The sequence below is a fragment of the Mycobacteriales bacterium genome, assembly GCA_030697205.1.
In the GTDB taxonomy this organism is placed as follows: domain Bacteria; phylum Actinomycetota; class Actinomycetes; order Mycobacteriales; family SCTD01; genus JAUYQP01.
This window is the reverse complement of record JAUYQP010000052.1, coordinates 1-115,343: the sequence shown is the minus strand read 5'-3', so window position 1 is coordinate 115,343 and position 115,343 is coordinate 1. Positions and strand designations below refer to the sequence as shown.

Here is a 115,343-nt window from a genome sequence, read left to right as displayed (position 1 = left end):
CGACCTGCGCGCCGGGGCCTGAGCCGCGGCCCGGACTGCCACCCGCACCGCACCGCGCACCGCCAGCCGCACCGCCAGCCGCACCGCCAGCGCATGCGGCCACCTGGGGATTGGGTGGGGTTCCTCGGCGTGTCCTGACGCGACACACCGAGAGAAGCCGCCCAATCCCGGGGGGCACGGGCGCGGAGCCGGGGGGTGCCGGCGCCTGAGCCCGCGGCCCGTCAGGCGGAGGGGCGGGGTGACGGGGTCGAGGAGACCTGGTCGGCCGCCGACGGGGTGACGGGCGGAGTGACCGGTGGGGTGGGCGGCGGCTGGACCGGGCGCCCGAGCCGCTGCGACACCGCGCGGCGCAGCAGCGCGTCGACCTGCGCCTCGGGCGGGACGCCCTCGGACACGGTCGTGCGGTTGCGGCCGTCGGCCTTCGAGCGGTAGAGCGCGTCGTCCGCCGCGCGGACGAGGGTGTCGGCGTCACCGGCGTGCGACGGGTAAGTCGCGACGCCGGCGGACGACGTGATCGGGACGATCGAGGGCGCCGCCGAGACCGCGAGCCGCAGCCGCTCGGCGATGATCACGGCCTCTTCGGGGCCGCAGCCCGGCAGCACGACCGCGAACTCCTCGCCGCCGTAGCGGGCCGGGGTGTCGAAGTCGCGGCACTCGCACGACAGCGCCGCGGCGACGTTGCGCAGCACCTCGTCACCGGCCTGGTGGCCGTGGGTGTCGTTGAGGACCTTGAAGAAGTCGATGTCGAGCATGACGAGGCTGACGTGCTCGGCGCTGCGGGTTGCGCGGGCGACCTCGCGCTCCAGCGTCGACTCGAACGTGCGGCGGTTGGCGATCTTGGTGAGGCCGTCGGTGGCCGCGAGCCGCTGCACCTGCTCGAGCAGCCAGGCGTTGCGCAGGGCGAGAGCGGCGTACGACGCCGAGCGCTCCAGACCGGACACGACCCGTCGGGCGATGCGGCCGTTGCCGATGCTGTCGCCGGCGTGCTCGAGGACGAGCGCGCCCATCGGGCGGCCCTCCGCCGACAGCGGGACGACGACGAGGTTCTGCGCGTCGGGCATGAGGCGCGCGATCCACGGGTCGTGCTCGACGTCGAGGCCGGCGACGAGCTGCACCTCGTGGGTCTCGTGGGCGAGCGCGACGACAGCGCTGGCGCCGGGCCGCCCGGGCCGGCGGGCGACCTCGTCGTCGAGGCCGAAGGACGCGAGCAGCGGCAGCTGCCCCTCGGGCCCGGCGAGCACGACGCCGCGCGGGAAGCCGAAGGTGTCGATCGCCGAGTCGAGCAGGGTGCGGGCGACGCTCGCGGAGTCGGCCGTGCGCTCCAGCGACTCGGCCAGCTCGGTGAGGGCCTCGAGGTCGTGGCGGCGGCGGCGCAGCTCGCGCTCGTTGACCGCCGACAGCGACGCGGTGCTGATGGCGACGAGCCAGAGCACGACGACGAAGACGCTGAGGCGCTCACCGGGCGAACCGTTGCCGGGCGCCGCCGCGAAGTCGGTCGTCTGCGCGAAGTTGTAGGCCGCGTAGAGCAGCAGCGAGTGCCACATCGCGAGCTTCAGCCCGGTGCGGTAGGACGCGAGCAGGGCCACCGCTCCGAGGTGCAGCAGGATGAGGAACTGCACCGGGCTGCCCTGCTGCCCGGTGAGATACCACGTCGCGGCGAGCCAGATGCCGTCGAGCATGAGCATGCCGGAGAACAGCGTGACGGCCCGGTGTCGAAGGACCCGACTCGCCAGCTCGGCCAGGCCCACGACGGCGGCATAGCCCGCGGCGACCTGCACGGCGTACCAGCGCGTCACCGCATCGGGCTGCACGACCTCGGGGGCGACGTAGGCCGCGACGAGCGTGATGAGCACGGCAGCGCCACGCAGCCACTGCATGACGCGCAGGCGCTCGGCGACCGGGACGGACTCGCCCACCCCGCTGCCTGCACCACCGCCGAAGAGGGCCCTCATGCGGGTGCACCTCCTGGTCGGAACGCGGGTCCGAAGGTCAGGTCGTCGTCCGCGCCGAGAGGCGCGCCGGCGAGCTTGGGGTCACGGCGGTCGATGCGGTTCTGCACCAAGAGGAAGAGAACCACGATGACGAGCAGTGCGAGGGGCAGTTGCGGCTTCTTGAAGGTGCCAGTGACGGCATCGGCAATCGCCTGCGGGACCTGAAGGTTGTCACCGAAGGGGCGTCCGAGCACGCGCGGTGCGGCTTGGGGGTCGGGCGCCCCGGGGTTGCCGACCGAGCCACCGACCGGCGGAACCCGACGCGGGATCTCGGCGTCACCGTCGGGGGTGAGCGGACCCCTAGGGCCACCCAACGGAGCGCCCGTCGGGGCCGGAGGGGTGGGCGTGCCACCGCCGGATCCGCTGCCGGGACCGCCACTACCCGAGCCGCTCACCGGCGGGACGGGACGAGGGTTGACCACGACCGGGGTGTCGAGCCGAGACTGGGCCGCGACGAGCTCGTAGCTGCCCAGGACGTAGCGGAAGGGGTTGCCCGCCCGGTCGGAGCCCTCGACCACGGCGGTGAAGGCGCCGGGCTGCTGCTTGCTGAGGTCCATGGTCCAGCTCGTCGTGCAAGGCTGGCTGGCAATCGGCACCGCGCTGCGCAGCGTCGTGCACGTCGCCGTAACGGCCTCGTCGAAGCGGAACTGCCACGACAAGGAGGTGAGGACGCCCTCGGTGGCCGCCGGTCGGGCGGTGACGGTGAGGCGGGGCTTCACTCGGTCGAGGACGTAGGAGCCCGTCGTCCAGTCGCTCGCGTTGCCGGCGACGTCGACGTGGCGGACCCGGAAGGTGTAGCTGCCGTCGCCCGTCCCGGACAGGTCGACCTGCTCCGAGAGCGCACACGGCCGCGGGTAGCCGGGCTGCATCACACCGGACCGCAGTAGCTCGCAGACACTGGTGCCACCGGACTCTGGCGGCTGCCATGACCAGGTCACCGAGACGGCCTTGCTAGGCGAGAGCGGCGGGTTGACGAAGACCGGGGCCGCCGGGGGTGTGAGGTCGAGGACGTAGGCGGACCGCACGGCCGCGCCCGTCCGGCCGTCGGGCTGCCGGAGCGCCACCGACACGACGTAGTCGCCCTGGGAGGTGAGCGTCGGCTGGAAGGTCGTCGAGCAGTCGGCGTAGTCCGTCGGCACTGCAGCGGCTCCCGTGGTCAGGGCGCAGCGCAGGACCGTGCCCGCAGGAGCGGCGGCCGGGACGGCGAGCAGCCACACCGGGCGGAGGTCGTTGCTCGGGCTGGCCGGCACGTCGACGATGATCGGCAGCGCCACGGCCGAGCGGTCGAAGACGTAGGAGCTGCTGCGCGCCGGCCCGTCGCCGGCGATGTTGGAGACCCGCACCAGCAGCGTGTAGGTGCCATCGGGCTCGCCACCGAGATTGAGGGTCTTCACGCCGTCGGCGCACGGGGTGAAGTCCTCGATGACCCGGTTGCCGGACTCCAGGCGGCACTCCGCCATGGCCCCGCCGCCGGTCGGGTAGGTGAAGCGCCAGGTCGGGTCGGGCGTCGAACTCGGCGAGCCGGGCTCGAGGGTGAAGATCGGCGCGACCGCGACCAGCGTCACCAGCTCGTAGGGCATCGCCGGGGTCGGCAGCGAGGGGACGCCCGTCGCGCTGACGGCGACGACCGACAGCGTGTAGACGCCGTCTGACGCACCTCCGAGCGGGAGCGCGTAGGGGCTGTCGCAGCCGACGACGGTGGTCGCACCAGTGGCCAGCGACGTCGTCGTGCAGACGGCGGTCGTGCCGGGAGGCAGCGAGAAGGTGAACTCGGGCGCGCGGTCCTTGCCACTCGGCGGGCCGGTGAGCCCGTCCGGAGCGGGCGGCACGACGGTGTCGAGGACGTAGTTCGAGGAGTTGTCCGGGCCGACCACCCCGGCGGCGGTGACGGCGTGGACGGTGAAGCCGTAGCTGCCGTCCGCGGGCAGCTGCACGGTGAAGGGCGAGGCGCAGGGGCCGAGCGGGAAGACGTCGACACCGTCCTGGTCGGTGAGGCGGCACTCCAGGGTGGTCCCTGCGGGGGTGCTCATCTGCCACACCGGGTTGGTCTCTGCCGACGGGCTGCTGGGCACGACGACGCTGACCGCCGGAGCCGCCTGGGTCGACAGCACGAACGTCACCGCACCCGCGGGTCCGGTGTTGCCTGCCGCGTCGGTGACGCGAGCTCGGAACTCGTAGGACCCGTCGCCCGGCAGGGTCACGCGCGTCTGCGCACCGGCCTGGCTGACAGGGCAGGCTGCCCAGTCGCGCTCCACCAGGCCGTTGAGCCGCAGCTGGCACTCGGCCGTTGCCCCCGACTCGGGCGACGCCACCACGAAGACGGGTGCGACGACGGTCGACGGCGACGGCGGGCCGGTGACGGTCGGGGCGGCCGGCGGGTCCACGTCGTAGAGGTAGGTGGCCGAGGCGACAGCGGAGAGCCCGGCGGACGTGCGGGCCCGGACCGAGAGCCGGTAGGCACCGCTGGGCTCGCCGAACAGGGTGAGGCCGTAGGTGCTCGACGGACAGGGGGCGAAGACGTCGGTGACCAACGTGCCCGGGCGCTCGAGGCGGCACTCCGTCGTCGAGCCCGACGGGGCCACGATGAGGTAGGTCGGCTTGGCGTCAGCCGACGGCGAGGCCGGTGCGGTGACCACCGGGGGGGCGATCGCGGTCGAGTCGAGCACGTGGGCGTCGACCGCCGCGGCGCTGGTGTTGCCGACCGCGTCGACCGCGCGGACCTGCAGGGTGTACGTGCCGTCCGGGAGACCGGTGAGGTCGACCGGCAGCGGGCTCGCGCAGCCGGTGATGTCGCGCACCGCACCGGTCGGAAAGACCAGGCGGCAGACCGGCGTCGAGCCGCCTTCGACGCTGAAGGCCCAGGTCGGGTCGCGGTCCGGCGACGGCGAGCCCGGCCGGCTCAGGAACACCGGCGCAGCAGGGGCGGTCGTGTCGAGGACGTAGGTCGCGAGGCCGCCGAAGCCGGTGTTGCCGGCAGCGTCGGTGAGCCGCACGTTGAGGCTGTAGGGACCGTCCGGCAGGCCGGAGAGCCCGACCGGCACCGGGGACGTGCAGCCCTGCACGACCTCGAGGGGCGTGGTGGAGGCGGGGCTGAAGAGGCGGCAGGTCGCGACCGTCCCGGCCTCTCCGGTGAAGGCGAACGACGGCGTCGTGCTGCGTCCCGTCGCCGGCCCGGTGACGACCGGGGCCGCGGGAGCGACGGTGTCGAGCAGGTAAGTCCCCGACCCGACCGCGCCGGTGAGGCCGGCGGCGTCGGTGGCGCGCACCGCCAGGGAGTAGCTGCCCTCGGGCTGACCGGTCAGGTCCACGTCGACCGGAGCGGCGCACGCAGCCCAGTCGCGCAGCAGGCTCGGGCCGGTGACGCGGCACTCGAGGTCAGCACCCGGCTCGGCCGTGACGCCCCACGTCGGGAGCCGGTCGCGACCGGTCGGTGCGGGCGGGGTGACGACGGGCGCGAGCGGGGCCGTGGTGTCGAGCACGTAGGCGCCACTGCTCCCGACCAGCGAGGTGTTGCCGGCGGCGTCGGTCAGCTGCACCTGCAGCGCCCACGCGCCATCGGCCGACAGCGCCGCGGTCGTCGGGCTCGTGCAGATGACGGGGGCGAGCACTGACGGCTGGCCCGACAGCGCGTAGGAGCACGTCGCCGTCGTACCTGTCTCGCCTGTCCACGCGAAGACCGGCGCGGCATCCGGGCTCGGCCCCGTCGGACCCGTGACCACGGGCGCGACCGGGGCGGTGGTGTCCAGGACGTACGCCGCAGAGGACCCGGTGGCGCTGGTGTTGCCGGCGAGGTCGGTGGTCACGACCTCCAGGACGTAGGAGCCGTCGGGCTCGGCGGTGAGGTCACCCGTGAGGCTGCCGAGGCAGGGCGCGTCGGAGACGACGACCGCGCCGCGCAGCACCCGGCAGGTCGCCGTGACGGCCTCGCCGGTGATGACCCAGACCGGGGCGCGGCTCTGCGACGGCCCGGTCGGACCGGTCACGACGGGAGTGCCAGGCGCGGCGGTGTCGAGGGCGTAGACCGGCGACGTCCCCTCGGGGCCGGTGTTGCCGGCGGCGTCGGTGAGGCGGACCGCGAGGACGTAGCTGCCGTCGGCGCCGAGGGTGCGCGGCAGCGGGCTGGCGCAGGAGCCGAGGGTGACGACGTCGACGCCGTCCCGGCGCAGCACGCACGAGGCGGTGTGGTCGGCGGGGACGGTGAAGCCGTAGGAGACCGCGAGGGTCGGTGCGGTCCCGGTCGGACCGGTCACCGTCGGCGCGTCCGGGGCGACGGTGTCGAGGGAGTAGACCGGCGACAGCCCGGCGGTGGAGGGGTTGCGCGCCCCGTCGTACGACACCACCTCGAGCTGCCAGTCGCCGTCGCTCGCCAGCGTCCGCGTGACCGACAGGCCGCAGGGGGCGAAGGCCTCCTGTGCGACGCCACCGAGCAGCAGGCGGCACTCCTGCGTCGTGCCGGCGTCGGCGGCGATGTCCCACGTCGTCGTCGCCGTCGGCTGGGGGCCGGCGAGGCCGGTCACGACGGGCACGGTCGGGGCGAGCGTGTCGTGGACGAGCACCGGGCTGGTGCCGACCAGGCCGACGTTGCCGGCCGCGTCGACGACCCGGGCGTCGAGCTCGTAGCCGCCGTCGCCCGCCAGCGTCCGCACGACGGGGGTCGCGCACGGACCGGACCAGTCCTCGACGACCACGCCGTCGCGGCGCAGCCGGCACTCGAGCCGACCGGCCTCGGCCGTGACGACCCAGGTCGCGGTCGTCACCGAGGTCGGGCCGGTCGCGCCGGTGACGGTCGGGGCGACGGGCAGCGCGGTGTCGAGCCGGTAGTCGGGACTGCTCGCCGACGGGCCGACGTTGCCGGCCGCGTCGGCGGCGACGACGTCGAGCCGCCAGGTGCCGTCCACGGCGAGCACGCGGTCGATCGGCGACGCGCACGGCGCGAGGGTCTCGACGACCGCGCCGTCGCGGCGGAGCACACAGGTGACGGAAGCCCCGGTCTCGGCGGTCCAGGTCCACTGGACCGAGGTGGTGCTCGCATCACCCGACGGGCCGGCGACGACGGGAGCCGCCGGCGCGATGCGGTCGAGGAGGTACGACGGGCTGCGGACCTCGGCGCTGAGGTTGCCGGCGGCGTCGACGCTGCGCAGCACCAGGACGTGGCTGCCGTCGGTGGTGAGGGTGCGGGCCAGCGGCGACGTGCAGGCGGCCCAGTCCTCGACGACGCCGCCGTCGCGCTCGAGGCGACACTGCGGGGTCGCGTCGGCGGGCACCGTGAACGACCAGGAGACCGCGGTCTGCGGGGCGGACCCGGACGGCGCAGCGGTCAGGGTCGGGACGCCAGGGGCGACGGTGTCGAGGACGAGCGCGGCGCTGGTGCCGGTCGCACTGGCGTTGAGAGCCTGGTCGGTGTCGATGGCCTCGACGCGGTAGCTGCCGTCGCCGCCGAGGGCGACCGGGCCGAGGGTCGTCCCGCAGGACGGGTAGGTCGCGAAGGTCGCGCCGTCGAGGGTGACGACGCAGCTGCGGCTGTCACCGCTCGCCAGGGCCGGCAGCGTCCACGAGGCGCTGCGCACCCGGATCGGGCTGGTCTCGACCGCGACCGCGACCGGAGCCGCCGGGGCGACGCGGTCGAGCACGTAGCCGGGCGCGGTCGTCGCGGCGCTGGTGTTGCCGGCCGCGTCGCGCAGGGCGACGTCGAGCACCCAGGTGCCGTCGGTCGTCAGCGTCGGCGTGAAGGGCGAGGCGCAGTCGACGACGGCACCGCCGTTGAGCGAGCACCGTCCCGTGGCGCCGGCCTCACCGGTCCAGCTCCACGTCGGCGTGTTGTCCTGTGAGGGACCGGTCGGGCTCTGCACCAGCACCGGGGCCGCCGGGGCCGCCGTGTCCAGGACGTACGAGGCGCTCGCGGTAGCGGGACCGGTGTTGCCGTGGTTGTCAGTGAGGCGGACCGACAGCACGTAGGTCGCGTCGCCTCCCCCAGCCAGCGGGTCGGCGAGATCACGCGAGTAGGGCGTCCCGCAGGGGATCCAACCGCCCAGCACGCCGTCACGGTCCAGACGGCACTCCGCCGTCGTGGCAGCCTCGGTGCTGAAGGTCCACACCGGGGTGGTGTCGTTGGAGGGGCTGGCCGGGCTGGTCACTGTCGGCGCCCCGGGAAGGGTCGTCTTGAGCGAGTACAGCCCCGATGCCGTCACAGGACCGACGTTGCCGAGGGCGTCGGTGAGCCGCACCTCCAGGAAGTACGTGCCAACGCCGCTGGGAAGGGTGTACACGTAGGGCGAGGTGCAGCTGACGAACGCGCTCACGACGACCGCCGTGGCGTCGGTGCCCTGACGCAGCTGGCACTCGGCCGTCGCCGTGGGCTCGGGACTGGTCCAGCTCCAGACGGCTCGCTTGGTGTTGCCGTTGCCGCTCGGGCCGGCGACCGCGGCGAGCACCGGCCCGGTCGTGTCGACGACTCGGGCCGGGCTGGTGCCGACCCCACCGGCGTTGCCCGCGGCGTCGGTCGCGAACGCCTCGAGGACGTAGCTGCCGTCGGTCAGGCCAGACGCGGCGTAGGGCGAGGTGCAGGTGCTGAAGGCCCCGCTGCGGTCGTCGTTGCGGACCAGGCGGCACGACAGGACGGCACCGCTCTCGGCGCTGATGGTCCAGCTGATGGCTGTGCTCGTCGACGCACCCGTCGGGGCGCCCGGGAAGGTCGGGACCGCGGGCGCTCCGGTGTCGATGACGTAGCCGACGGCGTTGCGGCCGGTGGCGCCGACGTTGCCCGCGGCGTCGACGACGCGGACCTCGAGGACGTAGCTGCCGTCGGTGAGGCCGCTGTCGGTGCGCGGGAGGGCGCACGGCGCGGTGAAGTCCGGACCCAGCAGCACGCCGTCGCGCAGCAGCCGGCACTCGGCGCGGGCCGGCGCGAGCAGGCTCTCGGCCGTCGACCAGGTCCACTGGATCGTCGGCGTGCTCGACGGTGCCGGACCGGTCAGCGCACTGACGCTCGGGGCGACCGGGGCGGCGGTGTCGAGCAGGTAGCCCGAGCTCGCGGCCGTGGTGCCGGCGTTGCCGGCCGCGTCGTAGAGGACGACGTCGACGCGGTGCAGGCCGTCGTCGGTGAGGGTGCGGGCCAGCGGGGAGGAGCACGGGTCGACGGTCTCGACGGGTGCGCCCTCGTAGTAGCGGGTGCAGACCGCGCGGGTCACGTCGTCGGTCGTCGAGTCGGCAGCCGCCGGTGAGAACGACCACTGCACCGCGGTGGTGCTCCCCGTGCCGGACGGGCCGACGACGACCGGCGTCGGCGGGGCCACCCGGTCGAGGACGTAGGTGGCGCTCGTCGTCACCGGCAGCGCCGAGGCGTTGCCGGCGTCGTCGCGGGCCCGCAGCTCGAGGACGTAGGAGCCGTCGGTCGGCAGGACCTGCGGGAACGGCGTGGCGCACGCCGTCCAGTCGAAGCCGTCAGCCGGCGCCGGCCCGGTGAGGCGGCACTCGAAGCTCGTGCCCGCGTCGGCCGGCGTGCCCGTCGGGAAGCCGAAGCCCCAGCTGACGCTCGGCTCCGACGACGCGCTGGACGGCTGCGACGTGAAGACCGGCTGGGCCGGCGCGACGAGGTCGAGCTCGACGGTCGGGGCGGCGGTCACGCGCTCGTTGCCGGCCTCGTCGACGTCACGGACCTCGAGCACCCACAGACCGCTGGTCGCGCCCCCGGGGAAGGACACCGACGTCGAGCAGGGCGCGTACGCCGTCGGCGTACCTGCGTCCTGGGTGAAGCGGCAGGTGCGGGTGTCACCGGTCGCCGGCGCCGACAGGCCCCAGGTGAGCGCGGCGTCGTTGGTGGGGGTCGACCAGGCGCGCGTGATGGTCGGCGCGCCGGGGGCGACCCGGTCGAGGACCAGGGTGCGCGAGGCGGTGCCGGTCTGGCCGTCGTCGGTGGCGCGGGCGGAGAACAGGTAGCTGCCGTCGTCGGTCAGTGTCGTGGCCGCGGTCGGGCAGGTCGTCCAGTCGTAGACGAGCGCGGTGGTCGGGGCGGTCCGCTCGAGGCGGCACTCGAGCGTCGCGGCCGGGTCGTCGACGGAGGCGCCGAACGTGACGTCGGCGAGGTTGGTCGGGGAGGTGCGGTCCACGGTCGTCGTGACGACGGGGACGACCGTGTCGCGCAGGTAGGTCGCCGGGCTGGTCGTCTCGGCGCTGTCGTTGCCGGCGGCGTCGGAGGCGGTGACCCGCAGCGAGTAGGTGCCCTGGCCGGTGACGGTCTCGGTGTGGGGGCTGGTGCACGCGGTCGTCGAGACGAGGACGCCGTCGAGGTGGAGCGCGCAGCTGCCGGCCGCGACCGGGTGGTCGTCGACGACGGTCCACGACCAGTCGAGCGACCCGGCCTGGCCGGAGCCGCTCGGGCCGGCGGTGAAGGTCACGGTGGGAGCGGCGTTGTCGCGGGCGTAGGTGGCGGAGCTGTCGGTCGACGAGCCGCTGCCGTCGGTGGCGGTCACCGTCAGGACGTAGTCGCCGTCGGTGGTGAGGCCGCCCACCGAGACCGGCGAGGTGGTGCAGTCGGGGGTCGCGACCGTCGTCGCGCCGAGCCGCAGCGCGCAGGTGAGGGTGGCCGGGCCGTCCGCGCCGGCCGCCGGCGGGGAGACGGTGAAGACCGCGGTGTCGCTGGTGCCGACCGTCGGCGTGGCCGTGACCGTCGCGGCGCCGGGGACGCGGTCGAGCTGGTAGGTCGCGCTCGCTGCGACGCCGGTGTTGCCGACGGTGTCCTGCCCGACGACGGACAGCTCGTAGCTGCCCTCGACCTTGCCGGCCAGTGACGTGGTGACGGTGCCGGGGCTGCAGGTGACCGGCTCGGCCGGGCCGGGCGTCGGGGCGGTGCGGGTGAGGGTGCAGGTGATGCTGCCGGCCTCGTCGAGGGTGACCGTCCAGTCGACCGACTCCTCGGCGCTTGGGCTCGTCGGTGCGGTGACGGTCACGACCGGCGCCGTCGCGTCCACCGTGTAGGAGGCGGTGGCGACCGGCCCGAAGGCGCTGCCGTCGTTCTCGACGGCGTGGAGCGTCCACGTCCCATCGGTGAGGCCCGACGTGGTGACGACGGCAGGGTCGGCCGGGCTGGCCTGGCCGGGGTCGCAGACGGCCCAGGTCGCGGGGTCGGGGGCGGTGCCCTGACCGAACCAGCAGGAGGTCGCGTCCAGGCCGTCGGTGTCGACGACCCGCCACAGCACGTCGGTGTCGTTGCCCGGCGACGTCAGCGCGCTGCCGGCCCCCGCGTCGGCGAAGGGACCGGTGATGACCGGAGCCTCGGCGACCGCGTAGGCGGCGGGCATCGGGAGGCCGAGCAGGAGGACGCCGCAGACGGTGAGCAGCCGCAGGAGCAGCACGACGGCGCGCGGTCCACCACGACGCCCTCGCACCAGTTGCAGCATCTGTCGTGCTTCCTCGCCCCCGAGTGACTGCGCGCAGGCGTCCCTCCGCACAGGGCGACCGCCGGCTTGCGCAGGTCACCGTGTGACTGCTTCGGCAGGAGTCGTCCGGAGTATGAGCCTCCGAGCGACACGACTTCAGCCGAACCCCTTCACCCGTTCGGCGCAAGCGTGCGCGGGGACCCGAGGTGAGGGCACTCTGTCCGGGAGGTCCGGTGTGGGTGGAGCCACGGGGACTCGAACCCCGAACCCCCGCGTTGCAAACGCGGTGCTCTGCCAGTTGAGCTATGGCCCCGGCTGTCGGCGCTGGTGCGTCAGCGCAGGTCGGGGGTGGTGGTCGCCTCGGTCCAGAGATCCTTCTCGGCGCGGGCGGCCTTGCGCTTGCGGAGCACCGCTGCCGCGGCACCGAGCAGGGCGAGGATCAGGGCGGGCTTGCGCACGAGTCGCTCCTCGGGTCGCGCGCTGTGGTCAGCACGGTTGTGGGCCTGGGAGGACTTGAACCTCCGGCCTCATCCTTATCAGGGATGCGCTCTAACCATCTGAGCTACAGGCCCGCTGCGCCCTCGCGGGCACGAGCGAGGAGGTTACACGACCAGCGGGCCTGCCTCAGTCGCGCTCGCCCAGGGTGACCTCGACGCCGCCGGTGAACGAGGCGCACAGGTTGTAGAGGAACGCCCCGAGGGTCGCGAGGACGGTGAGCAGCACGACGTCGATCGCGGCCAGCAGCGCCGCCCCACCGACGATGCGACCGGTCGTGAGCAGCGGCGCCGCGGCCGGCCCGCCCTCCGCCCCGGCGTCGGAGGTCAGCTCGGCGTAGAGGTCGTTGACGCTGTCGACGATGCCCAAGGTGGACAGCGCCCCCTGCAGCACCACGGCCGCGACGACGATGACCACGCCCAGGAACAGCGAGATCACGAGCGACGTCACGAAGACCGACCACGGGTCGATGCGCTTGAGGGTGAGCCGCGCCTTGCGCGACCGGGCGATGGGCCGGGCCGCACCGACCTGTCGGGCAGCCGGGCCACCCGGGACCACGGTCGCGCCGCTCGGCAGGCTGCTCGGCGACGGACGACCGGCAGGGGCGGTGCCGGAGCGCAGGGGCGGCGCGGGAGGCAGCGGCGGCGCGGGAGGCAGCGGCGAAGGACGAGGGGGTACGCCGGAGGCGGCCGCCCGCTCGGGTGGCAGTGACGCACCGGTGGGCGGTCCGGCGGGGGCTCCCTGGGCGGTGGGGGCCGGGGGCGCTGCGGAGGGCACAGCACCCGGCACAGCACCCGGCACGGCACCCGGCAGCGGGCGGCCCGCGGTCAACGACCCCGGCAAGGCGGACGGGCTGAGCGGCGGGCGCGACGGCGGGCCGTAGGACGGCAACGGTGATGCCGGACCCCGGCTGCCGCCCCACCCCGCTGCACCCTGGCTCGGGGGGTCGGCCGGCGCGGGCGGGGCGGGGCTCGGCTCCGGACCGGTCTGCTCGTCCCGGTCGGGGCCGGACTCGCCGGGCCCCTCCCCCGGGCGCTCGGTCACGCGTCCTCGTCGGTCTCGTCGGTCTCGGCCGTCTCGTCCGTCTCATCAGTGGCCTCCACCGGATCCGGGTCGGCCGGGTCGGCCGCGCCCGCCTCCACCGGGACGGCGTCGTCCGGCGACGCCTCCGTCGTACCGTCGTCGGTCTCGTCGGTGCCGTCCTCGAGCGCCGGGTCGGCGTTCTCGCTGTTGCGGGCGACCCCGACGACGGTGCTGCCGGCATCGAGGGCGACGAGCTTGACGCCACCCGTCGCGCGCGACAGGAAGCGCAGGTCGTCGATGCGCATCCGGATGACGACGCCGGCGCTGGTGATGGCGAACAGCTCGTCGCGCTCGTCGACGATGAGCGCGGCGACGAGCTGGCCGCGCTTCTCCTCGATCTTGGCGGTGAGGACCCCGGAGCCGCCGCGGCCCTGGCGCTTGTACTGGTCGAGGCGGGTGCGCTTGCCGAAGCCGCCGTCGGTGACGACCATCAGCGCGGCGTCGTCCTGCTCCTCGCCGGCCGGGGCGACCTGCATGGAGAGCAGCTCGTCCTCGTCGCGCAGGCCCATACCGCGCACGCCGCTCGTCGCACGGCCCATCGGGCGCAGCGCGTCGTCGTCGGCGCGGAAGCGGATCGACTGCGCCTTGCGGGAGACGAGCAGCAGGTCGTCCTCGCTGCTGACCAGCGCGGCGCCGATGAGCTCGTCCTCGCGCCCGTGCTCGTCGACCCGCAGGTTGATGGCGATGAGGCCCGAGGAGCGGCCGTTGTCGTACTCGCGCAGCGCGGTCTTCTTCACCAGCCCGCGCTTGGTGGCGAGCACGAGGTAGGGCGCGACGTCGTAGTCCTTGATGTCGAGGACTTGCGCGATCTGCTCGTCGGGCTGGAACGCCAGGATGTTGGCGACGTGCGAGCCGCGGGCGTTGCGGTTGGCCTCGGGCAGCTCGTGGGCGCGGCAGCGGTAGACCCGGCCCTTGTTGGTGAGGAACAGGATCCAGTGGTGGGTCGTCGTCACGAAGAAGTGCTCGACGAGGTCGTCGGTCTTGAGGGCCGCACCCTGTACGCCGCGCCCGCCGCGGCGCTGCTGGCGGTAGAGGTCGGTCTTGGTGCGCTTGGCGTAGCCACCGGCGGAGACCGTGACGACGACGTCCTCCTGCGCGATGAGGTCCTCGGCGGACATGTCGCCCTCGAACCCGACGATCTTCGTCCGGCGGTCGTCGCCGTACTTCGCCGTGATCTCCGCGAGCTCCTCGCCGATGATGCGGCGCTGGCGGGCGGGGTCGGCGAGGATCGCGGTGAGGTCGGCGATCTCGGCCTCGCGCTCGGCGAGCTCGTCCATGATGCGCTGGCGCTCCAGCGCGGCGAGCCGGCGCAGCTGCATGTCGAGGATCGCGACGGCCTGCAGCTCGTCGATGTCGAGCAGCGCCATCAGCTGGCTGCGGGCGGCCTCGGCGCTGTCGGCCGCGCGGATGAGCGCGATGACGGCGTCGAGCTGGTCGAGCGCCTTGGCGAGGGCGCGCAGGATGTGCGCGCGCTCCTCGGCCTTGCGCAGCTGGTAGCGGGTGCGGCGCACGATGACGTCGACCTGGTGGAGCACGTAGTAGTGCACGAACTCGTCGAGCCGCAGCGTGCGCGGCACCCCGTCGACGATCGCCAGCATGTTGGCGCCGAAGGTGGTCTGCAGCTGGGTGTGCTTGTAGAGGTTGTTGAGGACGACCTTCGCGACCGCGTCGCGCTTGAGCACGATGACCAGGCGCTGGCCGGTGCGCAGCGACCCCTCGTCGCGCACGTCGGCGATGCCGCCGATCCGGCCCTCCTTGACGAGCTCGGCGATCGACAGCGCGAGGTTGTCGGGGTTGACCTGGTAGGGCAGGTCGCTGACGACCAGGATCGTGCGACCCTTGGCGTCCTCGTCGACCTCAACCACGGAGCGCATCCGGATCGAGCCGCGGCCGGTGCGGTAGGCCTCCTCGATCCCGCTGCGGCCGACGATGAGACCGCCGGTCGGGAAGTCCGGGCCGTGCACGCGCTCGAGCAGCGCGTCGAGCAGCTCGGTCGGCGTGGCCTCGGGGTGCTCGAGCGCCCACTGGATGCCGGCGGCCACCTCCCGCAGGTTGTGCGGCGGGATGTTGGTGGCCATGCCGACCGCGATGCCGCTGCTGCCGTTGACGAGCAGGTTGGGGATGCGGCTCGGCAGGACGAGCGGCTCCTGGCTGCGGCCGTCGTAGTTGTCCTGGAAGTCGACCGTCTCCTGGTCGATCTCGCGCAGCAGCTCCATCGCGAGCGGGGCCAACCGACACTCGGTGTAGCGCATCGCGGCAGCTGGGTCGTTGCCCGGTGACCCAAAGTTACCGTTGCCGTCGATCATCGGGTAGCGCAGCGACCACGGCTGGGCGAGGCGCACGAGGGCGTCGTAGATGGAGCTGTCGCCGTGCGGGTGGTAGTTGGCCATGACGTCACCGACGACGCGAGCGCACTTGAAGTAGCCGCGGTCGGGGCGGTAGCCCCCGTCGTACATGGCGTAGAGGACCCGGCGGTGGACCGGCTTCAGCCCGTCGCGGACGTCCGGCAGCGCGCGACCGACGATGACCGACATCGCGTAGTCGAGGTAGCTGCGCTGCATCTCGACCTCGATGCCGACCGGCTCGACCCGGTCGTGCGGGGGCGGCGGGGGCGGAACGGTGTCGACCACGGGGGTCCTCTCGCGCTGGCGGGCGGTGTTCCACGTGGAACGCGCGCCCGGCGTTCAGGATCGGTGTTCCACGTGGAACACCGGCGGGACTAGATGTCGAGGAAGCGGACGTCCTTGGCGTTGCGCTGGATGAAGGAGCGTCGGGCGTCGACGTCCTCCCCCATCAGCACGCTGAACAGCTCGTCGGCAGTGGCCGCGTCGTCGAGGGTGACCTGCAGCAGCACGCGCGTGGCCGGGTCCATGGTGGTGTTCCAGAGCTCCTCGGCGTTCATCTCACCGAGGCCCTTGAAGCGCTGGATCGCCTCGCCCGTCTTGGGCAGCTTCTTGCCGGCCTCGAGGCCGGCCGTCACGAGCCCGTCGCGCTCGCGGTCGGAGTAGGCGTACTGGACGTCGCCGCCGTTCCACTTGATCTTGTAGAGCGGGGGCTGTCCCAGGTAGACGTAGCCGCCCTCGATGAGCGGGCGCATGAAGCGGAACAGCAGCGTGAGCAGCAGCGTCCGGATGTGCTGGCCGTCGACGTCGGCGTCGGCCATGAGCACCACCTTGTGGTAGCGCAGCTTCTCGATGTCGAACTCCTCGTGGATCCCCGTCCCGAGGGCGGTGATCATCGCCTGCACCTCGTTGTTCTTGAGGACGCGGTCGATCCGGGCCTTCTCGACGTTGAGGATCTTTCCTCGGATCGGCAGGATCGCCTGGAACTTCGAGTCCCGGCCGCCCTTGGCACTGCCTCCTGCGCTGTCGCCCTCGACGATGTAGACCTCCGCCTCGCGGGGGTCCGTGGACTGGCAGTCGGCGAGCTTGCCGGGCAGCGAGTTGGACTCGAGGAGCCCCTTGCGGCGGGTGAGGTCACGGGCCTGACGGGCGGCGATGCGGGCGCGGGCGGCCTGGGTCGCCTTGAGGATGACGTCTTTGCCGTCGGTCGGGTGGCGGTCCAGCCAGTCCTTCATCATCTCGGTGACGACGCGCTGCACGAAGCCCTTGGCCTCGGAGTTGCCCAGCTTGGTCTTGGTCTGGCCCTCGAACTGGGGGTCGCCGATCTTCAGGCTGATGATCGCGGTGAGGCCCTCGCGGATGTCGGAGCCCTCGAGGTTGGCGTCCTTCTCCTTGAGGTGACCCTTCGCGCGGGCCCACTCGTTGACGACGCGGGTCAGCGCAGCCCGGAAGCCCTCCTCGTGGGTGCCGCCCTCGTGGGTGTTGATCGTGTTGGCGAAGGTGTAGACAGACTCCGAGTAGGAGTCGTTCCACTGCATCGCGACCTCGACCGACATCTGCTGGGTCGACTCGGTGCCGGGTGTCTCGTCCTCGAAGCCGATGATGTTGGCGTGCACCGGCGTGCGGGTCGCGCCGAGGTGGCGGACGAAGTCCTCGAGGCCCCCCGGGTAGCAGAAGACCTCCTCGACGACCTCGCCGCCGGTGAGGTCGAGCCGCTCGTCGCGCAGGGTGATGGACAGCCCCTTGTTGAGGAAGGCCATCTCCTGGATCCGCCGGTGCAGCGTCTCGCGGTTGTAGGTGGTGGTCTCGGTGAAGATGCCGCCGTCGGCCCAGAAGCTGAGCGTCGTGCCGGTCTCGTCGGTCGGGGCGCCCTTCACGAGCTCGCCCGCGATGCTGCGGTCGTAGCGCTGGTTCCACGTGAAACCGTCGCGCTTGATCTCCACCTCGAGGCGGGTCGACAGCGCGTTGACGACCGCGGCACCCACGCCGTGCAGGCCACCGGAGACGGCGTAGCTCTGCGAGTCGAACTTGCCACCGGCGTGCAGGGTCGTCAGGACGACCTCCACGGCCGGGCGACCCTCGCTGTGCATCTCCACCGGGATGCCGCGACCGTTGTCGGTGACACGGACGCCGCCGTCCGCCAGCAGCGTGACGAGGATGGTGTCGCAGTAGCCGGCCAGCGCCTCGTCGACCGCGTTGTCCACGACCTCGTAGACCAGGTGGTGCAGACCGCGCTCACCGGTCGAGCCGATGTACATGCCCGGGCGCTTGCGGACCGCCTCGAGCCCCTCGAGGACGGTGATCGACGACGCGCCGTACTCGGCAGGCACGGCAGGCACGGCAGGCACGGCAGGCGGCACGGCCGGCTCGTCGGTCGGGCCCGGGGGCAGGTTGGTCTCGGTCATGGTCGCGGGGCTCCGCTCCCCTGGCCGCCCGAGGGCAGGCAGGACGTCGTACGGCGGCCAGCGGGCCGGTCTGGTGCTGGCGCCGGTGCTCGTGCGCTGGTCGACCACCGCGGGCGGGAGCCCGTGATCGCCGACGTGCTGCGCGGAGTGTAGCCCCTCCTACCGGGTCCGAACGTCAAGGAGCGGCCCTGTGGACGCGCGTGCCGCGCCGAGGCCCCGCGGCGGTGTCCCCCCACCGGAGCGAGGTCACGCAGCGCCACGGGGCTGCCACGCCTGGCAGAGCCGGAGGCGGGCGGTCAGCCGTAGGTGTCGCGTGGCCCGCGCGCGCCGGGTCCGGTCACGCGCCGCGGCCCCTTGCGCCAGTCCGGCTGAGCCGGGCCGCGGACCTCCACCGAGGTCACCACTCCCTCGCCGACCTGCTCGGTGAGCCTCTTCTGCAGGGTGCGGGTGAGCAGCCGCAGCTGGGTCGCCCACGCCGAGGACTCCGCCACCAGGACGAGCGCGCCGTCGACCAGCGAGGTGGGGCGGCAGTGGTCAGCGATCTCGGGACCGACGAGGCGGTCCCATTCCCCGATCACCCGGGCGCTCGCGGTCGTCGCCTCCCAGCCGCGGTCGGCGACCAGCCGCTTGATGGCGTCGCCGAACAGCACCGGGTCGCGGTCGTCGGCGCCGCTGCCGGACCGGCGCTCGACGGTGCGCAACCGGCGTACGGCGGGTCGACCGGGCTGCAGCCCCTTCTCCCGCGCGGCGGCCTTGGCCCGCGCGAGCGCCGAGCGCGCCAGGTCGATGCCGCTCGGCTCCGGAGCGCTGACGGGCTCGTCGGGCGGCCCACCCGGGCCGGGCGGGTCAGCGGACACGGGTCACCGTGCCGTCGTGCACGTCGTAGCGCCCACCTGCGAGCTGCTCGGGCACGTCGCCCGCGACCGCGGCGGTGACGAGCACCTGCTCGGCCCCCGCGACCAGGCTCGCCAGCCGCTCGCGTCGACCGGTGTCGAGCTCGGCGAAGACGTCGTCGAGGACGAGCACCGGCTCCCCGTCGCCCTGACCGAGCCCCGAGCCGGCATCGCCCTTGAGCAGCTCGTAGGACGCGAGCCGCAGCGCGAGCGCCACCGACCACGACTCGCCGTGCGACGCGTAGCCCTTGACCGGCAGCGGCGTGCCCCCGGAGTCGAGCGTCAGCAGCAGCTCGTCGCGGTGCGGTCCGACGAGCGACACCCCGCGCTCGACCTCCTGCGGCCGCACCCGCGCGAGCTCCGACAGCAGTGCGGCCGACAGCACCTCGCGGTCCTGCGCGCCGCCCTCGGACACCTCCGGCAGCGCCTCACCCAGCGAGCTGCGGTAGTCGAGCGCCGTCGCGCCCTGCCCGCCACTGACCTCCTGGTAGGCCTTCGCGACGTGCGGCCGCAGCCCGTCGACGAGCTCGAGCCGCGCGGCGAGCAGGTCCGCGCCGGCCCGCGCGAGGTGGGCGTCCCACACGTCGAGCGTGCGCATGTCACCGCCGCCGGAGCGGCGCGCGAGGAACGCCGTCTTCAGCAGGGCGTTGCGCTGCTTGAGCACCCGCTCGTAGTCCGACCGCACGGCCGCGAGCCGCGGCGCGCGCAGCACGAGCAGGTCGTCGAGGAAGCGCCGCCGCTCCGACGGGTCGCCGCGCACCAGCGCCAGGTCCTCGGGCGCGAACAACACGGTCCGCAGCAACCCCAGCACCTCACGGGCCCGCGGCACCGGCGCCCGGTTGATGCGCGCCCGGTTGGCCTTGCCGGGGTTGAGCTCGAGCTCGATGAGCGTCGACCGACCATCGCGCTCGACCCGCGCGCGCACCACGGCCCGCTCGGCGCCCGCCCGCACGAGAGGCGCGTCGGTCGAGACCCGGTGCGAGCCGAGCGTCGCGACGTAGAGCAGCGCCTCGGCGACGTTGGTCTTGCCCTGCCCGTTGCTCCCGACCAGCGCGGTGCCGCCCGGACCCAGCTCCAGCTCCAGCGACCCCCAGGACCGGAAGTCGGTGAGCGACAGCGCGGAGACCCTCACGCCCGCCCCACCCGGAGGGGGTACGACGAGAGCCCTTCCGTCGTACGCCTGACTGTCCCTGGGATCATGCGCTCTCGGGCGTCGTCACGTCGGGGTGCGTGCCGGAGGTGCCGCGGCCCATGCTGTCCGCCGGGTCGTTGTCGCCACCGGCCGGCGCGCCCGCGTCGGCACCCGGCGAGTCGGCACCGACCTCGGTGGAGCCCGCGGCGGAGGTGACCGCGTGGCCGCCGAACTGGTTGCGCAGCGCGGCGACGACCTTCATCGCCGGGCTGTCGTCCTGCCGTGAGGCGAAGCGGGCGAACAGCGCCGCGGTGATGACCGGAGCCGGCACCGCGTGGTCGACGGCGGCCTGCACGGTCCATCGGCCCTCGCCGGAGTCGGCGGCGTAGCCCCGCAGCCCCTCGAGGTGCGGGTCCTCGCCGAGCGCGTTGACCATGAGGTCGAGCAGCCAGGAGCGGATGACCGTCCCCTTCTGCCAGCTCCGCACGACGGCCGGGACGTCGGTGATGACGTCGGTCGCCTCCATCAGCTCCCAGCCCTCGGCATAGGCCTGCATCAGGCCGTACTCGATGCCGTTGTGGACCATCTTCGCGAAGTGGCCGGCGCCGACCTTCCCCGCGTGGACGAAGCCGCTGTCGCCCTCGGGCTTGAGGACGTCGAAGAACGGCTGGACCAGCGCGACGTGCTCGGGCTCGCCGCCGCACATCAGCGCATAGCCCTCGGTGAGGCCCCAGACACCGCCGCTCACGCCGCAGTCGACGAAGCCGATCCGCTTCTCTGCCAGGGAGATCGCGTGCCGCTGGTCGTCGGTGTAGCGCGAGTTGCCGCCGTCGATGACGACGTCACCGGGTGCCAGCAGGGCACCGAGCGCGTCGACGGTCTGGTAGGTCGGCTCGCCGGCCGGGACCATCACCCACACCAGCCGCGGGCTTGGCAGCGCCGCGACCAGGGCCTCGAGGCTGTCGACGTCGCGCGCCCCCGCCTCCCGGTCGTAGCCGACGACGGTGTGCCCGCCGAGCCGCAACCGCTCGGCCATGTTGCCGCCCATGCGGCCCAGACCGACCATCCCGATGGTGCCCATGCTGACTCCTCGTCTCGGCTGGCTGCCCCCTACCCGCGGATCAGCCCGACAGGCGCACCGGCATGAGCAGGTAGCGGTAGTCCGCGGGGCGGTCCCCGTCGCGCTTGCCGGTGAGCACCGCCGGACGGGTCGGCCCGGTGAACGACATCGTCGTCGCGTCGGAGCCGACCGCCGACAGCCCGTCGAGGAGGTACTGCGGGTTGAACGCGATCGAGAAGGGCTCGCTCGTGTCGCCCTCCCAGCCGCACTCGATGCGCTCCGAGGCCTGCGCGTCGTCGGCGCCACCGGCCTCGAGCACCACGCCGTCGGCGCCGAACGACAGCCGGACCGGCGCGTTGCGCTGCGCGACGAGGGCGACGCGCTTGACGGCCTCGACGAAGGGCAGCGTGGTGATCTCGGCGCGCACCGAGCTCTCCGACGGCAGCAGCGAGCGGTACTTCGGGAACTCGCCCTCGAGCAGCCGCGACGTCGTGCGCTTGCGGTTGGCTCCGGCCCCGCCCTCGAACCCGATCATCCCCTCACCCGCACCGGTGCCCGCGCTCGACAGCGCGATCGTCACCTCGGAACCGCTGGTGAGCGCCTTCGCGGTCTCCGACAGGGTGCGGGCCGGGACCAGCGCGGTCGCGGACATGCCCGGCTGCTCCGGCTTCCACGGCAGGGTGCGGACCGCGAGGCGGTAGCGGTCGGTCGCGGCGAGGGTGAGCTCCTCGCCCTCGATCTCCAGGCGTACGCCGGTGAGGACCGGCAGCGTGTCGTCGCGGCCGGCGGCGAGCGCTACCTGGGCGACCGCGTCGGCGAACAGGTCGCTGTCGAGCGTGCCCGCCGTCGTCGGCATCGCCGGCAGCGAGGGGTAGTCCTCGACCGGCAGCGTCGGCAGCGTGAAGCGCGCGGCGCCGCAGGTGAGCACCACCCGGTTGCCCTCCAGGCGCAGGTCGACCGGCTGGGCCGGCAGCGCCCGGACGATGTCGGACAGCAGCCGCCCGGGCACGAGCACCCGGCCCGGCTCGGAGACGGTGACGTCGACGGTGACGCGGGAGCTCACCTCGTAGTCGAAGCCGCTCACCGACAGCCCGGACTCACCGGTCTCCAGCAGCAGGCCCAGCAGCACCTGCATCGGCGGGCGGGCCGGCAGGGAGCGGGCCGTCCAGACCACCGCGTCGGCGAGAGCATCGCGCTCGACCCTCAGATCCATGTCTGTGTGTGCCTCTCGGGAGTGCGTGCGCTGGAGCGGTCAGGTGCGGGCGGGTCAGTGTGCCCGATGGGCGGGAGTCCACAGGTCGGGGCCCCGCAACCCCCAGCAGGTTTTCCGGGAGAGAGATCTGGAGTCGTCGTGGTCGGGGTGTGCGCCGCTGTGGACATCGGGCGTCGTCGCAGGTCACGCGGCGTGGCGGCGTGTGAGGTCACTGTGGACCGCACCCCCGACAGCCGGTGGACGGCTGTGGACGGCCGGGCCGTTCCCCACCGCCGTCCCCGGGTCTCGGGATCTGTCCACACGGTTGTCCCCAAGCTGTGCAGAGATCGCGTGGCGCCCGTCACAGAGGGAGAGGGGGTCACTGGCGCGAGCGGGTCTTGATGCGGTTGGTCAGCTCGGCGACCTGGTTGTAGGTCGCGCGCCGCTCCGGCATCTGCCCGCGGATCTTGCGGTCGGCGTGGATGACCGTGGTGTGGTCGCGGCCGCCGAACATCTGCCCGATCTTGGGCAGCGACAGGTCGGTGAGCTCGCGGCAGAGGTACATCGCGATCTGGCGGGCCGTGACGAGCACCCGGGAGCGCGAGGAGCCGCAGAGGTCCTCCATCGTCAGCCCGAAGTACTCCGCCGTCGCCGCCATGATGGTCGCGCCGGTGATCTCCGGCCCGCCCTCGGCAGGGATGAGGTCCTTGAGCACGATCTCGGCCAGGCTCAGGTCGACCGGCTGGCGGTTGAGCGACGCGAAGGCCGTGACCCGGATCAGCGCGCCCTCGAGCTCGCGGATGTTGGTCGAGATCTTGCTGGCGATGAACTCCAGCACGTCCGGCGGCGCCGCGAGCCGGTCGGAGGCCGCCTTCTTGCGCAGGATGGCGATGCGGGTCTCGAGGTCGGGCGGCTGCACGTCGGTGATGAGGCCCCACTCGAAGCGGGTCCGCAGCCGGTCCTCCAGCGTGGAGAGCTGCTTGGGCGGCCGGTCGCTCGAGATGACGATCTGCTTGTTGGCGTTGTGGAGCGTGTTGAACGTGTGGAAGAACTCCTCCTGCGTCCGCTCCTTGTTCTCGAGGAACTGGATGTCGTCGACGAGCAGGACGTCGACGTCGCGGTAGCGCCGCTGGAAGGCCTGCGCCTTGTCGTCACGCAGGCTGTTGATGAAGTCGTTGGTGAACTCCTCCGAGCTCACGTAGCGCACCCGCGCCCCGCTGAAGAGGTTCTGCGCGTAGTGGCCGACCGCGTGCAGCAGGTGCGTCTTGCCCAGCCCCGACTCGCCGTAGACGAACAGCGGGTTGTAGGCCTTGGCCGGTGCCTCGGCGACTGCCACCGACGCGGCGTGCGCGAAGCGGTTGCTGGCCCCGATGACGAAGGTCTCGAAGGTGTACTTGGGGTTGAGGCGCGCCGGCTCGACCGCCTGCTTGCCCTGCCGGGCGCTGTCGCGGCCGGTGCCGGGCAGCGCGAGGCCGTCCTGCCGCGCGAACGCCGGGTCGCGATCGAGCTCGTACGACGCTTCCGTGGCCGCGAAGCTCGGCCGGGCTCCCTGCTCGCGGGCCGTCTCGTCGAGCACCCGCTCGGTCTCGGCGCGCTGCGCCTCACGAGCGTGGGCCCGGTCGCCCTCCGCGTCACCGCGCTCGCCGGCGCCCTCGTGCACATGGGTGGTGCCGGTCTCGTCGAGCGGCTGGACGAGCACGTCGAGGCGCACGTCGCGTCCGAGCGCGGCCGACAGGGCCCCGACGAGCAGGGGGCGCAGCCGGGTCTCGAGGACGTCCTTGACGAAGTCGTTGGGTGTGGCGACGAGCACGGTGTCACCCACCAGACCCACCGGGCGGCTCTGGTCGAGCCAGGCGCGGTGCGACGGTGACAGCGCTCCGTCGGCGAGCCCGGCCAGCGCCCGGTTCCACACCGATTCGAGCGACTCGGGTGACTCGCCGGTCCCGGACTGGCTCCCCGCGGGGTCCGGCAGGTCGTCCACGCGCAGCGCGTCGTCCAGGCCGGTGTCGAGCTCGGTCACGCGGGGTCCTCGCAGGTCAGGGGTGCAGCAGGGGCAGATCACGGGCGGGTCAGGAGTGAGGTCAGCGGTGGGTCCGGCGGCTGCGACGTCCCTCGTCCACACCGCTGTCCACAGGCTGTGGAACGCCCAGGAAGCACCGACCCGGACGCGCGCCATCGAGCGTCCCCGAAGGTGATCACGAGCGGGCTCGCGGGGCGGGCGGGACGTGCGGTGGGCCGGCGCCCGGGACGTGGAGCAGATCCCGGTCGGGTGGAGCGGCCCGTGAGCCGGAGGCTCACGGGGAGGTCGTGCTCGCCGAGCGGTGGCGCGGGGAAGGCCGGCGCGGGCAAACTAACAGCCGGTCCACGGCCCCGCAAGGGTTGTCCACAGGCTGAACCCCGGTTGTGCGGCGTGTCGCAGCCCGAGTGTTTGACCGGCTGCGACGCGGTCCGTACCTTAGGAAGGTCTGTGCCCGCGCAGGCAGCCGTCCGCACCTCGTGGCCAGCACAGACCGCACGATCCACAGACCCCCGGAGAGCCCCGCCGTGAGCAAGCGCACCTTCCAGCCGAACAACCGCCGTCGCGCCAAGACCCACGGCTTCCGGCTGCGCATGCAGACCCGCGCCGGACGCGCGATCCTCGCTGCGCGCCGCCGCAAGGGTCGCAGCGAGCTCTCCGCCTGAGGCTCCTGCCCAGCCTGCACGACCGACGTCCCGCACGACCCGACCGTCCGGAGGTGCGGGTGCTGCCTCCCGCCCACCGGGTGCGCTCCTCGCAGGAGTTCAGCGCTGTGCTGCGCCACGGCGTTCGGGGCAGCGTCCGCAGCAGTGTCTCGGCAGGCGCGCAGCCGCTGCTCACCGTGCACCTGTTGCCGGCCGACGATGGTGCTGCCCGCCCTGCCGCCGCCCCCGCGCGGGCAGGGCTCGTGGTGAGCAAGGCCGTCGGCGGGTCCGTCGTGCGGCACCGCACCTCCCGCCGGCTCCGGCACCTGCTCGCGCCGCACCTCATCGGCCCCGACGCCGACGTCCCGCCCGGCACCACCCTGGTCGTGCGGGCCGCGCCCGCTGCGGGCAGCGCCGACAGCGCGGCGCTTCGGGAGGCGCTCGACGGCGCCCTGCGCGTCGCACTCGAGCGGGCCGGCCGTGCGGGAGCAGACCGATGAGCCCGCTGGCCCGGGTCCTGCGCGCGCTGGTCTCGGCGTACCGCCTGGTCTCCCGGCTGCTGCCCGGCCGCTGCCGCTTCGCTCCGACCTGCAGCGCCTACGCGCTCGAGGCCCTCGCCGTCCACGGCGCCGGTCGCGGCTCGTGGCTCGCGCTGCGGCGGATCGGCCGCTGCCACCCCTTCCACCCCGGCGGGCACGACCCGGTCCCTCCCGCTCGTCAGACCTCGGGGACGATCGTCTCGCCCCTCGACACCGCACCTGGAGCCCGTCCCGTGAGCACCTCATGAGCATCGACTTCCTCGCCACCCCGGTCGCCTTCATCCTCAAGGCGATCCACTCGGGGTTGTCGACGTTCCTCATCGAGGGCAGCGGCCCGGCGTGGGGTCTGTCGATCGTGCTGCTGACGGTGTGCGTGCGGCTCGCGCTGTTCCCGCTGTTCGTCAAGCAGATCAAGAGCCAGCGCCGGATGCAGCAGATCGCTCCGCTGGTCAAGGAGCTGCAGAAGAAGCACAAGGGCGACCGCGAGACGCTCAACGTCGAGATGATGAAGCTCTACAAGGAGCACAACGCCAACCCGATCTCGGGCTGCCTGCCCTTGCTCGTACAGCTGCCGATCTTCTTCGCGCTGTTCAGCGTCATCAACAACTTCGGGCCCGGCAAGAGCCCCAAGTTCGGCCTCACCTCCGAGGACCTCGAGAAGGGCGGCCTCGCGCAGGTCTTCGGCGCGCCGATCGCCGCCAACTTCCGCTCGAGCGTCGAGCAGATCACCACCCTGCAGGGCAACGTCACGACGGTGCGCATCGTCGCGATCGTCATGATCGTGGCGATGGGCGCGTCGACGTTCTGGACGCAGCGGCAGATGATGGCGCGGGCCGGCGCGGTCACCGACCCGCAGCAGGTCATGGTCCAGAAGGTCCTGCTCTACGTCCTGCCGCTGTCCTTCGCGGTCTCCGGCGTGATCTTCCCGATCGGTGTCCTCCTCTACTGGCTCACGACCAACCTCTGGTCGATGGGCCAGCAGCACTTCGTCATCAAGCGGATGCCGCCGATCGTGCCGGGCAAGCCGGGCGCCGCAGGCGGCGCCACTGGCGGCAAGGACAAGGGACCCAAGAGCGGCGGCGCCGCGAAGGACCCGAAGAAGAAGGGTCCCGAGACGGGCTCGACCGACGAGGGCGACGACGGCACCGGGACCGCGCCGACCGCCCACGCGACCGGCACGGCTGTGCTCGCGCAGCGCCAGGTCGCACCGCGCCGGCAGGCCGGCAGCAAGAAGAACAAGAAGAACGCCCGCCGCGGCGGACGTCGCTAGCACCGCTAGCCCACCAGCCCCCGGGAGCACCGCTCCCACCCGTACGGCGCCACCCCACGGCGCGAGACCTTGGAGAACCCCGTGACCGAGACCGACACCGCAACCCCGGCAGCCGAGGACGTTGCTCCCGGCGACCTGCTCGTCCAGGAGGGCGACATCGCCGGCGACTACCTCGAGCGACTGCTCGACATCGCCGACGTCGACGGTGACATCGACATGGACGTCGAGGGCGAGCGCGCCGTCGTCGCGATCGTCGGCGACGGCCTCGACGCCCTCGTCGGCACGCACGGCCAGGTCCTCGACGCGCTGCAGGAGCTCACCCGCCTCGCGGTCGTCCAGCAGACCGGTGTCCGCTCGCGGCTCATGCTCGACATCGGCGGCTGGCGGGCGGGCCGCAAGGCCGAGCTCACCGAGGTCGGCACCCGGGCCGCCCAGCGCGTCCTCGACGGCGGTGAGGCCGTCCGCCTCGCCCCGATGACGCCGTTCGAGCGCAAGATCGTCCATGACGCGGTCGCGGCGGTGGCGGGCGTCCACAGCGAGAGCGACGGCGTCGAGCCCGAGCGTCGCGTCGTCGTCCTGCCCGGCGACTAGCCCGTGACGGCACCCGCCCCCGAGCTCGCTCCCCCTCCGGCCCCGCCGGAGTCGGCGCGCGAGGTCTTCGGCGACCGGCTGCCGCTGCTCGAGTCCTACTGCGCGCTGCTCGCCGGCCCCGGTGTCGAGCGCGGGCTGCTCGGCCCGCGCGAGGCACCGCGGCTGTGGGAGCGCCACCTGCTCAACTGCGTCGGCGTCGCAGCCCTCGTCGAGGAGGGCTCCACCCTGCTCGACCTCGGCTCGGGCGCGGGCCTGCCCGGTCTGGTCGTCGCCTGCGCGCGCCCCGACCTCACGGTGGTCCTCGCCGAGCCGCTGCTGCGGCGCGCGACCTTCCTCACCGAGGCCGTCGAGCAGCTCGGCCTGCGCACGGTCGTCGTCCGGCGGGCCCGCGCGGAGGAGCTGGCCGGCCTCGTCGAGGTCGACGCGGTCACCGCCCGCGCGGTCGCGCCGCTGGACAAGCTCGGCCGCTGGTCGATGCCGCTGCTGCGCCGGGGCGGCCGGCTGCTCGCCCTCAAGGGCACCAGTGCCCAGGAGGAGCTCGACGTCGCGATGACGGCGCTGCGCTCCGCCGGTGCGATCGCCGCCGAGGTCGTCGAGGTCGGTGAGGAGCGGCTCGACACCGCAGCCCGCGTCGTCGTCGTCACCCGCGGCGACCGCCCCGGTCCCAAGCCGCCCAAGGCCGCCCGCCCCGCCCGCTCCTCACGCACTCCCCGGAGGACGCCGCGATGACGCACCCGACCGACCCGCACGACCCCCGCACCCAGCTCGACCCGTGGACGGACCCGTCCCCCGCGACTGCGTCGCCCCCTGCGCCCGGACCGGAGACGTCCACCTCGACCGTGTGGAGCGCGCCGGACGCCATCGATGCGGGACGTCCGGGGCAGGCCACGAAGGTGGAAGCCCTCGGTCCGGATACCGGTCAGGGTGCCAGCCCGCCTGCCCCGCCGCTGCCGGTCGAGGACGAGGCGGTCAGCCGGATCCGGGCCGCGCTCGAGGACGGCGACACTCCGATCGCCGCCGCCGCGGCCGCGGCCGTGCAGGTGCTCAACCCCAGCGGCAGCGACGACTTCCCGCGCCCCACGACCCGGCGGGTCATCACGATCGCCAACCAGAAGGGCGGCGTCGGCAAGACGACGAGCACCGTCAACCTCGGCGTCGCGCTGGCGCTGCACGGCATGAACGTCCTCGTCATCGACCTCGACCCGCAGGGCAACGCCTCCACCGGCCTCGGCGTCCCTCACCACGCGGGCGTGCCCAACGTCTACGACGTCCTCATCGAGGGCACCGCGATCGCGGACGTCGCGCAGCCGGCTGCCGGCGTACCCCGTCTGATGTGCGTGCCCGCCACCATCGACCTCGCGGGTGCCGAGATCGAGCTGGTGTCGGTCGTCGCGCGCGAGTCGCGGCTCAAGCGCGCGATCGATGCCTACTGCGAGGACCAGGGCAAGGACGTCGACTACGTCCTCGTCGACTGCCCGCCGTCGCTGGGCCTGCTCACCCTCAACGCCATGGTCGCGACCGGCGAGGTCCTCATCCCGATCCAGTGCGAGTACTACGCGCTCGAGGGCCTCGGCCAGCTGCTCAAGACCATCGAGCTGGTGCGCGCCAACCTCAACCCGAGCCTCGAGGTCAGCACGATCCTGCTCACGATGTACGACGCCCGCACGCGGCTGGCGGAGCAGGTGGCCGAGGAGGTGCGCTCGCACTTCGGGTCGACCGTGCTCGACACTGCCGTCCCCCGCTCGGTGCGGGTGTCCGAGGCGCCCGGCTACGGCCAGTCGGTCGTCACCTACGACGCGGGCTCGCGCGGGGCGAAGGCCTACCTCGACGCCGCCCGCGAGATCGCCACCCGAGGAGTCACCGCATGAACCAGCGCGTCGGAGGTCTCGGCCGCGGGCTCGGTGCCCTCATCCCGACGGGCACCCCCACAGCAGGTACGCCGGAGTCGGTCCCCGGCGCTCCCGTCAACGGTCTCGCTCCGGTCGCCGGGGCCCGCTTCGCGGAGATCCCGCTCGACCAGGTGCAGCCCAACCGGGTGCAGCCGCGCACCGTCTTCGACGCCGAGGCGCTACAGGAGCTCGTGGACTCGATCCGCGAGGTCGGCCTGCTGCAGCCCGTCGTGGTGCGGACCCTCGGCCCGGGCTCCTACGAGCTCGTCATGGGCGAGCGCCGGCTGCGCGCCCATCGCGAGCTCGGGCTCGCGACGATCCCGGCGATCGTGCGCGACACCACCGACGACGACCTGCTGCGCGACGCGCTGCTCGAGAACCTCCACCGGTCGCAGCTCAACCCGCTCGAGGAGGGCGCGGCGTACCAGCAGCTGCTCGCCGACTTCGGCTGCACGCAGGAGGAGCTCGCCCGCCGCATCGGCCGGTCCCGCCCGCAGATCTCCAACACGATCCGGCTGTTGCAGCTGCCCCCGACCGTGCAGAACAAGGTGGCCGCCGGGGTGCTGTCGGCCGGACACGCCCGCGCGATCCTCGGCCTCGACTCCCCGGCGGCTCAGGAGGCGATGGCTCACCGCGTCATCGCCGAGGGCCTGTCGGTGCGGTCCACCGAGGAGCTCGTGTCGCTGGCCGCCCACGACGGGCCGGCCCGCAAGGAGCGGGCGCCGCGGGCGAAGGCGCCGCTGCCGGCAGCCGTCGCCGAGGTCGCCGACCGCCTGGGTGATCGTCTCGAGACGCGCGTGCGCGTCGAGCTGTCCGGCAAGGGCGCCCGCGCGAAGGGCCGCCTCGTCGTCGAGTTCGCCGGTGAGGCCGACCTTGCCCGCATCGTCGCTGCCATGGAGCCCCCGCACCAGTAACCGAGCCCGCCGCTCGGGCCACCCGCGGTCCCGCCCGGCCCCGCCCGGCCCCGCCCCTCGCCCCTCGCCCCGACACCCCGGCGTCCGCCCCGTGCCTATTGGGTGGGTTTTCTCGGCGTGTCCTGGGGCGACACGCCGAGGAAAGCCACCCAATCCCGGGGGGGGGGGGCGGTCCCTGGCGAGGGCGTCGCGAGGGCGAGGGCGCGGGGCGGGGCGGCGGGCGGGTGGGCCGGCGGCCGGTTAGCGGGTGGCGGCTATCGACAGCAGGTCGCGCAGGACGTCGCCGAAGGACAGGTCGGCGGCTTCGACGGCCATCGGGAGCAGCGACGTCTCGGTCATGCCGGGTGCGACGTTGACCTCGAGCAGCTGGACCGTGCCGTCCTCGGCGACGATGAGGTCGGCGCGCGACAGGTCACGCAGCCCGAGGGCGGAGTGCGCGGCGACCGCCACGCGCGCGACCTCGGCGGCAGCAGCATCCGACAGACCCGCCGGTGTCGTGAACTCCGTCGCGCCGGCGGTGTAGCGGGCGGCGTAGTCGTAGACCCCCGACAGCGGCCGGATCTCCACCGCAGGGAGCGCGACCGGCCCGGACCCGGTGTCCAGCACCGACACCGCGACCTCGGTGCCGACGACGAAGCGCTCGACCAGCGCGGCCTCGCCGTAGGAGAAGCACGAGACCATCGCGGCGGGCAGGTCGGCGCTCTTGTCGACGACCGTGCACCCGAGCGCGGAGCCCCCGCGCGCGGGCTTGACCATGAGCGGCAGGCCGAGGCGCGCCTCGAGCAGCGAGAGCACCGCGCCGGCGCCGAGCTCGCGGAACGACGCGTGCGGCAGCGTCACCGACTCCGGCGTCGTCAGCCCGGCGCGCGCGAAGGCCGCTTTCGCGGTCGGTTTGTCCCAGGAGGCGCGGCAGGCAGCGGGCCCCGACCCGACGTAGCGGACGCCGGCCAGGTCGAGGACCTCGCGCAGCGCGCCGTCCTCGCCCGCACCGCCGTGCAGGGCGACGAGCACGGCGTCGTACGACGACCCGGCGAGGTGGTCGAGCAGGCCGGCGTCGGCGTCACGGACCTCGACGTCCACGCCGGCCGTGCGCAGGGCATCGGCGACGCGGCGGCCGGAGCGCAGCGAGACGTCGCGCTCGTGGGAGAGCCCGCCGGCGAGGACGAGGGCCTTCACAGCATGTCCGGGGCGGGGGTGTCGGCACCGTGCGGGCGCGCCAGCTGGGTCACGGGACCGAAGGTGGACAGCAGCTCGAGCTCCTCCGCGACAACGCCGCCGAGGCGGCGCACCCCCTCCCGGATCCGCTCCGGCTCGGGGAAGCAGTAGGACAGCCGCAGGTCGCGGCGGCCCTGACCGTCGGCGTAGAAGCCGATGCCGGGGACGTAGGCGACGCGGGCGGTGATGGCCCGCGGCTGCATGACCTTGGAGTCCAGGCCCTCCGGCAGCGTGGTCCACACGTAAAAGCCGCCCGCCGGGTGCGTCCACGTCGTACCCGGTGGCATCTGGCGCTCGAGCTCGTCGAGCATCGCGTCGCGGCGCTCGCGGTAGATGTCTTTGAAGACCTCCACCTGGTGGCGCCAGTCGTGGTTGACGAGGTAGTCGACGACGACCATCTGGTTGAGCGCGGGCGGGCACAGCACCGAGGCCTCGGCGGCGAGCACGAGCTTCTCGCGCACGGCGTGCGGCGCGAGCACCCAGCCGACCCGCAGGCCGGGCGCGAAGGTCTTCGAGAACGACCCGAGGTAGACGACGTCGTCCTCGCCCCCGCGGGCCCGGATCGCCGGCACCGGAGGCCCGTCGAAGCCGAGCAGCCCGTAGGGGTTGTCCTCCAGCACGAGCAACCCTGCGGCCCGGCAGATCTCGAGGACCTCGGTGCGGCGCGCGTCGGACAGCGACGTGCCGGCGGGGTTGTGGAAGTTGGGGATCGTGTAGAGGAACTTCGCGCGCGACCCGACCCGGGCCACCGCCTCGCGCAGCGCCTCCGGCACCAGTCCGTGCTCGTCCATCGCGACGTGCACCACCTCGGCCTGGTACGCCGCGAACGTCCCGAGGGCGCCGACGTAGGACGGCGCCTCGGCCAGGACCACGTCGCCGGGGTCGCAGAAGATGCGGGTGACCAGGTCGAGCGCCTGCTGCGAGCCGACGGTGACGACGACGTCGTCGGGGCTGGCCTGCACCCCCTCGAGCGACATGACCTCGCAGATCAGCTCGCGCAGGGCCGGGTCGCCCTGGCCCGAGCCGTACTGCAGCGCGGCGGCGCCGCGCGCCCCCATGAGGTCCGACATGAGCTTGCCGACCTGCTCGAGCGGCAGCGCGGAGGTGAAGGGCATCCCGCCGGCGAGCGACACGACCTCGGGACGCGACGCGACGGCGAACAGCGCCCGGATCTCGCTCGCCGTCATCCCGGCGGTGCGGGCGGCGTAGCGGCCGGTGAACGCGTCGAGCGTGGTCCCCGTCTGCCGCAGCGCCTCATCCATGTCACGACGGTACACACGGCGTCTTCCCGGTTGTCGACCTCGCGGTTACCCTCGACGCGTGGCTCTTCCCCGGCCCGGTGGCCAGGCCGTCCGACGAGTGTCGACCCGCCTGTCGATCGGCCTCGTCCTCGGTGCCGTCGGCGGCTGGCTCGCCGGGCTCCTGAAGGCTCCTCGCAGGCAGACGCAGAAGGACGCCCCGTGAGCCGCCGCACCGTCAGCATCACGCTCGACAACCTCGACGACCTGCCGCGCACGTGCCGCGACTGCGTCTTCTGGGAGCTCGACCCGCTCGGCCAGGAGCGGGCCGTCGAGGCCGGCGACACCGCCTTCGAGAAGGAGTCGTGGGTCTCCGCGACGCTGCTCGAGTGGGGCTCCTGCGGCAAGGTCGTCTACGTCGACGGCGTCCCGGCCGGCTACATCATGTTCGCGCCGCCGATGTACGTCCCCCGCTCCGTCGCCTTCCCCACCTCCCCGGTCAGCGCCGACGCGGTCGTGCTCATGACCGGCCACGTCCTGCCCGACTTCCAGGGCGGTGGCATCGGCCGGATGCTCCTGCAGGCGGTGGCCAAGGACCTCGTACGCCGGGGCGTGCGCGCCATCGAGGCCTTCGGTGACGAGCAGGGCGAGGCCGGTGCGTGCCTGCTGCCGGCGCAGGGCCTGCGCGCCGTCGGCTTCAAGACCGTGCGGCCGCACCACCGCTACCCGCGGCTGCGGCTCGAGCTGAAGACGGCCGTCTCCTGGCGCGAGGACGTCGAGGTGGCGCTGGAGCGGTTGCTCGGCTCCATGTCGCCCGACCCCGTGCTGCGTCCGGTCTGAGCAGGCCCCGCTTGCGGTCGGGCACGGGTACGCCGCAGAGTCAGTCACCGTGACGGCCCGTCGGAGCAGGGACGAGCCCGGTCCGGCCGCTCCGGTCGTGACCGTGCTCGACGGCGCGGGCCGGCCCGTCGGCGAGCTGCTCGCCGGCCTGCCCGACCGTCCCCCGCCGACCGACCGTGGCGCCCGCCGTCTCGCGGCCGTCTCGCTCGCGCTCGTGCTCGCCGGGATCGCCGCCGTCCCGGACCTGCGCCGCAGCGCCGAGCGCGAGGCGCAGCTCGCCGACGTCGTGGAGGTGTCGGCGTCGCTGGTGTCGCAGGTCGGCGTCGGTGAGGCGGGAGGGGTGGTGCTCGACCTCGGCCTCGAGGTCCGCAACACCGGCCCGCGGGTGGTGCGGCTGCGCGATGCCGCGCTCACGCCGGGGTTCGTCACGTCACGGGTCGAGCCGCGGCTGCGGCGTACGTCGCTCCCCCCTGGAGGGACCGCGCGCGTCGACGTTCGGGTCACCCCGTCGTGCGCCTCCGCGGAGGGGCTCGCCGCTCTTGAGGTCGACCGCGAGCTGGGCCTGACGGCGGCCGCGGCGAGCGGCCGGGAGCGCCGGGTCGCCGTCGCCGTGCGCGACGTGCTCGACCGGCTGGTGCGCGGTGCCTGCCGACGGCAGCCGGTCACCGAGTCGCTGGTGCTGTCGGCCGGCGACGCCGCCCTGGTCGGCGGGCGGTTGTCGTTCACCATGGGGATCGCGCGCGACACCCTGCAGGGCGGCACGCTGGTCGGTGTCGAGGCGCGCGGACTGAAGGTGAGCGCGCCCGTGCTGCCGCTGCTGCTGCCGCTGCTCGGGCGGGACGAGGTCGCCGAGGTGCCGGTGGTCGTGGAGATCGCCGACTGCACGCAGCTGCGGCTCAACCCGCGCGGTTACCTGCTGGTGCTAGGGCTGCGGGTCGCCGACGGTGCCGGGCGGCGCAGCACGGTCTTCACCGGGATCGGTGACGACCGCACCCCGCTCAACCGGCTCGGGGCGGGGCTGCTCGCCCGCGGGTGCGGCTTCGACCCACTGTTCCGGACGGCATGACCACGTCGTCGGGGGACGCGCCTGGTCCTCCGGTGACCGTCACCCGCCCCGACGTCGACGGGCGTCCCGTCGAGTTGCTCGAGCTGGGGCCGGAGGAGCAGCGCGAGCTGCCCCGCTGGGCCCGCAGGGTCCTCGCGGGTGGGGTCGCGGCGGCGCTGGTGCTCGCCGTGGGCACCGAGGTGGCGGACCGCGTCGAGCAGCACCGGCTCGAGCAGCGGCAGGCCGACGCGCTGGACCTTCGACCCGGCGAGGGCAGCGGCGGTCCTCTCGACGGGCAGGTGACGCTGTCGGTCGGGCTTCGCAACGACGGCCCGCGCGCGGTGCGGTTGCGCGACCCGCGGCTCACTGCCGAGGGCCTCGAGGGCGACGTCTCGGTGACCGCGCCCGAGGTCGTCGCGGCCGGCGCGCAAGCCTCGCTGTCGGCGACGTTCGACGCGGTGTGCCCGGCGCCGGACCTCACGACGAGCCGGGTGTCCATGTCGGTCACCGCCATCGCCGACAGCGGGCGCGAGCAGCGCGTCGAGCTCGAGGTCACCAGCCTGCAGGCTCTGCTCGAGGCCGCCTGCCGCCGACCACGCCCCGCCGACGACCTGCTCGTCGAGGTCGGGTCGGTCCGACGCGACGGTGACGCGCTGCGGGTGGCCCTCGTCCTGTCCACAGGTTCCGGTGACGAGGGCGAGCTGGTGGCGGTGTCCTCGCGGGCCTTCGCGGTGGGCGGCTTCGACGGCCCGGTCAGGGTGCTCGGCGCCGGAAGCACCGGGATCGAGCTGGTGCTGTCGCGCCCGGTCTGCGGGGCCGTCGAGCGGCTGCCGGGCGGGGTGCGGGTGCCGGTCGCGCTCGCCGTGCGCGCCGTCTCCGACCGCTCGGGTGCCGGTGACGGCCAGGGCCCGCGCTTCGACGGCCGTCAGCCCGACCTCGACGCCGCGGGTGCCGCGGGGGTGGTCGCCGACCGGGACCTCGCCGTCGACGCCGGCGTGGTGGGTGGTGAGCTGGCCCGCCTCGCCGCCGCGCTCGTGACCGACACCTGTCCCTGAGCGCGACTGCCTGCGAGGCGCCGACCCGCCGTGCGTCGACGTGATCCCGTCGTCCCGCTTGCCCTGAGGGGTCAGGCGAAGCTGGGCAGTCGCAGCACGCCGGTCGTCGGGTCGAGGTCGGGCGGCAGGTAGAGCCGCTGCACCGCCACGAGCACGGCCTCGGCGACGGTGTCGCGGAAGGCCGGGTCGGCCAGACGCGCCGCGTCACCCGGGTGCGTGACGTGACCGAGCTCGAGCCGCACCGTGGGCATTGAGGTGAGCCGCAGCAGCTCCCAGGTCTTGGCGTGGACCCGGCAGTCCAGCAGGTCGGTGCGCGCGACGACCTCGCGCTGCACCAGCGACGCGAGCTGCTCGCCAACGGTGGAGGTGACGCCGCTGCCGGTCCCGAAGTGGTACGCCGCGACGCCGTTGCAGCGCGCCGAGACGGCGCGGTCGACGTGCAGCGACAGCACCAGGTCGGCGTCGACCTCGTTGGCGAAGGCGGCCCGGTCGGCCTCGGACCGCCACTGGTCCGGACCGCGCGACAGCATGACCCGCACGCCCACGGCCGCGAGCCGACCCTCGAGCCGGGAGGCGAGGTCCTGGACGATCGCGGCCTCCTCGAGGCCGTGGCCGGTCGCGCCCCTATCGGCCCCGCCGTGACCGGGGTCGACGACGACGACCTTGCCGGCGAGCGAGGCCCCGGAGCGGTGCAGCGCCTCGGTCTCGCGCAGGGCCTGCGGGCGGCCGCCGACGACGAGCCTGCCGAGCTTGCGAAGCGCGTCGAGCGTCGCCGGCCCGCAGGTGCCGTCGGGGACGAGCCCGAACTCGCGCTGGAACCCCTTCAGAGCGGCCTCGGTGCGCCAGCCGAAGACGCCGTCGACCCGACCCGCGTCGAAGCCGAGCTCGAGCAGCCGCTCCTGCAGGGTCGCGACGTCGTCGCCGTGCAGCATGTTCGTCGCGTGCGACAGCAGCCGGTCGCCGAGCGACCAGCGCGCCGCGTGCAGCGCCTTCCAGGTCTCGGCGCCGATGACGCCGTCGACCGACAGGCCGCGGCGCTGCTGGAACTCCCGCACCGCCCGGTCGGTCACCTCGTCGAAGACCGTCCCCGCTGGTGCGGAGAGCAGGCCCAGGGCGGTGAGCAGCGCCTGCGCCTCGGCGACCGCCGGGCCGTCGTCACCGCGCCGGAACACCTGGCGGGACGGGGACACGTGGGGCCTCTCGGACGGGTTCGCTGGGGACGGCCAACCCTACAGAGCGGGGCACCTCCGGCGCACTGGCTCTGACGCCAGGAGCCGGCCACCCCGTGCGGGCGGCCGGCTCCGGGGAGCGCGGGAGGCGCTAGAGGAAGGACTCGAGGTCACGCAGGATCGCGGCCTTGGGCTTCGCGCCGACGATCGACTTCACGAGCTTGCCGCCCTGGAAGACCGCCATCGTCGGGATGCTCATGATCTGGTAGTCGCGGGCCGCACCGGGGTTCTCGTCGATGTTGAGCTTCGCGACGGTGATCTTGTCGGCGTTCTCGCCGGCGATCTCCTCGAGGACGGGCGCGACCATCTTGCAGGGGCCGCACCACTCGGCCCAGAAGTCCACGAGGACGGGCTTGTCGCTCTGCAGCACGTCGGCGGCGAAGGTCGCGTCCGTGACGGTCTTGGTGTTGGCGCCCACTGCGGGTCTCCTCGGGTTCAGGTCGGTACCGGGTTGAACAGGTCGGCTGGCTGCGATGTTCCGGTGGGACGTGCTACTCGCCGTGCTCGGCGAGCCACTTCTCCGCGTCGAGAGCGGCGGCGCACCCGCTGCCGGCAGCGGTGATCGCCTGGCGGTAGGTGTGGTCGACGAGGTCGCCTGCGGCGAAGACGCCGTCGAGGTTGGTGCGGGTCGAGTGCAGGTCGTGCTTGACGACGTAGCCCTCCGCGTCGAGCTCGACCTGGCCCTTGACGAGCTCGCTGCGCGGGTCGTGGCCGATCGCGATGAACAGCCCCGTGACCGGCAGCACCGACTCCTCGCCGGTCTTGAGGTTGCGCAGGCTCACCGACTCGAGCTTGCCGTGGCCGTTGGCGGAGGTGACCTCGCTGTCCCAGGCGTAGCGGATCTTGTCGTTCGCGAACGCCCGCTCCTGCATGATCTTCGAGGCGCGCAAGCTGTCGCGGCGGTGCACGAGGGTGACGCTGCGGGCGAAGCGGGTGAGGAAGGTCGCCTCCTCGAGCGCGCTGTCGCCGCCACCGACGACGGCGATGTCCTGGTCGCGGAAGAAGAAGCCGTCGCAGGTCGCGCACCAGCTGACGCCGTGGCCGGACAGCTCTTTCTCGCCGGGCACGCCGAGCTCGCGGTAGGCGCTGCCCATGGCGAGCACGACGGTGTCGGCGAAGTAGGAGTCGGCGCCGACGTCGACCCGCTTCGGCGTCGCGGTCAGGTCGAGCGCGGTCGCGTCGTCTGTGACGAACTCGGCACCGAAGCGCTCGGCTTGCTTGCGCAGCATGTCCATGAGCTCCGGGCCCATGACGCCGTCGGGGAAGCCCGGGAAGTTCTCCACGTCGGTGGTGTTCATCAGCGCGCCGCCGGCGGTGACAGCGCCCTCGAAGACGAGCGGCTGCAGGCCGGCGCGGGCGAGGTAGATGGCGGCGGTGTAGCCCGACGGGCCGGAGCCGACGACGATGCTCTTGCGGGTCTCGCTCACGGGGTCCTCTTCGACAGGTGCGGGCTGACGGGTGCGGGCTGCGGGTGCCCTCTGGTCGCAACGCCGACTGTAGTGACCGGCGTTCCCCACCCGGGATGACAGGCTGGGGTGGTGACCTCACGCTGTGCCGTCCACCCCGGACGACCCGCCTCCGACAGCTGCCCGGTGTGTGCGCGGCCGCGCTGCCGCGCCGACGCGCAGCTCTCGCCCGGCGGCGGCTGCGTCGCCTGCCGCGGCGACCTCGCCGCCCCGCCGACGCCGCCGCTCCCGCCCGACGGCGAGCGCCTGGTCCGAGCCGCGCTCGCGGCGACCGTCGCGGCGCTGGCCGGCGGTGTCGTGGCCTCGGAGTACGTCGAGGCTCCCTACTTCGCCTACCTCGCCCCGCTCATCGTCGGCCTGCTCGTCGCCGCGGCCGCGACCCGGGCGGCCCGCACCGACGGGACCGGGCTGCTCGGCGGTCGGGTCCGCGCGATCTCGATCGCGTACGCCCTGGTCGGCTGCGCCTTCGGCTTCCTCACCCAGCCGGGCACGCCGTCGCCCTTCGACGACCTCGGCGGCAAGCTCCTGCCCTACCTGTGCTCCGTCGCCGGAGCGGTGCTGTGGTGTCTGCCCCCTCGACGGGTGCCCGCCCCTGTCGACTGACACCAGGGCGTACGCCGGGAGGCGTCAGCTCGGCCGGTCGACCCGTTGGAAGAACAGCAGCTGCTCGTCGGCCTGCGCGCAGCCGGCGCCCACAACGAAGACGTCGACCTTGTCGCTGCGCTGCGGCACCGGCAGCAGCACCAGCAGCGCCGGCTTGCCGCTGAACGTGCCGTAGTCCAGGGCGAGTGGTTGGACGCTGTCGTCGTCGGGAGGAAGCAGGGCGGCGAGGCACGCCGCGAGGCCGGGGGTCGTGCGCAGTGCCGCGAGCGGGTCGACCGTCACGGGCCGCGCCGCGGGCACCTGGGCCTGGCCCCGCGCGGTCGACTCGCTCGTGCCGCCGGTGGTCCCGCCGCCGGTCGTGCCGCTGCTGGTCGTCCCGCTGTCGGTGGCCGCGCCGGGCGCGCTGAGCGGAGCGGAGGCCGTGACCGGAGGGGCCGCGTGCCGCGGCACCTGACCGGTCAGTAGGCCGGGTACGGCGCTCGCGAGGTTGGCCTCGGTGTAGGCGTTGCCGCTGTCGTTGCGGACCAGGTCGCGCCCGCCGACCTCGCCTGCGCCGGTCATGGCGGTCGCGGCCTCGTCGGCGCTGTCGCCCGCACCGAGCGGCAGGGTCTGGGCGGCGAGCAGGCCGCCGCCGGTGAGGACCACCGCGGCGGCCGCCGCCGGCAGCCAGCGCCGAGGTCCACGGGGGGCGCGGCCCTCGAGCGTGGGCAGCGTCGTCACGGTGGCCTGTCCGGAAGCGGCCGAATCGAGCCCGCGGTCGGGCTCTGCGTCGAGGACGGCCTCGCGCAGGGCGGCGTCGATGCGGGCTGCGAGGTCGTCGGGCGGTGCGGGCACGGGCAGCGCGCCCAGGGCCGCGGTGACGACCGCGCTCGCGGCCTCGAGCTCCGCCACGACGGCGGCGCAGGTCGCGCAGTCCGGTGCCGCGGTCTCGCCGGCCAGGACGTCGGCGATCTCGTCGAGGTCGCGCTCGGGGTCGAGGTGGTCGTGCGGGGCAGTCACGGGCGGCCACCTCCTTCGCGGTCGTCGGTCGGGCTGCCGGGTGGGCTCGCCACAGGTGGGACGGGAACGACAGCGGGTTGGTTCCGCAGGTGGCCCAGGGCGAGGGCGAGGCGCGCGCGGCCCCGCGAGCAGCGGCTCTTCACGGTGCCGGTCGGGACGCCGAGGACCCTGGCGGCCTCCTCGACCGGCAGGCCCTGCACGTCGACGAGCACGATCGCGGCCCGCTGGTCCTCGGGCAGCGCCGCGAGCGCGGCCTCGATCTCGACAGCGGTCTCGCGCCGACCGATCGGGTCGTCGGGGTCGACCGGCTCGCCGGGCCCGGACTCGGGCAGCGCCGTCGTGGGCCGGGCCTTCGCGCGGCGGAGCCGGTCGAGGCAGGCGTTGACGACGACGCGGTGCAGCCAGGTCGTCACGCGGGCCTCGCCGCGATAGCTCGCCGCGGCGCGATAGGCGGACAGCAGCGCGTCCTGCAGCGCGTCCGCGGCCTCCTCGCGGTCCGACATCGTGCGCAGCGCCACGGCGTAGAGCCGGTCGCGGTGGCGCGCGACGAGCCGACCGAACGCGTCCGGGTCCCCCGCGAGGTGCGCGGCGACGAGCGCGCGGTCCTGCGCGTCCCCGTCGGACGGGTCGTCGGGCCCTGCGTCGGGCACGCTGCCCCCGTCCTCCGTCACGGCGCGAACCTAGCGCCGCGCCGGCCTGCTGCGCGGCAGGTCAGCCCCGTGGACTCGACGTGGTCGGCACACGTCGCCGACGGGCCTTGCTGCACTGCACGCACTCACCGTGCACTGCACGGACGCGAGTCTTTCGTGTTGAGCGTGTGCACTGCACGCGGGCGGCGTGCAGTGCAGCAAGGAGCGCGCGTGGTGTGCCTGGGGTTCGGGCGGGGTGTCTGAGGTGCGGCTGGGTGCCCGGCCCCTGACCGGGAGGCGGTCAGCGGACGAGGACGAGCTCGTTGATGCCTTCCTGGAAGCCGTCCCCGGCGCGGGGGAGCTTGGTGATCCACACCAGCAGGTAGCGAGCGGTGGTCCCGGCCGGCACGGACAGGCGTACGACGCCGCGGGCGTCCGCCTTGCCGGCGACCCGGCGCAGGTCGGGGGCGTCGTCGGGCTCGGTCGAGCCGATCCGCACCTCAACGTCACTGCCGCCGGTGGTGAGCGCGACGTCGACGCGGGTCAGCGGCGTCGCGACCCCCAGGTCGACGAGCAGGCCGACGCCCTGCTTGAGCCCACCGAAGGACGCGGTCTTGTAGACCGAGGTGAGCCACGCGGTGCTGACGTCGGTGTCGGTGGCGTTGGCGACCTCCGAGGGCCGCTCGCCACCGTCGCTGCCCTGCGGGTCGAAGTCCCGGACGGTCACGCCTGCGGCGTCCAGCGGGATCCGGACCGGCTTGGCGGTGGCTCCCGGCTGGCTCGCGGGCGTCGGCTGCACGAGCGCGTCGAGCTCGCTGCCGGCCTGCGCGGGGAGCTCGCCGACGGCTTTGCCGAGCGCGTAGGTGCCGCTCGCGAACAGCGCGACGAACACCAGCGAGGCGACCCAGGGCACGGCCCGGCGCCACGGCTGCGGTGGCCCGGACTCTACGGTCACCACGGAGCGGGTCGGCTCGACCGGTTCCGGGGGGACGGAGTGCGCGAGGGCCGCGGCGAGGGCCCGCGGGTCGGACGGGCCCGACCCGGCGCCGCCGACAGGCAGCAGCGCGCGGGTGACGACGGCGTCGAGCTCGCGCGGGACGGCTGCCCTGACCTGCCGGGGGCTGTAGCTGCGACGGTCCCGGCCGGGCGCCGCGGGCACCCCCTCGGCGGGCTGCGGCGTCGCGTCGGAGGGCCAGCGGGCCGTGAGCAGGGCGTAGGTGATCGCGGCGAGGTCGCGGGTGTCGGCGGCCACGGCCTCGGGGTCGAGCGCCGTGACGGCACCGGTGGCGACTGCGGCTGCGACGGCGGTGTCGGTGACGACCAGCCGCCCCGCGGGCGTGACGCGCAGGCTGCCCAGGTGCAGACGTCCGTGCGCCGCCCCGCTGGCGTGCGCGGCGGCGACGGCCTCGCAGGCCTGCACGGCCAGCCGTACCGCCTCGGGCGGTTCGAGGGCGCCGTCGGCGAGCAGCTCCGACAACGGTCGACCGTCGACCCACTCGCTGACGACGTAGGCCACGTCGGCACGGGTGCGGCCCACGCGGCGCTCCTCGATCGCGGCGTCGTAGACGCGCGCCAGGCCCGGGTGCGACAGCCCGCTCGCGACTCCCGCCGCCTCGAGGAAGGGGCCGGCCGCGGTGGCACCGGCGCGCCCCGCGGCCGGCAGCACCTTCACCGCGACGGGGCGGGCGAGCACCTCGTCGACCGCCCGCCACAGCGCGCTGCCGTGCTGGCCCTCCAGCGGGTCGGCGACCGCGTCCTCGAGCCGGTAGCGGCCGGCGAGGACGTCACCGGGGTGGAGCACCGCGGTCGTGGGGCCTGCGGCGACCAACCGGACCTCCTCGCGCACGGGCCGGGACGCGGGAAGGCCCGGGCGTCGCCACTGTAGGGCGCACGCACCGGGCCTTCCGTCGTACCTGCCGGTGAGGGCCTGTCAGGTCACGCGGCCCACGACGTAGTTGGAGCTGTAGAGCGACTGCAGCTTGACGACGTCGCCGGACTTCGGGGCGACGTACCACTTGCCGCTGCCGTTGTAGATCCCGACGTGGGTGATGCGGCCGGAGCTGTTCTTCATGAAGACCAGGTCGCCGGTGCGCTTCTGGGTCTTGGCGACCTTGTGGATCTTGGAGTACTGCTGGGCGCTGTTGTGCGGCAGCGACTTGCCGAAGCGCGAGAAGACGTAGAGCGTGAAGCCGCTGCAGTCGAAGCGCGACGGGCCGGTGGCGCCGTAGGAGTACGGCTTGCCTACGTGGCGCTTGGCCTCGGCGACGGCCTTCTCGCCGAGGGTCGTCGCGGCGCTGGCCGGCGCGGCGGTGGTGCCGACGAGCAGCGAGCCCAGCAGGGCGGTGAGCAGGAGGAGCAGTGCGGGCACGCGGACAGCCCGCGTGAGGGCATGGGTGAGCAAGGGGTCCCTTCCAGCCGCCTGCGAGGTGAGCTGTCGGGTTCGGGCTGGAAGGTGCGAAGGTGCCCGGCCGCGTCGTGCTGGTGCGGCTTCACCCCGAGGGATCGCGAGGATCCCGAGGAACCTGTGGGTCCCCCGCTCCTGCCCCGGAGTCGTATGGCGCCCTGGTGGTCGGGGGGCAGGACTCGGCGTTCCGACCGGGCGGTTCTTGGGGGGTGCCAGACGTGGCAGGAGCCGTCCCCGTCAGGGGGCGGCGCCACGACCGACGCTACGTCGAGTGCCGCGGGGTGTCCACCCGTTTGGCGCAACATCCCCCACGAGTGTGACGGGTGTCACTCGCCTCAGGCGGGGCGGGCGGTGCCCGATGCGGTCACGGTGGTGAAGCGGCGCAGCGGGCCGACCTTCTCCATGATGAGCGTCGCGGCCTCGCGGCGGTAGGTCAGGGTCACCGTGCCGTCGGTGAGGCAGCTGAAGCCCTCGGGGTCGACGAGGTCACCGTTCTCGAGCGCTACGGCGTACGCGGCGTCGTACGCCTTCTGCACGTTGCCCTTGGTGGACTGGCAGACGTCGCTCGCGGCGCGCGCGGCGGTGCCGGCGCGGTCGGCCGCAGTGAAGTTCGCCGACACCAGCGAGATGCCGTCGAAGACCACCAGGCCGACGAGCGACAGCGTCACGGTGAGCTTGGTCAGCCAGCCCAGCACGATCGAACCGGCATCACGGGTGCCGGGCGCACAGGGGATCTCCACACCGGGAAGATCGGTCAGGACCGGGGGCGCCTTGAGATCCTGGCCAGGACCGGTCCCGCGACCTCGTCGACCTCGGGGACCCGGACCCGACGCGCGGCGGCGGCGTAGCCGAGCACCAGCACCGGTCCGGCCACGGCGAGCACCGCCAGTGACGTGAGCGGCCCCGGGTCGGTGAGCCGCCCGACGGTCGCCACCACCAGCGCCGCCGCGAGAGCCGGCAGCAGGGCGGCGACCACGCAGCGCACGGCGGTGCGCACGACGTGGGCCTGCGGCGCGCGGGGCACCTGACGGGTCAGGACGCGGGTGCAGACCGCGAGGCCGACGACGAAGGACAGGGCCTGTCCCGCGGCCAGCCCGACGACCTTGAGCCGGTCCGGCAGCACGGCGTAGAGCGCGAGGTCGGCGGCCACGAGGGAGGCGTTGACGCCCAGGTTGACCAGGGTCGGGGTACGGGTGTCCTGCAGCGCGTAGAAGGCCCGCAGCTGGAGCTGGTAGGTCGAGAACGCCGTGAGCCCGACCGCGAAGACAGACAGCAGTACGCCGATGAAGCGGGCCTGCTCGACGGTGGTCTCCCCGTGGGCGAAGACGACCGTGGCGAGGTCGCGGCCCAGCACGACGTAGGCGACGGCGGCCGGCACGAGCACCGCGACGGTGAGGCGCAGGCCCCGGTCGAGGTGGTCGCGCAGGTCGCCCAGCCGGTCGTCCGCGGCCGCCCGCGACATGGCCGGCAGCAGCGCGGTGATGACGCTGACCGCGACGACGGCGTGCGGCAGCTGCCAGAGCAGGAAGGCCGCGACGTAGGATGGGTAGCCGCGGCCGGCCTCGACGAGCCGGTCCTCGGTGGCCAGCCGCACGACCACGACGTAGGCGAGCTGGTTGGCGACGACGTAGAGCAGCACCCAGCGCGCGAGCCGGCCGACCTGGCCGAGCCCGGAGCCGCGCAGGCCCAGCCGCGGGCGCAGCCGGAAGCCGCTCGCCTTGAGCGACGGCAGCAGCGCGACCGTCTGGGCGACGATGCCGAGGGTCGTGCCGATGCCGAGCAGCGCGACCTGGGCGTCGGTGATGGTGCCGGCCCGCAGCGGGTTGGTCCCGGGCAGCAGGAGGAACGCCAGCCCGGTCGCGATGACGACGACGTTGTTGAGCACGGGAGCCCACATCGGCGGGGCGAAGCGCCCGCGGGTGTTGAGGATCGCGCCGAGCACCGCCCCCGCGCCGTAGAAGAGCACCTGCGGCAGGAAGAAGCGGGCGAAGAGCACGGCGAGCTCCTGCGCGTCCTCGTCGAGCCCGGCGGAGTAGAGCGACACCAGCTGCGGCGCGAAGACGACGAGCAGGACAGCGGTGGCGCCGAGCACCAGCACGACGAGGGTGAGCAGCCGGTTGGCGAAGGCCTCGCCCTGGTCGTCGGACTCCTTCGCGGCGCGGACCAGCAGCGGCACGACGACGCTGGTGAGGATCCCGCCGAGCAGCAGCTCGTAGACGATGTTGGGGGCGGTGTTGGCGACCGTGTAGGCAGCGCCGACCGACTGCACGCCGAGGACCGCCGTGAGGACCGCGGTCCGCAGGAATCCGGTGGCCCGTGACGCGACGGTGCCGACCGCCATGCTGCGGGCCGAGCCGAGCAGCGTCACGCGGGGTCTGTGCCTGGGTCAGCCGGATCGGCCGGGTCGGCCGGGTCGGTCGGGTCGGTCGCGCGGGCCGGGCGCAGGGCGCGTCGCGCGATCCGGACGCCCGCGGCGACGAGCAGCCCGGCAGCGCCGAGCCCGGTCAGGGCCAGCGCCAGCCGGCCGTAGCGCGTGGACCGGACCACGATGCGGGTGCTGTCGGCGAAGGGGCGCATCTCGCGGTCGAGCAGCTGGGCCTCGACGACGAACTGCCCGGACACCAGCGCCTCGACCTCGAGGTCGAGCTGCTGGACGCTCTCCGGCATGAGCGTCACCTCGGGACTGGTCTCCACCGACAGCCGCGCGGCCGGGGCCGACAGTCGCACCCGGACCGTCACCGGCTGTCGGGTGGCGTTTTGCAGGTTGACGCGGATCGTGCCCTTGTCGGAGGTGAGGGTGACCTTCTTGTTGGCGCGCAGCGTCACCTGCTCGCGCAGGCTCTTCACGTCCTCCTGGAGCAGCGCGAGCAGCTGCCGCGCCTGACCGGGCGCGTCGCGCCAGGCCGAGGACTCGGCCCGCAGCCGGGCCCGCAGGAGCCGCTGCTTGGTGCTCGTGGCCGCCTCGCCCGGGTCGAGCACCGCGTTGGTCAGCTGGTCGGCGTCGCGCCGGACCGCGGCGAGGGCCCGCAGGTAGGCCTGGGAGACCAGCGGCCCGGCTGCCAGCCCCGCCTCGACCGTCCCGGTCGTCTCGGGCTCCCGAGGCTCCGACGGCGCAGAGGTCCCGGGACAGGCGTCGTGCCCGGCGACCACGTCGCGCAGGGAGACCGGGCACAGCCACGGCACCCGGCCCGTGTCGGCGATGACGGCCGCGGCGACGGCCTGCGGGACCGTGCCCCGGCGCGGCGGTGCGACCACCAGCGTCCGGCTCAGCGACGGGCGTTCCGCGACGATCATGGCGGTCTCGACGAGCCAGCGCTGCTCGGCCAGCCGGGGCCCCTTGCCGCTGTTCGCGGGACCGGGCACCAGCAGTCGCGACAGCGCGTCGTCGATGACCAGGCCCGTGACGTCGCGGCTCACGGTGCTGGTCAGCTCGACCCGCGCGTCGGGGGCGTAGTCCGGCGGGACCGGCGGGGGCGGCAGCGCGGTCTCGTCGAGCAGGACGGCGCTGGTCTGCGGACCGAGCGAGGCCTCGAGGGCTGCCTGCGGCAGCGGCCCCGCGGGCGGCCACGCGACGTTGAGGACCGAGGTCTGCCCGAGCACCTGCTGGGCCACGGTCGCGCCGAGGGTCCGGGCGGTCGCGACGTCGACGTCGAGGTCGGCGTCACGGGTGAGAGCCACGACGTCGGGGTCGGCGTAGGGCAGCACGACGAGGTCGGTGCGGGCCAGCCCGAGGTCGTCGCGCAGGGAGCCCAGCCAGCCGCGGGCGGCCGCCGAGGCCGGCCTCGCCTCCCGGCCGCCGTCGACGAGCAGGTCCCAGGGTCGGGTCAGCGCCTCGGCGCCGAAGAGCAGGTCGGGGTCGACGGCGTAGGTGAGCGGCACCTGGACCGGGGCGGTGCAGCGCGGCGGAGGGCTCGTGACGGTCGCGTCCGGCGGCGCCTCGGCGACGTCGTCGCACTTGCCCTGCCCCCCGGACTGGGCGCCCACCACCAGCTGCGACAGCCGCCCGCCGCTGTCGAGGCTCGCGGGCAGCGACTCGTCGACCACGACCTCCCGGGGCGCCCGGGTGGGTCGGTCCGACAGCGGCCACACCCACGCGATCCGTGTGGGCTGGGGCGGCCCCTCGGGGAACCACGGGAGGTAGGTCTGGACCAGTCCGAGCTGCTCGCGCGACCCGCCGTCGTCCACGACCCCGCGGGCGCGCACGCCGAAGGGGTAGGCGCCGAGCTGGCCGAACCCGAGCCGCCCCACCCGCAGCCGGATGTCGAAGCGCTGCGTCTCGCCGGGCGACAGCTCGTCGTCGTCGGGCACGACGGCTGTCGCGACCGGCCGCAGCGCGGGCGGCTCCTCGTCGGCCTGCGCCAGGTCGCCGCGGCTCTGCAGCCGGTCGCCGACCATGAGCCGCAGCTCGAGCCGCCGCACCGGTTGCGTCCCGGTGTTGCGGACGGTCCCGGCGACCTGCAGGAAGGCGGCCGGGTCGGACAGGAAGCGCGGCGCGAGCTTGGCGACGGTCACCTCGACCGGCGCGTCGTCCGTCACGGGGGTCGGGGACGGCGCCGCCAGGGCGAGCGACGGCAGCAGCGCGACTGTGGCCAGTGTCGCGACGAGGGGTACGCCGAGGGCGCGTCGTCGCGCACCGCCCCGGCGCAGGACGCCCTCGGTCACGCCGTCTCGGCGAGCAGCTCGGGGACCCTCTCCAGCAGCCGCCGCTCGTCGGCGTAGGCGAGCCGCTCGGAGAGCTCCGCCATCGGCACCCACGCCACCTCGCTCACCTCGACGTCGGCGTCGGACAGCTCGAGGCCGTGCTCCGGGTCGACGGCGACGAGCAGGTAGTGGTGGACCGTCTTGTGGATACGCCTGCCGTCAGCGACGAACCAGAAGTCGATGGTGCCGAGCTTGCCGACCACCTGACCGAGGATCCCGGTCTCCTCACGCACCTCGCGCACCGCGGCCTGCTGCTCGGTCTCGCCCTGCTCGAGGTGACCCTTGGGCAGGGACCACAGCAGCCGCCCGCGCCGGTCCAGCCGGCCGATGAGCGCCCCCCGGGCGGCGCCGGACAGGCTGTCGAGGACCAGCCCCCCGGCGCTCGTCTCGTCCACCCGGCGCAGCGGTCGCCGCGGCGGCGGCGAGGGGGTGGGAGCCATCGGACCACAGTACGGCGGTCGACGGTCCGCCTCGCTCAGCCGACCGTGCGGGTCCCGGGGTTGCGGCGGTGCGGGTCGCGCGGGGTGGGCCGCGGGGTGCCCCGTGGGCCGGTGGACCGACGGGCGTCGCGCTTGCCCTGGAGCGCGCCCTCCATCGAGATCACCTGCGCACCGTCGACCCGCCAGTCGCCGGTGCCGACGAGGGGAAGGGGCGTGAGCGCCGCGACCCGGGCGCGGCTCTCGACGAGCAGGTCACGCAGGCCGACCGCAAGCGCCGTACCGCTCTCTCCCGTCGCGCAGAACCTCAGCGTCTCGGAGCGGTGCGCCAGCGCACTGTCGGCCAGCAGGACGACGTCCTCGGGGAGGCCGAGGGGGGACACCAGGGACGCTGCGTAGCCGGTGTGGGTGCTGATCTCGTCGGGCGTGGCGGGCCGGATCGTGCCGGCGTCGAGGGCAGCGCCGACAGCGGTCTCGTCCGGAGCGTCGCCGGCGCGGACGGCGACGGCCACCAGGTGCACCGCCGACCCGTCGGGGGTGCGGGCGTCGGTGACGCGGAAGCACCGGACGGCGACGCACTCGCCGGGCTCGACGGACAGCAGGCGCGGGAGGTCGTCGGAGCCGGCGGCGTGGCCGCGCAAGCGGACCACCTCGTGCGGGATGCCACGGGACAGCAGGCGGCGGTGCAGGTCGAGCGCGGTCTTCACAGGGATGCGTTGCCCCTGCCCCCGTCGCTGAAACGCACGGCTAGGCTTGTGTCCCGTGTCCGCTCTCAGCGCCTCCCAGGCCAGTGCCGTGGGCGCGGCCGTCCAGGAGCTGATGCGGGTCTCCCCGGTGGCCGTCGAGCTCGGTGAGCGCTTCGCGGCCGCGGGCCACGCCCTCCACCTCGTAGGCGGCTCGGTGCGCGATGCCCTGCTCGGGCGGCTCGGCGACGACCTCGACTTCACGACCTCGGCCCACCCGGGCGAGGTCGCCGCGCTGCTCGAGGGCTGGGCCGAGGCGACCTGGGACACCGGCATCGCCTTCGGCACGGTGGGGGCGCTGCGCCAGGGCTTGCGCCTGGAGATCACGACCTACCGCGCCGAGGCCTACGAGCCGGGCTCCCGCAAGCCCGCGGTGGAGTTCGGCACCTCGCTGCACGAGGACCTGCTGCGCCGAGACTTCGCCGTCAACGCGATGGCGGTCGCGCTGCCGGGATGGACCGCCCCCGACGCCTTCGTCGACCCCTTCGGCGGGATGGACGACCTCGCCGCCGGCGTCCTGCGCACGCCCGGGTCGCCGGAGCTGTCCTTCGGTGACGACCCGCTGCGGATGCTCCGCGCCGCCCGCTTCGCCGCGCAGCTCGGCTTCGAGGTCGCGCCCGACCTCGTCACCGCGATGACCGAGATGGCCGACCGGCTCGAGATCGTCTCGGTCGAGCGGATCGCCGGTGAGCTGAGCAAGCTGGTCTGCGGCGCCCACCCCCGCCGAGGTCTGCAGCTCCTGGTCGACACGGGGCTGTCACGCCTCGTGCTCCCGGAGCTGCCCGCGCTGCGCCTCGAGATCGACGAGCACCACCAGCACAAGGACGTCTACGAGCACACCCTGCAGGTGCTCGAGCGCGCCGTCCGGCTCGAGCAGGACGGCCCCGACCTGGTGCTGCGCCTCGCCGCTCTCCTCCACGACATCGGCAAGCCGCGGACCCGCCGCCACGAGGCCGGCGGGGGCGTGTCCTTCCACCACCACGAGGTCGTCGGCGCCCAGATGGCCCGCAAGCGGCTCAAGGCGCTCGCCTACGGCAAGGACGTCGTCGAGCCGGTCTGCCTGCTCATCGAGCTCCACCTGCGCTTCCACGGCTACGGCGCCCAGGGCGCCTCCGCCTGGACCGACTCGGCCGTACGCCGCTACGTCACCGACGCGGGGCCCGAGCTGCTGCGCCTGCACGCGCTCGTGCGCAGCGACTGCACGACCCGCAACCGCCGACGGGCCGCCGCGCTCGCCGCCTCCTACGACGACCTCGAGCGGCGCATCGCCGAGCTGTCGGAGAAGGAGGAGCTCGGTCGCATCCGGCCCGACCTCGATGGCCACGCCGTGATGACCCTGCTCGGGATCCCCGGCGGGCCGCTGGTCAAGCAGGCGCTCGCGCACCTCAAGGAGCTGCGGATGGAGCACGGCCCGCTGGGTGAGGAGGCGGCGACCGAGGAGCTGCTGCGCTGGGCCGCCGAGCAGGGGATCGCGCCCGCGGGCTGAGCCCGGCGTGCGCCGCAGTGCCCGACACGCAGTCGGGCTAGTCACTAATGACCATGGCGACGGCCGTCGCGGGCTGGGACCATAGGGCGCATGACGGACGGGAGCGGACAGACCGCACCGAACCGGCGGCTGCCACGCGCGGTCGCGGTCGGTGGCGCTGTCGTGCTGTCCGCGGGCCTGCTCGCGTCGCTCGCGCTGACTGCGCTCGGCCGTGACACCGCCGACGCCGCGACCGTCCTCACCGTCGGCCGGCTGGTCGACGTCACGCTCGCCGACGGCACCCCCCTCGAGCTCGCGGACGGCGACGAGGTGCCGCGCGGTGCCACGGTCGCCACGAAGGCCGGTGGCGCGGCGCAGCTGACGACCCGTGGGCGCGAGGTCCTGCTCGGTGCCTCGACGGCGGTGACCGTCGTCGACGGTGCCCGCCAGGAGCTGCGGCGCGGCCTGGTGCTCGTCGACGCCACAGACGCCCCCGGCGTCGAAGTCGGCACCACCGCCGCTGCCGTGCGGGTCGCCGCTGACGCGCTGACCCGGCTCGAGCGCGGCCAGGCCGCGGTGCGGGTCGCGGTCTTCCGCGGCGACACCGACGTCCGCTCCGCCGGCCGGGCCGGCACCCGCACCGTCGAGGAGCTCTTCCAGGTGCAGGTCCCCTACGGCGGCCTCACCGGCTCGACGACGCCGCTCGTGCTCACCGGCGACGCGTGGGAGCAGCGCTACGCGCTCGACCTCGTCCAGGACGACCGCGGCCTGCGCGCCCTGTCGGCCGGCCTCGACGCCAGCGCCGACGACGCCGACGCGGTCCTCACGACCGTGCCGGCCGGACTGCGGGTCACGGCCGTGACGGCGGACCCCGGCGCCGCCCGCGGCGAGACGCTCGTGTCCTACCTGCTCGCGACCGCTGCCGCCCGCGGCGGTGCCCGGGTGGACGACCGCTACGCCACGGTGCGCGGCTACCGCCGCGCCGGCGGGTCCTGGGGCGTCGTCGCGGCGCTCGTCGAGGGAGGGGCCGACGGCGCGAGCAGCGCCCTCGACGCCCTGCTCGACCCCGAGGGCACCCTGGTCGCCGGTCCGGACGGCAACTCGGTCGACCCGGTCGACGTGCTGCTGCCGCCCGACGCCTCCGACCCGTCCGTGTCCGCGACTCCGCGCCCGACCCGGCCCACCGACCCCACGACCGATCCGCCGACGACCGATCCGCCGACGACCGATCCCGACCCGGTCGCCGACCTCGTCGACCTCGTCGACACGTTGCTCAGCATCGTCCCCTCGCCCTCGGCGACCCCGCTCGTGCCCGCCGTCGTCGGTGGCGTCACCGGCACGGTCGGTGCTGTGGGCGACACCCTGACCGGCCGCTGAGGCCGGGACCCGCTCAGCGGGTGATGACCGGCTCGGGTGGCTCGCTCGCCGCCCGACGCGCCGTCGCGACCGCGTAGAGCAGCGACGTCACCGCGTAGCCGCCGGCCACCACACCGATCACGGCGTACGACTTGCCGTCGTCGGGGAGCAGGACCGCGCTCACGGCCGCGGCGGAGACGAAGCTGAGGTTGAAGGCGGTGTCGTAGAAGCTGAAGACGCGGCCGCGGAAGTCGTCGTCAACGGACTCCTGCACCAGGGTGTCGACGCAGATCTTGGCGGCCTGTGCGGCGAAGCCGAGGAAGAGCGCGGCGACGAGGAAGGCGCCGTGGGTGTAGGGCATCCCGAAGGCGACTTCGATGACGGAGGCCACGGCGAAGACCACGATGATCCAGCGCTGCGTGCCGATCCGGCGGGTGACGGCGGGCGTGACCAGGGCGGCGCACAGCCCCCCGACGGCGGCGGCGCCGGCGACCTGGGCCAGCCCGCCGAAGCCGTCGTCGCGCTGCCGGCCGAGGAAGCCGTCGTCGGTGTAGAGCAGCAGCGTGGCGACCGTGGACAGGCCGTAGAAGAAGCGGTGCGCGCTGATCGCGCACAGCGCCCGCAGCGCCGGGCCGCGCTCGCGGACGTGGGCCGCACCCTGGGCGACGCCGAGGGCCACGCCGCGCAGGGCCGTGCGCACCGAGCGGTGGTCGACGACCGACGGGCCGAGCAGGTCGGCCGCGATGCGGGTCGCGAGCAGGCCGGCCAGGAGGTAGGCGGCCGCAGCGACCAGGCCCGTGCGGGCGGCGCCGAGGTCGTCGTCGCCCCAGACCTCGCGCAGCACGACGGCGAGGACGCCGCCTACGGCGTAGGCCCCGCCGCCGAGGGTCGGCGACAGCGAGTTGGCGACGACCAGGCGGCGCTCCTCGACGACGTGCGGCAGCGCGGCCGAGAGCCCGGAGAGGACGAAGCGGTTGACCGACACGACCAGCAGCGCGACGGCCTGCACGAGCGGGGCGGTCGGTCCCTGCAGGGCGAGCAGCGTCGCGAAGACTACGACGAGGCCGGCCCGGACGGCGTTGGCGTTGCGCAGCACCCGCTGACGGCGCCACCGGTCCAGGAAGACCCCGGCGAAGGGCCCGACGACGGAGAAGGGGAGCAGCAGCACCGCGAAGGCGCTCGCGGCCTGCCCGGCCGAGGTGGCGCGCTCGGGGTTGAAGAAGACGGCGGCGAACAGCGCGGTCTGGAACAGCCCGTCCCCGAGCTGCCCGACCAGCCGCACCCGCAGCAACCGACGGAAGTCGAGGACCCCGACGACCTCTCTGAGCGGGTGGTCGGCGGACAGCACCTCGACAGGCTAGACAGGAGACGGTGCGGTGCCCGTCGAAGACCAGACCCATGACCCGCCTCACCACGCGAGCCACGACCTCGCTCGCCGCCGCTTTGGCCCTCGCTGCCCTCGGTGCCCTCGCGGTCCCCGGTTCCGCCGCCCCGCCCACGGGCGCGCCCGGTCCCGGCTACATCGCGACGTCCAACGTCACCCATGTGCTGACGGTGCCGCTCGACACCGACATCGCCGGCGGCCGCCTGGTGGGCAAGGACTTCTTCGTCCGCACCGCCAAGGGCATCACGGTCTACGACGCGACCAACCCCGCGCTGCCGACGCCGAAGGGCTTCGTCGCCGTCCCCGCAACTCCCAACCAGGAGCGAGAGGACATCGACACCAACGGCAAGATCCTCGTGACGGGTCAGTCCTACGACGGGATCCTCTACGTCGTCGACATCCGCAACCGCACCGCACCGACGATCCTGTCGGTCCTCCCCGGCGCTGCCGGCCACACCAACACCTGCGTGCTCGACTGCACCTTCGTCTACTCCTCCGAGGGCGACATCGTCGACCTGCGCGACCCAGCGGCGCCGAAGCTCCTGCCGCAGAAGTGGAACCGCGTCTCCGGTGCGCGCACCGGCCACGACCTCACCGAGGTCCGTCCCGGCTTCCTTGTCGCAGCCAGCAACCCGGTCGCCTACCTCGACGCCCGCAACCCGGTCGCCCCCACGCTGCTCGCCTCGGGTGTCGTCCCCGACAACCTCTACGTCCACGGCACCGCCTGGCCGCGCGCAGGCAAGGACCGCTTCATCCTCGCCGGCACCGAGACCGGCGTCGGCTGCCAGGGCGAGCTCGGCACCTTCAACGTCTTCGACACCAAGAACATCAAGAAGAAGGCCCTCACCCGCATCGGTGGCTATGCCCTCGAGCGCGGCCTGCCTACCGACCTCAAGGGCCAGGCCCCGGTGGCGCAGCACTGCGGCCACTGGTTCGACGTGCACCCGTCCTTCAAGGACGGTGGACTGGTCGCCATGGCCTGGTACACCTCCGGCGTCCGCTTCCTCGGCGTCTCCTCGAAGGGCGTCGTCGAGGAGCGCGGTTTCTGGCAGCCGCTGCCCGGCCAGAGCTCCGCGGTCTACTGGGTCTCCCCCGACACCGTCTGGGTGACCGACTACACCGCCCGCGCCATCGACGTCCTGCGCTTCGACACCAAGGCGCCCGCGGAGAAGGACGCCGCGCTGCCGGGCCGCTTCTACCCCGCGGGCACCGGCCCGGTGACCACCCACGCCGCCGACCACCACTCGGTCGCCGCCCTCGCCGACAAGTGGGTCTGCCGCCCCGCCGGCGCCGTCGCCCCCCTCGGTCGCCCCACCGCCGCGTAGGTCTTCCGGCGTACGACGGCAAGGCCCGCTCCCGCGCCTCCACTCCGATGATCAACAGGCGATCTGCACGCGACCCGTCGGCGCGTCCCGTGCAGAGCGCCTGTCGATCATGACCGGGAGGAACCGGGTCCGCCGCCGCACCTCCGCGGTAGGAAGGCCTATGCGCATCTTCTTCACCGGTGGCAGCGGCAAGGCCGGCCGGCACGTCGCGCCGTACCTCGCCGAGCAGGGCCACCACGTCACCAACGCCGACCTCGTCCCGCTGGGGCACCCAGCGGTCGCCGACCTCCGGGTCGACCTCACCGATGCCGGCGAGACCTACTCGGCGCTCGCGGGGCTGGCGACCTTCGACGAGCTCGACCTGCCGGCGAAGCCCACCTACGACGCCGTCGTGCACTTCGCCGCGGTGCCGAGGATCCTGCTCACCTCGGACGCTGCGACGTATGCGACGAACGTCCTCAGCACCTACAACGTGCTCGAGGCGGCGACCCGGCTGGGGGTGCGCAAGATCGTGTTCGCGTCGTCGGAGACGACCTACGGGATCTGCTTCGCGCAGGGCGAGCGGCGCCCGCTCTACGTGCCGGTCGACGAGGACCACCCGACGGTCCCCGAGGACTCCTACGCGATGTCGAAGGTCGCGGGCGAGGTGACGGCGCGCTCGTTCCAGGCCCGCACCGGGGCGGACGTCTACGGCCTACGGATCAACAACGTCATCGAGCCGCACGAGTACGCCGAGAGCTTCCCCGCCTTCCTGGCCGACCCGTCGCTGCGGCGCCGCAACCTGTTCGCCTACATCGACGTCCGCGACCTGGGCCAGCTGGTGCAGCGCTGCCTCGTGACCGACGGGCTGGGCTACGAGGTCTTCAACGTCGCCAACGCCGACATGTCCGTCGCGGCGACGACGCGGGAGATTCAGGAGCGCTTCTACGACGGGGTGGAGGTACGTCGGGAGATGGGCCGCGACGAGACCTTCTACGCCATCGACAAGGCCCGCGACCTCCTCGGGTTCGCCCCGCGTCACTCCTGGCGCGAAGTCCTGGCCGACCCTGGGGCTGGGCATGGCTGAGGGCCAGCACCGTCGGCTCTGAGGTCCGTTGGACCAGCTCCCCTCCAGCGGGCGTGCGTAGAGTCCGGCGGCATGACCGAGCCGACCGCCCTACCCACCGAGCAGCGCGTCATCCGCCGCGTCGTGACCGCCGAGGGACAGGTCGTGGTGACCCTGGAGACCGCCCCGGTCCCCGAGCCCCGCGACGGTCAGGTGCTGGTGCGGGTCGAGGCCGCGCCGCTCAACCCGTCCGACATCGCCGTGCTGCTCGCCGGTGCCACCGTCGCAGAGGCGCGGCGGGATGGCGACACCCTCGTGGTCCCGCTCGCCGAGGGCGCGCGAGGCATGCTCTCCTCGCAGGTCGGAGAGCCGACCGTGGTCGGCAATGAGGGGGCCGGTGTCGTCGTTGCGGCCGGTGCCGGCGCGGAGGGCCTGCTCGGCCAGACCGTCGGTTTCCTCGCTGGAGGCGCGTACGCCGAGTACCGCCTGGTCCCGGCGATGATGTGCCTGCCCCTTCCGGAGGGGACCGACCCTCGCGACGGCGCCTCCTGCTTCGTCAACCCGCTGACGGCGCTGGGCATGGTCGAGACGATGCGCCGCCAGGGCCACACGGCGCTGGTGCACACGGCGGCCGCCTCCAACCTCGGTCAGATGCTCACGAAGATCTGCCTCGAGGAGGGCATCGGGCTCGTCAACGTCGTCCGCCGCCCCGAGCAGGCCGACCTGCTGCGCGGGCTCGGGGCCGAGCACGTCGTCGTCAGCAGCGCCCCGACGTACCAGGACGACCTGACTGACGCCGTCGCCGCGACCGGGGCCACCCTCGGCTTCGACGCGATCGGTGGGGGTCGGACGGCAAGCGACCTGCTCATGGCGATGGAGGCCGCCGCGATCCGTAACGGCGCTGCCGCGACCGGCTACGGCACGACGGTCCACAAGCAGGTCTACGTCTACGGCGGGCTCGACGTCGGCCCGATCGTCGTCAACCGGACGTTCGGCTTCTCGTGGGGCGTCGGCGGGTGGCTGCTCACGCCGTTCCTCGGGACGTTGTCGATGGACGACCACGCCCGGCTGCGGAAGCGCGTCGTGGACGGCCTCACGACGACCTTCGCAAGCAGCTACTCCGACGAGGTCTCGCTCGACGGGCTCCTCGACCCGGCGACGGCGCAGGCCTACGCCCGGCAGGCGACCGGCAGCAAGTACCTGGTGCGCCCACAGTCCTGACAGCCGCCGGTCGGTCAGCGGGTCGGGACGGGGACCCGCTCCCTCGTGACGTAGTAGGCGACGATGCCGAAGGGGCCGGTCAGCAGGAAGGCCAGCAGCCACAGCGCCACGGAGCGCCCGCGCCGCTGCGCATCGACGAGCGCGACCACCGCGAAGGTCACGACGACGACCAGGACCGCGAGGCCGACGACCAGCTCGAAGGCCGCCGGATAGAGGGGGTTGATGGTGTCCTCGCTGGCGCGCCAGCCGTGGCCGGCACCTGCCGTCGTACTCCTGCTCATGAGGCCGACCTCTCGAGGTGCGCGACGAAAGCGGTGACCGTACCTCCGCCACGGACGTGCCAGGGAGGTACGACGAATGGCCTGTCGTTCCCCGCACACGACGAGGCCCGGCCCTCCCGGGGTCACGGGGAGGGCCGGGCCGTCGGCGAACGGCGCGGGTGCTACTGGTTGTAGACGACCGCCAGGTCGGTGACCGCCTTGTCAAGCGCGCCGAGCGCAGTCGCTGCACCGGTCGTGAGGGAGACGGCGTAGAGACCCGCAGCGCCCCCGACCTCGAGCACGGCGAAGGCCTGGTCAGCGCCGGAGACGGCCTTACCGTCGGTGCCCAGCGGCGAGTAGATGTCGAAGCCGACGACGTCAGTGGTGTCCACGCCCAGCGAGCCCACGGCCACAAGCGCTCCGGCGTTCGGCGGGCTCTGGATGACCAGCTGGTCCCTCGCCGTGTCGAGGTCGTACAGCACTGTCCCGGTGCCGGCGGGAGGCGCTCCGTCGGCGTCGTTGTTCGTGTAGGCAGCGCCCGTCACGTCGACCGCAGCGGTACCGCCGGTGTTGGTACCGCCGGTCGTGCCGTTACCGGCCGTCGTCGTGCTCGGTCCGTAGACCAACGACCCGTCGACGATGGTAATGCCCCCTGCGTTGACGTTGTGGCGGAGGTTCTGGCCGGTGTCGCTGATGATGCGGAGGCGGTCGGCGGCCGGGTTGAAGTCCACGCCGAAGCTCTCGCCGGTGAGCGCAACGGTGAGCTGGGAGACCTTGGTCGCGACACCGTCGGACGCGAGGGTGTAGATGCCGCCGCCCGTGCCGACGCCGTAGAGCTTGCCGTCCTGCGGCCGGAAGTCGATGCCGACCAGCCCGGTGTCGTCGCCGGTCAGGCCGGTGACGCGCGGGCCGCCGCGAGTCTTGCCGCCCTCGGCGAGGTCGATGCGGACGAGCTTGTCGTCGCCGACGAGGCCGATCGCCGACAGGCCCGTCGGGGCGGGGTCGGCCGTCGCGCTGCTCGCGAGGCCGGTGACGCTCGCGCCAGCCAGGGCCAGGGCGAGCAGTGCGGTCGAGGTCTTGCGCATGCGGTGCTCCAGGGGTCAGGTCCGGAGGCGGGGGAACGGCGTCGGTGCCGTGGCCTCTGTCGGTGCTTACGCCGCACGGGCCTGACCGGTTCACCCGGTTCGCGTAGTTCGTCCAGCGTTCACGCTCCGCCGGTCGGAGCAGCGGGCAGGTCAGGGCGCTCGCTGTCGGCCGCCCTGCGGCGTACGCCTTGCGTGGTCGAGCCGGATCGGGTGGGTTCCCTCGGCGTGTCGCGGGAGGGCGCGCCGAGAAAAGCCACCCAACCCGCGGAGGGCAGGCGGCGCGGGGGGCAGGCGGCGCGGGGCGCGCGGGGACGCGCGACGTGGGCGGGACGCGCGACGGCCCGGCAGCCCCACGAGAGGGGCGGCCGGGCCGGCGGGCAGTGCAGTGACGAGCGAAGAACTAGCGGGCGGTGGCGTCCTCGGCCGCGTCGCTGACGAACTGACCGAGGTCCTTGCCCTCGATCCACGCCTCAAGCTGGTCCTTGGCGATGTCGTCGCGGACCTGCTTGGGCGGGGACTTCATGAAGTAGGTCGAGGCCGCGTGGACGGGGCCACCCTGGCCGCGGTCCATGGCGATCTTGGCGCAACGCAGCGCGTCGATGATGACGCCGGCGCTGTTGGGGCTGTCCCAGACCTCGAGCTTGTACTCGAGGTTCAGCGGGACGTCACCGAAGGCGCGGCCCTCGAGGCGGACGTAGGCCCACTTGCGGTCGTCGAGCCACTGGACGTAGTCCGACGGGCCGATGTGGACGTTGCGGGCGCCGAGCTCGTGCTCGAGGTTGGACGTCACGGCCTGGGTCTTGGAGATCTTCTTGGACTCCAGGCGGTCGCGCTCGAGCATGTTCTTGAAGTCCATGTTGCCGCCGACGTTGAGCTGGTAGGTGCGGTCCAGCACGACGCCGCGGTCCTCGAACAGCTTGGCCATGACGCGGTGCGTGATCGTCGCGCCGACCTGGCTCTTGATGTCGTCACCGACGATCGGGACACCGGCGGCGGCGAACTTGTCGGCCCACTCGGGCGTGCCGGCGATGAAGACGGGCAGCGCGTTGACGAAGCCGACCTTGGCGTCGATGGCGGCCTGCGCGTAGAACTTCGCGGCCTCCTCGGAGCCGACCGGGAGGTAGCAGACGAGGACGTCGACGCGGGCGTCGCGCAGGGCCTGGACGACGTCGACGGGCTCGGCGTCGCTCTCCTCGATCGTCATCCGGTAGTACTTGCCGAGGCCGTCGAGGGTGACGCCGCGCTGGACGGTGACGTCCATCGGGGGCACGTCGGCGATCTTGATGGTGTTGTTCTCGGACGCGCCGATCGCCTCGGACAGGTCGAAGCCGACCTTCTTGGCGTCGACGTCGAACGCCGCGACGAACTCGATGTCGCTGACGTGGTAGTCGCCGAGGGTCACGTGCATGAGCCCGGGGACGCGGCCCTGCGGGTCGGCGTCGCGGTAGTACTCGACGCCCTGGACGAGCGACGCGGCGCAGTTGCCGACGCCGACGATGGCAACGCGGATCGGCGTGCGGTTGTTACCCATTCGTGGGCTCTCCCTGAGTGGTCGTGGTGCGTTGACTGGGGACGTTGGAGCGCTCGGCGTCGATGAGCTCGGTGAGCCACCTGACCTCGCGCTCCACCGACTCCAGCCCGTGCTCCTGCAGCTGGAGGGTGTAGCGGTCGAGCCGACCGCGACTGCGGTCGAGCCCCGAGCGGACGCCCTCACGGCGCTCCTCGAGGCGGGTCCTGCGGCCCTCGAGGATGCGCACGCGCACCTCGGGGGCGGTCTGGCTGAACAGCGCGAAGTGCACGCCGAACGTCTCGTCCTCCCAAGAGGAAGGACCCGCCTCGGCGAGCAGCTCCTGGAGCTTCTCCTTGCCGTCGGCGGTGAGCTTGTAGACGACCTTGCCGCGCCGCCCGGTGAGCGCCGGGGCGCCGGCGACGATCGCCGCGTCGGGCTCGTCCTCCGCGATCCAGCCGGCGTCGCGCATCCGGCGCAGGGTCGGGTAGAGGGAGCCGTAGGAGAACGCCCGGAACGTCCCGAGCGTGGCCTTGAGCCGCTGGCGCAGCTCGTAGCCGTGCAGCGGCGCCTCGTGGAGGAGGCCGAGGACGGCGAGCTCGAGCATCGGTGCGTCCCCTTCCGTCGCGGGCGATGTATCGCGGCGATACATCGGTCTGTCAGGACGAACAGTACGTCCCCGCCACAGGTCGCGCAACAGCGGGCGTCCCCGGCGCGTCGTGACGGTGCACACAGGGCGACCAGCAGGTGGGCGGCAGCGAACGGACGATCCGCGCGCGAGGAAGATCGCCGCGCGCCGTTGATCTGTCAGGAGCGCGCCTCGCGGGACGATCTCCACCCCCTCAGCCCAGCCGCCTCACGGCAGACAAGGACGCTCACGTGACCCGAGCCCGACCCCTCACCGCGCTGCTCGCCGCCGCCGTCGCGGCGGGCGCCGGCACCACCGTGCTGGCCCTGGCCCCGAGCGCCGCCACGGCCGCACCACTGCTCGATGCCAGCGCCGCCACCCGCAACGCCGGTGCGGTCGTCGCCGGCCAGTCCTACGACCAGGTGCTGGTGCACTTCGCCGCGACGAGCCCCGCCGCCTCGTCGGGCGCCGTCGTCGACCGGCTGGCCGACGCCGCCGCGCAGGCCGCGCTCGCGCCTGCTGGGGCGGCGCTGGGCCACGACCTCACCGTCGTACGCCGGATGAGCACCGGTGGGGTGGTCGTCTCCACGGGCACCGCGCTCGACGCCGCCGCCACCGACGCCCTGCTCGACGCGCTCGCCGCGGCCCCGGGGGTCGCCTTCGCCGAGCCGGACAGCCGGATGACGATCGCGCTGGCGCCCAACGACCCGAGCTACGCCGCGCAGTGGCACTACTCCGAGCCGCTGGCCGGGATGAACCTCCCGACCGCCTGGGACACCGCCGACGGCACGGGCGTGACGGTCGCCGTCATCGACACCGGCTACACCGACCACAGCGACCTGCTGCCCAACATCGTCGCGGGCTACGACTTCATCAGCTCCTCCGCCGAGGCGCGCGACGGCAACGGCCGCGACGCCGACGCCCACGACCAGGGCGACTGGAGCGGGCTGCTCGACTGCGTCGGCGGCACCGGCTCCAACAGCTCCTGGCACGGCACCCACGTCGCCGGCACCATCGCCGCGGTGACGGGCAACGCCAAGGGCGTCAGCGGCGTCGCCTTCAAGGCCAAGGTCCAGCCGGTCCGGGCGCTGGGGCGCTGCGGAGGCACCATCTCCGACATCGCCGACGCCATCACCTGGGCCTCCGGCGGCGCCGTCGTGGGCACCACCGCCAACGCGACCCCCTCCAAGGTCATCAACATGAGCCTCGGCGGCAGCGGCTCGTGCGGCGCGGCCTTCCAGAGCGCCATCACCGGCGCCAACAACCGCGGCACCACCGTCGTCGTGGCCGCCGGCAATGAGAGCAGCAACGCCAGCGGCTACCAGCCGGCGAGCTGCACCGGCACGGTCGTCGTCGCGTCCAGCGACCGCCAGGGCAATCTCGCCTCCTACTCCAACTTCGGCGCCGTCGTCGACCTCACCGCCCCGGGTGGCGAGACCGCGACGCAGGCCAACGGCGTGCTGTCGACGCTGAACTCCGGCACCACCACCCCGGCCGGGGAGTCCTACGCCTACTACCAGGGCACCTCGATGGCCTCGCCGCACGTCGCTGGCCTCGCCGCCCTGGTCCTGGGCGAGAAGGCGCACACCCCGACGCAGCTCGAGGCCGTCCTCAAGGCCGGCACCCGCGCGCTGCCCGGCACCTGCTCCGGCGGCTGCGGCACCGGTCTCGCCGACGCGACCAAGACGATCGCCTCGCTCGGCCCGGGCCCGTCCCCGACGGCCAGCCCGAGTGCCACGGCGTCCCCGACCGCGACGGCGAGCCCGACCGCCACGGCCACGCCGACGGCCACCGCCACCACGGCCCCTCCGGCGCAGACGCTGTTCACCAACAGCGCCGACTACCCGATCGCCGACCTGTCGACGGTCGAGTCGCCGATCACCGTCACCGGCCGCACCGGCAACGCCCCGTCGTCGCTGCAGGTCCCGGTCGACATCAAGCACACCTACCGCGGTGACCTGCAGGTCGACCTCATCGCCCCGGACGGCACCGCCTACCGGCTGAAGTCCACCTCGACCGGCCTCTTCGGCGACGGGGCCGACAACGTTATCCAGACCTTCACCGTCGACGCCTCCAGCGAGGTCGCCAACGGCACCTGGAAGCTGCGCGTGCAGGACGTCGCCTCCGGCGACACCGGCTTCATCGACAGCTGGAGCCTGCAGTTCTGACCGACTGACACCCCGTACGACGACAGGGCGCCCGCTCACTGAGCGGGCGCCCTGCGTCGTACCCCGATCTGTCCCTCTTGGGGGGTGACAGGGAGGCCGGCGCGGCCCTACGTTCGCGCGATCCCGGCCCCCTCCCGGGCTCGACCACGAGGAGCATCCCTACGTGACCACCCCCCTCACCCGCCGGAAGGCGGCTGCGACCACCGTCGCCGTCGTCGTCGCGGCGCTCGGCACCACCCTGCTCACGACCCCGTCCGTCAGCGCCGCGCCCCAGGCTGACAAGTCCAAGACCAACGCGGGCGCGACTGCCGCGGGCGCCACCTACGACCGGTTCATCGTCCACTTCGCCGACGGCGCCGCCGCGGCCACCGACGACGCCGCCGCGCAGGCGACCGCCGACGAGGTCGGCAAGGCGGAGGGCCGCCGGCTCACCGTCACCAAGCGGCTGTCCACCACCGGCGCCGTCGTGCAGGTCGACGCCGGCCTCGACAAGGACAAGGCCGACAAGCTCATCGCGCGCTTCGCCGAGAAGTCCGAGGTCGCCTTCGTCGAGCCCGACGCGGTGATGACCGCGACGCTCACGCCCAACGACACCAACTACAACCTGCAGTGGCACTACCACGAGGCCGTGGCCGGGATGAACCTCCCGACCGCGTGGGACACCGCCGACGGCGCCGGCGTCAACGTCGCCGTCCTCGACACCGGCATCACCGCCCACCCCGACCTCGACGCCAACGTCGTCGGTGGCTACGACTTCGTCAGCAGCGCGACCAACGCACGCGACGGCAACGGCCGCGACAGCAACGCCGCCGACCAGGGCGACTGGTCCGCGGCCGGCGAGTGCGGCGCCGGGTCGCCCGCGTCCAACAGCTCCTGGCACGGCACCCACGTGGCGGGCACCATCGCCGCGGTCAGCCGCAACGCCTCCGGCGTCGCCGGGGTCGCCTTCGCGTCGAAGGTCGTGCCGGTGCGCGTCCTCGCCAAGTGCGGCGGCACGCTGGCCGACATCGCCGACGCCATCACCTGGGCGTCCGGCGGCACGGTCAGCGGCGTGCCCGCCAACGCCAACCCCGCCAAGGTCATCAACATGAGCCTCGGCGGTGGCGGCACCTGCGGTGCGACCTACCAGAACGCCATCAACGGCGCGGTGGGTCGCGGCACCACCGTCGTCGTCGCGGCCGGCAACAGCAACGCCAACGCGGCGAACTACCAGCCGTCGTCGTGCACGAGCACCGTCGTCGTCGCCGCGTCGGATCGTGAGGGCAACCGCGCGAGCTACAGCAACTACGGCACGATCGTCGACGTCACGGCCCCCGGCGGTGAGACCGCAACCCAGGCCAACGGCGTGCTGTCCACGCTCAACACCGGCACGACGGTCCCGGCCAACCCGGCCTACGCCTACTACCAGGGCACCTCGATGGCGACCCCGCACGTCGCCGGCCTCGCGGCGCTCGTCCTCGGCGAGAAGGCGCACACCCCGGCGGAGCTCGAGTCGGTCCTCAAGGCCGGCACCCGCGCTCTCGCGGGCACCTGCTCGGGCGGCTGCGGCACCGGTCTGGTCGATGCGACGAAGACCATCGCGTCGCTCACCGCACCGGCCGGCGCGACCTTCACCAACAGCGCGGACTACGCCATCGCCGACGGCGCGACCGTCGACTCGCCGGTGACGGTCAGCGGCCGCACCGGCAACGCGCCCACCACCACGCAGGTAGCGGTCGACATCCGCCACACCTACCGGGGCGACTTGCAGGTCGACCTCGTCGCCCCCGACGGCACGCTCTACCGGCTGAAGTCGATCAGCTCGAGTGACAGCGCCGACGACGTCATCGCGACCTACACCGTCAACGCCTCGAGCGAGGTCGCCAACGGGACCTGGAAGCTGCGGGTCTACGACGCCTACGCGGGCGACACCGGCTACATCAACAGCTGGAGCATCACCGTCTGACCGCCCCGACCGTCTGACCGTACGAACGACGGGGCGCCCGCCCAGCGGGCGCCCCGTCGCATGCGGCCCTGACCGATAGCGTGCGTCGGGACGACGAGGGAGGGCCGTGAACGAGGGACCGCCGCTGTTCGCGCAGCACATCGGCGACAGCGGACCGACGGTGGTGTTCCTGCACGGCCTGTTCGGCCAGGGCAAGAACTTCACCACCGTCGCCAAGGCCCTCGCGCCCGACCTGCGGTCGCTGCTGGTCGACCTGCCGAACCACGGCCGCTCGCCGTGGACGGGCACCACGGCCTACCTCGCCGCCGCCGACGCCGTCGCCGCCACCATCCGCGCGCAGGCTGACGGACCGGTGCACGTGGTCGGCCACTCGATGGGCGGCAAGGTCGCGATGGTCCTCGCGCTGCGCCACCCCGAGCTCGTCGACCGGCTGGTCGTCGTCGACATCTCGCCTGCACCGAGCGACGGGTCGGCGGAGTTCGAGCACCTGCTGGGCAGCCTGCAGCGACTCGACCTGACAAGGGTCACGCGGCGCGCAGAGGCGGACGAGCGGTTGGCCACCGACATCCCCGACGACCGCGTGCGCGGCTTCCTGCTGCAGAACCTGCGGAGTGGCCCGGACGGTTGGCACTGGCAGGCCGACCTCGCGCTGTTGTCCCGCGAGCTGCCGACCATCGCCTGCTGGCCAGACGTCTCCGGGACCTTCGAGGGCCGAGTGCTCTGGCTCGCTGGGGACCGCTCCCCCTACGTCCGTCCCGAGCACGCCGCGCCGATGCGGGCGCTGTTCCCCCGGACCGTGCTCGTGACCGTCAAGCAGGCCGGGCACTGGCTGCACTCGGAGCAGCCCGAGGCGTTCACCTCCGCGTTGCGCACCTTCCTGCTCTGACGTCCTGCTCTGACGTCCTGCACGGCCGCCGACGTGCAAAGCGGTCATGTCGGACTACAGACAGCGGGCGTCCAGCGGGCCTAGCCTCCCGTCACCGGGGCAGGTCCCGGGCTGCTCCGAGAGGCACCGCCCCGTGACCCACCCCCTCGCGTCCCGCACGGCACTGGCCGCCACCGCACTTGCCCTCGTCGCGGCCGGGGCGAGCGTCCCTGCCGCGTCGGCCTCCCCTGCGGACAAGACCAACCGCGGCGCCACGGCGACCGGCCAGGCCGTCGAGCGGCTGATCGTGCACTTCGCCGACGGGACCGCTGCTGACACCGACGACGCGGCTGCCCGGGCCGAGGTCGCCGCTGTCGGCCGCGGCTCGGGCCACCAGCTGTCGGTGACCCGGCGGCTGTCGACCGAGGGCGTGCTCGTCCAGGTGGCGGCGCCGCTCGACGGGCCCGCCGCCGACCGCCTGATCGCCCGCTTCGTGGAGCGCAGCGGAGTCGCCTACGCCGAGGTCGACGCGACGATGATCGCAACCCTCACCCCGAACGACAGCAACTACGGCCAGCAGTGGCACTACTCCGAGCCGCTGGCCGGCATGAACCTCCCGACGGCCTGGGACACCGCGGACGGCACCGGCGTCACCGTCGCCGTCCTCGACACCGGCATCACCCGCCACCCCGACCTCGACGCAAACGTCCTCGGCGGCTACGACTTCGTCAGCAGCGCGACCAACGCGCGCGACGGCGACGGCCGCGACCCCGACCCGACCGACCTCGGTGACTACTACGCCCGCAACGAGTGCGGCAAGGGCGTTCCCGGCTCCAACAGCTCCTGGCACGGCACCCACGTCGCCGGGACCATCGGCGCGGTGACGGGCAACGGGCTCGGTGTCTCCGGGGTGGCCTTCGGCGCGAAGGTGCAGCCGGTGCGGGTGCTCGCCAAGTGCGGCGGCACGCTGGCCGACATCGCCGACGCGATCACGTGGGCCTCCGGCGGCACGGTCAGCGGCATCCCGGCCAACGCCAACCCGGCCACGGTCATCAACATGAGCCTCGGCGGTGGCGGCACCTGCGGCGCGACCTACCAAAACGCCATCAACGGTGCGGTCGCGCGCGGCACAACCGTCGTCGTCGCCGCGGGCAACAGCAACGCCAACGCCGCGAACTACCAGCCGTCGTCGTGCCAGAACGTCGTCGTCGTCGCGGCCTCGGACCGCCAGGGCAACCGCGCCGCCTACAGCAACTACGGCGCCATCATCGACGTCACGGCCCCCGGCGGTGAGACCGCGACGCAGGCCAACGGCGTGCTGTCGACGCTCAACACCGGCACCACCGTGTTGGGCGACCCCGCCTACGCGTACTACCAGGGCACCTCGATGGCCACCCCCCACGTCGCGGGCCTCGCCGCGCTGCTGCTCGGCGAGAAGGCCTTCACACCGTCGGCTCTGGAGACGGCACTCAAGGCCGGCACCCGGCCGCTCGCCGGCAGCTGCTCCGGCGGCTGCGGAGCCGGCCTCGTCGACGCCGCGAAGGCCGTGGCCGACACCGTCACCCCCTGACCGCTGGCCCCGTTCCTTGAACGGTGCGGGGCCGCTGTTCGTCGTACGGTCCATGGACCATGCGCACGGATCAGGCAGACCCGGTCGAGCGGGAGGTCGTGGACCACGCGCTGGAGCGGCGCGCGCTGCTGTGGACCGGCACGTCGGCGACAGCGAGGGCGCGGCGTACGCGGTGGTCCGACGCGCTGTGACGCAGCGCACCGGGTTGTGCGCGCTGCGACAGGGAAGGATCGGCGGGTGAGCCGACTCGGGGACCGCCTGTCACGCCTGCGCTGGAAGCGCCTGATCCTCGTCGGGGGAGGGGGTGGCTTCCTGACGCTGCTGGCGCTGTTCGGCATCGCCTACGCCGCGACCGACATCCCCGACGTCAACGCCGACGCGAGCGCGCAGTCCACGACGCTGCTCTACGCCGACGGCGGCGAGATCGGCAGGGTCGGCCAGCAGAACCGCAAGATCGTCGGCCTGGAGAAGGTCCCCGACCACGTCCAGAAGGCGGTGCTCGCCGCCGAGGACCGCGGCTTCTACACCGAGCCCGGCATCAGCCCGAAGGGCATCGCCCGCGCCCTGCTCACCAACATCAAGGGCGGCGGCTCGGTCCAGCAGGGCGGGTCGACCATCACCCAGCAGTACGCCAAGAACGCCTTCCTCACCCAGGAGCGCACCTACACGCGCAAGGTGAAGGAGGTCTTCATCGCGCTGAAGATGAGCCGCTCGGTGTCGAAGGACCAGATCCTCGAGGACTACCTCAACACCATCTACTTCGGCCGCGGGGCGAGCGGCATCGAGGTCGCTTCGCAGGTCTACTTCGGCAAGTCCACCGACAAGCTCACCATCGCGGAGGGCGCGGTTCTCGCCGCGACGATCCGCTCCCCAGCCGCCTACGACCCGACGCGCCACCCCGAGCGCGCGAAGGACCGCTTCGAGTACGTCCTGGGCGGCATGGTCGACAAGGGCTGGCTGGAGCCGGGTGAGCGCGGCGACGTCGACTACCCGAAGGTGCTCGAGCCCGGGAAGGGCCCTGGTGCGAAGAACAACGACCTGTCCGGTCCCAAGGGCCACGTCATCGCCCAGGTGATGGAGGAGATCCAGCGACGCGGCTTCGGCGAGGACAAGCTCGCCGCAGGCGGCTTCACGGTCAAGACGACGATCCGGCGCGAGGCCCAGGCCGCGGCGGTCGAGGCGGTGCAGGAGCTCACCGGCGACTCGCCTGGAGCGGCGGGCCTTCAGGGCGCGCTCGTCGCGGTCAAGCCCGGCACCGGTGAGGTGTGGGCTTACTACGGCGGCGCGACCGGCACCGGCTTCGACTACGCCACCCAGGCCGTCCGCCAGCCCGGATCGTCGTTCAAGCCCTACGTCCTCGCGGCCGCCCTCGAGGAGGGCATCAGCCTGCGCTCGCAATGGGACGGCAACGACAACAAGCGCTTCGGCAGCACCGAGATCGACAACTTCGGCGACGAGTCCTACGGCCGGGTCGACCTGGTGGAGGCCACCCAGAAGTCGATCAACACCGCCTACTACGAGCTGTGCGTCAAGGTGGGTGCCGCCAAGGTCGCCGAGCTCGCCCGCAAGGCGGGGATCCCCGACTCGGTGCCGCTCGCGGACAAGGACGGCGAGCCCAACTGCAACATCGCGCTCGGCGGCTACGAGGTGCACGTCGCCGACCAGGCCGTCGGCTACGCCACCTTCGGGTCGCAGGGCGACTACGTCCAGCCGTTCGTCGTCAAGAGCGTCACGGACCGCGACGGCGACCTGGTCTACGAGGGCAAGGTCATCAAGCAGCGCGCGTTCGAGCGCGACGTCGCCGCGGATGCGACCTTCGCGATGACGCAGGTCATCGAGCGCGGCAGTGGTCGTGGGGCCCAGCTGGCCGGTGGGCGCCCCGCGGCCGGCAAGACGGGGACGACGTCGGGCAACAAGGACGTCTGGTTCGCCGGCTACACGCCCCAGCTGTCCGCTGCGGTCTGGCTCGGCTACGACAACCCCAAGACGATCGTCATCAAGGGCCGGCAGGCGACCGGCGGCGCGTTCGCCACCGGGATCTGGAAGACGTTCATGGACGCCGCGCACGAGGGACAGCCCATCGAGCAGTTCCCGCCACGGGCCAACGTCGGGCGTGACCGCGGCGGCGACACCCCGACCGGGCCCGAGCCGACCGCGACGGCCACCCCCAGCGCCACGGCGACCGCGGTGCCGACCGACGTGACGCCGACCGGGGTCATCCCCACCGACGTCACGCCCACGGACGAGCCCACGCAGCAGCCCACGAACGAGCCGACCCAGCAGCCGACCCAGCAACCCACGCAGCAGCCGACCTCCCCGCCGCCCTCGGCCGCGGCGCAGGCGAGCCCGACCCCCTGACCGAGTCGGGCCCGCCCGGCGGGGCACCTGGCGAAGGCGCCCCCGCGTAGGCGAGGATCGGCGGCGTGACTGCCCCGACCCTCGTGCGTCCCTCCGACGACGACCCCGTCATCGCCGGTGCCGTCCAGGCGATCGGCGGCCCACCCGGGAAGCGCGCCCGCATCGGCGAGCGTCGGCTCTGGACGCCGATCCGCGTCATCGTCGCGCTGACGCTGCTCACCAGCCTGCTCGGCCTGTGGCAGAAGTCGCCGTGCCGGGTGCACCCCTGGGCGGACGAGTACCAGTACACGAGGCTCTGCTACACCGACGTCTTCGCGCTCTACTTCGCCGAGCGGCTCAACGAGGAGAAGGACGCCCAGGGCAACGTCACCCGCGCCGGGGCGACGCCCTACCTCGACCACCCGGTGGAGTACCCGCCCGTCATCGGCGCCGTGATGGGCACCGTCGCGAAGGTCGTCAACACGCTGCCCGACGACCAGCGGCCGCGCCGCTTCTACGACCTCACCTGGGTGCTGCTCACGGGCTGCGCCGTGGTCGTCGCCGTCACGACCGCGCGCCTCGCCGGGCGGCGAAGGGTCTGGGACGCCGCGCTGTTCGCGGCCGCCCCCGGGCTGCTCCTTCACGCGACGACCAACTGGGACCTCGTCGCGACCGCGATCGCCGGCCTCGCGCTCGTGCAGTGGCAGCGCCGCAGACCGCTCGCCGCCGGCGTACTGCTCGGTGTCGCGACCGCGACCAAGCTCTACCCCGTCCTGCTCGTCATCCCGCTGTTCCTGCTGTGCCTGCGGGCGAAGCGGCTCAAGGAGTGGCTCACCGCCGCGATCGCCCTCGTCATCGCCGCGGGCGCGATCACCGTGCCGGTCTACCTCACCAGCCCCTACTTCGTGGAGCAGAACGGCGCGCAGGTCCGGGTCGCCGACAGCCCGCTCGACCGGATCGGCGACGAGGGCCTCGGGGCGCTGTCACCGCACGTCGACACCCCCTTCGCCTTCGCCGACGGCCGGCCCAAGCGGGCGGTCAACAGCGCCTACCGCTTCTACGAGCTCAACACCACGCGCGGAGCCGACTGGGACTCGCTGCACTTCGCGTTGCGCACCTGCTCCAACGAGGCCCGCGGCGACACCGACGACACGCCCCGCACCGGACTGACCGCCGTCGTCGAGAGCATCCGAGGCCTGCTGTCCGACGCCGTCGACGGCACCTGCGACGGGGCGGCGCGGCTGCTGCTCGACGACGGCCAGCTCGAGGGCGAGGCCCCCGAGGCCCTCAACCGCACGGTCGCGATCGGCTTCCTGCTGTCCCTGCTCGTCATCGCCGCGATCGTGCTGCGCGCCCCCCGACGGCCCCGCCTCATGCAGGTGTCGTTCCTCGTCCTCGTGGCCTTCCTGCTCACCAACAAGGTCTTCAGCCCGCAGTACGTCCTGTGGCTGCTGCCCGTCGCGGTGCTCGCCCGCCCGCGCTGGCGCGGCTTCCTCGCCTGGCAGGTCACCGAGGCGTTCGTGCTCTTCACGCGCTTCTACTACTTCGTGCACCTCGACTCCCCCGAGGGCAAGGACGAGGGCCTGCACGTCGAGTGGTTCGTCGGCGCGGTGCTGCTGCGCGACCTCGCGCTGCTCGTGCTGTGCGCCCTCGTGGTCCGCGACATGTACCGCCCGGAGCACGACGTGGTCCGCGCCGACGGCGACGACGACCCGGCCGGCGGGGTGCTGGACGGCGCGCCCGACAGGCGCGACGTCGCCGAGCCCTCTTCGTCGTACGACGACCGCGAGCTCCAGCGCGCCTAGCCTGCGCAGGGCGGCTGCCCGGGACCCGGAGACCCTCCTAGCCCATGTGCCGACACGTGGTGACGCGTGCCCGGAGGTCCGGTTGAGCCTCCGTTGTGATGATCACCCGATTCGCTACGCCGGACCATCCTTCGTTCCCATCTCTGGCTGAAGCGCTCCCGCGGGACCCCGGCGCTGCCGACACCGGACGTGCGTCGCTACCGGATCGGTCCACCGTGCCGGTGCGCGTCCGCGGTGCGCCCGCCCCGTGACGCCCGTCCACACCTTTTAGGAGGTGAACATGAAGACGATCTCGAAGCGCATTCGGACTGCGGTCCTCGCCTCCGGCGGTCTCGTCGCGCTGGTAGCCACCGTGGGTGCCGGCGTGAAGTGGCACTAGCCAGGCCGGCCGCTGCGCGCGGCCCCCGCTGACCCGCGTCCGCGTCTCCCCTCGGGGCGCGGACGTGGCAGCTCGCACACCACTCCGACGGCCACAAGGAGGTCAGTCCATGACCCAGCTCCCACTCAGCGTTCGCCGCATCGTCGTCAGTGTGTGCGTGGCCGCCCTCCTGGCCCTGGCCTTCGTCGGGGCATTCACCGAGCCGCGCTCGCTCGTCACCTACAGCCGGATCCACCTGCTGCTGGCCTTGCTCATCCTGCTCGGCGAGCTCCGCCCCATCGTCATCGCCCGCGGTGACACCTCCGACGAGATCACGATCTCCTCGACCTTCAGCCTCGCGCTCATCCTCGTCGGCCCCCTGGGCCTCGCCCTCCTGGCACAGGGCGTCTCCGTCGCCATCGAGGACGCCCGCTCGGGCAAGCCGCTCGTCAAGACCGTCTTCAACGTCGCGCAGTACAGCCTGACCGTGGTCGCGTCCCGCGCGACCTTCTGCCTGCTGACGGGCAAGGACCCCCTCTCGGCGGCACCGCTGTCCGTCCCCGGCGACATCCCGGCGGCCCTGTGCGCGGGCGTCGTCTTCTTCTGCATCAACAACCTGCTGTCCGGCATCGTGACGGCCCTCGCGCAGGACGTCCCCGTCGGCGCGCACCTGCGGGCCGACATCCGCTTCCAGCTCGCCACCTCCGGGGTGCTGCTCAGCTTCGCGCCCGTCGTCGCGACGGCGCTGCACGACAGCCTGTGGCTGGCCCCCCTGCTGGTGCTGCCGATCCTCGCGATCCACAAGAGCGCCCAGTTGGCCGCCGAGCGCGAGCACACGGCGCTGCACGACTCGCTCACCGGCCTGCCCAACCGCTCGCTGTTCCGCCTCCGCGCCGAGCGCAGCCTGCAAGACGCCGACCGGACCCACCGCGGCATCGCCGTGATGCTGGTCGACCTGGACCACTTCAAGGAGATCAACGACACCCTCGGCCACCACATCGGCGACGAGCTGATCATCGAGGTCGGCAAGCGACTGCGCACCGGGACGCGCGGCGTCGACACCGTGGCCCGCCTCGGCGGGGACGAGTTCGCGGTGCTGGCCCCCGTCGGGCGGCACGAGGACGCCCTCGACCTGGGTCGCCGTCTGCTCGAGTCCCTGCGGGAGTCCTTCACCGTGCAGGGCGTCCGGCTCGACGTGCAGGCCAGCATCGGCATCGCCATCTCCCCCGCGCACGGGGTCGACGTCGACACCCTGGTCCAGCGGGCCGACATCGCGCTCTACGCCGCGAAGGTGGACCGCGGCACGATCAGCGTCTACGAGTCCAGTGCCGACAGGCACACGGTCGAGCGGCTGGCGCTCGCCGCCGAGCTGCGGGTCGCCCTCGACGAGGGTGACCAGATCTTCCTCGAGTACCAGCCGCAGGTGAGCGCCTCCACTGGGCAGCTGCAGGGCTTCGAGGCGCTGTGCAGGTGGGACCACCCGCAGCACGGCCGGCTGCTGCCCGACACCTTCCTCCCGGTCGCGGAGAACACCGGGCTCATCGGCCCGATGACGATCGCGATCGTCGACACCGCCCTCGGGGCCGTGGCGAGCTGGCGCGCGCAGGGCCATGACGTGACCGTCGCGGTGAACCTGTCGGCGCGGCACATCTCCGACCTCGCTCTGCCCGAGGCCGTCCGCGGGCTCCTGCGCACGTGGGACCTGCCCGGCTCCGCCCTCGTCCTCGAGGTGACGGAGACCGTCATCATGGCCGACCCGGTGCGGGCCGCGACGGTCCTGGCCGAGCTCCGCGACCTCGGGATCAGCCTGGCCGTCGACGACTTCGGCACCGGCTACTCCTCGCTCGCCTACCTCCGCGACCTCGCGGTCGACGAGCTCAAGATCGACAAGTCGTTCGTCCAGTCCCTCGAGAGCAGCCCGGACGACGCCGTCATCGTCCGGTCCACCATCGAGCTCGCGCACAACCTCGGCCTGCGGGTCGTGGCCGAGGGCGTCGAGACGGGCCGGGCGCTGCGGCTGCTCGAGTCCTGGCGCTGCGACACCATCCAGGGCTACGTCGTCAGCCGCCCCCTGCCCGCGTCCGAGGTCCTGCCCTGGATCGTGTCGAAGCACCCCCTGTCCGGTCTCCACACCGTTCCGGACGTACCGCCGCAGGAGCGAAGCACCGCATGCTGATCCTCGCGCTGCTGCTCCTCGCACTGGTCGCGGTCCCGCTGACGGGCGGCAGGCTCGAGCGGCTGACGCAGCTCGGCCTCGAGCGGCAGCGGCTCATCGTCGTCGCCCTGCTCCTGCAGGTCCTGGCGATCAGCGTCGTGCCGGGGTGGCCACGACCGGTCCTCGTCGCGGCCCACCTGGCGTCCTACGGCCTGGCCGCGGCCTTCGTGTGGCTCAACCGCCGGGTGGCGGGAGTGCCGCTGGTGGCGCTCGGCGCGGCCCTCAACGCGGTGACGATCGCGCTCAACGGCGGCACGCTGCCGGCGTCCCCGAGCGCCCTGCGACAGGCGGGCATCACCACGCCCCCGGGCGAGTTCGTGAACTCCGCCGCGCTGGCCGACCCACGGCTGGGCTTCCTGGGCGACGTCTTCGCCTCACCGGCCTGGCTGCCCCTGCGCAACGTCTACAGCGTCGGCGACGCGCTCATCCTCGCCGGCGCGGTCTACGCGATCCACGTGACCTGCCGGCGACCCACGAGGGCGCAGCGCCGACGCAGTGCCGCGACGCCGTCCTGGGCGAAGGCGACCCGGCTGGCAGCCGCGGGCACGCAGGGCTGAGCGCGGCTCACCCGTCGTAGAGAGCGCGGCTCACCCGTCGTAGACGTAGCCGAGCCCGCGGACCGTCCTGATGAGGGCGGGACCGTCGGAGCCCTCGAGAGCGAGCCGCAGCCGGCGCACGTGCTCGGTGACGGTAGGGAGCGCGGACAGCGCAGTACCGGTCCAGACCAGGTCGAGGAGCTCCTGGCGCGACAGGACGCGACCGCGGTGGGTCATCAGGCAGGCGAGCAGGTCGAACTCCATGCGCGTGACCTCGACCGGCCTCCCGTCCACCCGCAGCTCACGGCGGCCCAGGTCCATCCCGACGCGGGTGCGGTCGGGCGCGGCCGCGCCGCTCTGGTCGCGCCGCCGCAGCGCCCCCATCACCCTGGCCGTCAGCTCCCGGTTGGCGCACGGCTTGACGAGGTAGTCGTCCGCGCCCATCTCGAGCCCCATGATCCGGTCGACGTCGGTGTCACGATCGGTCAGCACGATGATCGGGATCATGCTCGCCGCGCGCAGCCGGCTGAGGAACCGCAGGCCGTTCGCTCCGGGGAGGGCCACGTCGAGCACGACCATGTCGATCCCGTTGTCGTCGTCGAGCAGCGCCTGCGCCGAGCACTCATCCGCCGCCTCGAGCACCGTCATCCCGGCTCGGCGCAGCCCGTCGGCGGTCACGCTTCGAGCGCAAGCGTCGTTGTCCACCACGAGCACCACATGCCCGGAGGGCGTCATATCAGAAGTGTAAGGACCTTGTCCAGATCCGTCCCGTTCCCGAGGGCCACATCTACATCACCAGCGCGGGCTCGCGGGCGTCGGCCCCGATCGGGCGCGGCTCGTCGGTGGCGAGCTCGCTGCGGACGAAGACGACCATGAGCAGCACGAGCATGACAGCCCGGCCCCAGACGCCCAGCACCAACATCTGCTTCGGGATGCCGAAGTCGATGCCGCGGCTGAGGTCGAAGTACCAGCGGAAGAGCCCGACGTAGAGCAGCGCGTCGAAGGCGAGGTAGGCCGTCCACCACCCCCACCGGACGCGGACGAGCGCGAAGAACGGCAGCAGCCACAGGGCGAACTGCGGCGAGTGCGCCTTGTTGAGGAGCATGAACGCGCACAGCATCGCGGCGCTGACCTGCACCCACGGGTAGTCGCCAGGTGTCGGTCCCGCCGGGCGCGAGCGCCACCAGGCGTAGCCGAGCACGGCAGCCCAGCAGGCGACGAGCAGCGCCGGCACGAGCCGGTTGAGCTGGTCGGTCGTGAGCTCCGGGAGGCCCCAGAACCAGATGCTGTTGGAGGTGATGTCGGCCCCCCGCAGCTTCTGGAAGGCGTACGGCGCCCACCACCCGTCGGCGTTGACGACCAAGAAGGGGACGTTGACCGCGGCCGTCACCAGCGCGAAGGCACCCGCGGAGGACGCGGCCCCGGAGCGGTCACCGCGGCGCAGGTGCCAGAGCAGCAGGGCGACGACGAGGAAGCCCGGCCACAGCTTGAGCGACGCCCCGACGGCCAGCGCCGCCGCCGCCGCGCTCGGGTGACCGCGCCACCACAGGTAGACGGCACCGACGGTGGCGGCGACGACCAGCAGGTCCCAGTTGTGGAAGGAGTACCAGACCAGCGGTGGCCCCGCGGCCCAGACCAGCGCCCGCCAGCGGACCATCCGCGCGAGCAGCCAGGTGGTGAGGAACGCGAACGGCGCCAGGACCAGCGCGGTCGCCGACAGGTAGGCCGGGGCGCTGTCCACCCACAGCGACGGCAGCCACGCGGCGAGGCCGGTGAGGACGGGGTACTCGAGGACGCCGCCGGTGAGCTGCGGCGCACCGGGCAGGCCGTCCGGTCCGAGGGGCCGCTCCAGACCGCCCTCGACGTAGGGGAAGCGCTGCTCGCGCAGGCCTCGTGCGTCGTACAGGAACTGGATGTCGTTGCTGCACAGCAGCCGGTCGCGGTCGGCATTGTAGTCGGGCTTGCACTGCGCCTTGAGCAGGTAGCCGGCGACGACGAGCACACCGGTCAGCAGCAGCAGGGCGGCAGCGAGCCGTCGACGGTCGACCACCCGGGCAGGCTAGACGGGAACGACGGGCAGGCCGACCTTGACGACGTCGTCACGGACGAACGGGTCGTGCCAGCCGTCGTCCACGGTGATGGCCCAGCGGTAGCGGCCAGGGGCGGCCGGCAGGACAGCGGGCCCCTCCTCGCCCAGCCCGACCGGTGCCGAGCGCAGGCCGGCCCACTCGAGGCGGACCTCGGTGCCCTCACCGCTCTCCTGCGCGACGACGTCGCCGGCTGGGTCGGTGAGCTCGACCCGCCAGGGGGCGATGTGACTGAGCTGCCCGGTGACCACCAGCGGGGTGGGCGCGTGGACGGGGGCGCCGGTCACGGCGGTCTCGGTGACCCGCGGGGCCGGGCCCAGCAGGATCTTCGCGCCGCGCCGGACCTCGGACAGCGCGTCCATCAGCGACCCGGGGCACGCGGTCGTCGAGGTCGCCTGGTGTCCGAAGACCCGCGGCAGGGTGGCCTGCCGGCCGGCGCGGTAGCGGGGCGAGCCCTTGCTGGTGAGGGTGACGGTGCCGGTCGGGTCGAAGCGCCAGGTGGCGGCGGCGTAGGCCGCGACCCGGGCCAGGGCATGGGTCACCGGCTGCGTCGGGCGCGCCTTCGTGTAGTCGCCGAGCACCGCGACGCCCAGGGTGGCGGTGTTGAACCCGGCGGCGTGGCTGCCGATCGTGGCCTTGCCGAAGCCGCCCTTGCGGCCCTCCCACACCTGGCCGAACCGGTCGACGAGCAGGTTGTAGCCGAGGTCGTCCCAGCCACGGCTGCGCACGTGATAGGCGTAGTCGGCGCGGATCAGCGCGGGGACGTCGCTCGCGTCGTAGTCGTTGCGCTGGACGGTGTGGTGGACGACGACGGCCCGCACGCTGCCGGCGTACTCGGGGCGGCCCTTGCGGATCGACTCGTCGGCGCCCCAGTCCGCGCGGTTCTTCGCGCGGAGCAGACCGCTAGCGGGCCGGGTCGCGGCCTGTGCGCTGCGTGCGGCTGGTCGCCGGGTCGTCGCGTCGGCGACGGTGACCAGGCGCAGCCCGCGCGGCGCCCCGGTCACGTGCAGCTGGACATCGCTCGCGCCCGTGGGCCGCCAGGACGGCTCGGTCGACGGGGTCGTGCCGGCCGGTGCCTCGGTCTCGGGCTGGTCCCAGGCGGTCCAGCCGGCGGGGGTCCGCCAGCGCAGCCGGACGGTCGCGGCGCCGCTCTGCCAGGTGACGCCGACCAGCCGGGCATCGCGGACCGCCGCAGTCGTGGTGCCGACGGCCAGTGCGGCAGAGCGCACGACCGGCTCGAGGACGGTGGGCGCAGCCAGGCTCGGTAGGACGGGGGCGGTCACGGCGAGGGCGACGACGACAGCGGTACGGCGGAGCACGGGCGGCCTTCCGAGGAGCCTGCTGGGTGTGGCCACCCCTCGCGAGGGGTAGAGGTGGGGGCCGTCCCGCCAGCCTGCCCGAGTGATGTTGCTACGTCCAGACCTGCCCCACTTTCCGCCCGCTCGCCCCGCGCCCCGCCCCGCCCCCGCCCGCCCCTTGCAGCCCTCCTCTGGCGGATTGGGTGGCAATCCTCGGCGTGTCGACGGCCGCCGCGCCGAGGAAAGCCACCCAATCCTGGGGGAGGCGCGCACTGATCAGGCCGCGCGGCGACCCTCGACCTGCGGCCAGGGTGTCCGGGCCGGCAGCAGCGGGCCGCGGGCGAGCACCACCAGCCCCGGCGGCTCGGGAGCCAGCAGCGTCCGCCGTTCCGCCGCGAGCCCGGCCAGCGTGCGGATGTGGGCAGCCGGGTCCCTGCGGAACCGCTTTGGGGTCGCGTGGTGGAGCAGCAACCCGACGCCGCGCCACCGCTCGTGACGCAGCAACGTGGTGTCGAGCAGGTCCGCGGTGCCGTGCCACTCCTCGCTGTCCTGCTCGTCACCGAGGCCGAGCCCGAGGAACCACGCGTCCGGCGAGCCCATCAGCACGCCGTCGACGTAGACGTCCGGGTTGAGGAGGTACGGCGGGAGCACCCCGCGCCGGGCAGCCGGCAGCAGGTGGTCGTGCAGGTCCCCCTCCGGCGCCGAACGGATGCCGTCGACGATGTCGTGTACGACCCGCGGGAGGTGACCGGCGCCGGGGCCGGGACGGCGCGCGTGCATCACGACGGCGTCCCAGTCGACCCGCGGGTCGCGGCGACCGGCCGTCCCGATCGCGCGGGCGTCACGCAGCGACCGGCAGTCACGGACGGCGTCGGCGACGCAGCGTGGGAGGTCGGCGAGCAGCAGTGGTCGTAGCCCCGGTAGGCGGTGCTCGACGGAAGCGGGCAGGTGGCGGGTGCGCACGAGCGAGCACGTCTCGTTGGTCGAGCGGGTCGTCTCGTGATCCACCAGCACGCGCACCGGACCGTCCGGCTCGCGGATGCCGGCGAGCCCGTGCAGCCAGCAGCCCGCGGCGCCGGTGATCCGGCCACGACGGCCGGTGTGGAGCAGCGCAGCGTGGCAGCGCTGCACGAGGTCCGCGGGGCCGGGACTGGTGAGGTAGATGCCCGGCAAGAGCTCGAGCCACCGCCGGGCGCGCACCTCCCGCAGGGCGAGCTCGTGATCGCACCCCGCCTCGAGAAGAAGCGCCCTGCTCACCACTCCCGCCCGGGGAGCGGCCAGCGCTGACACGACCTGACGTCGAAGTGCGTCCACGTCGTACATCCAGCCGTCGCTCGACCCACCCCGCCATCCCCGGACGGCGATCTGTGGACGGACCCCGCGCCCTGTGGATGTCGCCGACCCGCGCCGCTATCCGCCGCCCGACCCGTTGCCGATTGGGCGGACTCTCTCGGCGTGTCCCGTCGCGCCACGCCGAGGAAAGCCACCCAATCGCCAGGGGGGCGGGGCGGGGGGAGCGCGGGGGGGCGGGGGGCGGGGGGGGCGGGGGGCCGCGCGGTCAGGTGGGGAGGTGGGCGCGGAGGTAGGCGATGTCCTCGGCGTGGCCGGCGCTCGGGGTCTCGACCACCACGGGGGCGCCGGCCGCGGCGACCACCGCCACCAGGGCGTCCGCCCCGATCTCGCCCGACCCCACGTTGGCGTGCCGGTCCGCACCCGACCCGAAGGCGTCGCGCGAGTCGTTGCAGTGCACCAGGTCGATCCGCCCCGTGATCGCCGTCACCCGCGAGACCACGTCGACCAGGGCCTCCCCGCCGGCGTGCGCGTGGCAGGTGTCGAGGCAGAAGCCGACGTTCGGGAAGCCGCCGATGCCGTCCCACAGCCGCGCGAGCGCGTCGAAGCGGCGGGCCATCGCGTGGTCGCCGCCGGCGGTGTTCTCGAGCAGCACCGGCAGCGGCGCCTCCCACCGCTCGAAGGCCTTCACCCAGTTGGCGACGCCGACCGCCGGGTCGTCGCCCTTCGAGACGTGGCCGCCGTGCACGATCACGGCCGTGGCACCGAGCGCGGCCGCGGCGGCGCAGTGCTCGGCGAGGATCTTGCGCGACGGGATGCGGATCTTGTTGTTGGTCGAGGCGAGGTTGACGACGTAGGGCGCGTGCACGTAGAGCTCCAGCGACCCCCGCTCCTCGAGCTCCGCCGGCACCACCGGCTTCTTCCACCCCTGCGGGTCGCCGAGGAAGACCTGCAGCAGGTCCGCCCCCCGCTCCGCGGCTTCCGCAACGGGCGCGTCCTGCCCGACGTGGGCCCCGATCCTCAGCACGAGCTGACACTACGACTGCCGGTACGACGCGAAAGCACCACCTGAGCGCCCGGCCCTCTCTACAGTGGGTGTCATGAGCCAGGACGGGGACGCCGCCGCCTTCGACGCCTTCGTGCAGGCGCGCTCTCCCCGACTACTGCGGACCGCCCAGCTCCTCACGGGTGACCGTGCCGCGGCGGAGAAGGCCCTGACGCAGTCGCTCGGGGCGGCCTGGAAGCGCTGGGGTGCCCTGCAGGGCAGCGGGGCGGACGCCGTCGAGGACGAGGTCCTGCGCGGCCTGGTCGCCGCGGGCACGCGCGCCACCGCCGGTGCGGCCGCCCCCACCGGCCGGCTGCCCGAGGACCTCGGTAGCAGTGACCAGACCCGGGTGGCGGCCCGCGGAGCGCTGCGCCGCCAGCTGTCCGCGCTCCCGGCCGAGCTGCGCGCCGTCGTCGTGCTCCGCCACGCCGACGGCCTGTCGACCGAGCGCGTGGCCCGCGTCCTCGGCGAGGAGCCGGAGCAGGTCGAGCGCGCGGAGCAGGCCGCGGTCGTCCTGCTGTCGCGCGACGAGGACCTCGCGCCGTACGTCGTGGTGGCCTCGTGACCCAGCCCGAGCTCTCCCGCCTGCTCCACGAGGTCGGTGCTGTCCCCGCCCCGGCCGCCGACTACGGCGCGGTCGTGCGCGCGTCGGTCGCCAAGGCCCGGCTGGTACGCACCGGTGTCCTCTCCGGCGCCGGGCTCGCGGTCGGGATCGCGCTGATCGGCACCGCGGTCGCGCTCGCCGGTGGCGGCGGCCCCGACACCGTCGCGCAGAGCACCCCCGAGCCGGTCCCGGTCGTCACCCCGAGCGAGGAGCCGACGCCGACCGAGGAGCCGAGCCCGACCGCCGAGCCCACCGTCGAGCCGACCCCGACGCCCACCGCGACGACCCCGACGCCCGCCGCGCCGGTCGTCACCCAGCCCCCGCGCACCGCCGCCCCGGTCGAGACGACGACCCGACCGACCGACCGACCGACCACGACCCGGCCCAGCCCCAAGCCGGTGCAGACCACCAAGAGCCCCACCCCCAAGCCGTACGCCGCGAAGGGCGCCTCGGTGAGCGTCAGCTACCGCGTACTCGACTCCCAGACGCACCGCGTCGAGGTCACAGTGACCGTGCGCGATAACGACGGCTACCTGCTGTCGGGCACCCTCGACTGGGACGACGAGAGCTCCGCGGAGTCGATCGGTGCCGGCTCGACGACCTGCGGTGGCGGTGGCCGCGAGGCCCAGCCGAGCACGACGACGAAGACGTTCACGCGCACCTACACCGGCGGGGCCGAGGGCAAGCAGGTCGTCGCGCGCGTGACGACGGGGTCGTCGTGCCGCGACACCCCGCGCGAGAGCGTCTCGGGCAGCGTCTTCGTCAACGCGTGAGCCCTCCCCGCCCGCTGGTGCGACACTGGGGCGTGCGCGCTCAGACCCTCCACAGGCTGCTCGCGGTCGTCGCCGTCCTCGTGACCGCCCAACTCGGGCTGCTCGCGGGGCCGGCCATGGCCGCCGAGCGGGTCGTCGTCATCACCGCCGACGGCCCCGACCCGGTCACGCTCGCGGGCGCGAAGGTCGGCGACGTCGTCACCTTCCGCAACGAGGACGAGACCTTCCCCCACGGGGTCCGCAGCACGAGCGCCAACTGGTCCTTCGACGTCCGGCTCAACCCCGGCCAGGAGTTCACGACCGCCAAGCTCGCCAAGAGCGGCACCTACACCTACGACTCCGGCGACCTCACCCTCGACGACTACGAGGGCTCGGTCGTCGTCGGCAGCTCCGCGACCGCCAAGCCGACGCCGTCGAAGACCCGCACGGCCTCGCCCCGGCCGAGCAGCAGCGGCAGCGAGGACCCCACCCCGTCGCCGTCCTCGACCGAGACGAGCACCGGCAGCGCCACCACCCCGCCGCTCATCGGCGGCGAGGTGCCCACCCCCACGCCGAGCCCGACCGGTCCGCCTCCCGTGACCGCGCCCGACCCGACGCAGACCGAGGACCCCGACGGTGACCCCGACGGCAGCGGCACCGTCGCGCTGCCCGGCGGCACCCTGCCCGAGCCGCCGACCCCGCGCGAGTACGGCCTGCCGATCGCCGTCGCCACCGTCGGCGCCGCGGGCACCGCGAGCCTGCTCGCCCGCTTCCTGCTCGCCCACCCCGCCGGTCGCCGACAGCAGCGCCCGCTCGTCACCCTCGACGGAGCTGGCGACCCCGCCTGATACCGAACGGCAGGGGTACGAGGGCAAGGCCTGTGGACGGGCGATCCCGGCGTACGCCTGTGCCCTGCTAGCCTTCCCACGTTTGCTGACGCGAACAACCCTCCTGCCACGGAACGTCCGTGGCCGTTAGTCCACAGGAGGAGGTGGGTCACTTGCGTCACTACGAGCTCATGGTCATCCTCGACCCCGATCTTGAGGAGCGGACCATCGCGCCGTCCCTCGAGACGTTCCTCAACGTCGTTCGCAACGGCGGCGGGACCGTGGAGAAGGTCGACATCTGGGGGCGCCGGCGCCTCTCGTTCGAGATCGACAAAAAGGCCGAGGGCATCTACGCGGTCGTCGACCTCAACGCCGAGCCGGCCGTCATGAAGGAGCTGGACCGCCAGCTCAACCTCAACGAGGCCATCCTGCGCACGAAGGTCATCCGGCCCGAGCTGCGCTAGACGTCCTGTCGGACCTCACTGCCACCATTTCTAGGCACCCTTCCCCACGCTCCACCAGTGCCTCAACGAGCGGCACGCACCTGACCAACTGACTCCCGCTGCAGAGCGGGAAGGGACCCCGAGGAGATCGCCATGGCTGGCGAGACCGTCATCACCGTCGTCGGCAACCTGACCAACGACCCCGAGCTCCGCTTCACCCCCAGTGGTGCAGCGGTCGCGAGCTTCACCGTCGCCTCCACCCCGCGGATGCTGGACAAGCAGACCAACGAGTGGAAGGACGGCGACACCCTCTTCCTGCGCTGCTCGATCTGGCGGCAGGCCGCTGAGAACGTGGCCGAGTCCCTCCAGCGCGGCATGCGCGTCATCGTGCAGGGCCGGCTCAAGCAGCGGTCCTACGAGACGAAGGAAGGCGAGAAGCGCACGGTCGTCGAGCTCGACGTCGACGAGGTGGGCCCCTCCCTCAAGTCCGCCACTGCCAAGGTCAACAAGACCACGCGGCAGGGCGGCAACGGGGGCGGTGGCTACGGCGGCGGCTCGGGTGGCGGCGGCGGTTTCGGTGGCGGTGCCCCGAGCGACGACCCCTGGGCCTCTGGATCTCCAGCGGCCCCGGCGGGCGCTGCTCAGGGCGGCTCTTCCAACGGCGGCTGGTCCGACGAGCCCCCCTTCTAACTCCCCGCTCACGCTTCAGCAAAGGAACGCACTGACATGGCGAAGCCACCGCCCCGCAAGCCGAAGAAGAAGGTCTGCCAGTTCTGCAAGGACAAGGTGACCTACGTGGACTACAAGGACACGGGCCTTCTCCGCAAGTACATCTCCGACCGCGGCAAGATCCGCGCACGTCGCGTCTCCGGCAACTGCTCGCAGCACCAGCGCGACGTCGCCGTGGCCGTGAAGAACAGCCGCGAGATGGCGCTGCTGCCCTACACCTCCACGGCGCGCTGATCATGAAGCTGATCCTCAACCAGGAGGTCCCGGGCCTCGGTGCACCGGGCGACGTCGTCGAGGTCAAGGACGGCTACGGCCGCAACTACCTCGTCCCGCGCGGCATCGCGCAGCGCTGGACCAAGGGCGCCGACAAGCAGATCGCCACGATCCGTCGGGCGCGCGAGGTCCGCGAGGTCCGCGACCTCGGTGCGGCGCAGGAGATCGCGTCCTCGCTCAAGGGCCTGTCGGTCACGCTCCCGGCTCGCGCCGGCAGCGAGGGCCGGCTGTTCGGCTCGGTCACGACCGCCGACATCGTCGCGGCCGTCACCGCCGCCGGTGGTCCCAAGCTCGACAAGCGCCTCGTGCAGGTGCCCACCCCCATCAAGTCCACGGGCGCCCACACGGTCACGGTGAAGGTCCACCCGGAGGTCGAGGCCAGCCTCACCCTCCAGGTCACCGCCTCCGCCTGACGCACCAGCACCCGCTCCACCAGCACGCCGGCCGGGCCGGGTCCCCTCGGGGACCCGGCCCGTCGTCGTTCCCCTCTCAGGGTGTCCACGCCGCCACAGAGGTGACACCCCAGGAGGAAACGGGCACAACGGACACGAAGTACGACGCACCCGTCTGCCCCCGCGAGCTGTCGACCGCGATGACGCGGTCCCCCCTCGACCACCGGAGTCCCCCGTGCGCGCACGTCCTGCTCTCACCGGCACCTTCGCGGCCGCCCTCGCGGCCGCTGCCCTCGCCGTACCGCTGTCGGCCGGCCCCGCATCCGCCGTACCGCTGGCGGCTGGCCCTGCGACTGCTGGTCCTGCGGAGCAGGGCTACGACCCCGACCACGTGCTCGTGGCCTTCCAGCCCGGTCTCGCCGCAGGCGAGCGCGGTCGCGCCCACGCGACCGAGCGCGGTGAGGTGGTCAACCGGCTCGACTGGTTGCAGCTCGACGTCGTCGAGGTGCCCGAGGGCGCCGACCCCGCCGCCGTGGCCCTGCGCTACGAGCGCAACCCCAACGTCGCCTACGCCCACCCCAACTGGGAGCTGTCCTTGACCAGCGTCCCCGACGACACGCTGTTCAAGGACCAGTGGGGCCTGCACAACACCGGGCAGAGCGTCACGGGCTCCTTCGTCCGCGGCATCGCCGACAACGACATCGACGCTCCGGAGGGCTGGGACCTGGCCTTCGGCGCCGGGTCCTTCCCGACCAGCGGAGGCGCCCGGGTCGGCATCCTCGACACCGGCATCGACCTCGGCCACGTCGACCTGCTCGGCAAGACCAAGGCGTGCGCGAACGCCACCGCCGCCATCGGCGTGGTCATCGAGGGCACCTGCTCCGACGACAACCTGCACGGCACCCACGTCGCGGGCACGGTCGCCGCGGCTACGGGCAACGGCGTGGGCGTCGGCGGAGTGGCCCCCAACGCCGAGCTCGCCGTCTTCAAGGGACTCGACGCCGCGGGCAGCGGCTTCTACGCCGACATCATCGCGGGCATCCACTGGCTGCACACCAAGGGCGGCGCGAAGATCATCAGCATGTCGATCGGCGGTCCGCAGGACGCCGCCCTCGACCGGGAGCTGTCCGAGGCAGCTGCCGCCGGCACGGTGCTCATCGCCGCCGCGGGCAACGACGGCGACGCCACGAAGAACTGGCCCGCCTACCACCGCGACGTCGTCTCCGTCGGCGCCACCAACGCCGCGGGTCAGCTCGCCGACTTCAGCACCTGCAACACCGACGTAGAGGTCAACGCCCCGGGCGAGGACATCTGGTCGACCTTCCCGGGCAACGCCTACGGCGTCATCAGCGGTACGTCGATGGCCACCCCTCACGTCTCCGGCATTGCCGCGATGATCGCCTGGAAGAAGGGGCTGTCGGGGAGCCAGCTGCGCAGTGCCGTCGTGGGCTCCTCGGTGGGCTCCGGTGGCTGCAACGGCAAGGGCGTCGTCAACCTCGCGGCCGCGATGGGCGGCTCCGCGCCCGCGCCGGCACCGGTCGGGACCGGTGCCATCGCCGGCGCGGTCACAGACGCGCGGACGAAGTCGGGTCTGTCCGGTGCGACCGTCAGCTGCGGTGCAGTCGGCACGGCCAGCACCGCCGGCGACGGCCGGTACTCGCTGCCGAGCGTGGCCGCGGGCAGCTACTCCTGCACGGCCTCGGCCCCCGGCTACCGCTCCAAGACCGGCAGCGTGACGGTGACGGGCGGCAGCACGGCCGTGCTGGACTTCGCCCTGCGCTCCTGACCTCCACAGCAGCCGTACGCCGGGCCGGTCACCCCTCTCGCAGGGGTGGCCGGCCCGTCGGCTGAGCAGGTTGTCCACAGTTCGGTGCGGCGGGTCGGAAGTGTCGGTGCTGCGTGGGACCGTCGTCGGCATGGAAATCACCGGACCTGACGGGCAGGCGCTGCCGCTGCCCCTGATGGCGGCGGCCGACCTCGCACCTGTCCTCGACGAGGTCCTGGCGGTGCTGCCGGCCCGGGTCGCGCGCGCTCTCGACCGCCCTGACATCCACGTCATCGTCGGGGAGCTGCTCTCCCTCGGCTGGACCCCACCGCAGCTCGCCGCGCGGGTGAGCGGCCTGCGGATCGCCGGTGACACCGCGACCTCCGTGCGCGACCTGCTGCTCGCTCTGCTCGAGGAGGACTCCCCGCGCCGCCTCACCGACCGCGCCCGCGAGGAGCGCCACGAGCTGGCCCGCGCGGCCGGCATCCCGGTGCCGCCGCTGCGCGCCACCCCTGCCGTCACTGACCCGCTGGACCCTGATGGCCGGCGGGTGCCGGTCAGCGACGAGCAGCGGGCCCGCTGGATCGCCGAGGTCCGCAGCGGCCTCAAGGGCGTCGCCCGGCCGCGCCCGGAGCCGGTCGTGCGGACCCGTCCCGACTGCGCGATCTGCGGCCAGGAGTCGGCCTTCTTCGTCACCCGCGACGTCCACCTGTGCGGCCGGTGCGTGCACCTGCTCGAGGCCGGTCAGGTCCGGCTGGCGCCGTCGGCATGACCGGTCTCCGGTGCTCGGCAGGCCGGAGCGGAAGAGGCCGCGACTTTTCTTCGTCCACAGGCTCTGGACACAGGTGTGGGCAGGTGACAGGCAAGGCTCGACCCGCCGTCGAGAGTCTGTCCCCAGCCCTGTGCACGGTCGTCCACAGCGGCGCGCCGCGTCGTCCACACCCCACCCACACGACGATCACCAGGCGGGTTTGGCGACGCGCCGGGGACACCGGTAGGACATCTCCCGGACAGCTCGCGCGGGTGCCTGGGCGAGAGACCGAGTGGAGGGGGGACGGGTGACGGACGGGGTCGTCTCCTTCCCGCGCCAGCCCTCCGAGGACTCGTCGTACAACGGCGGCCCGTCCGGTGGCTTCGAGCGCACCCCGCCCCAGGACCTGCAGGCCGAGCAGTCCGTCCTCGGCGGCATGCTGCTCTCCAAGGACGCGATCGCCGACGTCGTCGAGGTCGTCCGGTCCGGCGACTTCTACCGCCCGGCCCACCAGACCGTCTACGACGTCATCGTCGACCTCTACGGCCGCGGCGAGCCGGCCGACCCCGTCACCGTCTCCGCCGAGCTGACCAAGGCCGGCGAGATCGGCCGCGTCGGTGGTGCTCCCTACCTCCACACCCTGATGTCGTCGGTGCCGACCGCGGCCAACGCCGGCTACTACGCGCGCATCGTCGCCGAGCAGGCGATCCTGCGCCGCCTCGTCGAGGCCGGCACCCGCATCGTGCAGCTCGGCTACGGCGGCGGCGAGGTCGACGAGACCGTCGACCGCGCCCAGCAGGCGATCTACGACGTCACCGAGCGCCGCACGTCGGAGGACTACACCGTCCTCGCCGAGCTCATGCAGGGCACGATGGACGAGCTCGAGGCGATCGGCTCGCGCGGCGGCTCGATGACCGGTGTCCCTACCGGCTTCGCCGACCTCGACTCCCTCACCAACGGCCTGCACCCCGGCCAGCTCATCGTCATCGCCGGACGTCCCGGTCTCGGGAAGGCGCTGGCGCTCGACACCCCGCTGCCGACCCCGACCGGCTGGACCACCATGGGCGAGGTCGCCGTCGGTGACGAGCTCCTCGGCGCCGACGGCCGCCCGACGTGCGTGGTCGCCGCGACCGAGGTCATGCTCGACCGCCCCTGCTACGAAGTGGCTTTCTCCGACGGCACCACGATCGTGGCCGACGCCGAGCACCAGTGGGTGACGACGAGTCGGGCCGAGCGGCGCGCCGCCGAGCCTGTCGCGACCGTCAAGACGACGGCCGAACTGGCTGCCAGCGTCCGTTGCGCCACTGCCGATGGTCGGGCCAACCACGCCGTCCCTGTCTGCGCGCCGCTCGTGGCACCGGAGGCTGAGCTGCCGATCGCGCCGTACCTGCTCGGTGCCTGGCTGGGCGACGGGCACAGTGCAGGCGCACGCCTGACGACCGCGGACCCTGAGATCGCGATGCGGATCGAGGGACTGGGCTACGTCGTGCAGCGGCAGCCGGGTGGCGCGTTGCTCTACAGCGTCAGGCTGCCCGGAGCAGCCGCGCTCCAGCCGCGGCCGTGCCTCGTCTGCGGCAGCGAGTTCACTCCCGCCCTGGGGCACGTGCGCACGTGCGGCAAGTCATGCGGGGGACGCCTCAGCCCTTCGGACAAGCAAGACGCGCCGGTGTGCCCCGACTGCGGAGGGCCCTATGCCGGCGGCGTGCGCTGCCAGGCCTGCCACAACGACCACGGCAGCGTCCAGGCCCTGCTGCGAACGCTCGGCGTCCTCAACAACAAGCACGTCCCTGCGGTCTACCTGCGCGCCTCCGAAGCGCAGCGCCGCGCGCTCCTCGCTGGACTCATGGACACCGACGGGACGGTCGCGCCTGACGGGAACCTTCAGTTCTGCGTGACGTCGGAGCGGCTCGCCCGCGATGTCCGAGAGCTCGTGCACAGCCTGGGTTACCGCTGCTCCATGACCACGCGAGCGGTCAAGGGCCGCAGGCCGTCGAGCTCGATCGCCTACACGCTCAACTTCTCGACGGCGGACCAGGTCTTCGCGCTCGAGCGCAAGCACCTGCTCCACAAGGAGCGCAGCAAGGGCGGCTTGCGTGCACGACACCGCTACGTCGTCGCTGTCCGCGCCATCCCGTCGGTGCCGGTGCGCTGCGTCGAGGTCGACAACGCCGACCACCTCTACCTCGCCAGCCGGGCCATGATCCCGACCCACAACTCGACCCTCGGGCTCGACATCGCGCGGTCGTGCTCGGTCAAGCACGGGATGAGCTCGGTCATCTTCTCGCTGGAGATGAGCAAGACCGAGATCACCATGCGCCTGCTCTCGGCCGAGGCACGCGTCGCGCTGCACCACATGCGCAGCGGCACGATGACCGACGACGACTGGACCCGCCTCGCCCGCAAGATGGGCGACGTCGCCGAGGCCCCGCTCTACATCGACGACTCGCCGAACCTCACGATGATGGAGATCCGCGCGAAGGCCCGCCGCCTCAAGCAGCGCAAGGACCTCAAGCTCGTCGTCATCGACTACCTCCAGCTGATGAGCGGCAACAAGAAGGCCGAGAGCCGCCAGCAGGAGGTCTCCGAGCTGTCCCGGTCGCTCAAGCTGCTGGCCAAGGAGCTCGAGGTCCCGGTCATCGCGATGAGCCAGCTCAACCGTGGCGCGGAGCAGCGCACCGACAAGAAGCCGCAGCTGTCCGACCTTCGTGAGTCAGGCTCGATCGAGCAGGATGCCGACGCTGTGATCCTGCTGCACCGCGAGGACGCCTACGAGAAGGAGAGCCCACGCGCGGGCGAGGCCGACTTCATCGTCGCCAAGCACCGCAACGGGCCGACCGCGACGGTCACCGTCGCGTTCCAGGGCCACTACAGCCGCTTCGTGGACATGACCCCGGCGTAGTTCGCGCGCAACTACCGAGGCTCACAGGGGCACGCCGCGAGATGCAGCCCAGGGCGCGCCGCAGAGCCCGCACCATGCGACCGCCCGCGCCGGTTCGCCGCTGCCCCAAGGGGAACGACCAGGAGGACCCACTTCCACTGACCCCTGGAGCCACCCATGAGCAAGGTCCTCTTCGTTGTCACCGGCGCGCGCCAGTGGACCCTGGCCGACGGCACCGCGCACCCGACCGGCTTCTGGGCCGAGGAGCTCGTGGCGCCGTACCGCGTCTTCACCGAGGCCGGGCACGAGGTGGAGCTGGCCACCCCCGGCGGGGTGGTGCCGGTGGTCGACGAGGCGAGCCTCGCGCCTGACGTCAATGGCGGGGAGGACGGCGCGGAGGACATGCGCATCGCGCTGAAGGGGATCAGCCAGCTCGACAGCCCGCTCACCCTCGAGGACGTCGACGCAGGGACCTACGCCGCGGTGTTCTACCCCGGTGGCCACGGCCCGATGGAGGACCTGGCCGTCGACCCGACCTCCGGCGCTCTGCTCACGAAGACGCTCTCCGCGGGCACGCCTCTGGGCATCGTCTGCCACGCCCCGGCCGCCCTGCTGGCGACCGAGGCGGACGGGCAGGCTTCGCCGTTCGCGGGCTACCGGCTGACCGGCTTCACCAACGCCGAGGAGACGCAGGCCGGGCTCGCCGACAAGGCCCCCTGGCTGCTGCAGGACCGTCTCGTAGCGCTCGGCGCGGAGTTCGTCGAGGGCGAGCCGTGGGCGGCCCACGTCGTGGTCGACCGCAACCTCTACACCGGCCAGAACCCCGCCTCCTCCGGCCCGCTCGCCGAGCGGATGCTGGCGGCCATCCCGACCTGACGGCTCAGCGGTCGGGGCGCCAGGCGCTGTAGGAGCGCAGCGACCCGCTGCCGGGCTGCACCAGCCAGGGCCACGGGTGCTCGGCGACGACGTCGAGCCGGGCCCGGCGGGAGCGAAATCCCGGCACGGGCGCGTGGGTCACGGCGAGGCGCAGGCCGCGCAGCTCCTCGACCGGGTCGCCGAGGCGCACTTCGACGTCGAGCTCCGCGAGCGCCTGGACGAGGAACACCAGTCGCATCCCGGCGAGCCGCAGCGTCGACAGCAGCGGGGCGTCGAGGACGAAGAGCCTCGGCAGGTCCGGCCAGGCCACCAGCGCCGGGTCGGTGCTGCCGAGCGACTCGGCGGTGAGCCAGACCATCTCGGGTTCGCCGGTCACGACCGGCGTCGACGGCCCGCCGTCGGTGCGGCCGGACAGCAGTCCGGGCGCGGGGGCCAGAGCCGGTCCGACGGTGGCCTCGGGCCAGCTCTCGATCGGGCAGTCGGCGCGCAGCGGGCACTCCCGGCACAGCGACGGCGCGCGCTTCTCGACCTGCCAGCGCGAGAAGCCGTAGGCCTTGCCGCTGCCCGTCCCGACGGTCCACTGCCACCCGAGCCGTGTTGGCCGCGCGCGAGCCGTCGAGCAGCGCGCGGAACAGCACGTCCTCGCCCTCGCGCCAGTCGTGACCCGCGCGCACGGCCCACTGCGACGCCACCCACATCCGGGTCTGGTTGACCAGCCACCCCTCCTGCTCGAGCTCGTCGCGGACCATCGCCATGCAGGCCATGTCGCGCGGCCACGGGTCGGCCCAGCGCGGCCCGGACGGCGCGGCGACCCGCAGCGGCTCGGCGGTGCGGCGACCCAGCCGGGCGTAGAGGTGGCGGGAGTACTCCTGCCACAGCAGCTCGTCGCGGTACTTCGTCCGGTCGCGCGCCGGCGCGTCGCCGACCCGTTCCCAGACCTGCGGCAGCGACAGCAGCCCATGCCTGATGCACGGCGACATCCGGCTCGCACCGCGCGCCGACAGCGGCAGCACCGCGCTGCGTCGGGCGGCGTAGCCGGTGACGTCGAGGCCGGCCAGCGCCGCGTCCGCGGCCGCCTGCCCCCCGCGGATCCCGGGCAGCCGAGGCGCGTCACCCCACAGCCCGCCGAGGTGGCGCTCCACCCAGCCGAGCGCGTCGTCGCCGACCGGCGGAGCGGGGAGGACCGGCACCCCCGCATCCTCTGTGTTCCGCGAGGAGCCCACCACTCGGAGACAGCCGGGATCCCCCAGACTGTCGGCGTGAGCACCGAGCCTGACGACGCCAATGGCCTGACCGGCAACCGCGCCCGCGACCACCTGGCCAACGAGCGGACCTACATGGCATGGCTGCGGACCTGCCTCGCGCTGGCCGCGACCGGAGGGCTGTTCGCGAAGCTGTCCGACGCCCCGGTGGAGCGACGCGTCATCGCGGTCGTGGCCTGCACGGTCGTGTCGGTGGCGATCCTCGGTTACGGGACCAAGCGCTACTACGAGGTGATGCACGACCTGGAGCAGGGCCGCTTCCGTGCCGCGGGCCGCAGCCCGGCCCTCATCACGATCGCGGTGGGGACGGTGCTCGTCGTCGTACTCCCCCTGCTTGTCACCTGAGCCTGCGCCGCGCGAAGGACACTCAGGTCCAGCGTCAGGACAGTGGCGAGGTCCAGCGCAAAAGCGGGTAGCGGGCGAAGCCTCGGTCTGTCGTGACCCAGGTGGCGCCGTGCTCAATCGCGAGCGCGGCGAGATAGGCGTCCGGTACGAGGTTGCCCCTGGCCCCACCGTCCGCGACGAGCTGAGTGAACAGGTGCCAGTGGTCGGGTCCAGGGCGTACGCGGACCGCCGAGGGCGCCTCGACGACCGACCGGCAGAACGCCAGGGCGACCTCCACGGGAGTGGGCTCCCGGTAGATGCGCGAGTGCGTGGCGATGCGCAGGAACGCCGACAGCACGAGCTCGCTGACGCCGAAGGGCTCCGCGCCTGTCAGCGCCGCGCTGAGCCACGTCCTGTACTCGTCGTGGCGGGCGCTCTCCGGCCGGTGCGCGTAGAGGAAGACGTTGACGTCAACCAGCAGCACGTGCGTCGTCCGATTCGTCGAGGCGGGCGGCGAGCCCGTCCTTGTCCTCCAGGTCCACCCCGGGCAGCAGACCGCTCCCGCCAAAGACCGGGAGGACCACGGGTGCTGACGGGTGACGACCGCCCTGCGCGAGGAGCAGCCGCAGGCCGTCCTCGACGAGGTCGCTGAGCGTCCGGCCGCTGCCCGCGGCGGCGACCTTGGCTTGAGTGAGCAGCCTGTCGTCAATGGAGACCGTCGTACGCATCTTTGCATCTTACGCCTGCATCGTGATGCATCTCAAGCAGGGGAAGGCACGACGGGCGCCCACCCAGCAGGGTGAGCGCCCGTCGTACCGAGCTGCGAGGTGCTACTGCACGTCGAAGCGGTCCAGCATCATGACCTTGTCCCAGGCGTCGATGAAGTCGCGCACGAGCTGCTCCTTGCCGTCGGAGGCGGCGTAGACCTCCGCGATGCCGCGCAGGATCGAGTTGGACGCGAACACCAGGTCCACCGAGGTGGCCGTGCGGCCGTCAGCCTCGAAGGTGTTGGGGTCGCTCGCCGACGGCTGCCACTGCGGGATCGAGCCGAGCAGCGACCTGAAGAACTCGTTGGTCAGCACGCCCGAGCCGGTGCCGCCGACGCCGAGGGCGCGCAGGCCGCCGACGAGGACGGTCAGCTCCTTCGGGGTGAGCGAGAGCATGTAGGCGCGGTCGACGAGCAGCGTCTCCGGCGAGAGCTTGGAGCCGGCCCGCAGGTAGTTGCGGAAGCCGTCGGCCTGCGGCTCGAGCACCGCGAAGGACTCGGCGTCGGTCTGCTCCTGCGTCGCGTCGCCGCGACCCGGGGTGAAGGGCACGGTGATGTCGACACCCGCGTCGCGCGCGGCCTTCTCCACCGCGGCGCAGCCACCGAGCACGATGAGGTCGGCGACGGAGACCGGCGAGGAGTACGACGACGCGATGCCCTCGAGGACACCGATCACCTCGGCGGTGCCGGCGTTGACGGCCCAGTCCTTCTGCGGCGCGAGGCGCAGGCGCGCGCCGTTGGCGCCACCGCGCTTGTCGGTGCTGCGGAACGACGCGGCCGAGGCCCACGCGGTCGTGACGAGCTGGGTGACGGACAGGCCCGACTCGAGCACCTTGGCCTTGAGGGCCGCGACGTCGGCGTCGGTCAGCGACGGACCAGCGGGGACCGGGTCCTGCCACAGCTGGGCCTCGGGGACCCACGGGCCGAGCAGCCGCACGGCCGGGCCCATGTCGCGGTGGAGCAGCTTGTACCAAGCGCGACCGAAGGCGTCAGCGAAGGCGGCCGGGTCGTCGCGGAACCGCTCGGAGATGGCGCGGTACGACGGGTCCGCGAGCAGCGCGAGGTCGGTCGTGGCCATCATCGGCGGGTGTTTCTTCGACGCGTCGTGCGCGTCCGGCACGAGCTCCTGCGCCTCGGGGTTCTTGGGCTTCCACTGCTTGGCGCCCGCGGGGCTCGCGGTGAGCTCCCACTCCCAGCCGAACAGCGTGTCCCAGTAGCTGTTGTCCCACTGGGTCGGCGTCGGGGTCCACGCGCCCTCGAGGCCCGAGGTCGTCGTGTCGCCGCCCTTGCCCGTGCCGTGCTGGTTGATCCAGCCGAGGCCCATCCCGGTGACGGGGCAGCCCTCGGGCTCCGGGCCGACGAGCGACGGGTCACCCGCGCCGTGGGCCTTGCCGAAGGTGTGACCGCCGGCGATGAGAGCGACGGTCTCCTCGTCGTTCATGGCCATCCGGCCGAAGGTGAGGCGGATGTCGTGGGCGGCCGCCAGCGGGTCCGGGTTGCCCTGCGGGCCCTCGGGGTTGACGTAGATGAGGCCCATCGTGACGTTGCCGAAGGGGGTCTCGTCGAGGTCGAGCGGGCCGTCGCCGTTGTAGCGCTCGTCGCCGACCCAGGTGTCCTCGGTGCCCCAGTAGATCTCCTCGGGCTGCCACACGTCGCGGCGACCGAAGCCGAAGCCGAAGGTCTCGAAGCCCATGTCCTCCATCGCGACGTTGCCGGCGAGGACGAGCAGGTCGGCCCAGGAGACGGACTTGCCGTACTTCTGCTTGATGGGCCACAGCAGGCGGCGCGCCTTGTCGAGGTTGCCGTTGTCGGGCCAGCTGTTGAGCGGGGCGAAGCGCTGCTCGCCGGCGCCACCGCCACCGCGGCCGTCGATCGTGCGGTAGGTGCCGGCAGCGTGCCAGGTGAGGCGCACGAACAGCGGGCCGTAGTGGCCGTAGTCCGCCGGCCACCAGTCCTGCGATGTCCGCATGACCTGCACCAGGTCGGCCTTGAGCGCGTCGACGTCGACGCCGGCGAAGGCCGCGGCGTAGTCGAAGTCGGCGCCGAGCGGGTCGGAGGTCGCCGCGGGCCGGTTCAGCACCGAGAGGTCGATCTGGTTGGGCCACCAGTCCTTGTTGGTGCGGGGACGGGTCTCCTTCACCGTGGGGGCCTTCAGGGCCGGGTTCTCGCTCTCGCTCACGTCGTTCCTCTCGGGGTCAGGTGCTGGTTGCTCAGGTGCAGTCGGGGCAGGTGCCCCAGTAGACGACCTCGGCCTCGTCGATGACGAAGCCGTGGTCCTCCGACGCGGTCAGGCAAGGGGTCTCGTCGACCGCGCAGTCGACGTCGGCGATCCTGCCGCAGGCGCGGCAGACCACGTGGTGGTGGTTGTCCCCGACGCGCGCCTCGTAGCGGGCGACGGAGCCGGAGGGCTCGATGCGGCGGACCAGACCGGCCGAGGTGAGGACGCGCAGTACGTCGTACACCGCCTGGTGCGACAGGTCCCCGAGGCCCTCGCGGGCGGCGCGGATGAGGGTGTCGGTGTCGGCGTGCGGGCGCGCGTGGACGGCCTCGAGGACGGCCAGTCGCGGGCGGGTCACCCGGAGGTCGGCGGCGCGCAGCGCCAGCTCGAGCTCAGGGGTGGTCTGCACGGGCCTCACCCTGCCCCTTTGTCTTGAACGAGTCAAGACAAGCCGCGGGATCGGCGAGGCGGCGGGCCTAGCCTTGCGCGGGTGGCCGCGCTGTTCGTCCTGCTGTGGAGCACCGGCTTCGTCGGCGCGAAGTACGGCCTGCCCTACGCCGAGCCCTTCACCTTCCTCGCGCTGCGGCTGCTCATCGCGGCCGCGCTGCTCGCCGGCGCGGCGGCGCTGACCCGCACGCGCATCAGCCGCCGGCACGCGGTGAGTGCCGCGGTGAGCGGCCTGCTGCTGCACGCGACCTACCTCGGCGGGGTCTTCTGGGCGATCAGCCGCGGCACCCCCTCCGGGGTCAGCGCGGTGGTCGTCAGCCTGCAGCCGGTCCTCGTCGCCGTGCTCGCCGTCCCCTTCCTCAGCGAGCGGTTGCGCACCGCCCAGTGGGCCGGGATGGCGCTCGGCGTCACGGGCGTGGCTCTCGTCGTCGCACCGAAGCTCGGCGGTGACATCCCGGCCGCCGGTCTGGTCGCGTGCCTCGTGGCGCTCGCCGGCGGCACCCTCGGCACCCTGTGGCAGAAGCGGCACGGCGACGGCGTCCCGTTGCTGTGGGGCACGGCAGTGCAGTACGCCGCCGCCGCGGGCGTGCTCGTCGTCGCGAGCGCGCTGACCGAGGAGCAGTCCATCGACTGGACGCCGAGGTTCGTCGGGGCGCTGGTGTGGCTGGTGGTGGTGCTGTCCCTCGGCGCGGTCCTGCTGCTGCTCGTGCTGCTGCGCCGGGGGAGCGCCGCCGGGGTGAGCAGCCTGCTCTACCTGGTGCCACCGGCGACGGCCGTCGAGGCGTACCTGCTCTTCGACGAGCGGCTCGCCGCCCTGTCGCTCGCGGGCATCGTGCTCACGGCGGCCGGGGTCGCCCTGGTGGTGCGCCGCTGAGTCGGGGGCTCAGGGGGTGGGGCGGGCGAGCGGGGCGAACAGTCCCCACACGACCTTCCCCTCGCGGGTCGGCCGGGTGCCCCAGCGCAGGGACAGCCGCGAGGTGAGCTGAAGCCCGCGGCCGTGCTCGTCGTCCGCGGTCGGTCGCATCCGCCGCGGTAGGTAGGTCGCGTGGTCCTCCACCTCGAGCACGACGTGGGCCGGGCTGGAGCGCAGCCGCAGCTGCACCGGTCCCTTGCCGTGGATGAGGGCGTTGGTGGCGAGCTCGCTGACCACGAGCACGACGTCGTCGACGAAGAGCCGGTCGGCGCCCCAGGAGAGCAGAGCCGCCTGGACCGCGTGGCGGACGGCGGCCACGCCCGCGGTCCCCTCCACGGCGACGGCGAGGGACCGCTCCTCGCCCTCGTTCTGGTCGATGCGCGCGAGCAGGACCGCGATGTCGTCGTCGGGTCCCTGGGGCAGCAGGGTCGCGACGAGGCTCGCAGGGAGGTCCTCGAGAGGCAGCGACTGCGTCGCCAGCTCCGCGGCGAGCGCCATGATGCCCGCGTCGATGTCGCGGTCGCGGAGCTCGACGAGGCCGTCGGTGTAGAGCGCCAGCATCGAGTCGGGAGCGAGCACGACGTGCTCCTCAGCCATCGCCGCCCCACCGATGCCGAGCGGGGGCGACGCCGACCCGAGCAGGGGACGCACCGGCTGGCCGGGCTCGCACAGCAGCGGCGGGAGGTGGCCGGCGTTGGCGTAGACCAGGGACCGGTCACCGGGGTCGTAGACGGCATAGACGCACGTGACGATCTGGTCGGTGCCGAGGTCACGCACCGCGCGGTCGAGGTTCTCCAGCACGTCGGCGGGCGGCAGGTCGAGGTGGGCGTAGGCGCGCACCGCGGAGCGGAGCTGGCCCATGACCGCTGCGGCGCGCACGCCGCGGCCCATCACGTCACCCATGACGAGGGCCGTGCGACCTGCCCCGAGCTCGATGACGTCGTACCAGTCGCCCCCGACCTGGGTGCCCTCGACGCCGGCCCGGTAGTAGGTCGCGACCTGCAGGTGGTCGGGGTCGAAGTCCCGGGCCGGCAGCAGGCTGGCCTGCAGCTCGTCGGCGATGCGGTGCTCGCGCACCGCGGCCTCGCGGGCCGCGTGCGCCTCCGCCATTGCGCGCTCCGCCTCGCGGTGGCCGGTGATGTCCTGGTTGCTGCCGCGCAGCACCGCGGGCGCGCCGGTCTCGTCGCGGACGACCTCGCCGAGGGTGCGGAAGGTGCGGGTGCCCAGCGGCCCGATGAGGCGCACCTCGTAGTCGATCGGCGTGCCGTCGTGGACCGCGGCGTGGAGCGCCGCCTCGACATGGGCGCGGTCGTCGGGGTGGACGTCACCGCTCATGACGTCCTCGACCCGCTTGCTGGCGAGCTCCTCGGCGGTCGTGCCCAGCTGCCGGTAGAACTCCTCGGTGCCGCGCACGGCACCCGTCGCGAGATCGACCTCCCAACTGCCGATCTGGGCGAGGCGCTGCGCCTGGTCGAGCAGCGCGCTGCTGCGCTCGAGCTCGGTGCGCGTGCGGCGGACGCGGTCGAGCTCGAGGTTCGCGCGCACCCGAGCGATGAGCTCCCGGGCCGAGAACGGCTTGACGAGGTAGTCGTCGGCGCCCGCTTCGAGGCCCTCCACCGTCGCGTCGTCGCCGGCGCGTGCCGACAGGACCACGACGGGCGTTCCCGTCGTACGTGGGTCGGCGCGCAGCGCTGCCAGCAGGCCGAAGCCGTCGAGCCCCGGCATCATCACGTCGGTCAGGACGAGGTCGGGCGCCTCCTCGCGGGCGCGGGCGAGGCCCTCCAGCCCGTCCGCTGCGGTGAGGACGTCGTAGTGCGTGGAGAGCAGGCCGCGGACGTAGTCGCGCATGTCCTGGTTGTCGTCGACGACGAGGACACGGGGCCGGCCGGTGGTCGGCTCCTGGTCGTCGGCCGCGGCGGGGGCGAGCCACCGCAGGGTCTCGGCGACGTAGGCCGCCCTCGGGTCGCTGCCGGGACCGTCGTCGGCCACGTGGCGGACCTGGTCCGCGGGCAGGTGGTCGCGGCCGTAGGGCACGCGCACGGTGAAGGTGCTGCCCACGCCCTCCTCGCTCTCGAGCGAGACGGTGCCGCCGTGCAGGGCCACCAGCTCGGCGACCAGGGCGAGGCCGATCCCCGAGCCCTCGAAGCTGCGGGAGGCGGCGCCCTCGACCCGGTGGAAGCGCTCGAAGAGCCGGGCCCTGGCCGACTCGGGGATGCCGGTGCCGGTGTCGCGCACGTCCAGCCGGACCCCCTGCGGCTCGGCCGTGAGGCGGACCTCGATGCCACCGGTGAAGGTGAACTTCACCGCGTTGGACAGCAGGTTGAGGACGACCTTCGCCCACATCTCGTGGTCGACGTAGACCTGCTCGGTCGGGGCCTCGTACGACACCGTGAGCGCGAGGCCTGCCCGGCGGGCTGCCTCGTCGAAGGACGCGACCAGGTCCGCGGTCAGGGCGCACAGGTCGAGTGGCACGAAGCGGCCGACCGCCTCTCCCGCTTCGAGGCGGGAGAAGTCGAGCAGGGTGTTGACGAGCTTCAGCAGGCGCTGGGCATTGCGCTCGACGACCTCGATGCGCTGCCGCTGGTGCTCCGGAAGCGGCTCCCGGGTGTCGGCCAGCGCGTCCTCGGCAGGGCCGAGCAGGAGCGTCAGCGGGGTCCGCAGCTCGTGGCTGACGTTGGTGAAGAACGACGTCTTCGCGCGGTCGAGCTCCGCGAGCCGCTCGGCCCGCTCGCGCTCGGTGTCGTAGGCACGAGCGCCGGCGAGCGCGGCGGCGACCTGTCCGGCGACGAGCGCGACGAAGCCGCGGTAGGCGTCGTCGAGCACCCGGTGCCGGTTGAGGCCCGCGACGAGGAAGCCCGAGGGCGGGCCGTCGCCGTGCTGGAGGGGCACGGCGAGCGCCTGCTCCGGTGGCTTCTCCCACGCGCCGGTCGGCAGTGAGAGCCCGCGGTCGCCCAGGTCGTCGACGAGGACGCTGCGCCCTGCCGTGAGCTCTCCAAGCGGCCAGGTCGACGGATCGGCGACGGCACCGCTCGGCGCGCCGGTGCTGCCGACCAGGCGCGCGACGTCGTGCTCGTCGAAGGAGAAGAGCATCGTGAACGGCAGGTTGTGACCGTCACGGGCGAGCGCGGAGCACGCCGCGGTCACGACCTGGCGCTCCCCCTGAGCCGTGGACAGGGCCCCGCCCAGTCCGGACAGCGTGGACATGCGGCGGGTGCTGATGACCCGCTCGGTGTCCTCGGTGACGACGCAGAGCATCCCGACCACGTCGCCGATCTCATCGCGCAGCGGGCTGTAGGAGAACGTGTGATAGGTCTCCTCCTGGTAGCCGCTGCGCTCGAGGAACAGCAGCAGGCCCTCGTCCCAGGTGGCCTCGCCGGTGGTCAGGACCCCCGCGATGCGCGGCCCGATGGCGGGCCAGATCTCCGACCAGACCTCGCTGGCCGGGCGCCCGAGGGCCCACGGGTACTTCGAGCCGAGGGTGTCGCGGCGGTAGGCGTCGTTGCAGAAGAACGTGAGCTCGGGCCCCCAGGCCATCCACATGGAGAACCGGCTGGAGAGCACCATGCGCACGGTGCTCGCGAGGCTGCTCGGCCACCGTGCCGGCGGGCCCAGCGGGGTCGCTGCCCAGGCGACGCGGGCGAGGTCTGCCCCGACCGGCCCACCCCTCGCGAACGGGTCGCCACCCGCGTTCGCCTCCGCACCCACCAGCCACTCCCCGTCGTCGTTCGCCTGTCGGTCTGACTGCCAGCCTGCCCTGTCTCGCGCGCTTTCATCACAAGGGCACCGTGCGGCTCTCCTTGGCAGGAGATCCCGTCGTCGCGCAGAACGTCCCGCTATGCGACGTCTCGTCCCGCTCCTCCTGCCCGCCCTGCTCCTGCCCGTGCTGCTCGCGGCGAGCCCCGCCCGCGCCGAGGAGGAGGACTTCCGCACGGTCGAGGGGAAGTCGGAGCCCACGTACAAGGAGTTCGTCGACGAGGAGCACCGGATCGAGACGCCGCACGGCACGATCTACGGCGTCGTGCGCCGCCCGGTCGTCGAGGACGACTTGAAGGTGCCGGTGATCCTCACCTACACGCCCTACAACATTCTCGAGCGGCCGGTCGCGACGATGGTGGAGCAGACCGACGCGGTGACGACCTACTTCACCCCGCGCGGCTACGCCCGGGCGAGCTTCGACCTCGTCGGCACCCGCGAGTCGAGCGGCTGCTACGACCACGGCGGCATCCGCGAGCGCGAGACGGCCAAGGCCGTCGTCGACTACCTCGGCACGCGCGACTGGAGCAACGGCAAGGTCGGGATGATCGGCGGGTCCTACGACGGGACGACCCAGTGGGCGGGCGCGATCGAGCAGCCGGAGCACCTGACGACGATCGTGCCGCAGGTCGGCATCGGGCGCTGGTACGACTACGCCTACGGCCAGGGAGTGCGCTTCTACTCCGGCAGCGGCACGCCGGCGCTGTTCGACTTCGGGTTCGGCTTCGCGCCCCCGACCGGCGTCACCGGCGGCACCGCCTGGCTCGAGGCCGTGCAGGCCCATGCGACCCCCTGCGAGCGGGTCGAGCACAACGACCGCGCCTTCCTCCCGGACCCGGTCTACGACGGCTACTGGGACGAGCGCGACTACCTCGCGCAGATCGCGAAGGTGCAGGCGAGCGTGCTCGTCGTCGGCAGCTGGACCGACTACAACGTGCACCCGGTCAACAGCGTCGAGATGTGGGAGGCGCTGCCCGACGACCACCCGAAGAAGCTCGTCATGGGTCTGTCGGGTCACAGCGGCGACCAGGTCGAGGACAACGAGGACATCTACCACGCGTGGTTCGACCACTGGCTGCTCGGCCTGGACACGGGTGTCATGGACCTGCCGCGCTCCGACAGCCTGCTGCTCGCCACTCGCGACGCCGAGGCCGAGGACCCGACCGCGCCGGAGCGCCGGCAGGACTCGCACTGGCCGCCGCTGTCGACGGTCGACGTCGCCCTCGGCCTTGCCGCCGGAGACGAGCGCTTCGGCGTGGTGGCCACCCCGGCCACCGAGGTCATCGACTGGGTCGACGACCAGCCGGCCCTGTCCGAGGACGACGTGCTGTCGGGGGCGTCGGTCGCGGACGGGCGGTCGCGGCTCTTCCTCGGCGCGCCCGTCGACGGCGAGGTGCGGATCTCCGGCGTCGCTCGTCTCGACGTCACGATGACGACCAGCGAGGTCTCGACCCATGTGACACCGGTGCTCTTCCGCGAGAGCGTCGGCGGCGCCCGCACGGTGCTCACCCGCGGGCTGCTCAACTCCCGCAACCGCGACGGCCTCGACACCTCGACCGACCTCGTGCCCGGAGCGCCCTGGAGGGGGACGGTCGTCTTCCAGCCGGTCGACGCCCTGCTGCGCGAGGGCGAGCGGCTGGGTCTTGCGGTCATGAGCATGAACGCCTTCGAGGCGCTCTACCCGGACACGACGCTGGCGACCAACGTCCTCGACGTCGTCGCGTCGCGACTCGTCGTGCCGGTGTCGCTCGGTGCCGAGCGGCTCGGCACGGCCGTCACCGCGCCGGTGCCGGCGCTGCCCGGCCCGGTCGTGGTCGCACCGACCCGGCCCGCCCCGGCGGCACCGACGCTGCCGACGACCGGCGGCTCGCTCCCCGCCGCGGCTCTCGGCGCGGCTGCTCTGCTCGCCGCGGGGCTGGTGCGTCGGGCGCGCCGCGTCTGAGGGCTACTTCGGCTGGAGGCGAGCCGCACCGTCGAGGCGGACGGTCTCGCCGTTGGCGTAGGTGTTGACGAGCAGCTCGAGGATCATCGAGGCCAGCTCGTCGGACTTGCCGAGGCGCTTCGGGAAGACGACGTCGCGCTTGAGCGAGTCCTTGAAGGCCTCCGACGCCTCGCCCTCGCCGTAGATGGGCGTGTCGATGAGACCGGGTGCGACGCAGTTGAGGCGGATGCCCGCGGCCGCGAGGTCGCGCGCGATCGGGGTCGTCATGCCGACGATGCCACCCTTGCTCGCGGAGTAGGCGGCCTGCCCGATCTGCCCGTCGAAGGCGGCGATGGAGGCGAGCGTGACGATCGCGCCCTTCTGCCCGTCGGCGTCGAAGGGCTCGGTGCGCGAGATCGCGGTGGCCGCGAGGCGGACCGTGTTGAAGACCCCGACGAGGTTGATGTCGATGACCTTCTTGAAGTAGCCGAGGTCGAACGCCGACTCGTAGGTGCCGTCGCGCCCGATCGTGCGCGAGGCCGCGCCGATGCCGGCGGCCGCGACCGCGGTGCGGAACGTCCCGAGGCTCTCGGCCTCGTCGAGCGCGGCGATGAGCTGCTCGGCCTCGGTGACGTCGGCGCGGACGTAGGAGCCGCCGATGTCACCGGCGACCTTGGTGCCCTTGTCGTCCTGCAGGTCGACCACGACGACCTTCGCGCCGCGGGCGGCGAGCTGACGGGCAGCGGCCTCACCGAGGCCCGAGGCCCCGCCGGTGACGAGCGACGAGGTGCCAACGAGGTCGAGCACGGCTACTCCCAGGGATCACGAGGTACGACGGACCCGCCCATCCTGCCGCCTGTCCCCACGCGGCACCCCGGCGGGTCGTCAGCGCAGCCGGCGGGCGCGCAGCACGATGTCGTGGGCGTGCCCGGCCCCGGCACCGCTGGTCGGTGCGTGGCGCTCGCGGGTGGTGTCGACCTCGACCGCCCAGTCGTCGTCGAGCAGCGCCCGCACGTCGGCCGGCATGACGTAGTCGCCCGGGTCGAAGCCGTGGGCCCTGGCCGTCTCGGGGTCGACGTCGTGGTGCACGACGAGCAGGGTGCCGCCGGGTGCCACGACGTCGAGCAGGGCCTGCGCCGCCGGACCGCTCGGGATCGCGGGGTACATCGTCGACACCAGGTCGAACGACCGCGCCGGCAGCTGCGCCTCGACGAGGCCGGCGTGCACCCAGGTGACGGTGACCCCGGCGCTGTCGGCGGCGGCGCGGGCCCGGTCGAGGGCGACGGAGGTGACGTCGAGCCCGGTGACCTGCCAGCCCTGCTGGGCGAGCCAGACCGCGTCGGCGCCCTCGCCGCACCCGACGTCGAGCACGCGACCCGGGGTGAGGCCGGCCACCTCGGTGACCAGCGCGCCGTTGGGGTCGCCGCTCCACACCTGCTCGGCGAAGGCGTAGTGGGCGTCCCAGTCGAGGTCGTCGGTGGACACCTCCCCGCCGTACGACGCGACGAGGGCCTGCGCGACGAGGCGGCTGTCGCGGAAGCGCACGATCGGTGCGACCGGTGGCAGCAGGTCGTCCCACACCGCCATGCAGGTGCCGCGCAGCTGCGAGAAGCCCTCCGGTCGCGCGTAGGCGAAGACGTGCAGGTGCGCGCCGCCGTCACCCCAGCGGCTGAGGTGGCAGCGCGCGATCCCAGGCAGCGACTCGACGGCGCGGGCGAGGTGGACGAGCAGGACCCCGAGCTGCGCGGCCAGCTCGTCGGGGAGGTCGGTCAGGTCGTGGTGGGCGAGCGGCTCGAGCATCAGCAGCAGCGGCGCCCCGGTCCCCTCCAGCACCCGGACCCGCCAGGTGTTGTCGGTCCAGAGCCAGCCGCCCTCGCGCTCGCAGGCCACGCAGGCGCGACCGCCCTCGCCGTACCTCGGTGGCTCGGGCAGCACCGGGGCCTGCAGGGGGACGACGCGCAACCCCTCGGGCTCGAAGGGGAAGACCTCCCACCCCGTCATCCGCGACAGCGGAACGCGGCCGTCGGCGTCGGCCGTGGCGAGCACGTGGGCGTAGTACTGCTCGGGTGTCAGGGGCACCCGCTGACCGTAAGCGCAAGCGAGGTCACATCGGTGACCTTCGTCAAGGAGGGGTAGGGACCGCGAGACTGGTGGTCTGTCGAGGAGGTGCACGTGGCGCGCAGTCGGGTGGTGGTGGTCGGCTCGGGCTTCGGTGGGCTCTTCGCCGCCAAGGCCCTCAAGCGGGCCGACGTCGACGCGACCCTCGTCGCGCGTACGACGCACCACCTGTTCCAGCCGCTGCTCTACCAGGTGACGACCGGCATCCTGTCCGAGGGCGAGGTCGCCCCGGCGACCCGCGAGATCCTGCGCCGCCAGGACAACGTCCGGGTGCTGCTCGGTGAGGTCACGACGGTCGACCTCGAGGGCCGGACCGTGACGTCACAGCTGCTCGACCGCGAGACGGTGCTGCCCTACGACCACCTCGTCGTGGCCGCCGGTGCGACCCAGTCCTACTTCGGCAACGACCACTTCGCCGCGCACGCCCCCGGCATGAAGTCCATCGACGACGCCCTCGAGCTGCGCGGTCGCATCTTCGGCGCCTTCGAGCTGGCCGAGCTCGCCACCGACCTCGAGGAGATCGACCGGCTGCTCACCTTCGTCGTCATCGGTGCCGGCCCGACCGGGGTCGAGATGGCCGGTCAGATCACCGAGCTCGCGCGCCGCGCGCTGCCCGGCAACTTCCGCAGCATCGACCCTCGCACCGCCCGCGTGATCCTGCTCGACGGCGCGCCCACCGTCCTCGGGTCCTTCGGCGAGCGCCTGGCGGGCAAGGCCATGAAGCAGCTGCATGACATCAACGTCGAGGTGCAGCTCGGCGCGATGGTCGTCGACATGGACCGCGACGGCCTCGTCGTGCAGGACGCCGACGGCACCCGCCGGCGGATCGAGAGCTTCTGCAAGATCTGGGCAGCCGGCGTCGCCGCGAGCCCGCTCGGGGCGCAGCTCGCGGAGCAGTCCGGTGCCGGCCTCGACCGGGCCGGCCGGGTCGAGGTGCTGCCCGACCTGACGCTGCCCGGTCACCCCGAGGTCTTCGTGCTCGGCGACATGATGAGCCTCGACGAGCTGCCCGGTGTCGCGCAGGTCGCGATCCAGGGCGCGAAGCACGCGGCGAAGCAGATCAAGGGCCGCCCGAGCAGGCCGTTCCGCTACCGCGACAAGGGCTCGATGGCGACGGTGTCGCGCTTCCACGCGGTGGCGAGCGTCGGGCGCTTCCGCTTCGCCGGCTTCATCGCCTGGCTGCTGTGGCTCGCGATCCACCTCGTCTACCTCATCGGCTTCAAGAACCGGCTCACCACGCTGCTGCACTGGGCCGTGAGCTTCGTCGGCCGCGGCCGCTCCGAGCGGGTCGCGACCGAGCAGCAGGTCCTCGCCCGGCTGGCGCTCGAACGCAGCGGCCGCGACTTCGCGAGCCTCGACCCCGAGGTCGCCGCCCGGGCCGCCCAGCCCTGACCGCCCAGCCCTGACCGCCCGCCCTGACCCGGCGCGCCCGACGGCGCCGCCGCCCCGCCGCGGGATGTGGCGATCACCCCTGCGGGCGTGAGCGTGCGTGATCGCCACCTTGGTCTGGCCGGCCGCTGTATCGACCGCCCCGCCGCGGGATGTGGCGATCACCCCTGCGGGCGTGAGCGTGCGTGATCGCCACATCCGCCAGCGGGCGTCATGTGACGGGGGTCACCCGGCTAGTACTTGAGCGTTCAACATTCATGCCGTACAACTTGTTGAACACGCAACCACCCGTGCAGACCTCAGGAGCCCGACATGACCGCCCCCACCACCGTCCTCGCCCCGTCGGACCTCTCCGGGTCCTACGCCCTCGACCCCACCCACACCCGCATCGGCTTCGTCGCCCGCCACGCGATGGTCACCAAGGTGCGCGGTCAGTTCACCGACTACACCGCCGATGTGGTGCTCGACTTCGAGAACCCCGCCAACAGCTCGGCCAACGTCGTCATCCAGGTCGTCAGCGTCGACACCGGCAACGCCCAGCGCGACGAGCACCTGCGCACCAACGACTTCTTCGACGCCCCGACCTTCCCGACCATCACCTTCACGAGCACTGGCGTGAAGGTCGTCGACAGCGAGACCTTCCAGCTCGTCGGTGACCTCACCATCAAGGGCATCAGCAAGCCGGTCACCGTCGACTTCGAGCTCTCCGGCACCGCCAAGGACCCGTGGGGCGGCACCCGCGCGGGCTTCGACGGGAAGGCCGTCATCAACCGCAGCGACTGGGGCGTGAGCTTCAACGCCGCGCTCGAGACCGGTGGCGTGCTCGTCTCCGACAAGATCACGCTGGAGTTCGACCTCTCCGCCGTCAAGCAGTAGACCGCAGGCACCAGCAGCCCCGGACCGTCACGGTCCGGGGCTGCGGCGCGTGACAGGCTGACGACGTGCTGAGGACCGTCACCGCGACGCGCTACGTCACGCCGCTGCGCGAGGGCGGGTCTCTGCCCGGTCTGGTCGAGGCCGACGACCTCGGGACCTACGTCGTGAAGTTCGTCGGCGCGGGCCAGGGTCGCAAGGCGCTCGTCGCGGAGGTCGTCGTCGGGGAGCTGGCCCGCCGGCTCGGCTTCCAGGTCCCCGAGCTGGTGCTGGTCGACCTCGACCCGGCCGTCGCGAGCAGCGAGCCCGACGAGGAGGTCCAGGACCTGCTGCGCGCGAGCGGCGGCGTCAACCTAGGCCTCGACTTCCTGCCGGGCTCGATGACCTACGACGCGCTCAGCGGCGACGCCGATCCCGAGCTCGCCGGCCGGCTGCTGTGGTTCGACGCCTTCGTCGAGAACGTCGACCGCTCCTGGCGCAACCCCAACCTGCTGCGCTGGCACGGCGAGCTGTGGCTCATCGACCACGGTGCCGCGCTCTACTTCCACCACGACTGGGCGCGCAGCCAGGGCAAGGCCACCAGGGCGTACGCCGCAGCCGACCACGTCCTGCGCGCCGAGGCGGCCTCGGCAAGCGCCCTGCCCGTCACGGGCCAGCTGCTCGACGAGGTGCTCGCGCTGGTGCCCGACCCGTGGCTCACCGACGAGCCGGGCTTCGACTCGCCCGCGGCCGTCCGCGCCGCCTACCGCGCCCACCTGCTCGAGCGGCTCGCCGCCGAGGACAGGTGGCGGCCGTGAGCCGGTCGGTCTTCCAGTACGTCCTGCTGCGCGCGGTCCCCCGCATCGACCGCGGCGAGTGCGTCAACATCGGCGTCGTCCTCTACAGCCAGCAGCGCGACTTCCTCGACTGCGTCGTCGAGGTGGACGCGGGCCGGCTCGCCGCCCTCGACGCCTCGGTCGACCCCGACGCGGTCCGGCGCGCGGCCGGCGCCTTCCAGGCGTGCTGCCGCGGTGAGGGCCCGTCGTCGGAGCTGTCGCTCGGGCAGCGCTTCGGCTGGCTCACCGCCCCGCGCAGCACCGTCGTGCAGGCCGGCCCGGTCCACCCCGGTCTGACCGACGACCCGGGTGCCGAGCTCGCCCGGCTCGTGGACCGCCTCGTCCGGTAGCCGACCAGCGGGACGCGCCGGGTGGTCCGCGCGCGCCCGACGACCTACGGTCGTGAGGTGACCCTCAGCGACCAGCACGTCCTGCGCGACGGGGACGGCTGGCAGCGCTGCGACGAGGGGCATCACCACTGGGGTCGCTTCGGTGCGGCCGGGCTGCTCGTCGTCGCAGCCGGCCGCGTGCTGCTGCAGCACCGGGCGCCGTGGTCGCACCAGGGCGACACCTGGGGGGTCCCGGGTGGCGCGCGAGCCTCGACGGAGACCGCCGAGCAGGCGGCCCTGCGCGAGGCCGCGGAGGAGACCGGGCTCGACCCGCTGCTCGTGACGGTGCGGTCGAGCTCGGTCGACGACCACGGGGGCTGGTCCTACACGACGGTCGTCGCCGACGCACCCCGGCTGCTCGACGTGCACAGCGAGGACCGCGAGAGCACCGCTGTCCGGTGGGTGCCCGTGGACGAGGTCGGCCTGCTGCCGCTGCACCCGGGCTTCGCCGCGAGCTGGCCGGCCCTGCGCGCGCAGCTCGGCTGAGCGGCACCGGTGCCTGCCGAGGACCTAGGGTTCGGGGCATGACGACGGCCATGACGGACCCGGCGACGCCGGCGTCGACCGCGACGAAGAAGAAGAAGAAGCGCTCGCCCTGGCGCGAGGTGCCGCTGCTCGTCGTCATCGCGCTCACCCTGGCGCTGCTGGTGAAGACCTTCCTCGTGCAGGCCTTCTTCATCCCGAGCGGCTCGATGGAGACGACGCTGCACGGCTGCCCCGGCTGCAACGGCGACCGGGTGCTGGTCAACAAGGTCGTCTACCAGGTCCGCGACGTGCGCCGCGGCGAGATCGTGGTCTTCAACGGCGCCGGCAGCTTCCAGCCCGAGGTCGAGGTGGAGGCTCCGTCCGGGCTGCTGCAGCGCACCGCCCGTGGCGCCTCACGGCTGCTGGGCCTCGGCGCCCCCGGCGAGAAGGACTTCATCAAGCGCGTCATCGGGCTGCCCGGCGACCGCGTCGCCTGCTGCAGCAACGGCCGCGTGACCGTGCAGCCCCAGGGCAGCGACGTGGCCATCGAGCTCGACGAGCCCTACCTCTTCGAGGACAACCGCCGGCCCTTCTGCGAGGCAGGCACCGACTCGGAGTGCACACCGGGCGCGCCGGGCCGGCTCGTCCCCGAGGGCCAGCTGTGGGTCATGGGCGACCACCGGGGCGAGAGCTCCGACTCGCGCGACAACGGCACCGTGCCGATCGACAAGGTCATCGGTCGCGCCTTCGTCGTCGTGTGGCCACCGACGCGGGTCAAGAGCCTGCCGGTCCCCGACCTGACGGACTGAGGGACATGGGCCTCGACGACCTGCTGTCGTCGTCCGGCGACGGACCGGTGTCGGAGCGCGCAGCGGCCCGTGACCGGGCCCGCGACCGGCGCCGCACCCTGCTGCTCGGTGGCACCGCTGTCCTGGTCGCGGTCGGTCTCGGCGTGGGGGTCGGCCTGGTCGCCGCCGCGCTCGGCGGTGGCGAGCCGCGGACGCTGACCGCGACGCCGGGCAGCAGCCCCTCCGTCGTACGCCCCTCCTCGTCGGCACCGACCCCGCGCCCGACCCCGACGGCGAGCGCGGCCCCGACGCCGAGCGCGACCCCGAGCGTCGACGCTCCCGCGTCCGGGACCGACATCGGCTACCTGGTCGCCAGCCGCGAGACCTCCGCCGACGGTGCGGCGCTGTCGGTGAGCTTCGACCGGGTGCAGTTCTTCACCGGCGAGGCTGCCCGCCGCGAGGCCGACAAGCGCGGTGACGAGATCGAGAACGACTACTACGTCGTCAACGACAACACCCGGCTGCGCACCCTGGTCGTCGCCGACGGCGCGACCGTGACAGGCGACAGCTCGTTCAACTCCTGGGCGGGCGACGGCGGCAGTGGCCAGCGCCCCCGGACACTCGACGAGCTGGCCCGCTTCGTGCGCACCGACCAGGGCCGCGAGACGCTGTTCGACCTGCGCTACGACGCGCAGGGCCGGGTCACCGCGGTCGCCGAGCGCTACCTGCCCTGACGCGGGTCAGGCGCCGAGCAGCAGCCCGATCCCGCCGACGGTGAAGCCGATCATCACGGCCAGCAGCGGTAGCTGCGCGACCAGCTCACGACGGTGCTGCGAGTAGCGCACGGCGCGGTCGTGGGCGAGCACGACGCCCAGGACGTGGCCGAGCACGATCGCGCCGACCTGCACGTTGCTGATCGTCGCGGGCGACACCACGGTGTAGTCGACCGCGTCGGTCGCGGTCCCGAACAGGTCCCAGCCCTGCACGAACGGGTCGCTGGCGAGGATCCAGGTCAGCTGCCCCTCGAACATCAGCAGCGAGAAGTAGTGCGCGATCGCGTAGCCCGCCGCGATCGGCACGACCGAGTGCGCGAACAGCGCCGGGCCGTCCGCGACCCCCGACAGCAGCGACGCGAGCTTCGTCGCACCGAGGTAGAGCCCACCGACGCCGAGCAGCGTGATGGTCAGCCACACGGTCTGCGGTGCGGTGACGGCGTCGCCCTGGATCCCCGGGCCCTCCTGCCACCAGCGGGTGCGGGTCACGCCGTCGAACGCGGTCCCCCCGACGAGGACGACCACCACGGCGGCGAGGCCGCGCTCGGGGCGCAGCCCGTCGAGCCCGTCGAGCGGGTTGCGCCACACCAACCGGCCGTCGGCACGCCGACCGATCACCGACAACCGCCCGAGCAGCGTGCTGTAGACCTCGAAGCCGTCGCCGCGCTCGAACCACGACTCCCCGACCCACAGCGCCGCGACGAGCTGCACCACGCCGTAGAGGACGAGGAACACCCCGACCGTCGACGGGGTCGCGCGGTCGTTGTAGCAGAGCTCCACCCAGGTGTACGCCGCGAGCGCGACCGCCGCAGGCCAGTACCCCAGCCCGTCGAGCCGGCCCTGCGCGGGCGCCGGGCCGGTCAGCGGACGCAGCAGCGCGTGCAGGGTCCGCAGCGGGTTCACGACCTTCCAGACCGGACCGAGCAGCAGGCTCACCAGCACGATCCCCGCCCAGAACGTCACGTAGAACGCCCACGGCGCGATGTTCTGCGGCGGGTCCGTCGGCCCCGTCAACGCCACCGCCAGCACCACCCCCGTCACGCCCAGCACCAGCAGCCGCAGGACCCACCGCGTCACCGGGCTGTCCAGCACCGCCTGCACCGCCGCAGGCACGGGCACGCCGGCGCGGTCGCCCCGCAACCGGGAGCTGCGCCAGAAGAACAGCAGCGCGACGAAGGACACGACGACCGCGGTTCCCGAGCCGATGAGCGCCAGGGGAAGCGGGATGGGCAGGTCCGCGCGCACGCCGACGCCGTGGGCGAGTGGGAGCACGTCGGGCCTAGGAGATGACGAGTCGGACGAGGGTCGTGCGCGACTGCTCGAGCTCGAGCTCGACCTGCCCGGGGACGTCTGCGGTGAACAGGACCTCCGTCGGCTGGCCGGGCGTGACCACCTTCTTCACGTCGTAGACGTGCAGGTGCAGCTCCTCGGCGACGTCGCTCGTGACCACGATGCGGACCTTGCTGCCGAGCGTCACCGTGACGCGTCCGGTGTCACCGGTGACCTTGCCTGCGGCGTAGGTGAGCGAGATGTCCTGGTCGACGTCGGAGCTGGGCACGGCGACCGACGTGGCCGACGGGGTCGCGCTCGGCGGTGCTGTCGCCGTGCCGGTCGTGGGCGGCGTCGCGACGGTGGAGCCGCCGTCGCCGCAGCCGGCCAGCAGCGTCGCGGTGAGGGCGAGGGCGAGGGCGGGTAACGGGGTCCTGAGGTGCACAGGTCGATCCTCACACGTAGGGCTCGGACCGGACGCTACGGTCCGGTCATGAGCCTGTCCCGCAGCACCGAGATCGCCGCGTCCCCCGAGGTCGTGTGGGCGCTGGTCAGCGACCTGCCCGCCATGGGGCGCTTCAGCCCGGAGAACGTCGGAGGCAGCTGGAAGGGCGGTGCGACCGGGCCGGCGGTGGGCGCGCGCTTCACCGGCCGCAACCGCGCAGGTGTGCGGCGCTGGAGCACCCAGGTGCGGGTGAGCCGGTGCGAGCCGGGACGAGCCTTCGCCTTCGACGTGAGCTCCTTCGGGCTGGCCGTGTCGCGCTGGTCCTACGACCTCGAGCCGACCGAGACCGGCTGCCGGGTGACCGAGACCTGGGAGGACCGCCGCGGCCGCCTGGTCACGACCGGCGGGCGGCTGCTGACCGGTGTCGCGGACCGTGAGTCCCACACCGCGCAGGGCATGGAACGCACCCTCGCCGCCGTCAAGGCCGTGGCCGAGTCAGGCTGAACGCGACACACACACAGGGTTACCAAACCACCACTCTTCGTGGCATACTGCAGATTGCTCCGAACGGCCCTCAAGTCCGTCGGAGCGACGAGTAGGGGGGATGCAGATGGCGACGACACCGCGTGGTGGCGCAGACGACCGGCTGCCGCTGCTGTCCGTCGACGCTGCCCACGTCGCACCCTCCAGCCTGTCCTCGCGGGCCGCGCTCGCGGTGGCCACCGGCGGTCTGGTCTCGCTCGCCTCGGCCGGCACCGCCCTGCTCGTCATGACCAGCACCTCGGCGGTCGCTCCCTCGACCGACACCGACGCGCAGCCGCTGCTCGGTGGGCAGACGGGCACGTCTGAGGTCGTCGTGCCGCAGGCACCCACGGCCCGCGACAGCGTGTCCGCGCAGCCCGGCCGACCGGCCGGCGCGGTCGTCCTCACCGGCACCTCGGGCGACCGCCCGGTCCGCGTACTGCTCCCCGGTCCGCTCGAGTCCGCCCCCGACGTCCAGGGCCCGGTCGTGCCACGCTTCCCGCCGCTCGCGCCACCGACCGACGCAGAGGGCGAGGCCCCGCAGTCGCCCGTCGACGCGCCTGGTGTCCCGGAGCTGCCCGGCGTGCCCGAGCTCCCCACGGCTCCCGGCCGCCCCGACGTCCCGGCCGTGCCTGACGTGCTCGACATCCCCGCACGGCCCGGTCAGCCGGCCACGCCCGCGGTCCCGGCCAGGCCCGGTCAGCCGGCCACGCCCGCGGTCCCGGCCGCCCCCGCGGTCCCTGGAGGCAGCGGCGGGCCGGTCGTCTCCCCGCGCGGGCCCGTGGTCGAGGCGGACGACGAGGACCGGGAGAAGGCCGTGAAGGCTGCCGAGAAGGCTGCCGAGAGGGCTGCTGATAAGGCGAAGAAGGCAGCGGACAAGGCCGCCGAGAAGGCGGCCGAGAAGGCGGACAAGCGCGGCGACCGGGACGACGACCGGGCCGGCGGCGCCCCGCGGTCCGAGCGGACCGCGTCGCAGGCACAGCGCACGGACCGGGTCCGGGCCGCGCTGCGCGCCGAGGCCGCCCGTGTGGACCGCGAGCGTCGCGAGGACCGCTTCCGCGAGGCCCTGCGGCGCGAGCTCGCCGCACCGACCCGGGAGGGTCGCGGAAAGGGTCACTCCAACAACCACAGCTCAGGTCACGGTCGCCTCGCGGTCTGAATCGCCGAGAGCAGCCGTGAGCGCGTCCGTCCGGTCCGCGACCGGCGACGACGTCGCCGCCTTGGGGCAACTGCTCGGTGACTGCGTGCGCGACGGCGCGAGCGTCGGCTACCTCGCCGATGTCGACGTCGCGACCACGGAGGCGTTCTGGCGCGCTCGTCTCGCCGACACTGACGCGCTGGTCCTCGTGGCCGACCTCGACGGGGACCCCGATGGCGTCCGCGATGACGGCCGCGTCGACGGCCGGGTGGTCGGGACCGTCACCCTGCTGCCCGCGACGATGCCCAACGGCCGGCACCGCGCCGAGGTGTCCAAGCTGCTCGTGGCTCCGCCGGCCCGCGGTCGGGGCGTGGCCCGGCTGCTGCTGCGGGCGCTGGAGGCCGAGGCGCTGGACCGCGGCTGCTGGCTGCTGCTCCTCGACACCCAGACCGGCAGCGCGGCCGAGGGGCGCTACGCCGCCGGCGGCTGGGAGGTCATGGGTGTGCCGCCGGACCACGCGGCCACCCCGGACGGCGTGCTGCAGCCGACGACCTTCATGAGCAAGAGGCTCACGCGTCCTGGGCGCTGACGGACCGGGCCTCTCGTCGTACCGATGTGACTGCTCGTGACCTAGTGTCGCGACTGAGACGCAGGTCACACACTCGTCACCCGGCGATCCCGGGGGCGCGTTCGACGACAGGGAGCCTCGTGAGCGACAGCCTCGTGCCCGACCCCGAGCTGGTGCAGCTGCTGACGCCGGAGGGCGAGCGCGTCGAGCACCCCGACTACCCCCTCGCGCTCAGCGACGAGGAGTACCGCCTGCTCTACCGCGACCTGGTGCTCGTACGCCGGATCGACGTCGAGGCGACCGCCCTGCAACGGCAGGGCGAGCTGGGCATCTGGGCGGCGCTGCTCGGGCAGGAGGCCGCGCAGGTCGGCAGCGGTCGGGCGCTGCGGCCGCAGGACATGGCGTTCCCGACCTACCGCGAGCACGGCGTCGCGTGGTGCAAGGGCGTCGACCCGCTCAAGCTCCTCGGCCTGTTCCGCGGCGCGAGCCAGGGCGGCTGGAACCCCTACGAGACGAAGTTCAACCTCTACACGATCGTCATCGGCTCGCAGACCCTGCACGCGACCGGCTACGCGATGGGCATCCAGAAGGACGGCGCGGTCGGCGACCCGACGACCGGCGAGGCGGTCATCGCCTACTTCGGTGACGGCGCGAGCTCGCAGGGCGACGTCAACGAGGCCTTCGTGTGGGCGGCGGTCTACGGCTCGCCGATCGTCTTCTTCTGCCAGAACAACCAGTGGGGCATCAGTACGCCGACGACGACCCAGACCCGCATCCCGCTCTACCAGCGGGCCCGCGGCTTCGGCTTCCCCGGCGTGCGCGTCGACGGCAACGACGTCCTCGCCTCCTACGCCGTGACGCGCAAGGCGCTCGACGACGCCCGCACCGGTCAGGGCCCGACCCTGGTCGAGGCGTTCACCTACCGGATGGGGGCCCACACGACGTCGGACGACCCGACCCGCTACCGGCTGTCGAGCGAGCTCGAGGCGTGGAAGCTCAAGGACCCGATCGAGCGGGTGCGGTCGTTCCTGCACAAGCAGCAGCTCGCCGACGCGTCGTTCCTCGCCGGGGTGGAGGAGGAGGCCGCCGTGCTCGCTGCGCGGATCCGCAAGGGCTGCCTGGAGATGCCCGACCCCGACCCGGTCTCGATCTTCGACAAGGTCTACGTCGAGCAGACGCCGCTGCTCGCCGAGCAGCGCGAGCAGTTCGCGACCTACCACTCGGGCTTCGCGGCGGCCAGTGACGGGGGGCACGGCTGATGGTGCAGCTGACCATGGCCAAGGCCCTCAACGAGGGCCTGCGCGCCGCGATGGAGCGCGACCCCAAGGTGATCCTCATGGGCGAGGACATCGGCAAGCTCGGCGGCGTCTTCCGCGTGACGGAGGGACTGCAGGCCGAGTTCGGCGAGAAGCGCGTTCTCGACACCCCGCTCGCGGAATCGGGCATCGTCGGCACGGCGATCGGCCTCGCGATGCGCGGCTACCGCCCGGTCTGCGAGATCCAGTTCGACGGCTTCATCTTTCCGGGCTTCGACCAGATCACCTCGCAGCTGGCCAAGCTCACGGCCCGGCATGAGGGGGCGCAGAGCATGCCGGTGGTCATCCGCGTTCCCTACGGCGGCCACATTGGCGCGGTCGAGCACCACCAGGAGAGCCCCGAGGCCTACTTCGCCCACACCCCCGGATTGCGCGTCGTCAGCCCGGCGACGCCGCACGACGCGTACTGGATGATCCAGGAGGCGATCGCCAGCCCCGACCCCGTGCTCTTCTTCGAGCCCAAGAGCCGCTACTGGCCCAAGGGCGACGTCGATCTCGCGCAGAGCGGGGCGCCGCTGCACAGCAGCCGCGTGGTGCGCACTGGCACCGAGGTCACCGTCGTCGGCTACGGCCCGATGGTCTCGATGCTGCTGCAGGCCGCCGAGGTGGCCGCGGGTGAGGGCACGAGCATCGAGGTCGTCGACCTGCGCTCGATCTCGCCGATCGACTGGGAGCCCCTGCTCGAGTCGGTGCGCAAGACCGGTCGGCTTGTCGTGGCCCAGGAGGCCCCCGGCTTCGTCTCGGTCGGCTCCGAGATCGCTGCGACCGTGACCGAGCGGGCGTTTTACTCGCTCGAGGCTCCGGTGCTGCGAGTCGCGGGCTTTGACACCCCGTTTCCGCCCGCGAAGCTCGAGGGCGCCTACCTTCCCGATGTCGACCGCATCCTCGAGGCCGTCGACCGGTCGCTGGCCTACTAGGAGAGTGCACCATGGCGAATTCCGAGTTTCCCCTTCCCGACGTCGGTGAGGGTCTGACCGAGGCCGAGATCGTCTCGTGGAAGGTCAAGGCCGGCGACACCGTCACGATCAACCAGGTGCTCGTCGAGATCGAGACCGCCAAGTCGCTCGTCGAGCTGCCCTCCCCCTTCGCCGGCACCGTCGCCGCGCTGCTGGTCGAGGAGGGGGCGACCGTGGAGGTCGGCACCCCGATCATCAGCGTGACGACCGAGGGCGATGCGCCCGTGGCGGTCGCGCCCACCGCCAGCCCGGTCGCGGATGCCGTGGCCGACACCGCCGCGACCGTCGCGCCCGAGGAGGGTGGCGGCGCCGTGCTCGTCGGATACGGCAGCGCGGGCCACGCGTCGTCCCGCCGCAAGCGCGGCGCGAGTGCGGCGGCCCCCGCTGCGGTGCCG

Annotated in this window: 100 protein-coding genes, 2 tRNA genes, 1 pseudogene and 1 riboswitch (1 of these 104 running past the window's edge); of the genes and pseudogenes, 56 read left to right on the top strand and 47 right to left on the bottom strand. The window is 73.3% G+C overall.

Features of this window, described 5'->3' with window-relative positions; genetic code table 11:
* Window positions 1–22: the final stretch of a hypothetical protein gene (locus Q8R60_17720; GenBank protein ID MDP3714314.1), read on the top strand. The gene continues 221 nt to the left of window position 1, outside the view; 22 of the gene's 243 nt are visible here — the last part of the coding sequence; the start codon falls outside the window, past its left edge; the stop codon is at window positions 20–22.
* A 199-nt stretch (window positions 23–221) separates the two neighbouring features.
* Here Q8R60_17720 and Q8R60_17715 read toward each other — a convergent pair whose 3' ends face one another.
* From Q8R60_17715 to dnaA, 13 genes are all read right to left on the bottom strand, one after another.
* The gene (locus Q8R60_17715) at window positions 222–1,952 is read right to left on the bottom strand and encodes a sensor domain-containing diguanylate cyclase (GenBank protein ID MDP3714313.1); all 1,731 of its coding nucleotides are present in this window, start codon (window positions 1,950–1,952) and stop codon (window positions 222–224) included.
* Window positions 1,949–11,386, bottom strand: coding sequence for a hypothetical protein (locus tag Q8R60_17710; protein MDP3714312.1), 9,438 nt, complete (start codon window positions 11,384–11,386; stop codon window positions 1,949–1,951). Before Q8R60_17710 ends, Q8R60_17715 begins: the two co-directional genes overlap by 4 nt.
* 219 nt (window positions 11,387–11,605) lie before the next feature.
* Window positions 11,606–11,678, bottom strand: a tRNA-Ala gene (locus tag Q8R60_17705).
* 19 nt (window positions 11,679–11,697) lie between these two features.
* A complete protein-coding gene (locus Q8R60_17700) occupies window positions 11,698–11,823 on the bottom strand; it encodes a DLW-39 family protein (protein ID MDP3714311.1) in 126 nt (41 codons plus the stop codon).
* A 40-nt stretch (window positions 11,824–11,863) separates the two neighbouring features.
* A tRNA-Ile gene (locus tag Q8R60_17695) sits at window positions 11,864–11,937 on the bottom strand.
* A 52-nt stretch (window positions 11,938–11,989) separates the two neighbouring features.
* Window positions 11,990–12,904: a DUF3566 domain-containing protein gene (locus Q8R60_17690; GenBank protein MDP3714310.1), complete on the bottom strand. Its 915-nt coding sequence runs from the start codon at window positions 12,902–12,904 to the stop codon at window positions 11,990–11,992.
* Window positions 12,901–15,573, bottom strand: a complete 2,673-nt coding sequence (gene gyrA, locus Q8R60_17685) for a DNA gyrase subunit A (GenBank protein ID MDP3714309.1) — start codon at window positions 15,571–15,573, stop codon at window positions 12,901–12,903. The genes Q8R60_17690 and gyrA overlap by 4 nt, the downstream gene beginning before the upstream one ends.
* 89 nt (window positions 15,574–15,662) lie before the next feature.
* Complete coding sequence (gene gyrB, locus Q8R60_17680; protein MDP3714308.1) at window positions 15,663–17,690, bottom strand: DNA topoisomerase (ATP-hydrolyzing) subunit B; 2,028 nt, start codon at window positions 17,688–17,690, stop codon at window positions 15,663–15,665.
* 296 nt (window positions 17,691–17,986) lie between these two features.
* Complete coding sequence (locus tag Q8R60_17675; GenBank protein MDP3714307.1) at window positions 17,987–18,547, bottom strand: DciA family protein; 561 nt, start codon at window positions 18,545–18,547, stop codon at window positions 17,987–17,989.
* Window positions 18,537–19,715: a DNA replication/repair protein RecF gene (gene recF / locus Q8R60_17670; protein MDP3714306.1), complete on the bottom strand. Its 1,179-nt coding sequence runs from the start codon at window positions 19,713–19,715 to the stop codon at window positions 18,537–18,539. The genes Q8R60_17675 and recF overlap by 11 nt, the downstream gene beginning before the upstream one ends.
* Before the next feature lie 64 nt (window positions 19,716–19,779).
* Complete coding sequence (gene gnd, locus Q8R60_17665; GenBank protein MDP3714305.1) at window positions 19,780–20,796, bottom strand: decarboxylating 6-phosphogluconate dehydrogenase; 1,017 nt, start codon at window positions 20,794–20,796, stop codon at window positions 19,780–19,782.
* A 40-nt stretch (window positions 20,797–20,836) separates the two neighbouring features.
* Window positions 20,837–21,988: a DNA polymerase III subunit beta gene (gene dnaN, locus Q8R60_17660; protein ID MDP3714304.1), complete on the bottom strand. Its 1,152-nt coding sequence runs from the start codon at window positions 21,986–21,988 to the stop codon at window positions 20,837–20,839.
* Window positions 21,989–22,346: 358 nt separating this feature from the next.
* Entirely contained in the window at window positions 22,347–23,879 is a 1,533-nt protein-coding gene (gene dnaA, locus Q8R60_17655) for a chromosomal replication initiator protein DnaA (GenBank protein MDP3714303.1), read from the bottom strand.
* Window positions 23,880–24,511: 632 nt separating this feature from the next.
* On the opposite strand from dnaA, the gene rpmH reads away from it, so the two are divergent.
* From rpmH to Q8R60_17615, 8 genes are all read left to right on the top strand, one after another.
* A complete protein-coding gene (gene rpmH / locus Q8R60_17650; GenBank protein ID MDP3714302.1) occupies window positions 24,512–24,649 on the top strand; it encodes a 50S ribosomal protein L34 in 138 nt (45 codons plus the stop codon).
* 53 nt (window positions 24,650–24,702) lie between these two features.
* Window positions 24,703–25,128, top strand: a complete 426-nt coding sequence (locus Q8R60_17645; GenBank protein MDP3714301.1) for a ribonuclease P protein component — start codon at window positions 24,703–24,705, stop codon at window positions 25,126–25,128.
* The gene (gene yidD, locus Q8R60_17640) at window positions 25,125–25,415 is read left to right on the top strand and encodes a membrane protein insertion efficiency factor YidD (GenBank protein ID MDP3714300.1); all 291 of its coding nucleotides are present in this window, start codon (window positions 25,125–25,127) and stop codon (window positions 25,413–25,415) included. The genes Q8R60_17645 and yidD overlap by 4 nt, the downstream gene beginning before the upstream one ends.
* A complete protein-coding gene (gene yidC / locus Q8R60_17635) occupies window positions 25,412–26,437 on the top strand; it encodes a membrane protein insertase YidC (GenBank protein ID MDP3714299.1) in 1,026 nt (341 codons plus the stop codon). Before yidD ends, yidC begins: the two co-directional genes overlap by 4 nt.
* An 81-nt stretch (window positions 26,438–26,518) precedes the next feature.
* A complete protein-coding gene (locus Q8R60_17630; protein ID MDP3714298.1) occupies window positions 26,519–27,028 on the top strand; it encodes a R3H domain-containing nucleic acid-binding protein in 510 nt (169 codons plus the stop codon).
* A gap of 3 nt (window positions 27,029–27,031) precedes the next feature.
* Entirely contained in the window at window positions 27,032–27,757 is a 726-nt protein-coding gene (gene rsmG, locus Q8R60_17625) for a 16S rRNA (guanine(527)-N(7))-methyltransferase RsmG (GenBank protein ID MDP3714297.1), read from the top strand.
* A gap of 305 nt (window positions 27,758–28,062) precedes the next feature.
* The gene (locus Q8R60_17620) at window positions 28,063–28,896 is read left to right on the top strand and encodes a ParA family protein (GenBank protein ID MDP3714296.1); all 834 of its coding nucleotides are present in this window, start codon (window positions 28,063–28,065) and stop codon (window positions 28,894–28,896) included.
* On the top strand, window positions 28,893–29,831 hold the full coding sequence (locus Q8R60_17615) for a ParB/RepB/Spo0J family partition protein (protein ID MDP3714295.1): 939 nt from the start codon (window positions 28,893–28,895) through the stop codon (window positions 29,829–29,831). Before Q8R60_17620 ends, Q8R60_17615 begins: the two co-directional genes overlap by 4 nt.
* A gap of 240 nt (window positions 29,832–30,071) precedes the next feature.
* Here the strand turns inward: Q8R60_17615 and Q8R60_17610 are convergent, their stop codons facing one another.
* Window positions 30,072–31,007 carry a D-alanine--D-alanine ligase gene (locus Q8R60_17610; protein MDP3714294.1) on the bottom strand — a complete coding sequence of 312 codons (936 nt, stop codon included), beginning with the start codon at window positions 31,005–31,007 and terminating at the stop codon, window positions 30,072–30,074.
* Entirely contained in the window at window positions 31,004–32,308 is a 1,305-nt protein-coding gene (locus Q8R60_17605; protein ID MDP3714293.1) for a PLP-dependent aminotransferase family protein, read from the bottom strand. Before Q8R60_17605 ends, Q8R60_17610 begins: the two co-directional genes overlap by 4 nt.
* Before the next feature lie 58 nt (window positions 32,309–32,366).
* On the opposite strand from Q8R60_17605, the gene Q8R60_17600 reads away from it, so the two are divergent.
* Genes Q8R60_17600 through Q8R60_17585 form a run of 4 tightly spaced genes read left to right on the top strand, consistent with a single transcriptional unit; the run spans window position 32,367 to window position 35,224 of the window.
* Window positions 32,367–32,510, top strand: a complete 144-nt coding sequence (locus Q8R60_17600; protein MDP3714292.1) for a hypothetical protein — start codon at window positions 32,367–32,369, stop codon at window positions 32,508–32,510.
* Complete coding sequence (locus tag Q8R60_17595) at window positions 32,507–33,124, top strand: GNAT family N-acetyltransferase (GenBank protein ID MDP3714291.1); 618 nt, start codon at window positions 32,507–32,509, stop codon at window positions 33,122–33,124. Before Q8R60_17600 ends, Q8R60_17595 begins: the two co-directional genes overlap by 4 nt.
* A gap of 49 nt (window positions 33,125–33,173) precedes the next feature.
* Window positions 33,174–34,190 carry a hypothetical protein gene (locus Q8R60_17590; GenBank protein MDP3714290.1) on the top strand — a complete coding sequence of 339 codons (1,017 nt, stop codon included), beginning with the start codon at window positions 33,174–33,176 and terminating at the stop codon, window positions 34,188–34,190.
* Window positions 34,191–34,222: 32 nt separating this feature from the next.
* Window positions 34,223–35,224 carry a hypothetical protein gene (locus Q8R60_17585; GenBank protein MDP3714289.1) on the top strand — a complete coding sequence of 334 codons (1,002 nt, stop codon included), beginning with the start codon at window positions 34,223–34,225 and terminating at the stop codon, window positions 35,222–35,224.
* Between the two features lie 71 nt (window positions 35,225–35,295).
* Here Q8R60_17585 and Q8R60_17580 read toward each other — a convergent pair whose 3' ends face one another.
* From Q8R60_17580 to trxB, 3 genes are all read right to left on the bottom strand, one after another.
* Window positions 35,296–36,414 (bottom strand): N-acetylmuramoyl-L-alanine amidase, encoded by a 1,119-nt coding sequence (locus tag Q8R60_17580; protein MDP3714288.1) that lies wholly within the window; start codon window positions 36,412–36,414, stop codon window positions 35,296–35,298.
* Window positions 36,415–36,544: 130 nt separating this feature from the next.
* Complete coding sequence (gene trxA, locus Q8R60_17575; protein ID MDP3714287.1) at window positions 36,545–36,871, bottom strand: thioredoxin; 327 nt, start codon at window positions 36,869–36,871, stop codon at window positions 36,545–36,547.
* Window positions 36,872–36,944: 73 nt separating this feature from the next.
* Window positions 36,945–37,880 carry a thioredoxin-disulfide reductase gene (trxB, locus tag Q8R60_17570; GenBank protein MDP3714286.1) on the bottom strand — a complete coding sequence of 312 codons (936 nt, stop codon included), beginning with the start codon at window positions 37,878–37,880 and terminating at the stop codon, window positions 36,945–36,947.
* A gap of 111 nt (window positions 37,881–37,991) precedes the next feature.
* Here trxB and Q8R60_17565 point away from each other — a divergent pair, with 111 nt between their 5' ends.
* The gene (locus tag Q8R60_17565) at window positions 37,992–38,522 is read left to right on the top strand and encodes a hypothetical protein (protein ID MDP3714285.1); all 531 of its coding nucleotides are present in this window, start codon (window positions 37,992–37,994) and stop codon (window positions 38,520–38,522) included.
* A 24-nt stretch (window positions 38,523–38,546) separates the two neighbouring features.
* On the opposite strand, the gene Q8R60_17560 is transcribed toward Q8R60_17565, so the two are convergent.
* The 9 genes and pseudogenes from Q8R60_17560 to Q8R60_17520 form a co-directional block, all read right to left on the bottom strand.
* Window positions 38,547–39,521: a hypothetical protein gene (locus Q8R60_17560; protein ID MDP3714284.1), complete on the bottom strand. Its 975-nt coding sequence runs from the start codon at window positions 39,519–39,521 to the stop codon at window positions 38,547–38,549.
* Window positions 39,518–40,171, bottom strand: coding sequence for an RNA polymerase sigma factor SigM (gene sigM / locus Q8R60_17555; GenBank protein MDP3714283.1), 654 nt, complete (start codon window positions 40,169–40,171; stop codon window positions 39,518–39,520). The genes Q8R60_17560 and sigM overlap by 4 nt, the downstream gene beginning before the upstream one ends.
* A 280-nt stretch (window positions 40,172–40,451) precedes the next feature.
* The gene (locus Q8R60_17550) at window positions 40,452–41,996 is read right to left on the bottom strand and encodes a hypothetical protein (GenBank protein ID MDP3714282.1); all 1,545 of its coding nucleotides are present in this window, start codon (window positions 41,994–41,996) and stop codon (window positions 40,452–40,454) included.
* Window positions 41,997–42,080: 84 nt separating this feature from the next.
* The gene (locus tag Q8R60_17545) at window positions 42,081–42,518 is read right to left on the bottom strand and encodes an NlpC/P60 family protein (protein ID MDP3714281.1); all 438 of its coding nucleotides are present in this window, start codon (window positions 42,516–42,518) and stop codon (window positions 42,081–42,083) included.
* A gap of 51 nt (window positions 42,519–42,569) precedes the next feature.
* Window positions 42,570–42,703, bottom strand: a riboswitch (cyclic di-AMP (ydaO/yuaA leader).
* A 186-nt stretch (window positions 42,704–42,889) separates the two neighbouring features.
* A complete protein-coding gene (locus tag Q8R60_17540; GenBank protein MDP3714280.1) occupies window positions 42,890–43,294 on the bottom strand; it encodes a hypothetical protein in 405 nt (134 codons plus the stop codon).
* Window positions 43,295–43,308: 14 nt separating this feature from the next.
* Entirely contained in the window at window positions 43,309–44,922 is a 1,614-nt protein-coding gene (gene murJ / locus Q8R60_17535; GenBank protein ID MDP3714279.1) for a murein biosynthesis integral membrane protein MurJ, read from the bottom strand.
* Window positions 44,919–47,216 carry a DUF6049 family protein gene (locus tag Q8R60_17530; GenBank protein MDP3714278.1) on the bottom strand — a complete coding sequence of 766 codons (2,298 nt, stop codon included), beginning with the start codon at window positions 47,214–47,216 and terminating at the stop codon, window positions 44,919–44,921. Before Q8R60_17530 ends, murJ begins: the two co-directional genes overlap by 4 nt.
* The gene (locus Q8R60_17525) at window positions 47,213–47,881 is read right to left on the bottom strand and encodes an NUDIX hydrolase (protein MDP3714277.1); all 669 of its coding nucleotides are present in this window, start codon (window positions 47,879–47,881) and stop codon (window positions 47,213–47,215) included. The genes Q8R60_17530 and Q8R60_17525 overlap by 4 nt, the downstream gene beginning before the upstream one ends.
* Before the next feature lie 77 nt (window positions 47,882–47,958).
* Window positions 47,959–48,342: pseudogene (locus Q8R60_17520) on the bottom strand (YbaK/EbsC family protein).
* A gap of 145 nt (window positions 48,343–48,487) precedes the next feature.
* On the opposite strand from Q8R60_17520, the gene Q8R60_17515 reads away from it, so the two are divergent.
* Both Q8R60_17515 and Q8R60_17510 read left to right on the top strand, forming a co-directional pair.
* Window positions 48,488–49,921, top strand: coding sequence for a CCA tRNA nucleotidyltransferase (locus Q8R60_17515; protein ID MDP3714276.1), 1,434 nt, complete (start codon window positions 48,488–48,490; stop codon window positions 49,919–49,921).
* 90 nt (window positions 49,922–50,011) lie between these two features.
* Complete coding sequence (locus tag Q8R60_17510) at window positions 50,012–51,277, top strand: hypothetical protein (GenBank protein ID MDP3714275.1); 1,266 nt, start codon at window positions 50,012–50,014, stop codon at window positions 51,275–51,277.
* Window positions 51,278–51,290: 13 nt separating this feature from the next.
* Here Q8R60_17510 and Q8R60_17505 read toward each other — a convergent pair whose 3' ends face one another.
* Window positions 51,291–52,604 carry an MFS transporter gene (locus Q8R60_17505; GenBank protein MDP3714274.1) on the bottom strand — a complete coding sequence of 438 codons (1,314 nt, stop codon included), beginning with the start codon at window positions 52,602–52,604 and terminating at the stop codon, window positions 51,291–51,293.
* 50 nt (window positions 52,605–52,654) lie between these two features.
* Between Q8R60_17505 and Q8R60_17500 the strand changes: the two genes are divergently transcribed.
* From Q8R60_17500 to Q8R60_17490, 3 genes are all read left to right on the top strand, one after another.
* On the top strand, window positions 52,655–53,965 hold the full coding sequence (locus Q8R60_17500; GenBank protein ID MDP3714273.1) for a hypothetical protein: 1,311 nt from the start codon (window positions 52,655–52,657) through the stop codon (window positions 53,963–53,965).
* Window positions 53,966–54,125: 160 nt separating this feature from the next.
* Window positions 54,126–55,031 carry an NAD(P)-dependent oxidoreductase gene (locus tag Q8R60_17495; GenBank protein ID MDP3714272.1) on the top strand — a complete coding sequence of 302 codons (906 nt, stop codon included), beginning with the start codon at window positions 54,126–54,128 and terminating at the stop codon, window positions 55,029–55,031.
* Between the two features lie 72 nt (window positions 55,032–55,103).
* A complete protein-coding gene (locus tag Q8R60_17490; protein ID MDP3714271.1) occupies window positions 55,104–56,231 on the top strand; it encodes an NADH oxidase in 1,128 nt (375 codons plus the stop codon).
* Window positions 56,232–56,245: 14 nt separating this feature from the next.
* On the opposite strand, the gene Q8R60_17485 is transcribed toward Q8R60_17490, so the two are convergent.
* The 4 genes from Q8R60_17485 to Q8R60_17470 all read right to left on the bottom strand — a co-directional run bounded on the left by Q8R60_17485 (window position 56,246) and on the right by Q8R60_17470 (window position 59,690).
* The gene (locus Q8R60_17485; protein MDP3714270.1) at window positions 56,246–56,512 is read right to left on the bottom strand and encodes a hypothetical protein; all 267 of its coding nucleotides are present in this window, start codon (window positions 56,510–56,512) and stop codon (window positions 56,246–56,248) included.
* A 161-nt stretch (window positions 56,513–56,673) separates the two neighbouring features.
* On the bottom strand, window positions 56,674–57,576 hold the full coding sequence (locus tag Q8R60_17480) for a DUF4394 domain-containing protein (GenBank protein ID MDP3714269.1): 903 nt from the start codon (window positions 57,574–57,576) through the stop codon (window positions 56,674–56,676).
* Between the two features lie 400 nt (window positions 57,577–57,976).
* Entirely contained in the window at window positions 57,977–59,107 is a 1,131-nt protein-coding gene (locus Q8R60_17475; GenBank protein MDP3714268.1) for an inositol-3-phosphate synthase, read from the bottom strand.
* Window positions 59,100–59,690, bottom strand: a complete 591-nt coding sequence (locus Q8R60_17470; protein ID MDP3714267.1) for a PadR family transcriptional regulator — start codon at window positions 59,688–59,690, stop codon at window positions 59,100–59,102. The genes Q8R60_17475 and Q8R60_17470 overlap by 8 nt, the downstream gene beginning before the upstream one ends.
* 272 nt (window positions 59,691–59,962) lie before the next feature.
* Here Q8R60_17470 and Q8R60_17465 point away from each other — a divergent pair, with 272 nt between their 5' ends.
* The 9 genes from Q8R60_17465 (at window position 59,963) to Q8R60_17425 (ending at window position 73,531) form a co-directional block, all read left to right on the top strand.
* A complete protein-coding gene (locus Q8R60_17465) occupies window positions 59,963–61,879 on the top strand; it encodes a S8 family serine peptidase (protein MDP3714266.1) in 1,917 nt (638 codons plus the stop codon).
* A 163-nt stretch (window positions 61,880–62,042) separates the two neighbouring features.
* Window positions 62,043–63,824 (top strand): S8 family serine peptidase, encoded by a 1,782-nt coding sequence (locus tag Q8R60_17460; GenBank protein ID MDP3714265.1) that lies wholly within the window; start codon window positions 62,043–62,045, stop codon window positions 63,822–63,824.
* Window positions 63,825–63,930: 106 nt separating this feature from the next.
* Window positions 63,931–64,710 (top strand): alpha/beta fold hydrolase, encoded by a 780-nt coding sequence (locus Q8R60_17455; protein MDP3714264.1) that lies wholly within the window; start codon window positions 63,931–63,933, stop codon window positions 64,708–64,710.
* 133 nt (window positions 64,711–64,843) lie between these two features.
* Complete coding sequence (locus Q8R60_17450; protein ID MDP3714263.1) at window positions 64,844–66,259, top strand: S8 family peptidase; 1,416 nt, start codon at window positions 64,844–64,846, stop codon at window positions 66,257–66,259.
* Window positions 66,260–66,318: 59 nt separating this feature from the next.
* Window positions 66,319–66,450 (top strand): hypothetical protein, encoded by a 132-nt coding sequence (locus Q8R60_17445; protein MDP3714262.1) that lies wholly within the window; start codon window positions 66,319–66,321, stop codon window positions 66,448–66,450.
* Between the two features lie 46 nt (window positions 66,451–66,496).
* Entirely contained in the window at window positions 66,497–68,617 is a 2,121-nt protein-coding gene (locus tag Q8R60_17440) for a transglycosylase domain-containing protein (GenBank protein ID MDP3714261.1), read from the top strand.
* A gap of 65 nt (window positions 68,618–68,682) precedes the next feature.
* Window positions 68,683–70,401 (top strand): glycosyltransferase 87 family protein, encoded by a 1,719-nt coding sequence (locus tag Q8R60_17435; protein ID MDP3714260.1) that lies wholly within the window; start codon window positions 68,683–68,685, stop codon window positions 70,399–70,401.
* Between the two features lie 488 nt (window positions 70,402–70,889).
* On the top strand, window positions 70,890–72,935 hold the full coding sequence (locus tag Q8R60_17430) for a bifunctional diguanylate cyclase/phosphodiesterase (GenBank protein ID MDP3714259.1): 2,046 nt from the start codon (window positions 70,890–70,892) through the stop codon (window positions 72,933–72,935).
* A complete protein-coding gene (locus Q8R60_17425) occupies window positions 72,929–73,531 on the top strand; it encodes a DUF5317 domain-containing protein (protein ID MDP3714258.1) in 603 nt (200 codons plus the stop codon). The genes Q8R60_17430 and Q8R60_17425 overlap by 7 nt, the downstream gene beginning before the upstream one ends.
* 30 nt (window positions 73,532–73,561) lie before the next feature.
* On the opposite strand, the gene Q8R60_17420 is transcribed toward Q8R60_17425, so the two are convergent.
* From Q8R60_17420 to Q8R60_17400, 5 genes are all read right to left on the bottom strand, one after another.
* On the bottom strand, window positions 73,562–74,245 hold the full coding sequence (locus Q8R60_17420) for a response regulator transcription factor (protein MDP3714257.1): 684 nt from the start codon (window positions 74,243–74,245) through the stop codon (window positions 73,562–73,564).
* 52 nt (window positions 74,246–74,297) lie between these two features.
* Window positions 74,298–75,560: a glycosyltransferase 87 family protein gene (locus Q8R60_17415; protein MDP3714256.1), complete on the bottom strand. Its 1,263-nt coding sequence runs from the start codon at window positions 75,558–75,560 to the stop codon at window positions 74,298–74,300.
* Between the two features lie 9 nt (window positions 75,561–75,569).
* On the bottom strand, window positions 75,570–76,916 hold the full coding sequence (locus tag Q8R60_17410) for an N-acetylmuramoyl-L-alanine amidase (GenBank protein ID MDP3714255.1): 1,347 nt from the start codon (window positions 76,914–76,916) through the stop codon (window positions 75,570–75,572).
* Window positions 76,917–77,171: 255 nt separating this feature from the next.
* A complete protein-coding gene (locus Q8R60_17405) occupies window positions 77,172–78,218 on the bottom strand; it encodes a hypothetical protein (GenBank protein MDP3714254.1) in 1,047 nt (348 codons plus the stop codon).
* Window positions 78,219–78,453: 235 nt separating this feature from the next.
* The gene (locus Q8R60_17400; GenBank protein ID MDP3714253.1) at window positions 78,454–79,209 is read right to left on the bottom strand and encodes a deoxyribonuclease IV; all 756 of its coding nucleotides are present in this window, start codon (window positions 79,207–79,209) and stop codon (window positions 78,454–78,456) included.
* A 76-nt stretch (window positions 79,210–79,285) separates the two neighbouring features.
* Here Q8R60_17400 and Q8R60_17395 point away from each other — a divergent pair, with 76 nt between their 5' ends.
* The 11 genes from Q8R60_17395 (at window position 79,286) to Q8R60_17345 (ending at window position 89,520) form a co-directional block, all read left to right on the top strand.
* On the top strand, window positions 79,286–79,795 hold the full coding sequence (locus tag Q8R60_17395) for a sigma factor-like helix-turn-helix DNA-binding protein (protein MDP3714252.1): 510 nt from the start codon (window positions 79,286–79,288) through the stop codon (window positions 79,793–79,795).
* Window positions 79,792–80,607 carry a hypothetical protein gene (locus Q8R60_17390; protein MDP3714251.1) on the top strand — a complete coding sequence of 272 codons (816 nt, stop codon included), beginning with the start codon at window positions 79,792–79,794 and terminating at the stop codon, window positions 80,605–80,607. The genes Q8R60_17395 and Q8R60_17390 overlap by 4 nt, the downstream gene beginning before the upstream one ends.
* 32 nt (window positions 80,608–80,639) lie before the next feature.
* The gene (locus tag Q8R60_17385) at window positions 80,640–81,434 is read left to right on the top strand and encodes a hypothetical protein (GenBank protein ID MDP3714250.1); all 795 of its coding nucleotides are present in this window, start codon (window positions 80,640–80,642) and stop codon (window positions 81,432–81,434) included.
* A 152-nt stretch (window positions 81,435–81,586) separates the two neighbouring features.
* Entirely contained in the window at window positions 81,587–81,877 is a 291-nt protein-coding gene (rpsF, locus tag Q8R60_17380) for a 30S ribosomal protein S6 (GenBank protein ID MDP3714249.1), read from the top strand.
* A 132-nt stretch (window positions 81,878–82,009) separates the two neighbouring features.
* Window positions 82,010–82,546 carry a single-stranded DNA-binding protein gene (locus tag Q8R60_17375; protein ID MDP3714248.1) on the top strand — a complete coding sequence of 179 codons (537 nt, stop codon included), beginning with the start codon at window positions 82,010–82,012 and terminating at the stop codon, window positions 82,544–82,546.
* Window positions 82,547–82,582: 36 nt separating this feature from the next.
* A complete protein-coding gene (gene rpsR / locus Q8R60_17370; GenBank protein ID MDP3714247.1) occupies window positions 82,583–82,819 on the top strand; it encodes a 30S ribosomal protein S18 in 237 nt (78 codons plus the stop codon).
* 2 nt (window positions 82,820–82,821) lie between these two features.
* Window positions 82,822–83,271, top strand: a complete 450-nt coding sequence (gene rplI / locus Q8R60_17365) for a 50S ribosomal protein L9 (GenBank protein ID MDP3714246.1) — start codon at window positions 82,822–82,824, stop codon at window positions 83,269–83,271.
* 214 nt (window positions 83,272–83,485) lie between these two features.
* Window positions 83,486–85,036: a S8 family serine peptidase gene (locus Q8R60_17360; GenBank protein ID MDP3714245.1), complete on the top strand. Its 1,551-nt coding sequence runs from the start codon at window positions 83,486–83,488 to the stop codon at window positions 85,034–85,036.
* Window positions 85,037–85,166: 130 nt separating this feature from the next.
* Window positions 85,167–85,787 (top strand): hypothetical protein, encoded by a 621-nt coding sequence (locus Q8R60_17355; GenBank protein MDP3714244.1) that lies wholly within the window; start codon window positions 85,167–85,169, stop codon window positions 85,785–85,787.
* Between the two features lie 385 nt (window positions 85,788–86,172).
* Window positions 86,173–88,665 (top strand): replicative DNA helicase, encoded by a 2,493-nt coding sequence (dnaB, locus tag Q8R60_17350; GenBank protein MDP3714243.1) that lies wholly within the window; start codon window positions 86,173–86,175, stop codon window positions 88,663–88,665.
* A 156-nt stretch (window positions 88,666–88,821) separates the two neighbouring features.
* Window positions 88,822–89,520 carry a type 1 glutamine amidotransferase domain-containing protein gene (locus Q8R60_17345; protein ID MDP3714242.1) on the top strand — a complete coding sequence of 233 codons (699 nt, stop codon included), beginning with the start codon at window positions 88,822–88,824 and terminating at the stop codon, window positions 89,518–89,520.
* A 4-nt stretch (window positions 89,521–89,524) separates the two neighbouring features.
* On the opposite strand, the gene Q8R60_17340 is transcribed toward Q8R60_17345, so the two are convergent.
* Window positions 89,525–89,878, bottom strand: a complete 354-nt coding sequence (locus tag Q8R60_17340; protein ID MDP3714241.1) for a hypothetical protein — start codon at window positions 89,876–89,878, stop codon at window positions 89,525–89,527.
* Here Q8R60_17340 and Q8R60_17335 point away from each other — a divergent pair.
* Complete coding sequence (locus Q8R60_17335; GenBank protein MDP3714240.1) at window positions 89,865–90,071, top strand: hypothetical protein; 207 nt, start codon at window positions 89,865–89,867, stop codon at window positions 90,069–90,071. The genes Q8R60_17340 and Q8R60_17335 overlap by 14 nt on opposite strands.
* Before the next feature lie 708 nt (window positions 90,072–90,779).
* Window positions 90,780–91,127, top strand: coding sequence for a DUF202 domain-containing protein (locus Q8R60_17330; GenBank protein MDP3714239.1), 348 nt, complete (start codon window positions 90,780–90,782; stop codon window positions 91,125–91,127).
* Window positions 91,128–91,161: 34 nt separating this feature from the next.
* Here Q8R60_17330 and Q8R60_17325 read toward each other — a convergent pair whose 3' ends face one another.
* The 4 genes from Q8R60_17325 to Q8R60_17310 all read right to left on the bottom strand — a co-directional run bounded on the left by Q8R60_17325 (window position 91,162) and on the right by Q8R60_17310 (window position 94,499).
* Window positions 91,162–91,590 (bottom strand): type II toxin-antitoxin system VapC family toxin, encoded by a 429-nt coding sequence (locus Q8R60_17325; protein ID MDP3714238.1) that lies wholly within the window; start codon window positions 91,588–91,590, stop codon window positions 91,162–91,164.
* Window positions 91,577–91,834 (bottom strand): antitoxin, encoded by a 258-nt coding sequence (locus Q8R60_17320; protein ID MDP3714237.1) that lies wholly within the window; start codon window positions 91,832–91,834, stop codon window positions 91,577–91,579. Before Q8R60_17320 ends, Q8R60_17325 begins: the two co-directional genes overlap by 14 nt.
* 102 nt (window positions 91,835–91,936) lie before the next feature.
* The gene (gene katG / locus Q8R60_17315; protein MDP3714236.1) at window positions 91,937–94,051 is read right to left on the bottom strand and encodes a catalase/peroxidase HPI; all 2,115 of its coding nucleotides are present in this window, start codon (window positions 94,049–94,051) and stop codon (window positions 91,937–91,939) included.
* A 31-nt stretch (window positions 94,052–94,082) separates the two neighbouring features.
* A complete protein-coding gene (locus Q8R60_17310) occupies window positions 94,083–94,499 on the bottom strand; it encodes a Fur family transcriptional regulator (protein ID MDP3714235.1) in 417 nt (138 codons plus the stop codon).
* An 81-nt stretch (window positions 94,500–94,580) separates the two neighbouring features.
* Between Q8R60_17310 and Q8R60_17305 the strand changes: the two genes are divergently transcribed.
* Complete coding sequence (locus Q8R60_17305; protein ID MDP3714234.1) at window positions 94,581–95,411, top strand: DMT family transporter; 831 nt, start codon at window positions 94,581–94,583, stop codon at window positions 95,409–95,411.
* A gap of 9 nt (window positions 95,412–95,420) precedes the next feature.
* On the opposite strand, the gene Q8R60_17300 is transcribed toward Q8R60_17305, so the two are convergent.
* Window positions 95,421–99,155, bottom strand: coding sequence for a SpoIIE family protein phosphatase (locus Q8R60_17300; protein MDP3714233.1), 3,735 nt, complete (start codon window positions 99,153–99,155; stop codon window positions 95,421–95,423).
* A gap of 130 nt (window positions 99,156–99,285) precedes the next feature.
* On the opposite strand from Q8R60_17300, the gene Q8R60_17295 reads away from it, so the two are divergent.
* Window positions 99,286–101,145 carry a CocE/NonD family hydrolase gene (locus Q8R60_17295; GenBank protein ID MDP3714232.1) on the top strand — a complete coding sequence of 620 codons (1,860 nt, stop codon included), beginning with the start codon at window positions 99,286–99,288 and terminating at the stop codon, window positions 101,143–101,145.
* 3 nt (window positions 101,146–101,148) lie between these two features.
* Here Q8R60_17295 and Q8R60_17290 read toward each other — a convergent pair whose 3' ends face one another.
* Window positions 101,149–101,931, bottom strand: coding sequence for an SDR family NAD(P)-dependent oxidoreductase (locus Q8R60_17290; GenBank protein ID MDP3714231.1), 783 nt, complete (start codon window positions 101,929–101,931; stop codon window positions 101,149–101,151).
* Window positions 101,932–102,009: 78 nt separating this feature from the next.
* Window positions 102,010–103,203, bottom strand: a complete 1,194-nt coding sequence (locus Q8R60_17285; GenBank protein ID MDP3714230.1) for a methyltransferase domain-containing protein — start codon at window positions 103,201–103,203, stop codon at window positions 102,010–102,012.
* Between the two features lie 93 nt (window positions 103,204–103,296).
* Between Q8R60_17285 and Q8R60_17280 the strand changes: the two genes are divergently transcribed.
* From Q8R60_17280 to Q8R60_17250, 7 genes are all read left to right on the top strand, one after another.
* The gene (locus Q8R60_17280) at window positions 103,297–104,634 is read left to right on the top strand and encodes an NAD(P)/FAD-dependent oxidoreductase (protein ID MDP3714229.1); all 1,338 of its coding nucleotides are present in this window, start codon (window positions 103,297–103,299) and stop codon (window positions 104,632–104,634) included.
* Between the two features lie 309 nt (window positions 104,635–104,943).
* Complete coding sequence (locus Q8R60_17275) at window positions 104,944–105,507, top strand: YceI family protein (GenBank protein ID MDP3714228.1); 564 nt, start codon at window positions 104,944–104,946, stop codon at window positions 105,505–105,507.
* Between the two features lie 65 nt (window positions 105,508–105,572).
* On the top strand, window positions 105,573–106,301 hold the full coding sequence (locus tag Q8R60_17270; protein MDP3714227.1) for a hypothetical protein: 729 nt from the start codon (window positions 105,573–105,575) through the stop codon (window positions 106,299–106,301).
* Window positions 106,298–106,669 (top strand): DUF3037 domain-containing protein, encoded by a 372-nt coding sequence (locus tag Q8R60_17265; protein ID MDP3714226.1) that lies wholly within the window; start codon window positions 106,298–106,300, stop codon window positions 106,667–106,669. Before Q8R60_17270 ends, Q8R60_17265 begins: the two co-directional genes overlap by 4 nt.
* Window positions 106,670–106,726: 57 nt before the next feature.
* Complete coding sequence (locus Q8R60_17260) at window positions 106,727–107,194, top strand: NUDIX hydrolase (protein MDP3714225.1); 468 nt, start codon at window positions 106,727–106,729, stop codon at window positions 107,192–107,194.
* A 38-nt stretch (window positions 107,195–107,232) separates the two neighbouring features.
* Window positions 107,233–107,982, top strand: coding sequence for a signal peptidase I (lepB, locus tag Q8R60_17255; protein ID MDP3714224.1), 750 nt, complete (start codon window positions 107,233–107,235; stop codon window positions 107,980–107,982).
* A gap of 5 nt (window positions 107,983–107,987) precedes the next feature.
* Complete coding sequence (locus tag Q8R60_17250; protein MDP3714223.1) at window positions 107,988–108,695, top strand: hypothetical protein; 708 nt, start codon at window positions 107,988–107,990, stop codon at window positions 108,693–108,695.
* Between the two features lie 6 nt (window positions 108,696–108,701).
* Here the strand turns inward: Q8R60_17250 and Q8R60_17245 are convergent, their stop codons facing one another.
* Together Q8R60_17245 and Q8R60_17240 are read right to left on the bottom strand one after the other, a co-directional pair.
* The gene (locus tag Q8R60_17245; GenBank protein MDP3714222.1) at window positions 108,702–110,006 is read right to left on the bottom strand and encodes a hypothetical protein; all 1,305 of its coding nucleotides are present in this window, start codon (window positions 110,004–110,006) and stop codon (window positions 108,702–108,704) included.
* 7 nt (window positions 110,007–110,013) lie between these two features.
* Window positions 110,014–110,448, bottom strand: coding sequence for a hypothetical protein (locus Q8R60_17240; protein MDP3714221.1), 435 nt, complete (start codon window positions 110,446–110,448; stop codon window positions 110,014–110,016).
* A 48-nt stretch (window positions 110,449–110,496) separates the two neighbouring features.
* Between Q8R60_17240 and Q8R60_17235 the strand changes: the two genes are divergently transcribed.
* From Q8R60_17235 to Q8R60_17210, 6 genes are all read left to right on the top strand, one after another.
* Window positions 110,497–110,952 (top strand): SRPBCC family protein, encoded by a 456-nt coding sequence (locus Q8R60_17235; protein ID MDP3714220.1) that lies wholly within the window; start codon window positions 110,497–110,499, stop codon window positions 110,950–110,952.
* 106 nt (window positions 110,953–111,058) lie between these two features.
* Window positions 111,059–112,129 (top strand): hypothetical protein, encoded by a 1,071-nt coding sequence (locus tag Q8R60_17230; GenBank protein MDP3714219.1) that lies wholly within the window; start codon window positions 111,059–111,061, stop codon window positions 112,127–112,129.
* Between the two features lie 16 nt (window positions 112,130–112,145).
* Entirely contained in the window at window positions 112,146–112,697 is a 552-nt protein-coding gene (locus tag Q8R60_17225) for a GNAT family N-acetyltransferase (GenBank protein MDP3714218.1), read from the top strand.
* Between the two features lie 119 nt (window positions 112,698–112,816).
* A complete protein-coding gene (gene pdhA, locus Q8R60_17220; GenBank protein MDP3714217.1) occupies window positions 112,817–113,935 on the top strand; it encodes a pyruvate dehydrogenase (acetyl-transferring) E1 component subunit alpha in 1,119 nt (372 codons plus the stop codon).
* A gap of 14 nt (window positions 113,936–113,949) precedes the next feature.
* Complete coding sequence (locus Q8R60_17215; GenBank protein MDP3714216.1) at window positions 113,950–114,909, top strand: alpha-ketoacid dehydrogenase subunit beta; 960 nt, start codon at window positions 113,950–113,952, stop codon at window positions 114,907–114,909.
* 11 nt (window positions 114,910–114,920) lie between these two features.
* The coding region (locus Q8R60_17210) for a biotin/lipoyl-containing protein (protein MDP3714215.1) at window positions 114,921–115,343 on the top strand (423 nt) is incomplete at its 3' end.

Coding starts and splice junctions, on each gene's coding strand:
- Q8R60_17715 (MDP3714313.1), bottom strand. CDS start 1,952: ATGAGGGCCCTCTTCGGCGGTGGTGCAGGCAGCGGGGTGGGCGAGTCC.
- Q8R60_17710 (MDP3714312.1), bottom strand. CDS start 11,386: ATGCTGCAACTGGTGCGAGGGCGTCGTGGTGGACCGCGCGCCGTCGTG.
- gyrB (MDP3714308.1), bottom strand. CDS start 17,690: ATGACCGAGACCAACCTGCCCCCGGGCCCGACCGACGAGCCGGCCGTG.
- gnd (MDP3714305.1), bottom strand. CDS start 20,796: ATGGGCACCATCGGGATGGTCGGTCTGGGCCGCATGGGCGGCAACATG.
- dnaN (MDP3714304.1), bottom strand. CDS start 21,988: ATGGATCTGAGGGTCGAGCGCGATGCTCTCGCCGACGCGGTGGTCTGG.
- yidD (MDP3714300.1), top strand. CDS start 25,125: ATGAGCCCGCTGGCCCGGGTCCTGCGCGCGCTGGTCTCGGCGTACCGC.
- yidC (MDP3714299.1), top strand. CDS start 25,412: ATGAGCATCGACTTCCTCGCCACCCCGGTCGCCTTCATCCTCAAGGCG.
- Q8R60_17615 (MDP3714295.1), top strand. CDS start 28,893: ATGAACCAGCGCGTCGGAGGTCTCGGCCGCGGGCTCGGTGCCCTCATC.
- Q8R60_17605 (MDP3714293.1), bottom strand. CDS start 32,308: ATGGATGAGGCGCTGCGGCAGACGGGGACCACGCTCGACGCGTTCACC.
- Q8R60_17510 (MDP3714275.1), top strand. CDS start 50,012: ATGACGGACGGGAGCGGACAGACCGCACCGAACCGGCGGCTGCCACGC.
- Q8R60_17500 (MDP3714273.1), top strand. CDS start 52,655: ATGACCCGCCTCACCACGCGAGCCACGACCTCGCTCGCCGCCGCTTTG.
- Q8R60_17495 (MDP3714272.1), top strand. CDS start 54,126: ATGCGCATCTTCTTCACCGGTGGCAGCGGCAAGGCCGGCCGGCACGTC.
- Q8R60_17490 (MDP3714271.1), top strand. CDS start 55,104: ATGACCGAGCCGACCGCCCTACCCACCGAGCAGCGCGTCATCCGCCGC.
- Q8R60_17485 (MDP3714270.1), bottom strand. CDS start 56,512: ATGAGCAGGAGTACGACGGCAGGTGCCGGCCACGGCTGGCGCGCCAGC.
- Q8R60_17480 (MDP3714269.1), bottom strand. CDS start 57,576: ATGCGCAAGACCTCGACCGCACTGCTCGCCCTGGCCCTGGCTGGCGCG.
- Q8R60_17475 (MDP3714268.1), bottom strand. CDS start 59,107: ATGGGTAACAACCGCACGCCGATCCGCGTTGCCATCGTCGGCGTCGGC.
- Q8R60_17470 (MDP3714267.1), bottom strand. CDS start 59,690: ATGCTCGAGCTCGCCGTCCTCGGCCTCCTCCACGAGGCGCCGCTGCAC.
- Q8R60_17445 (MDP3714262.1), top strand. CDS start 66,319: ATGCGCACGGATCAGGCAGACCCGGTCGAGCGGGAGGTCGTGGACCAC.
- Q8R60_17430 (MDP3714259.1), top strand. CDS start 70,890: ATGACCCAGCTCCCACTCAGCGTTCGCCGCATCGTCGTCAGTGTGTGC.
- Q8R60_17425 (MDP3714258.1), top strand. CDS start 72,929: ATGCTGATCCTCGCGCTGCTGCTCCTCGCACTGGTCGCGGTCCCGCTG.
- Q8R60_17420 (MDP3714257.1), bottom strand. CDS start 74,245: ATGACGCCCTCCGGGCATGTGGTGCTCGTGGTGGACAACGACGCTTGC.
- Q8R60_17405 (MDP3714254.1), bottom strand. CDS start 78,218: ATGTACGACGTGGACGCACTTCGACGTCAGGTCGTGTCAGCGCTGGCC.
- Q8R60_17395 (MDP3714252.1), top strand. CDS start 79,286: ATGAGCCAGGACGGGGACGCCGCCGCCTTCGACGCCTTCGTGCAGGCG.
- Q8R60_17375 (MDP3714248.1), top strand. CDS start 82,010: ATGGCTGGCGAGACCGTCATCACCGTCGTCGGCAACCTGACCAACGAC.
- rpsR (MDP3714247.1), top strand. CDS start 82,583: ATGGCGAAGCCACCGCCCCGCAAGCCGAAGAAGAAGGTCTGCCAGTTC.
- rplI (MDP3714246.1), top strand. CDS start 82,822: ATGAAGCTGATCCTCAACCAGGAGGTCCCGGGCCTCGGTGCACCGGGC.
- Q8R60_17355 (MDP3714244.1), top strand. CDS start 85,167: ATGGAAATCACCGGACCTGACGGGCAGGCGCTGCCGCTGCCCCTGATG.
- Q8R60_17345 (MDP3714242.1), top strand. CDS start 88,822: ATGAGCAAGGTCCTCTTCGTTGTCACCGGCGCGCGCCAGTGGACCCTG.
- Q8R60_17340 (MDP3714241.1), bottom strand. CDS start 89,878: ATGGTCTGGCTCACCGCCGAGTCGCTCGGCAGCACCGACCCGGCGCTG.
- Q8R60_17320 (MDP3714237.1), bottom strand. CDS start 91,834: ATGCGTACGACGGTCTCCATTGACGACAGGCTGCTCACTCAAGCCAAG.
- Q8R60_17295 (MDP3714232.1), top strand. CDS start 99,286: ATGCGACGTCTCGTCCCGCTCCTCCTGCCCGCCCTGCTCCTGCCCGTG.
- Q8R60_17275 (MDP3714228.1), top strand. CDS start 104,944: ATGACCGCCCCCACCACCGTCCTCGCCCCGTCGGACCTCTCCGGGTCC.
- lepB (MDP3714224.1), top strand. CDS start 107,233: ATGACGACGGCCATGACGGACCCGGCGACGCCGGCGTCGACCGCGACG.
- Q8R60_17250 (MDP3714223.1), top strand. CDS start 107,988: ATGGGCCTCGACGACCTGCTGTCGTCGTCCGGCGACGGACCGGTGTCG.
- Q8R60_17235 (MDP3714220.1), top strand. CDS start 110,497: ATGAGCCTGTCCCGCAGCACCGAGATCGCCGCGTCCCCCGAGGTCGTG.
- Q8R60_17230 (MDP3714219.1), top strand. CDS start 111,059: ATGGCGACGACACCGCGTGGTGGCGCAGACGACCGGCTGCCGCTGCTG.
- Q8R60_17215 (MDP3714216.1), top strand. CDS start 113,950: ATGGCCAAGGCCCTCAACGAGGGCCTGCGCGCCGCGATGGAGCGCGAC.